The sequence below is a fragment of the Exiguobacterium sp. s146 genome, from assembly GCF_018618415.1.
GTDB lineage: Bacteria > Bacillota > Bacilli > Exiguobacteriales > Exiguobacteriaceae > Exiguobacterium.
Genome location: NZ_JACSMA010000002.1, coordinates 457774 through 573116 on the forward strand (window position 1 = coordinate 457774; position 115343 = coordinate 573116).

Here is a 115343-nt window from a genome sequence, read left to right on the forward strand (position 1 = left end):
AAGCTACGGACGTGGGATGAGGATGAGACGGTCAACGGCAAAGAACGCTCGGCCTACTTTAAAGACCCGAGCAAGAACGTCATTGAGCTGTATACGAAAAACATGGACGAGGCGTATGATAAGTTCGGCGGCGAGCCCGTGAAAATCACGACGAAACAGCTCTGATTCACGTATACGCTCGACAACCCCGCATGATAAGATGAGAGAAAATGGAAAAGGTTGTGCTCTATGCGTTTCTTCCCACTTCTGATCATGACGGGGTTACTTCTGCTCACATTCGGACTCTACTTCGTGTTCGATGCGTTTCCTACGCTCGACCGGCCGACTTCGTTTTCCGCCTTGTCGTTCTTTTCATTCGGCGCCATGCTGCTCATCTTAACGGATGGGGTCCGTCGGGCCAAATCAGGAACGGGCGTCATATGGAGCTATGTCGCGCTCGCAGGCACGTTGTTCGTGACGATGTTTACTGTTTCGGTTTGGATCATCGGGGAGGTGGCTTCATGACGCTCATCTTACCAACATGCATCACTGGCTTTTCATACGGCGACTGCCCAACCCCCGAGTTTGATGATCGAACATTCAAAGCGGTTTGTTTCGATTATGCCCGTCAGAAAGGTGGGACGTGCAGCATCATCCTTGGGGACTCGGTCACCCCGAACTATGACCAAGCGACCATCACCATCCAAGGACGCAGTATCTATGTGTTGCTCAGCAGAGTCTATCCAATCATCGGCATCTCAAAGCTCGAACCATTCCAGTATAAATTTATCGATGTACCCGAGCTGACCGGCTTGTTTTCTGACACTTACCAGATTCCATCGGCGGCGGAGCTGAACGAACGGTTCGATGTGACGCTGCAGCCGTTACTAAACGAGGCAGAGCGGAATCAAATCGAATATTGGGAGCCAAAGACAATCGGTAACGTCATCTTCCATTACTGGGACTAACGAAAAGCGCCTCTCGCAAAAACTGCGAGAGGCGCTTTATTCATTCAGTTGCCGAGCAACTCGTCCATTTTCGCTTTCGCGTCAAAAGCGAGCGCGTGATCCGGTTGCAACTCGAGCACACGCTCAAGTTCAGCGTACGTCTTGTCCTGTTCACCGAGGAAGGCGTAGGCAATCGCCAAGTTGTAGCGGGCGTCCGTATGGCTCGCGTCGAGGTCGAGCGTATGCTCGAGCGCTTCGACGGCCAATTCGAGTTGTTCGTTCTGTGCGAGCGCGAGCCCGTACTGGAACGAAATCTCGACGTCTTCCGGCGCCTGCTTCATCGCCTCGCGGAGACGTGGCAACGCCCGGACGAAGTCGCCCATCGCCTTGTACGTCAAGCCGAGCATGAAATGCAGGTCGGCATCGTCCATTCCGGTTAGGAGCGCCTGACGAAGCGAAGCCTCGGCCAAGTCGAGCTGTTCGAGTTCATAGGCGAGCGCCCCCTTCGCATAGTGGGCCGCGCCGAACGCGTTGTCGAGTTCAAGCGCCTTGTCATAAAAGACGACGGCCCGTTCATGGTCACCGATGGCTTGAAGGAGCGTGCCCATGTTGACGAATCCGGTTGGATCCGTCGGGTTCGCTTCGATGGCGGCATTGAACTGCTTGGCCGCCTGTTCGAACTCACCTTGTTGCATCGCTTGGATGCCTAATTCGTTTGCGTTCAAAGTCATCACCTCATCCGATATAGTCGAGTCGTTTGCCGTTGCGATACGCTTCGTCGATTGTCGCGCCGCCAAGGCAGATGTCGCCGTCATAGAAGACGACTGCTTGCCCTGGTGTGATCGCCCGTTGCGGCTCATCGAATTTGACGAGCACGTCGCCGTTATCGAGCGGCGCGATCGTCACAGGCACGTCCTGTTGACGGTAGCGGAATTTCGCCGTCGCCCGGAACTCACCAGTAGGGACAGCTCCAGTCCACGAAAGTTTTGATGCGAGCAATGCGTCCGAATAGAGCGCGTCATGATGGAAGCCTTGGCCGACGTAGAGAATGTTTTCTTCAACGTTCTTGCCGACGACGAACCATGGGTCCCCGTCGCCACCGATGCCGAGGCCATGGCGTTGACCGAGCGTGTAATACATGAGTCCGTCATGGTTTCCTTTTTGTTCGCCATCAAGTGTCTGCATGATGCCGGGTTGTGACGGCAAATACTCTGAGAGGAATTCTTTGAAGTTGCGCTCTCCGATGAAGCAGATGCCGGTCGAATCTTTCTTCTTCGCTGTCGCGAGTCCCGCTTCTTCGGCGATGACACGGACGTCTTTCTTGTCCATATGACCAATCGGGAACATCGTCCGCGCGAGTTGGTCTTGTGACAACTGGTTCAAGAAATACGTTTGGTCCTTGTTGTCGTCTTTCCCACGAAGGAGTCGATGCTCCCCGTCGACATATTCGACCCGTGCGTAGTGCCCGGTCGCGACGAAGTCGGCCCCGAGGCGAAGCGCATGGTCAAGGAACGCCTTGAACTTGATTTCCTTGTTACACATGACGTCCGGGTTCGGCGTCCGTCCGAGACGGTACTCGGCCAAGAAGTATTCGAACACGCGGTCCCAATATTCTTTTTCGAAGTTGACCGCGTAATAAGGGATTCCGATTTGGTTGGCGACCGCGATGACGTCTTCATAGTCTTCCGTCGCCGTACAGACACCGTTCTCGTCCGTATCATCCCAGTTTTTCATAAAGATCCCGATGACGTTATACCCTTGCTCTTTGAGCAAATGGGCCGTCACCGAAGAATCGACGCCGCCTGACATCCCGACGACGACCGTCGTCTCGGCAGGGGCTTTTGTGCGTAAGTTCATTCGTTATCTCACTCCGTTCGTGAATGTCGAGACGACCTCCGAGAGTCGTTCGGCGAGCCGTTCCACGTCTTCGACCGAGTTACCGTGTCCAAAGCTGATGCGGACGGACTGTTTCGTCCGTTCCGACGTCCCGAACATCGCCGTCAATACGTGTGACGGTTCAATCGACCCGGCCGTGCAGGCACTTCCGCTCGAGATCGCGAAACCGCGCATATCCATCATGATGAGGAACGGTTCGAGCTCGATGCCCGGGAGATACAAGTTGATGATGTGCGGCAGGCGGTTCGCCCCATTCACCTCATACTCGACTCCGAGTTCATCGAGTCGCCCGACGAGCACCTCAGCCATTTGATGATAGGCGTTCACCCGTTCGGCCTGTTCGATTTTAGCCAGTTCGGCTGCTTGTTGGAACCCGACGGCACCCGGAACGTTTTCCGTGCCGGCTCGACGTTTCCGTTCTTGTTGTCCTCCAAAAGAACGCGTCGCTAATTTTACACCTGTTTTCATAAAAAGAAAACCGATACCTTTCGGGCCATTGATTTTATGGGCCGAGGCCGACAATAAATCGACACCGAGCGCCTTGACGTCCATCGTTTCCGTGCCGAGCGCTTGCACCGCGTCCGTATGGAAATACGCTGGATGGTCAGCGAGCAGGGCTCCGATTTCCGCAATCGGTTGCAATGTGCCGACCTCGTTGTTGCCGTACATGACCGAGACGAGGATCGTATCGTCCCTTAGCGCGGCCCGAACGGATTCTAGTGTCACCGCTCCCGTCGCGTCGACATCGAGATACGTCACCTCGAAGCCTTCGCGTTCGAGTTGCTCCATCGCGTGCAGGACCGCGTGGTGCTCGATTTTCGTCGTAATCAAGTGTTTCCCTTTATGTTGATTCGCGTAAGCCGCGCCGAACAACGCATAGTTGTCCGACTCGGTCCCGCCCGACGTGAAGACGATCTCGTTCGGCGTCGCCCCAATCCACGTGGCGAGGGTCCGGCGCGAAGCGTCTAACGCGGCACGAGCCGTTCGTCCAATGCCATGGATGCTCGATGGGTTCCCGTATTGCTCGAGCAAATACGGCGTCATCGCGTCGAGCACTTCTGGACGCATCGGCGTCGTTGCAGCATGATCAAAGTAGTTCATGTTCGTTCACCTCACCTTTAAATATAGAACATATAGCCGTCTGAATCTTCTTCAGCGAGATCGGCAAGTGTCGTCTCTTCGAGCACTTTCTCGATCGCGGCTTTGATTTTATCCCACAGCTTCCGCTTCACGGCGTCGTCTGCTTCTGAATCTTCGACGATGGTGAGCGGTCCTTCGAGCAAGCGGATGATTTCGCCCGCCGTGATGTCCGTCGCCGGTTTGACGAGCTGATAGCCGCCGTACGCCCCGCGGACGCTCTTGACGAGCCCACCGTTGCGGAGCGGACCAATCAATTGCTCTAAGTAATGTTCCGGCAAGTCGTGCCGGGCCGCAATCTTTTTCAAGCTAAGCGGTTTATTGTCCGTCTCCCGGGCCAATGCAATCATGATCGTCAATCCATAACGACCTTTAGTAGATATTTTCATCTTCATGTCTCCTTCTGCTATACTAATCGAACAAACGTTTGTCGAAAGGAATGTGTACGTATGAGTGATTTATTTCAGCAATCGAATAGTGGCCCACTCGCCAACCGGATGCGGCCGGAAACGTTAGACGAAGTCATCGGTCAACGCCACATCATCGGTGAAGGCAAATTGTTGCGCCGGGCCATCGAGGCCGATCGCCTCGGCACGATTATTCTTTATGGACCGCCGGGGACGGGCAAGACGACACTCGCCCGCGTCATTTCAAACTATACGAAAGCGACGTTCGTCCAATTGAACGCCGTCACGGCCAAACTTGATGAACTGCGAAGTGTCATCCGTGAGGCCGAGTCTCGGTTCGACTTCGAACAAGAACGAACGATTTTATTTTTAGACGAGATTCATCGTTTCAATAAACTGCAACAAGACGCCCTGCTCCCGGCACTCGAGGCCGGCAAGCTCATCCTGATCGGGGCGACGACCGAAAACCCGAGTTTCGAGGTCAACGCGGCGTTACTGTCGCGCGCGACCGTGTTTCGGCTCGAACCGCCTGGACCAGACGAACTGCGCGTCGTCTTGGAACGGGCCCTGTCTGACAAGAAAGGACTCGGCAACTATCCGGTCCACATTGAGGAAGCCGCCGTGGATCATTATATCAAAATGGCGGACGGTGACTACCGTGTGCTGTTGAACGCACTCGAGCTGGCCGTGTTGACGACGCCCGAGATGGACGGCAAAATCGACATCACGCTCGGTGTCGCCGAAGAATCGATTCAACAAAAAGCGATCAAATATGATAAGACGGGCGACCGGCATTATGACGTCATCTCGGCGTTCATCAAGTCGATTCGTGGCTCCGACCCGGACGCCGCCCTGTACTGGCTCGCCGTCATGATCGAGGCCGGCGAGTCGCCGCGCTTCATCATGCGCCGGCTCTACGTGCATGCGGCCGAGGATATCGGGCTCAGCGATCCGAACGCGCTCGTCATCGTTGATGCGGCCGCCCGCGCGAGCGAACACGTCGGTTTCCCGGAAGCCCGCATCCCGATGGCTCAGGCTGTCCTTTATCTCGCGACGGCACCGAAATCGAACGCGGTCATCACCGCCATTGACAAGGCGATGCATCACGTCCGCACGGTCGAAGGCGGTCCGGTCCCGGTCCATCTCCGTGACGCCCATAGTCCGGGTGCCCGTGAGCTCGGCAACGGCGCCGGCTACAAGTATCCGCACGATGAGAAAGACGGGTACGTCCCGCAAAACTATTGGCCAGAGAATCTGGCCCGGAAACGTCCTAAATATTATACACCGACGAGCCGTGGCTTCGAGCAACAGCTGCAAAAACGGCTCGACTATTGGGAAAAACGACGCTGACTCTTTTGAGCCGGCGTCGTTTTTTTCATTTCTGGATGCGGTTGATCTCGACACCCGCTGTCTCGAGCATTTGATTGATGACGTAGCCCGCAGCGACGAGTCCTGCGACCGATGGCACGAATGCGTTCGAACTTGGTGGCATCTTCGCTTTCCGGATTGGTGCGTCTTTCTTGCCGACGACCTCGTTCACGTCTTCGCGTGTCACGATTGGTGACTCGTCCGAGAAGACGACCGGGACGCCTTTATGGATGCGCTCTTTGCGGAGACGCGTCCGGACCATCTTGGCGATCGGGTCATACGTCGTGTCTTTAATATCGACGACTTTGATGCGTGTCGGGTCCATCTTGTTGGCCATGCCCATACTTGAGATGACCGGGATGCCACGGCGTTTGCACTCGACGATCAAATGAATCTTATAGATGATCGTATCCGAGGCGTCGATGACGAAGTCGAGGTCTTGCGCGAAAAACTCTTCGAACGTCTCTTCCGTATAGAACATCTTCAATTTGACGAGATCGAGCTCCGGGTTGATGTCGAGGAGACGTGTTCCCATCGCTTCGACTTTCGGTTGCCCGACCGTCGACAAGAGCGCGTGGATTTGACGGTTGACGTTCGTGATGTCGATATCGTCTTTATCGACAAGGACGATGCGCCCGACGCCACTGCGCGCGAGTGCCTCGGCCGCGAACGAACCGACACCACCGACACCGAGGATGGCGACCGTCTTCCCTTTTAAAGCTTCTAAACCTTCTTGCCCAATGGCTAACTCATTTCGTGAAAACTGGTGTAACATACTCTTCCTCCAAATTAATTCTATTTTCTCACACTATTTTACTCGGAATTATAATCAAAAAAAAGACGTCTAGCGACGTTTTTACAATAAAATCGATGGGACCCGGAGTGCCGTGACGATGCCCTGCTTTTGAACCTGCTTAAGCAGGTGGGTGACCTAGCGTCCCCTTCACAAGTCCTCCTGCACGTGATGAGGCAGTTGATCTGGATGGCAGTTCGGTCTCCCGTATTCAAAGTGTTGGCTCAAAATAACGAAGGCGGCTCTCGTACACCTCAGGTATCCCATCTGTTGCCCTTACTATAGCACTGTCTGTAAAAAGAAGTCAATCAGAAACGATGACTTCTTATGACAGTTTCGTCACAACCAGCTGTTACGAAACGCACCGGTCGGATCGTACGTTTCTTGTTGCCGCGTGACGTTGAAACGGCGGTCCCGCGAGTCGTTGCCGACGCCGGCCTGATACGCCCAATTGCCATAATTACTCGCCACATCGTAGTCGATTAGCATCGATTCGAAATAGGATGCGCCGACGCGCCAATCTTGTCCGAGCTCTTTTGCAAAGTAGCTCGCGACGATTTGACGGCCACGGTTCGACATCCATCCCGTCGCTTTCAATTCACTCATGAACGCATCGACGAAATCGACGCCCGTCTCCCCTGTTTGCCAACGTCCGATGACATCGTCGTCGACGCGCCACGATTTCTGTTTCGAGCGAATCCCTTGGGCGCGGAACAGTCGTTTCCCTTGTTCAAGGGCGACCCATTGGAAAAACTCACGCCAGAGCAGCTCGAAATAGAGCCAATACGTCGATTCGTTCGCCCCGTGTGACCGCTCATGTTGTTCGAGCTCGTGAAGCACCCGGCGCGGTGACAACGAGCCGTTAGCGAGATACGCCGACAGTTTCGATGAGTCATCGACCCCGAAGCCATTCCGCGTCTCTTTATACGTCCGGACCGGACCGGCCAAATAGGCGGCGAGCCGCTCCTGCCCCGCCCGTTCCCCGCCACGAAACGGAAACGCAGTCCTTGGGTCATGTTCCGGCTGGTCATAGGCGACCGGAAAATCGACTGGACGCAGCTCCTTCGCAGGCGAGCGCTCAATCAAGCGTTCGGGTCTCGCATCAGCCTCCACCGCTTTCCGAAACTCGGTGAACAGGAATGGCAGTTTCTCGAACGGAATCTCGTCCCGCGGATAGAGGGTGAACCCGTCGAACGGCTGACACTCGCCTTGCCACGCGGTCATGACCTCACGTTCGCGTCTCCGTTCGTTATAGCCGATCGACCGTTGGAACAAGAGACGGTCAGTCGGGTCAAGGACATCGAGCGGATGGCCGACATGGACGAAGAGCGGGATGCCGAGCGCTGCAAGCGAGCCGGCCAAGTCGTCGAGTGCCTCGTTCAAAAACTGGAGTCGACGCGGTCCGAGCGGAACATGGCCGAATCGGTTCTCGATCAGCTCTTCTTTTGGAATGACGTAGTGACCTTCAATCGAATCGTCATGACGGAGCGCCTCCTCGAGCGGGCGATGATCGTCGACCCGTAAATCGTTCTGATACCAGATGATCGTCTTCATATAGTTCGCCTCCTCTCCCCATTATGGGGCATAGCTGAGGTCTTATCTTATTCGAAACTGTACAAAACATGTTTTCATTTCCGGAACGGGTGGAATATATATCATTAGAACAGAAAGGGGTGCAGCAACATGGCTAGAAAAGGTAAATTTGGTACACTCATCAAAGTCGCGACGGCGGTCGCACCGTTCGTCTACGATTACTATAAAAAGAACAAAGCAAAAAAAGCATCGACACCTAAAAAGTAAGCCAAGCGTTTCGGACCTCGTCCGAGGCGTTTTTTTCTTGTGTTGAAACGAGATATGATATGATGATGGAACATTTTAGGGAATCGAGGCGACCAGCATGCACGAGGTATGGATACAATCTTTACGAATCAGTTTGAAGTGGGCCTTATTCATGGGCGGCCTGTTCCTGCTCGCCCTCGGGTCGTCGATGATGATCACGGCCGACCTCGGCGTGTCGACATGGGACGTGCTCCATCTTGGACTTGCCCGGCACACCCCGATTTCCGTCGGGACGATCATCTTGCTCGTCGGTCTCTTGCTCGTCTTCTGCAAGTACATACTCGACCGGATACGGCCCCAGTTCGGGACGCTCGTCAACGCTGTCTTCGTCGGCGTGTTCATGAACTTGATTCTTGACCGTCATTGGTTGCCGCAGCTGGACGGCATCGCGCTCAACATCGCCTGGCTCATTCTCGGTATCTTCGTCATCGGGATGGGTGCCGGCCTATACGTCGCCATCGGCTATGGGGCCGGCCCACGGGACGGGTTGACACTCGCCTTGGCCGACCGGTTCAACACATCGGTCCGGATGATGCGAACGTGGATGGAATTGACGGCTTGCCTGATCGGTTGGGTACTCGGCGGACCGGTGTTCTTCGGAACGGTGCTGTCGATTTTCCTGATCGGCCCGTTCTTCCAGTTTTGGCTCGAACAGTTCCGGCGGCTCGTCTCGGTCATTGATCGCGCAAAAGTGGATCCAGTATAAAAAAGAAGGGGAGTTGGACTTAACGTCCAGCTTCCCTTCTTTTGTTGATGAAAACTGATAGTTTGGTTCGACTATTTAACTGTACGGTGTGCTGTTTACAAACATGAGCGAGTTGTGAATTTTACAACTGTTGGCGCTTTAAAAGTCCGGCGAACACGCCGCCTTTCGCGCTCAGTTCATCATGCGTCCCGTCCTCGACGATGCCGTCAGCGGTGACGACGAGGATGCGATCGGCATTTTTCACCGTCGCCAAACGGTGGGCGATGATGAGCGTCGTCCGGTCGGCTGCGAGCTCATTGAGCGAGTCTTGAATGATCGCTTCCGTCTCCGTGTCGAGCGCGGACGTCGCCTCGTCCAAAATCAAGATCGGCGGATTTTTAAGGAACATGCGGGCGATGGCGATCCGTTGTTTCTGTCCGCCCGACAGTTTCAAACCGCGCTCCCCGATTTGTGTATCGAGGCCGTACTGCAGTTCGTCGACGAGCGAGTTCAAATGCGCTTTCTCGACCGCATGCATGATTTCCGCGTCCGTCGCGTCCAATTTCCCGTAAGCGATATTCTCACGGAGCGTCCCGGCGAACAAGAACACGTCTTGTTGCACGATTCCGATTTGACGGCGCAGGCTCTCTTTCGTCATATCGCGGATGTCCATCCCATCAATCGTGATGGCACCATCCGTCACGTCATAGAAGCGCGGGATGAGCGAACAGATCGTCGTCTTCCCGGCCCCACTCGTCCCGACAAGGGCGACCGTCGTCCCCGACTTGATGTCGAGGTCGATGTCGGTCAACACTTGGCGATAGTCCGAATAGCCGAACGAGACGTGTTGGAAGGCGATATCGCCTTTCAGTGAAGTGACGTCGACGGCGTCCGGACGGTTCTCGATGTCCGGAGCCTCGTCAAGCAGTTGCGTGAACCGTTTGAAGCCGGCCATCCCTTTCGGGTACATCTCGAGGAGGGCCGTGATCTTCTCGATTGGCTTGATGAGCAAATTCATATAGAGGATGAACCCGACGAGCTGTCCATAAGACAGTTGCCCTTGATACGTCAAATAGGCACCGTAGACGAGCACGAGCAACGTCATGAGCCGAGTCGTGATGTAGATGCCGGCGAGCGACTTACTCATGACTTGGTACGCCTCGATTTTCGAGCCGCGATAGAAGTTGTTGTCTTTTTGGAACCGCTTGATCTCGAACGTCTCGTTCGTGAACGATTGGACGACGCGTGCCCCAGAGACGCTGTCCTCGACGCGGGCGTTCACTTCTCCGATGTTCGTATACATCTTTTGCCACGCCTTGTTCATGTTCTTATTGGCGTACGTGATCATGATGACGAGGAACGGCACGGCGACGACCGTGACGAGCGCGAGTTGCGGGTCGATCGAGAACATAATCCCGAACGCACCGAGGAGCGTCATGATGGCGATGAAGAAATCTTCAGGACCGTGGTGCGCCACTTCGCCGATATCGAACAAGTCGTTCGTCACCCGGCTCATCAAATGACCGGTCTTATGGTTATCGAAGAACCGGAACGATTGTTTATGGATATGGGTGAACAGTTCTTCCCGCATATCGGTCTCTATATTGATGCCGAGCTTGTGCCCCCAATAGTTGACGACGTACTGCATCATCATGGCGAGTATGTAAAGGATGAGCAAGCCGATGCTGATGATGATAATCCAGTTCCATTCCCCACCCGGCAACAGGTCGTCGATGAACCATTGCACGGCGAGCGGAAAGCCGAGCTCGAGCAGGCCGACGAGGATGGCGAACGAGAAATCGAGGATGAATAACTTCTTATGTGGACGGTAATAACTAAAAAAACGTGAAATCATGTTGTTTCCCCCTTCTAAACAAATAGTTTACGCCTTTTTGCAGGAAGTGGAAAACGGGAAGCACGTCTTTTTCAATCTTTTTTCCAACGCGTTATAATGGAGCCAAGGAGTGATAGACATGAACGTACACATTACAGAACCCGCCCAAGCGCGGATTGATGCCTTGAAAGGAAACCGTGACGGACAGATGCACTTGTTTTATGAGACGGAAGGTTGCGGCTGCGGCAATAGCGGCATCTTCGAGATTCGCTACGTGACCGAGACGACACCGGAAGACGTCGAGATCGACTCGAACGTCGGTCCGATCCTGATCAAGAACTGGACGAAAATCTTTTTGGACGAGAACATGATTATCGACTATCGTGACGATAAACGGACGCTCGTCTTGAAGAGCAACGGCCAAGTGTTCAACTCGAACTTGCTCGTGACCGATGGGACCGGTTGCCAGTTGAACGTCCCGAACCGATGAAACAGGCGCTACGCGAACATCCTAGCCTATGGCTGTGGTTCATCCTCAGCTTCGGGCTCGGCCTGTTCGGCATTTACCTCGCGTTCGCGGACTCGGTCTACACGATGACAGCCGTGATCGCCTCGCTGTTCGCCTTCGGGTTCGCCCTGCAGCGGACGGCGAAGAAAATGGACAAACAGACCGATTAAAAAAGGAGGTTCGCCGCGGCGAACCTCCTTTCGTTTCCTTATTTCTTCTCCTTCACCGCAGTGCGAATCGACAACTCTTGGAGTTGCGCGTCCGCGACCGGGCTTGGTGCTTGTGTGAGCAAGTCGCTCGCCGACGCCGTTTTCGGGAAGGCGATCGTGTCACGAAGGTTCGAGCGACCCGCGAGGATCATGACGAGACGGTCGAGACCGAGTGCGATACCCGCGTGCGGCGGTGTGCCGTATTCGAACGCTTCGAGCAAGAACCCGAACTGATCGACTGCTTCTTGTTCTGTGAAGCCGAGCAATTTGAACATGCGCTCTTGAATGGCACGCTCATAAATCCGCTGCGATCCACCACCGAGCTCGTAGCCGTTCAAGACGAGGTCATAGGCGAGGGCACGTACGCTCGCTGGGTCCGTTTCGAGAAGATGGAGGTCTTCACGGTTTGGCATCGTGAACGGGTGGTGGTTGGCGTAGAAACGGCCGTCTTCTTCTTCGAACGTGACGAGCGGGAAGTCCGTCACCCAAAGGAAGTTGAACTTCGACTCATCAATGAGTCCGAGCTCATGACCGAGCTTGACGCGAAGCGCGCCGAGGCTGTCGGCGACGACTGTCGGTTTTGATGCCACGAAGAGGAGGAGGTCGCCCGCTTCCGCGTTCGTCGCTTCCATCAATTTCTGAGCGTACGTATCGTCGAAGAACTTGGCGATCGGTCCGTTCAAGCCTTCTGGCGTCACTTTGAGCCAAGCGAGGCCTTTGGCACCGTAGACGCCTGTGAACTCTTGGAGCTTGTCGATGTCTTTACGCGAGAACTTGTCCGCTTCGCCTTTGACGTTGATCGCTTTCACTTGTCCGTTCGACTCGAGCGCCATATCGAATACTTTGAACCCGGCACCTGTGACCGCTTCCGCCACGTCGATGAGTTCGAGACCAAAACGTGTGTCCGGTTTGTCTGATCCGAAACGGCGCATCGCTTCCGCATATGTCATCCGTTCAAATTTGGCCGGTGTGTCCGTGCGACCGAGTGTCGCCTCCATCACTTGCGCCATCATCGATTCCATCATCGCCATCAAGTCTTCGACGTCCATGAAGCTCGTCTCGATATCGACTTGCGTGAATTCCGGTTGACGGTCGGCCCGAAGGTCTTCGTCACGGAAGCAGCGAGCGATTTGGAAGTAACGGTCAAACCCGGCCACCATGAGGAGCTGCTTGAACAGTTGTGGTGATTGCGGGAGCGCGTAGAACTCGCCGCCGTGGACACGGCTTGGGACGAGATAGTCACGCGCGCCTTCCGGTGTCGATTTCGTCAAGATTGGCGTCTCGACTTCGAGGAACTCCTCTTCCGTCAAGAAGTTACGGATTGTGTTTGATGCTTTCGAACGAAGACGGAACGTCTCTTGAAGCGCAGGACGACGAAGGTCGAGGTAACGGTATTTGAGACGGAGGTCTTCGGAGACGTTTTCCGCCTCGTCCCCGATTGGGATTGGTGTCATCTTCGCCGCGTTCAAGATGTTAATTTCAGAGGCGATGACTTCGATGTTCCCCGTCGGCATGTTCGGGTTCTTGTTCTCACGTTCGAGGACGGTCCCTTTGATGTCGAGCACGTATTCGCTGCGGATCGACTCGGCGAGTTTGTGCACCGCTTCGTTTTCCGGGCGAACGACGACTTGGACGATCCCTGTACGGTCACGAAGGTCGATGAAGATGAGGCCTCCGAGGTCGCGACGTTTCTGGACCCATCCTTTCAATTGTACGTCTTGACCGATCAGTGACTCTGTCACGCGGCCGTTCATATGTGTGCGTCCGATCATTGTCCTGCTCCTTCCGATAGTTCACGAATTTTGTCTGCGACGGCCGAGAGCGGCACGTCGATTTGTTCCCCGGTCGCCATGACCTTGAGGGAGGCCGAGCCGCGTTCGACTTCATCGTCTCCGAGGATGACGGTGAATTTCGCCTGCAGACGGTCGGCTTGTTTGAATTGTCCCTTGAATTTGCGGCCGAGATAGTCACGGTCCGCCTTGAAGCCTTCGATGCGAAGCAGTTGCAACAGGCGGGTCGCCGTCACTTCGACTTCTGATCCGCCTTGGGCGACGACGAAGACGTCGAGTCCCGTCTCGAGCGTTGGGAGTACCCCTTCGTTCTCGAGGGCGAGGATGAGACGCTCGAGCCCAATCCCGAAACCGATGCCCGGCATGTCCGGTCCACCGATGTCTTGGACGAGACCGTTGTAGCGTCCCCCGCCGCAAAGCGTCGTGATCGCGCCGAAGCCTTCTGCCTCGGACATGATTTCAAACGCCGTGTGCGTATAGTAATCGAGACCGCGGACGAGCGTCGAGTCGACGACGTAGGCTACGCCGAGCGCATCCAAGTGCGCGAGCACTTTCTCGAAGTACGTCTTCGACTCTTCGTTCAAGAAATCAAGAATCGACGGCGCCGACTTCATCGACGGGTGGTCGCGGTCGACTTTGCAGTCGAGGACACGAAGCGGGTTCTGGTGCAAGCGCGTCTGGCAATCTTGGCACAGCTCGTGCTGGACCGGCTCGAAGTGACGGATGAGCGCTTCGCGGTGAGCGTTGCGGCTCTCGGCGTCACCGAGCGAGTTGACGACGACTTTGATTTTTTTCAGGCCGAACGATTTGTAAATCGTGTAGGCGAGACTGATCACTTCTGCGTCGACGGCCGGATCACTACTGCCGATCGCCTCGACACCGTATTGGTGCAGTTGGCGGAAGCGTCCTTTTTGCGGGCGCTCGTAGCGGAACATCGGTCCCATGTAGTACAGTTTCGTCGGCTGGTCGGGGCTACCGAACAGCTTGTTCGTGACGAAAGCGCGGACGACCGAGGCCGTCCCTTCCGGACGGAGCGTATACTCGTCCTTGCCTTTCTTGACGAGCGTGAACATCTCTTTTTGGACGATGTCCGTTGTCTCGCCGACGCTGCGTGTGAACAGGTCGGTCGTTTCGAAAATCGGGGTACGAATCTCTTTATAGTTGTAACGGGCGCTAATGTCGCGTAACTTTTCTTCGACATACTGCCACGTCTCGACCGACCCCGGAAGCAGGTCTTGTGTGCCGCGTGGTGCTTTCATCTAAATTCCCTCCTTAGCATACAAAAAGGCCCTCGTCCGCAAAGGGACGAGAGCCTGTGTAAGTTTCCCGTGGTACCACCCTCGTTGCAGAGCCAAAATCGATACTCTGCCACTCGAAATCGGTTAACGCCCGATGAAACGGCTCCCCCTACTCTCAGTTCAAGGAAGCACCTCCAAAGTGTCGTTCGGGTCATCATCCAGTCGATGCTTTCAGCCTCGGCATCGCTCTCTTTGCTGGTGGGGTGACCGTACTTTTCTTTATCGTAGGTGTTAGGTTATATGGTTCATGATGCCGAATCACGCCCGCTTCTGTCAAGCGTTTTTTTCGAGCATGAGCGTGACCGGACCGTCATTGACGAGCGCGACGTCCATCATCGCCCCGAACTTCCCGGTCTCGACGACGAGCCCGTGCGTCCGCAAACGCTCGTTGAACTTCTCGTAAAGACGTTCGGCGATATCCGGCTTCGCCGCTTGCGTGAACGCAGGACGACGGCCTTTCTGTGTATCTCCATAAAGCGTGAACTGCGACACGGACAATACTTTGCCGGCGACGTCTTGAATCGATAAGTTCATCTTCTCGTCCGCGTCCTCAAAGACACGGAGCCCGGCCACCTTGTCGGCGAGCCAGTTCACTTCCGTCTCCGTGTCCTCGTGGGTCACCCCGACGAGGAGCAGATAACCGGCCTCGATTTGACCAATCGTCTCCTCGTTGACTGTCACCGAAGCTTGTTTCACTCGTTGCAACAATACACGCACTCAAATCTTCCTTTCGTTACGTCATCATGACCCGGCTGACCGAGTACACGTCCGAGATTTGCTTAATCCGGTCGACGACTTTTTGCAGATGATTCACGTTCGGGATCGAGATCGTCATCGAGATGCGGGCCTGTTTGTTCTGGTCCCCGCGTCCGCTCACGGCCACGATGTTCGTATTCGTTGCCGAGACGGCTTGGAGCACGTCGTTCAACAAGCCTGAACGGTCGTACCCGGTGATCTCGATATCGACGTTATAGTTCTTCTCTTTCGCCTGACCGACTTCCCACTCGACCGTGAGGAGCCGCTCCGGATGCTGCTCATTGATGATGTTCAAGCAGTCCTTCCGGTGAATCGACACGCCGCGTCCGCGCGTGATATACCCGACGATTTCGTCGCCCGGCACCGGGTTACAGCAGCGGCTCATCCGGATCAGCATGTTGTCGATCCCTTTCACCGAGACGCCGGCCTCGGCCGTCTTCTTCTTCGGTGACTGGCTGACTTTCAGTTCGTTAATCGCGTCCGACAGCTCGAGTTTCGGCTCTTTGCGCTGCTTCTCCGTCAACTTGTGGGCGACTTGGGCGGCCGTGATGCCATGATAGCCGACCGCGGCGTACATCTCTTCCTCGTTCCCGAAGTTGAACTTCTCGACGACGACGGCGAGCGACTGGTCGTCAATCACTTCTTTCGGCTCGAACCCGAGCTTTTTAATCTCCCCGTCGACGAGTTCTTTCCCTTTTTCGACGTTCTCTTCGCGTTGCTGGCGCTTGAACCACTGGCGAATTTTGTTTTTTGCCTGGCTCGAAACAGCTAGTTTGAGCCAATCCTTACTCGGTCCGTAACTATGCTTCGACGTGATGATTTCAATGATATCGCCTGTCTCGAGTTTATGGTCGAGCGGCACCATCCGTCCGTTTACTTTCGCCCCTGTCATCCGATGACCGATTTCAGTGTGGATCCGGTACGCGTAGTCAATCGGCACCGAGCCTTTTGGCAGTTCAAAGACGTCCCCTTTTGGTGTGAAGACGTAGAGCATGTCGCTGAAGAAATCGACTTTAAGCGACTCCATGAACTCTTCGGCGTCGGTCGTATCTTTTTGCAACTCCAAAATCTCGCGCAGGTGGGCGATTTTCTCATCAAACCCATTCGTCGCGACATTCTTTCCTTCTTTATAGGCCCAGTGCGCGGCAATCCCAAACTCGGCGATGAAGTGCATGTCCTTCGTCCGGATTTGCACCTCGAGCGGCTCACCTTTCGGTCCGATCACCGTCGTGTGGAGCGACTGATACATGTTCGGTTTCGGCATGGCAATATAATCTTTGAACCTGCCTGGCATCGGCTTGTATTGCGTGTGAATGATTCCAAGGACAGCGTAGCAGTCGCGAATCGAATCGACGATAATCCGGACGGCCATTAAATCATAAATTTCATTGAACTCTTTCTTATGCTTTACCATCTTGTTATAGATCGAGTAAATATGCTTCGGACGACCGTTAACGTCGGCATCGATGCTTACTTCTTCAAGGACGGCGTTCACTTCCGTGATGACGGAGGTGACGAGTGCTTCTCGTTCGGTCCGTTTCTGTTTCATCATGGAGACGATCTTATAGTATTGCTGCGGATTGATATAACGTAATGAAATATCTTCGAGCTCCCATTTGATCGTCGAAATCCCCATCCGGTGTGCGAGCGGTGCAAAGATTTCAAGCGTTTCTTCCGCTTTTTGAACTTGTTTCTCTTTCGGCATATGCTGAAGTGTCCGCATATTGTGCAGACGGTCAGCGAGCTTGATTAAAATGACGCGCACGTCTTCAGCCATCGCGATAATCATCTTGCGGTGATTCTCGGCGAGCTCTTCTTTTTTCGATTTATATTTGATTTTACCGAGCTTTGTCACGCCATCGACGAGCATGGCGACTTCGACGCCGAACTCATCCGCTAATTGCTTGAGCGTAATGTCCGTGTCTTCAACGACATCATGTAGAAGTGCACCGATGATTGTCGTTGCGTCTAACCCGATATCAACGAGAATACCAGCCACTTGAACCGGATGCAGAATGTAGGGTTCGCCTGAACGTCTGAACTGACCGGTATGATGCAGTTTGGCGTATTCGTAAGCGCGTCTCACTTCGGCAATCTCGTCTTCACCCATATACTCCCCGAGCGCGTCGAGAAGGTCCTCAATACTTACGATTTGTTTTTTGGTCATAACATTCGACACCCTTTTTCTTACCGCTTCAATCGACTCATATTCGTCGCAGCATGGTAGTAGTTAACGTACATGTATATGTTCTAATTTTACTTTCTATTATCGAAAAAATCTGACGACCTGTCAAAGGTTGCGGGTTATTTTACTTAAAAACTATTCAAAAAAGGGAAGCCATCGCTTCCCTTTGATTAATCTTCGTAACGGATGAGTGAAAACACGTCGTATCCTTCGAGACGCTCGCGTCCACCGAGTCCATCAAGTTCGATTAAGAATCCGATTCCAGCGACAACGCCACCGAGTTGTTCAATCATTTTGATTGTCGCTTCAATCGTACCACCTGTGGCGAGCAAGTCATCTAAAATGACGACTTGTTGGCCCGGTTTGATTGAATCTTTGTGCATCGTCAAAATGTCTGTGCCGTATTCGAGACCGTATGCGACGCGAACCGTCTCACGTGGCAACTTACCTTCTTTACGGACCGGGACGAACCCGAGTTCAAGTGCGTACGCTGCCGGGCAACCGACCACGAATCCGCGTGCCTCTGGACCCGCGATTAGTTCAGCACCGCGCTCCTGAGCATAAGCAACGAGCTCATCGACCGCTTTTTTGTAGGCTGGTCCGTCTTGCATGAGGGACGTAATGTCCTTGAAGCTGATTCCTTCTTTCGGGTAATCCGCTACTTCTTTAATATGCTGTTTGAAATTCATTTTATGTGTAAGCCTCCTGCATCTTGTTCGATCGCAATGATTGTAACCGCTCTTTCAGTTCTGCCAACGACGCATAAATGAAACGCTCCTCGAGTTGGACTCGTCCGACCCGGCGCTTATAACATGGCGCTTCGGTCAAATCACGTTTCGGCGCTTCTGGATTCACTCCAGGCAGTCCGTCTTCCATTGTAACAAGAAATTCGAGTTCAGAGAATACTTGATGCATAAATTGAATCGTATTTTTTGACCATTTTCGCTCGATTGACAATCGAATCAAGTTTTCGCGCAGGTTTTTCCGTTCGCACGTTGCCATATGAACGTAGTATGTTCGGAAATCTTCCCGTGTCGGCAACTTCTCGAAGAACGAGCCGCCTTGCCCGAACGCACAGTAGATGCGTTCGACGTCCTCGGTCAACAAGTCGGCCAATACGTCTTCCTCATCCGGTAAATCGAGCAAGACGACGAACGGCTTGAGCGGCGTGTCGAGGTCATGGAGCGGGAAGTCGTCCCGCCCTTGGAAGGAGATGAACGACGTCGTGTCGCCCGGCAGTTGTTTCAACTCGTCGAGCGAGTTTTTCTTGCCCCGGTAATCGAACACTTGGAACCCGTCGACACGGATGTCTTGAATCATGAGCTGCGGCTTGCGCATGCCGTTCCATTCATTCACTTGCAGACTACCCATGACCGAGACGTGGGCCATCTTCGAAATTTCGGAGACGACATGACCGAAACCGAAGCCGATGCCATCGAGTTCCCGTTTGTCCCCTGCGAGCTGAACCTTCAAATGGGTGTTGTCACGCCCGATTTGACGGATGTCGCGGAGTCTTGCATCCGCCACGACGACACGCGGTGATGGATTGCCCATCCCAAACGGGGCGAGCTTGCCAATCTCTGAAATCAAGTCGAGCGACACATCGTTCACGTCGAGCTTCAAGTCAACGTTGACGCGGGCGACGAACGTCTCGTCCGGAATCGACTCGGCCTGTTCGTTCAGACGGCGGCGCAGTTCGGCCACGTTCTCCGATTGAAGCGTCATCCCGGCCGCGGCCGGGTGTCCGCCGAAGTGCGGCAAGATATCTTCGTTCTTCGATAATTCTTTGAACAAATCGAAACCGTCGATTGAACGGCCCGACCCTTTCGCTTTCCCTGTTTTCGGATCATGGCACAAGAGGATGACCGGACGATAATACGCCTCGACGAGCCGTGAGGCGACAATCCCGACGACGCCTGGGTTCCAGCGTTCACTGGCGACGACGAGGACGCGGTCGTTCGTCATCGAGGCTTCGACGAGTTCTGTCGCTTCTTTGGCAATCGTCTTGACGATGTCTTGGCGTTCTTTATTCTGTTTGTCGAGCTGTTGTGCCAGTACGAGCGCTTCTTCCTCGCTTTCGGCGAGCAACATCTGGAGCGCCGGCATCGCCGAGTCGAGCCGTCCGGCCGCGTTGATGCGCGGACCGAAGGCGAAACCGACCGACTCCTCGTTCAACGTCCCGTCCGTCAACGCGCACACTTCACGGAGCGCCAAAATTCCTGGGCGCTTCGAATCGTCGAGCGCCTTGAGCCCGAGCTTGGCGAGCAGGCGGTTTTCCCCGTCGAGCGGGACAAGGTCAGCAATCGTGCCAAGGACCGCCAAATCGAGCAACTCCTCTGGCATCCGACCGAGCACGGCATGCGCCACTTTGAGGGCGACCCCCGCCCCGGCGAGCTTGTCGTACGGATACGATGGATCGATATGCGGATGGATGATGGCGAACGCGTCCGGCAGCGTTTCTTTCGGTTCGTGGTGGTCGGTGATAATCAAATCGACCCCGAGCTCTTTCAAAAGCGCCGCCTCTTCAATTCCTGAGATGCCACAGTCGACCGTGATGATGAGGGTGAACCCTTCACCGGCGGCCCAGCTGAACGCCTCTTTATTCGGTCCATACCCTTCGGTGAATCGGTTCGGGATATAGCATTCCGCCATGACACCCATCTCGGTCAAGGCGTGCCACATGACGGCCGAGGCGCTGACGCCGTCGACGTCATAGTCACCATAAATCAAGACCATCTCACCTTCGTCAGCCGCTTGCTTCAAACGATCGACGACTTTTGGCATCTGTTCAAATAAAAACGGGTCGTGGAACGTCAATTCGTCCTCGACGTATAAAAACGCCTTGGCCGCCTCGACGTCGCGATGCCCCCGTTGTGTGAGGAGCGTCGCGAGTTGCTCCGATATATTTAGTTCTGTCTGTAACTGTTCAATCGCTGCTGCATCCGTTTCCGGGTACACCCAGCGTTTCTTCGCATGATACATATTGCCTCACTCCAATCAATTGTAGATTATATCAGAACGAGCGAGTGAAGTGCCGTCTTGACATTCAAAAAGGTCCCCCGATTGACTCGGGAGACCAATGGTTACGCCTCTGGGACAGCAGATTTCTTTTTGTTGAGCGACATGCCTTTGATGAGCAACCAAAGGTATGAGGCGATGAAGATTGATGAGTACATCCCCATGACGAGACCGACGAGAAGCGCGAGCGAGAAGCCGCGAATCGATTCGGCACCGAAGATGTATAAAGCGATGACGGTGAACAATACGGTGACGACCGTGTTGATCGACCGGACAATCGTTTCTTGAATCGCTTTGTTGACAAGCATCCGGTACTCGTCCATCGTCTTGATTTTCCGTTCTTTCTCGTACGCTTGAATGTTCTCGCGCACCCGGTCGAACGTAACGATTGTATCGTTGACCGAATATCCGATAATCGTCAAGATGGCGGCGACGAAGTACAAGTTGACCTCGATCCCAAAGATCGAGAACGCCACGAGCATGAAGAACGCATCGTGGAGCATGGCGACGACGGTCGCGACACCGTAAGAGAATTGGAAGCGGAACGTGATATACAAGATAATCCCGAGCGATGCGAGCGCAACGGCGTAAATCGCGTTACGGGCAATGTCTCGGCCGACTTCGGCTGAGACGGTGCTGATGTTCGGGTCGTTCCCGAACGTCTCCGTGAACACGGTCTTCACCGACGCGACTTCTTCCTGGGTGAGTTGCCCGACGAACGTCACGTTGGCGAGCGTCCCACCTTCTGCATATTGGACAGAAGAAATTTCTTCATCCACGCCTGCCTCATTGAAAGCAGCCGCTAAATCGTCTTGTGACACTTGCGACTCGGTCTGGACTTCGACCCGTGTTCCGGATGCGAAGTCGATTCCAAGGTTCAAACCGCGGAAGAACAAGATACCGAGTCCGATGATGACGACGGCACATGAGATGAGGAACAACGTCCGCATCGGTTTAATATAGTTTAATTCAGTGAGCTTAAAGTTCACGGATTTCACTCTCCTTCACACCAAACCAGCCTTTGCGCTTGTCGAAGAGACGACTTGCGACGAGGAGGTGCATCAAATAACGCGAGATGAAGACGTTCGAGATGAACGTCATCGCGATCGAGATCATGAGCATGAGCGCGAATCCTTTGACGGAACTCGTTCCGAAGTAGAACAAGACCGCTGCCGAGATGAGCGTCGTCAAGTTGGCATCGATGATTGTACTGAGCGAGCGACGGTTACCGGCACGGAAAGCCGATAGGACTGACTTCCCGGAACGGAGCTCGTCTTTAATCCGCTCGGCCGTGATGATGTTCGCATCGACCGCCATACCAATCCCGAGGACGAGACCGGCAATCCCTGGTAGCGTCAAGACGGCGTTAATCCCGTTGAAGAACAACATAATCAAGTTGATATACAAAATGAGTGTGATGATCGAGACGAGACCGGGTAAACGATAGAAGAACAACATGAACAAGAAGATGGCGACGACACCGATGACCGACGCGAAGACGGTCTTCTCAAGCGCGTCTTGACCGAACTGGGCCGAGACCGACGTCGAGTAAATCTCTTCAAGTTTGACCGGGAGTGCCCCGGCGTTCAAGATGTCCGCTAAACGTTGACCGCTCTCGGCGTCGATATCCCCACCGGAGATGATGGCTTTATCCGACAGAATCGGTCCGTTGACCGAAGCGTCCGAGACGATTTTCGAATTCTCTTTTTGAATCTCTTCTTCGTACGAGTCACCTTCCTCATAATCGAGCCAGATGACGAGACGGTTTTCTGGTGCCGGACGCTGGGCGATCTCAGACGTCACTTCACCGAACTGTTCGGCCGACTGGAGCGTCAATTCGACGACCGGGTTCCCTTGCTGATCATAGCTGATCGAGGCACCACGCGGTGCGAGATCTTTCCCGTCGAGGAGGACGTTGTCGTCGATGTCACGGAAGGTGAGCTGCGCCGTCGACGAGAGTACCTCGCGGGCATCGTTTTGGTTCGATACACCTGCGAGTTGGACACGGATTCGGTTACTGTCCTCAATCCGGATATCCGGTTCAGACACACCGAGCACGTTGACCCGGTTGTTGATGGCGCGAACGGTTGCATTCATCGCTGATTGGTCGATGACATCGCCATCTTCAAGTGGCTGGACTTCGTACAGCACTTCAAACCCGCCTTTGAGGTCAAGGCCGAGGTTCGTGTTCTTCACGACCCAAGGAGTCGTCAAGACGGCGAGTAGGATCGTTGCAATCATGATGACCGCAAAGATCGCGATATTCCCTTTTTTGTACATACGACAAATTCCTTTCTAAACACATGTTCTCGTAAAAAAACTTCTCTCGTTAACATTACAAATATTCTAAACATTTATCAATCGTTTTCCTAAAATTGTAACACGGGAGCGTTGATTTCCCACGCTTTTTTGCGTATACGACTAAATGTTGCATTAGGGCAAAACTTGAGCTATGATGTGATTATCAACTTACACTACATGCAAAGGAGTCCTTTCCAATGGATAGCACGATTATCTATGCCTTTTTACTGACATTGTTCGCTGGACTCGCGACGGGAATCGGAAGTATGATCGCCTTCTTCGCCAAACGGACCAACACTGCGTTCCTGTCGGTGTCCCTTGGCTTCTCAGGCGGGGTCATGATTTACGTATCCTTTATCGAGATTTTTCCGAAGGCACTCGCTGAACTCGTCGGCGCCCATGGCGAGCAGACCGGTACACTTTATACGGTCCTCGCGTTCTTCGGCGGGATGATGCTCATCGCGTTAATCGACAAGTTCATCCCGTCTCCCGAGAATCCGCATGAAGTCAAATTTGTCGAGACGATGCAAAACGACCCGTCGTCTCAAGAACTCGCGACGACGGCGACCGAACGCGTCCCGTTGAATCACGAGACGAAACAGCGGCTTCATAAGATGGGAATCTTCATGGCACTCGCCATCACGATTCATAACTTCCCGGAAGGCTTGGCCACGTTCATCTCGGCCCTCGATGACCCAGCAGTCGGGCTCGCGATTGCCATCGCCATCGCGTTGCACAACATCCCGGAAGGTATCGCCGTCTCGGTGCCGATTTACTACGCGACCGGCTCTCGGAAGAAGGCACTGAAACTCTCTTTCTTATCTGGACTCGCGGAACCGCTCGGCGCGGCCGTCGGCTTCCTGTTGTTGATGCCGTTTTTGAGCGATACGGTGTTCGGCATCATCTTCGCGGCCGTCGGTGGCATCATGGTGTTCATCTCGCTCGATGAATTGCTCCCGGCCGCCCGTGAATACGGTCGAGCTCACCATGCAGTATACGGCATGGTTGCCGGTATGATGGTCATGGCAGCAAGCTTGATTTTGTTAATGTAACCAACTGAGCAATCGGTGAAATTTTAAGAGACCGTGGACACTTATTCGTGTGCACGGTCTCTTTTTTGTTTGCGCTAAATATGCGTAACAGTTATTTACTCTAGCATATATTCCAAGTTTTCATTCTTGATTAACGCCATTGCTTCATCCATTGCGATTCCGGTGAGTAATACTATTTTTTCACGACTTACCTGATTATGTGTAATCCAGATTTGCGCCAGTGATTCTCCGCAACTTGCTCGAATCATCTCATCCGTACCCTCATCATTAGCGACAGTTAACAAGGCGACTTCTACTTTCTTATCATCTGAGACATTCCCCAAATCGATGGCAGCGTCGTCTCTTTCTGTATCACTCGCCGTTTTATCAAGCAATATCTCAATCAATGCAAGTGTATGGTTCACCTTTCATACCTCTTAAGATGGAGTAGTCGACGTCTTAAACAAATGCACAAGGTCTTTCAACTCGACCGACATATGGCTCATCGTCTCGGCGATGCCATTAATTTCTTGAATTGCGGCGAGTTGTTCTTCTACGTTCGCGCCCGCCTCTTCGACGCTTCGTTGCGTCGAGACCGCGTTCGTCGACATGTCTTCGACCGACACAGCGACCTCGGTCGTGTTCGCGCTCACTTCTTCCGTCGCCGCCGCGATTTCACTCATTTGCCGAGACGTCTCTTGGATGACGGTGACAATCTCACGGAATGCACCGGCGACTTCGCCCATTTGGGTCACACCGCTCGTCACATGTTGGCTCGTGACATCGAACGCGGCCTCCACTTCCGACGTGTCGCGCTGAATGTCGACGACGACCGCTTGAATCTGTTTCGCCGACTGCTTCGACTCTTCGGCGAGCTTCCGGACCTCGGCTGCGACGACGGCAAATCCTTTGCCATGTTCCCCGGCACGGGCCGCTTCAATCGCCGCGTTCAAGGCGAGCAGATTCGTCTGTTCCGTGATGGCCGTGATGGAACGGGTGATTTTCTCAATCTCGAGCGATTGGTTCGATAAGCGCTCGACCATCTGTTGCGTCAAGTCGTTCGCTTGTTGAATCTCCCGCATCTGCTGCTCGGCCAACTGAATCGTTTCAAGCCCTCCACTCGCCGCTTCGAGCGTGTGAATCGTCTGCTCGTTCACGCCTTGTGAGGCCGCGGCGATTTGATTCAAACCGACAACGGCTTGATTGACGCCAGACGTCCCTTCTTCGGCCCGTTTCGCCGACACTTGGGCAGCAAGGTTCATCTGTTCGAATAGACCGGCCACCCCTTGCGTCGTCGTGGCGACGTGATCGGTGCTGGCATACAGCTCTTCCGAATAGGCCGTCACTTTGTTCGAGGCCGCTCCGACTTGACGAATCAGACCGACGAGGTTGCGTTTCATGTCGTTGAACGCCGTGACGAGGTCACCGAGTTCATCGTTCGAATCGACCTCGATATCGCCTCCGGTCAAATCGCCTTCGGCGACGACGCGCGCTTCGCTCACGAGTCGATTGATCGGCTTCAAGAATAGCTTTTGAAGTGCAAGAAGCGAGAAAAGACCGACAGCGACGCCGATGATACTGATGACGATCATCCAGATAATCGACTGGCCGGCACTCGCTTGGACCGCTTCTGATTCAGCAGCGAGCGCCTCGCCTTGATACGTGACGAGGTCGGTCACGGTCATCCGGACGCGGTCCGTCGTCGGCGTCACGCTCGTATTGAGCACCGTCTTATAACCAATCTCATCTTGTTGTTGACGAAGGTCGATGACGCGCGCCATTTCTGTATCGAGATGTTGATTGAACTTCTCGAGGTCACCAATCCAGGCGATGACTTTCGGATCTGACGACGACTGTTCGAGCGTGTCCATCAACTCGTCGCGTTTCGTCTGCGCCGCCTCGAGGCTGATGAGCGTCTTCGGGTTCGAGACGAGCAGATAATAATTCAAATAGCGTTCGGCATCCGTCACCGTCAACGCCAAATCCTCGGCGACGAGCATGTCCTGCAGCCGTTCGTTCAATACCCGGTCATACTCTGACGTCGCATTCTGTAATTGATACGAGCCGAGCGCACCGACCATCAGTAAGGCAATCAACGTCGGGAGGAGCGCGGTCGCCATTTTACGCCGCATCGACGAGCGACCTTTCACTCTCTCGGGACGACGTCGAACCTTCCAATTTTTAAGTGGGCGTAGCAATCGTTTCACATCCATGTCTTTTTCTCCTTCTTTCCAATTCTTCTCAACTTGACGATAATGCAAACGTTTTCACGATTCAATTTGATTTTTGGAAAACAGGTGGATGTTTCGTCGGATTGATGAAGTTTCAAAAAAACAGATACAAAATCGTCATAAACAAAAAAAACACCTGACCAAGGGAGGTCAGGTGTTCAAGTGGTTACTCGGCGAATGACGAGTTGCCTTTTTTCGTCACTTCAGCAATCGCACTGCGATTGAACTTGAGGAGTGACTGGTCACATTTCAATGTGACTTGTGTATCTTCGATTTGGTGGACGACGCCGTGAAGGCCGCCGATTGTTACGACGTGATCCCCACGCTCAAGCGCGTTTTGCATCGATTGTACTTCCTTCTGACGTTTCGTCTGCGGACGGATCAACAAGAAGTAGAACACGACGAAAATAAGGATCATCGGTAATAGTGCTACGAGAGTTTCCATGCGTAAAATTCACCCTTTCCTTCAATATCAGGTTCATTATACCGTGAAACTGAAACGTTGTCACATAATCGCTGTCAGAACAATTAGAAATTCTTGGCGTTTGGTTTGTTATACCCATATTCTTCGAAAAACTCTTCCTTGAAGTCCAAGAGGCGGTCTTCGCGGATGGCTTGACGCACTTGACTCATCAAGTTCACGAGGAAGTGAAGGTTGTGTGTCGAGCAGAGGTGAAGCCCGAACATCTCGTCGGCACGAATCAAGTGATGGACGTACGCACGTGAATAGTTCTTACACGTGTAGCAGTCGCACTTCTCGTCGATCGGGCCGAAGTCTGTCTTATGCTTCGCATGTTTGATCGTGACACGACCTTTCGATGTCATGAGCGTCCCGTTACGGGCAATCCGGGTCGGCAAGACGCAGTCGAACATGTCGATGCCGCGAATCGAGCCTTCAATCAACGCATCCGGTGAGCCGACACCCATCAAGTAGCGCGGCTTGTTCTCCGGCATGAACGGCGTCGTGAACTCGAGGGCACGGTACATAACGTCTTTCGGTTCGCCGACCGATAAGCCACCGACGGCATATCCTGGGAAATCGAGCGAGACGAGGTCGGCCGCACTTTGACGACGGAGGTCTTCGTACTCGCCGCCTTGAATGATGCCGAACAACGCCTGATCTTGTGGACGCTCGTGTGCCGTGAGGCAACGCTCTGCCCAACGGCTCGTTCGCTCGACCGATTTCTTCATGTATTCATGTGTCGCCGGGAACGGCGGGCACTCGTCGAACGCCATCATGATATCCGAACCGAGCGCGTTTTGAATCTCCATCGCTTTCTCCGGTGACAAGAACAACTTGTCCCCGTTCAAGTGGTTGCGGAAATGGACGCCTTCCTCTTGGATGTTGCGGAGGTCGGCGAGCGAGAAGACTTGGAAACCGCCCGAGTCTGTCAAAATCGCGCCATCCCAGTTCATGAACTTATGAAGGCCGCCTGCTTGTTTGACGACTTCGTGTCCAGGACGGATCCAAAGGTGGTACGTGTTCGAGAGGATGATGTTCGCGCCCATCGCCTTGACTTGTTCCGGAGCCATCGTCTTGACGGTCGCCTGCGTGCCGACCGGCATGAAGACTGGCGTCTCGAACGAGCCGTGCGGCGTATGGACGATTCCGTGCCGCGCTCCCGTCTGTTTACATGTGTGGATATGTTCGTATGTGACTGCGTGTTTGGTCATTTGTTCTCTTCCTTCCTCGTGATGAGCATCGCGTCTCCAAAGCTGAAGAAGCGGTAACGTTCTTGTACCGCCGTACGGTACGCGTTCAAGATGATGTCGCGCGACGCGAACGCCGAGACGAGCATGACGAGTGTCGACTTCGGCAGATGGAAGTTCGTGATCAGTCCATCGATCGCCTTCAACTCGACACCAGGGTAAATAAAGATGTCCGTCCAGCCCGATGACTCGACGAAGTCCCCATGGTCGCGCACGATCGTCTCAAGCGTCCGGGTCGATGTCGTCCCGACCGCGAAGACGCGGCCGTTATTTGCACGGACGTCACGGAGCGCTTCGGCCGAAGCGGCCGACAACTCGAAATATTCACTGTGCATCGTGTGCTCTTCAATCGTATCGGCCGTGACGGGACGGAATGTCCCCAGTCCGACGTGGAGCGTGAGCGGAATCAATTTGACGCCTTTTGCCTCGGCTGCTGCGAGCAGCTCTTCCGTGAAGTGAAGACCTGCCGTCGGAGCGGCCGCACTTCCACGCTCACGGGCGTATACCGTCTGGTAACGGTCTTGATCGTCGAGCTGTTCACGGATGTATGGCGGGAGCGGCATCGTGCCGAGCTCATCTAAAATCTCATAGAAGATGCCGTCGTAATCGAACTTGAAGCGGCGTCCCCCTTCCGGCAGCTCTTCGACACATTCAGCCCGGAGCAATCCGTTGCCGAACTCGACGATGGCACCGACGCGGACTTTCTTCGCCGGTTTGACGAGCGCTTCCCACACATCATCTTCCGTCTGCTTCAAGAGAAGAAGCTCGACTTTTCCGCCCGTCTCTTGCTTCGCCCCGAACAATCGGGCCGGGAGCACGCGCGAGTCGTTGACGACGAGGGCGTCGCCTGCCTGCAAATAGTCGAGCACGTCGCGGAAATGACGGTGCTCGATATCGCCCGTATCGCGGTCGAGGACGAGCAAACGCGAACTCGTCCGATCGAGGAGCGGTACTTGGGCAATCAGTTCTTCCGGTAAGTCAAAATCATAATCATTTACGTTCAATTGAATGTCTTGCATATCGTTTACTCCTCTTCATAGCCAAAATGAGTCTTTGCGTACTGGGTGATCATGCGGCCGCGCGGCGTCCGTTGCAGGAAACCTTGCTGCAATAAGTACGGTTCATAAACGTCCTCAATCGTCTGGGCGTCTTCCCCGATCGTCGCGGCAAGCGTCTCAAGCCCGACCGGTCCGCCTCCGAACCGTTCGACCATGGCCCGCAACAGTCGATGATCGACCTCGTCGAGTCCGAGGGCGTCGACATGCAATCGGTCGAGCGCGCTCGACGCCATGGCCGGATCGATTTCTTTCGTGCCGGCCACTTGGGCGAAGTCACGGACACGGCGCAATAACCGGTTGGCGATTCGCGGCGTGCCACGGGAACGTTTGGCGATGGCGCCGCTCGCCTCTGGTGAGATTGACAGGCGGAACAGTTGGGCCGTCCGGCTGACGATGGCAGCGAGCTCATGCGTCTCGTAATATTCGAGCTTTAATGTCACACCGAAGCGGTCACGGAGCGGGGCTGATAGCATACCGGCCCGCGTCGTTGCACCGACGAGCGTGAACGGCGGCAAGTCGATGCGGACGCTTCGTGCCATCTCGCCTTGTCCGTAGACGATGTCGAGACAGTAGTCCTCCATCGCTGGATAGAGAATCTCTTCGATCGTGCGGCTCAAGCGATGAATCTCATCGATGAACAGGACGTCGCCCGGTTCGAGTGTCGACAAAATCGCGGCAAGGTCACCCGGACGTTCGATGGCCGGGCCGGCCGTCGTCTTGATGCCGACGCCCATCTCATTGGCGATGATTTGGGCGAGCGTCGTCTTTCCGAGTCCCGGGGGACCGTAGAGGAGGACGTGGTCGAGCGTCTCGCTTCGTAGCTTCGCGGCTTGGATGAAGATGGACAAGTTGCCTTTCGCCTTCTCCTGACCGATATACTGCTCGAACTTTTGCGGACGCAAGCTCCACTCTTCTGAGTCTTCATATTGTTGATGGGATTGTGACAACAATCGTTCGTCCATGGTCTCCTCCTTATTTCAATAGCAATTGCAGGGCGCGCTTTATGTAAGCGTCTGTCGTCAATATTTCTGAGTTCAATTCCTTGCGGACACGCGTGATTTCACGCTCCGAGTAGCCGAGGGCGACGAGCGCCTCGCACGCCTCGTCGAGTTCGGACGCACCTTGGGCAAATAAACCGGTGTTCGGCACATAGTCCGGGGCGAGCTCGGACAGCTTGCCTTTCAAGTCGAGCGCCATCTGCTTGGCCGTCTTCTTGCCGACACCCGGGAACTTCATCAAGTACTTCTCGTTCTCGGTCTCGATTGCGTCGATGAGCGCATCCATATCGCCTGAGGCGACGATGGCGAGCGCGCCTTTCGGCCCGATGCCGTTGACGCCGAGCAGTTTGTTGAACAGTTCGCGTTCCCGGCGTGAGCGGAAACCGTACAGCGTCTGCTGGTCTTCACGCACATAATGATGCGTAAATACGATTACATGTTCGTCTTGTTCACGATAAAAAAACGGGTTAGGCACACTTACTTTGTAGCCGACGCCCGAAACATCCAACGTTATATATTCCGCGCACACATAGGCGACGGAGCCTTTTACGAATTCAATCACGGTCATATCTCCTCTTCATAGGAAAACTGCATTCATTGTACCATAACCGCCGCCACGAAAAAAGGACAGGCGATTGCCTGTCCTTAGCGTGCGAGCATCCGTTCCAGGGCGAGGGTCGCCCATTTCGTCGTCTCTTGATCGACGCGGATGATGTTGACCGGATCCATCTCGAGCGACTCGAGTGCCCAGAGCAGATGCGGTAAATCGATGCGGTTCATCGTCAAGCACGGGCACATGTATGGGTTGAGCGAGATGATGTCTTGCTCAAGATGCGTCGCCGCGAGGCGGTTGACCAAGTTCATCTCGGTGCCGACGGCCCACTTCGTCCCTGGCGCGCTCGCCTCGATTTGGTCGATGATATAAGATGTCGAGCCGGCCTCGTCCGCCGCCTGCACGACGTCGAACGTGCACTCGGGATGGACGATGATGCGTCGCTCCGGGTCGTTCTTCCGTAACGCCTCGATTTGGGCGACGTTGAACTTCTCATGGACCGAGCAGTGCCCTTTCCATAGAATGACGCGGACGTCCTCGATATCTCCCGTGTAATCGAGTCGTTCCCGGAGCGGGTCCCAGACGGCCATCGCCTCGAGCGGCACGCCCAAATCATACGCCGTGTTCCGTCCGAGATGTTGGTCCGGCAAGAACAAAATCCGCTCGCCGGCCTCGAGCGCCCAACGCACGATGTCATGGGCGTTCGACGACGTGACCGTCGCCCCGCCATGTTTGCCGACGAACGCCTTGATGGCCGCCGTCGAGTTGACGTATGTAATCGGAATGATGCTGTCTCCGAGCGTATCCGTCAGCTCTTCCCACGCAATCTCCGTCTGATCGATATCAGCCATGTCGGCCATCGAACACCCGGCCCGCATATCCGGCAAGATGACGAGCTGGTCGTCGCGCGTCAACATGTCGGCCGTCTCGGCCATGAAGTGCACGCCGCAGAAGACGATGAACTCGGCCTCGCTCATCTGTTCGGCAAGCCGTGCGAGCTGGAGCGAATCTCCGGTCGCATCCGCGAACTGGACGACCTCGTCCTTTTGATAGTGGTGGGCCGGTAAAAACAGACGGCTGCCGAGCCGTGCTTTAATGGCTTCAATCCGTTCTTCCATTTGTTCAACCGTCAAGTCAGCGTATAGCGCTGGCATCGTTCCGAGTAACTGCATGTTTGATTCCTCCTATGAGATTTAGACTACAATCGAGCGCCGTCACCGAATGGGTCAACTGCCCGATGGAGATGACGTCGATGCCTGTACCGCGATACGAGGCAATCGTCTCGACGGTGATGCCGCCTGACACTTCCGTCTTGATATGTCCTGGGACGAGCGCGCGCCACACCTTCACTTCTTCCGGCGTCCGGTTGTCGAACATGATGATGTCGGCGTTCGCCGCAATCGCCTCATGCAACTGGTCGACCGTCTCGACCTCGACTTCGACCGGTGTCGTATGGCCGGCCAGCGTCCGGGCCCGGGCGACCGCGTTCGCGATGCCGCCGAGTGCCGTGATGTGGTTGTCTTTGATCATGACCGCGTCGTCGAGCCGGAGCCGGTGATTCTTCCCGCCACCCGCGCGAACGGCTTGCTTCTCGAGCATGCGAAGTCCAGGTGTCGTCTTACGCGTATCGCTGACGGTGATCGTCGGGTCGTCGAGTCGCTCGACGCAACGCCGCGTCATCGTGGCAATGCCGCTCAAATGTTGGACGAGGTTTAACAGCACCCGTTCCGTCTCGAGGAGCGTCCGTGTCTTGCCCCGCAACGTGAACAGTTCATCCCCGACCGAGACATTCGAACCGTCCGGTAGACACGACTCGACGACGAGCCGTTGCAACTGTGCCAGTTCCAAGACGACGTCCATGCCACAGAACACCCCATCCATTTTGGCGGTGACCGTGGCGAATGATGTTTCGCGCTGATCAATCAACCCGCTCGAGATATCGCCGAAGCCGATGTCCTCATGTAGAAATGCCGTCAGCTGTTCGCGCAAAGCGATCTTGTTCATAACCATCCTCCGTCCTCATCATGGCACGCGCCAAAAGCCGCGCCGCCTCTAAACTCAATGTCTGTTCACTTAATTGTCTTGTCACGTGTTTCGTCCGTGCCAGTTGTTGGGTATTTTCTAAGAAACTTGCGATTTTGCTTACATGCGGCGAGATTGTCAGCCATTCCCCAATCTGTTGCCGATAGCGGCCGAACAGATCCAGCGACACTTCAAACGCGGTCGTCTCGTTCACCGTGAACGGCTTCTCCTCCACTGTCATCGCCGTCGCCAACCGCTTCCCGAACACCCAGCATTCGAGTAACGAGTTTGACGCGAGTCGATTCTTCCCATGGACGCCCGTATCGGCGACCTCACCGACCGCATATAGTCCCGCGACCGCCGTTCGACCATAAGCGTCGACGGCGACACCGCCCATATGGAAATGCAGTCCCGGCCGGACCGGGATGCGGCGGATGTCGATGCCGTGCGCGTCACACGTCGCCACCAGTTTCGGGAACCGTTCCCAAATCCGTTCGACACGGCTCGTATCCAAGTACACCGGTCCCGTATGGTTCGTGAGCACGCGAGCGACCTCGTCCCTTGGGGCGAGGCTACCGAGCGGGTGTTGCCCCATCACATGTTCTCCGGACGTGTCGACGAGCATGGCTCCAGCCCCGCGCAGCGCTTCCGTCACGAGATGCGGTGAATCGACCGCGAGTAGCGTCGGATGAAACTGAATCCGGGACAAGTTTGTGAGCCGCGCCCCGACCGCTTCCGCCAAGACGAGCCCGTCCCCTGTGACCGAGCGACAGTTCGACGTCCAATCGATCAGCCCGCCGATGCCACCGGTCGCAAGGACGATGGCCCCGGCCTGAACGTGGAGGCGGGTCTCCCCGTTGAAACCGGTCGCCCCGTTCACACGGCCATCAGACTTCGTCAAGGCATCAATCAGGACGTGCTCCATGACGGTCACATTGTCCGGCAGTTGTCGCCGCAGCGTCGCCATCACGTGCCGGCCCGTCTCATCGCCACCGACGTGAAAAATCCGATTCAACCCATGTGCGCCTTCCCGACCGACCGCATAGCCAGTCGCGTCGCGGTCGAAGACGACACCGAAACGCTCCAGCTCTTGAATCGCCGTCCGCCCTTCCTCGACGAGTGTATAGACACGTTCGGGCACGGCCGCCAGTTTCGAGGCGATAAGTGTATCCCGCTCATGGTCGACGCTCGATGGTTCCAAGTACGAGCTCGCGATGCCGCCTTGGGCCATGTCCGAGTTCGCACTCGTCACTTCGTGCTTGGAGACGAGCAGGACGTTCAACGTCTGGGGCAAATGGAGGGCGACCGTCACGGCGGCCAAGCCGGCCCCGATAATCAAAACATCGACCTGTTCAAACTGTAAAGACATCTGTATATCACCTGTTTTTCATATGTAATGTTGACTTGTAAACTAGTTTCGCATAATTTTGTGAAGAAGACAACATAAGAAAAGGGGAACTTTACGATGAACCGTTACTTTGATTATGCGGCGACGCACCCGATGACAAAATCCGCCCTCGACCATTACGTCGCCATGGCGCGGAGCGTATACGGTAACCCGTCTTCCCTCCACACGCACGGATACATGGCCGACGATTACTTGACCGAGGCCCGGCGTCTCGTCAAGCAGGCACTCGGACTCGACATGCTTCGCGGCAAGTTGCTGTTCACCGGGAGCGGTTCCGAGAGCAACTATATCGCGCTAACGAGTCTCCGGAAGCGCATGAAGGGCAGTGAAGTGATCACGTCGTGGCAAGAGCACGACTCGGTCGCCCTCCTCCTCGACGAATGGGAAGCGGAAGGCGTGACCGTCCACCGCCTGAAACTAAAAGACGGCCGCTTCGACCAGGAGACGTTCGCGCGTCTGCTCGACCGCGACATCGGGCTCGTCACGTTCCAGCATGTCAACTCCGACACCGGATGGACGCTGCCGCTCCATAACATCCTTTGTCAGTTGAAATATAAGAAAGTGTTGCTCCACATCGACGGCGTTCAGGCGCTCGGCAAGATTCCCATCTCGGTCGACGGGATTGATGCCTACTCGTTCAGCGCCCATAAAGTCGGCGGGCCAAAAGGCGTCGGCGGCCTCTATATGGAACGGCTGTTGCCACCGCCCTACTACCCGGGACACCACCAGTATGGCATCCGTCCCGGTACGATTGACGTCCCCGGCATCTGTGCGTTCGTCAAAGCGTTCACCGACCGGCACGAGGCGCGGACACGTCATGAAAGAAATTTCTTGGCGTTTCGTGCTATCTTGAAAGAGAAGACATCGTCTTACGTGGACTGGCTCGAGTTCGACCAGCAAAGTCCCGCCATCTTCTCGTTCGTCTCGAAGCAGCGGGACGGCCAATGGTGGATGACCGAACTCGACGGGCTCGGCTTCCAAGTCTCGGCAGGCTCGGCCTGTCGGGCCGGGCAGAACGGGCCGAACCGGATGCTCGAGTCACTCGGCTATGAGACGAGCGCCTGCCACGGCCTCGTCCGCATTTCCTTCGGCGAAGACACGACCATCGAAGCCACGACGGCACTCGCCGAAGCCATCGTCACTTTAGCAAGGAGAGTTGGATCTTATGAACAAACGCTTAGCCGGTGAAGAACGCCGGCGCACGTTATTGGAAATGATTGAACAGAGCTCTGAGCCGATTACTGGCTCTGAGCTCGCCCGCCGCGTCGCCGTCAGCCGACAAGTCGTCGTCCAAGATTTGTCGCTCTTGAAGGCGAAAGGTCATCAGATTGTCGCGACAGCCCGCGGCTACGTCTATCTACCCGGCGAGGCCTCCCCGTCCGCCTACACCCGTAAAATCGTCTGTCGTCACGAGGCCGAGGCCATGGAGGCCGAAATGAACGCCATCGTCGACGAAGGCGTCACGATTCGGGACGTCATCATCGATCATCCGGTCTACGGTTCGTTGACGGGCCAATTGATGGTGAAGAGCCGGCGTGATGTCCGCGCCTTCCTCGAACGGGTCGAGGCGAATCAGGCAGCCCCGCTGTCTCATTTGACGGGCGGTTTGCATATCCACACGCTCGAGGCCGATAGCGAAGAGGCCATCGATGCCGCTGTCTCGGAACTCGAGCGGCTCGGCGTCCTCGTCTCCGAGCTCGACTAAGATGTCACAAATACGTGACATCTTTTCTTTTGCTTTCGGTCCATGTCCGTTATACTGATGGATGGAACAACGACCGTACAAAATCTGGAAAGGAGGGAATCATCATGTGGCACATCTTCGAACAACTGTTGCTCGGCTGTGGCGTCTTCAGTGTCCCGCTCGGCATCTTCATCCAATTCATCCCGAACGAGCTCGTGCTCGCCTACGGGGGCCACTTGATCGGTTCTCTCGACGTCTCGTTCCTGCTCGTCTTCCTCCTGGCGTGGTCGGCGTTCGTCCTCAGTCAAATCGTTCTCTATTGGATCGGCCGCTATGGCGGTCGTCCTGTCGCTCTCCGGCTTTATAAGTCATTTCGCATCAGTGAAGCGAAGCAACAACGCGCCGAGACATGGTTTGAGACGTATGGCGCCTGGATTGTCTGTCTGAGCGTCATTTGGCGCCAACTGTTCGCCGTCAGTGCCGGCGTCATGCGCTTGTCGTTCCGAAAGTTTTTGACGGTGACCGTCGTCGTCTTCGCCGTCTGGTCATTCGTGTTCGTCAAACTCGGGATGATGCTCGGCAACAATTGGCGTCACATCGGTGAAGTCACGCACGGATTCCTGCCGTATGTCGGGATCGGCATCGGACTGTATCTCCTCATCCGCTATATCCGCGCAAATCCGCGCCTATTTAAAAAGTCAGCCTGAGCAGATTCGCTCGAGCTGACTTTTTTGAATAGAGGGAAAAGCGTAGTCGGTACCGAATTAAGAATAGTGAGGAAAGCGTTTTTTTCTCGGAATAGAGATAGCCACCTTCAAAGGAGGAATTACCATGTTCCATCGTCGAAAAACGTATACCATCCGTCCAGAACGCTTAGATGAATTCACCGAGTTTTTCCATACATACCTGTATCCGATTCAGGTATCGCACGGCGCCCGTCTCGTCGGTCGTTGGGTGACCGAAGATAAAGATGAGGTCATGGCCCTCTGGGAATATCGTGACCGTGAGCATTACGAACAAGTCGAACGCGATTACCGCTCGAGCGGTCTCCGCCGCGAGGCGATGAAGAAGCGGGCCCGCCTCGGCAAAGACTTATATATCAAGTCGAGCGAAGAGTTCATGATGCCGACCGGTCACTACACACCGCCGCGCACCATCGTTTCCGTGACGGCCTACGTCACGAACGAGGCCGGCGAGGTGCTCCTCGTCCAGAACACGCACCGAAACGATACGTATGAGATGCCGGGCGGACAAGTCGAAGAGCATGAATCCATCGTCGACGCCGTGCATCGCGAAGTGAAAGAAGAGACCGGTATCGACATTGAGGTCGACGGCATCACGGGCATCTATCAAAACGTGTCCTCGCGCGTCCTCTGCGTCACGTTCCGCGCCCGCTACGTCTCGGGTGAACCTCAGCCACAACCTGGCGAGACGCAAGAAGTCGGCTTCTTCAAGGTCGACGCCTCGAACGTCGGCGACTATATTAAGCGCGATCATTTCCAGATGCGCCTGCTTGATGCCATCGACCCGACGTATATGCCACACGCCATCTATAAAGTACGTCCTTACGAGTTGCTCGAACGCGTCGAGCGCCATCATACCGTCTAATCAAAAGGAGGGACCGCCGGTTGGCGATCCCTCCTTTGTTCGTTTACGCTTGTTCCGCCGATTCGGATTGACCCGTCTCGACGAGCAACTTGCGAATCCGACGCTTTTCGACGTGGAGAACGGTGAACGTCATGTCCTCATACGTGACACGCGCACCTTTCTCTGGAATGTCTCCTAACAGTTCGACAATCCAACCACCCATCGTGTTGGCATCTACTTCAGGTTCTTTAATTCCCATCTCGTCCGCAAACTCATCGACATCCATGTCGGCCATACACTCGTAGACACCGTCACGGAGTCGTTTGAGATAGACGATCGACTCATCGTGCTCATCCCAAATGTCTCCGACGAGCTCCTCGAGCATGTCTTCGAGTGTGATCAGGCCGGCCGTCCCACCGAACTCGTCGAGGACGATCGCCATGTGCGATTGTTTTTGCTGGAGTACAGGAAGCAGTTCAATCAGTTTTGTCTGCGGTGATACGTAGGTGAGCGGGCGAATGAGCGAACGGACGTCCGTCACTTCATCCCGCATCATCGAACGAAGGAAATCACGTTCCGACAACACCCCGATGACGTTGTCAATTGAGTCTTTATATACCGGTAGACGAGAATGCCCACCGCTAAAGATCGTGTCTTTGATTTCTTCGAGCGTATCATCGATGTCGACGGCAAGGATATCGATCCGCGGCGTCAACACATCGTCGACAGTGATGTCGTTGAAGGCGAAGGCGCTATGCACGAGTTCCGCTTCGGTCTCGCCGAGCACCCCTTCTTCTTCTCCCATATCGACGAGCACTTTCAACTCTTCTTCCGTCACCGACGGCTCTTTGTCGTTCATCCCGATCATACGGAGCACGAGCTTCTTCAAACCAGTGAAGATCATCGTCACCGGTTTCAAAACTTTGACGAGGAGCAACAAGATACCGCTGATGAGCAGCGAATACTTCTCGGCGAACTCTTTCGCGAGCGACTTCGGTAAAATCTCACCGAAAATCAAAATGATGACGGTCGTCGCGAACGTCGAGATGACGAGTCCGGTCCCGCCCGAGTAGATACTCGTGGCGATGGCCGTCGAGACGGTCGCCGCCCCGATGTTGACGATGTTGTTCCCGACGAGAATCGTCGAGAGCGTATCGTCGAAGCGGTCGACGAGGTGAAGGACGCGCTTGGCGCCCTTGTCCCCATCTTCCGACATGCGAATCATCCGGACACGGTTCACACTCGAGAGCGCGGTCTCGGCAGAAGAGAAAAAGGCTGACAACATAACTAAAGCTACATAAAGAATTAAACTAGACGAGGGCACAGGGTCCACGTTTACTTCACACTCCATTTCCTAATTAAAAAGATTATTCGACGAATTCGAATTCAAAGTCCAAGATGGCGACGACGCTACCGTCTTCGGCACCTAACTTGCGAAGGTCGTCATCGACGCCCATTTGACGCATTTGACGCGCAAATCGTTTGATTGATTCGTCGTGATCGAAGTTCGTCATCTTGAAGAGCTTCTCGATACGAGGGCCCGTGATCACGAAGCGATCGTAGTCATCAATATGAATCTGATACCCCTTCTCTTCCTTCTCGTAACGATAGACGACACGTGGTGTGGCCGTCTTCTCTTCGAGCTCTTCGAGTGGGAACTCAGGTGTCGAGTCGACAAGGTTAGCTACTTCGATGAGCAGGTTGCGAAGTCCGTCTTTGGCGAGTGCCGAGATCGGGAAGACTTTGACGTCGTCTCCGATTTTCTTCTGGAACTCTTCAAGCAATTCCGGCGCATCCGGCATGTCCATCTTGTTGGCGACGACGATTTGCGGACGCTCGAGGAGACGCAAGTTGTACGACTCGAGCTCGCGGTTGATCGTTGTGTAGTCTTCGAACGGGTCGCGCCCTTCCATGCCGCTCATATCGATCATGTGGACGATGACTTTCGTCCGCTCGATGTGACGCAAGAATTGGTGACCGAGGCCGACGCCTTGGCTCGCCCCTTCGATGAGTCCAGGAAGATCGGCCATGACGAAGTCACGGTCGTCTGCCGTCTTGACGACACCGAGGTTCGGTGTGATTGTCGTGAAGTGGTACGCGCCGATTTTCGGACGTGCCGACGAGACGACTGACAAGAGTGTCGATTTCCCGACTGACGGGAATCCGACAAGACCGACGTCAGCGAGCAATTTCAACTCAAGACGCAATTCGCGCTCTTGACCTGGCTCCCCGTTCTCGGCGATTTCTGGTGCCGGGTTGGCTGGCGTCGCGAAACGACAGTTCCCGCGGCCTCCACGTCCACCTTTGGCGATCGTGGCCCGTTGGCCGTGCTCGGTAAGGTCGGCGATGACCGTATCTGTTTGTGCATCGAACACGATGGTGCCTGGTGGGACTTTGACGACGAGTGGCTTCGCTTTTCGTCCGTGCATGCCTTTCGACATCCCTTTTTCACCATCATGGGCGATGAATTTTTTCGAGAATCGGAAATCAACGAGTGTACGCAATCCCTCTTCTACTTCGAAGACGACGTCACCACCGTGACCTCCGTCTCCTCCTGCTGGTCCACCGTCTGGAACATACTTCTCGCGGCGGAATGCGACCATCCCTTTACCGCCGTCTCCAGCTTTTACAAAAATATTAACCTGATCGACAAACATTTAATTCCCCTCCTTTATAACGAACGTAGAACATTCTACTGTTTGCTCGTACACTTCATCTGACGTGAACACGTCTTCCGGCACATGACCGAAGACGCGGACCATCAGTCCGTCCGTGAACGTCACATGAATCGGTCCATCCGTTCCTGACAGAAGACGGACAAGCTTGTCCGCCACGCGCGCGTCGTCTAGTGACACGCGGTCGGCCGATACCTTATAGGTCAACCTTCCTTCCCAGTTCGCTTGCATGAGGACGAGACTCGTCGTCGGCATGTCTAAGCGAATGAGCGCACTCTCCTCGTCGGCGTGCTGACGATATCGCTCGTACAGCTCCTCAAGTTTTTCAGGCTCGAGCGCCGCGTACAAGGAGATCATCTGAAGCCGATTCATCCATTCGTGACGGACGGTCGATAATAGTTTCAGTGCTGTCTGTGAGTTCATGCAATCCTCTCCTAGTAAAACTAGTAAAAAAGACTCTAACCAAATAAGTGGCTAGAGTCTTCTGCGTGGTTCTACTTACGCAACTGGGTAAACGCTCACTTGTTTCTTGTCGCGACCAAGACGCTCGAAGCGTACTACGCCGTCAACTTTTGCAAACAATGTGTCGTCGCCACCACGGCCGACGTTTTCACCTGGGTGAATTTTCGTACCGCGTTGACGGTAGAGAATCGATCCAGCTGAAACAGTCTGTCCGTCAGCGCGTTTAGCGCCGAGGCGTTTCGAAATCGAGTCACGACCGTTTTTAGTCGATCCTACTCCCTTTTTCGATGCGAAGAACTGAAGGTTCAATTGTAACATGAGGTCCACCTCCTATTGTTCAATTTGGATATAATCACCGTAACTATGGGCGATCGTGTCTAGTTGCACGAGCATCCCTTCTAATAACAGTTGGGTGCGAGTCATGTCCTCCGGTGATACGTCAGGATATGTCTCGACATAAAAGTAGCCACCCTCTGTTTTGTCTGCCATTTCTACAAGAAGCGATTGACCGGCCAGTACCTCGACAGCGTTGTATGCCCCAAAGATGATGGCAGAAACGCCGGCACAGACCAAATCAGAACCGGGTTCAGCAAAGTTGGCGTGACCTGTCACTTCAACGGAACGAATCGACTTCGTCTCGTCTCGTCTGACCATTACTCGAATCATAGCTTACGCTTCGATTTTCTCGATGCGAACTTTCGTGTAAGGCTGACGGTGACCTTGCTTACGACGGTAGTTTTTCTTAGCTTTCATTTTGAAGACAGTGATCTTCTTCGCGCGACCGTGTTTAACGACAGTTGCTACGACTTTAGCGCCCTCTACGAGTGGAGCTCCGACTTTAACATCGTCACCACCAACGAAAAGAACTTCACCGAATTCTACAGTACCCTCGACATCAGCATCGAGTTTTTCGATGTAGATCTCTTGACCTGCTTCAACTTTGATTTGCTTACCACCAGTTTTGATGATTGCGTACATATACGTGCACCTCCTTATTAAACTCAGACTCGCCATCCAGGGCAGGGCGGAACCGTTTAAACCCGTTCTGTGCGGTTGTAGCCATTTGGGTGCTTCCAAACGAACTAACGTTATAGATAATACCACTGTCGCTCAAACATTGTCAATGACGAGATACGAAATTCTGACATTCCTCGAGCGTCCCGTAGAACGCCACATCCGGCTCCCCTTCGATGAGGAGGACCGTACAGTCAAAACCGTCCGAGAACGCGTCATGCCATTTGCTCGGGAGCGTCACGACGACCCCCTCAACTTGCGGTGCGAGCTCCATCAGACTCCGCTCGAGCCGTGAGAAGACGGCGAGCTTCGACGGGTTGCCGTTATAGGTCATCCGGTCTTGCATCGAGCGTCCGGTCCGTTCCCGCGACAGCTCGAACAAGCCCATCCGCGTGAACCCGTACACTTCGACACGGCGCGGGTCGCGGGCCCCGAGTTCTTTCATTTTCTTCAACAGCCGGGCCTGTCCATCTTTCGAACCTCTCAGGAAGTCGATGACGACCATACCGCCGATATTGCGCAACCGGAGCTGTTCCATCGTCGCGTAGAGCGCGGCCTCGTTGATTGTGTCGGCGGCGCGGCCCTTGTCCTTGACGGCGACGTTCTTGCCGCTGTTCACATCGATGACGGTCATCGTCTCGACCTGCTCAATCAAGACGTACGAACCGCCATCGAGCCAGACGACGCGTTGGCCGAGCTTCTCGATGGCCCCGTCGAGCCGGGCCGCTTCTTTCATCCGACCTTTGCCGACGTGGCGCTCGACGTTGACCTCGAGCCGCGTCAACCGGTCCTGCGCTTCCTTGTCGTTCAACATGACCGATTCGACCGCATGGCGTCGCACGAACTGTTCGCACAACAATTCATCCTGTCCCCGGCGTTCCGTGATGACGTCCGCGGCCCGCGTCCGGAGCAAATCGAGCTCTTCTTGGAGGTCGGCCGGGCTCGCCTGCCCCGACTCGGTCCGGAACAACACCCCTTCCGATTCCTCGAGGTCAAACACTTTCGATAACCGGTCCTGCGTGACGAGGTCGAGCTTGCGGCTATACAGCTGGCGCCGTCCGTATGGGAAGTAGACGATATAGCGTCCGCCGAAGCGGATGTTCTCCGTCACTTTATGATGTTTGCCGTTGATGCCTTCTTTCGTCACTTGGACGAGCCGCTTCTCTCCGACGACGGCCGCCTGACCGATGGCCGGCACGTTCGGATATGCCTCGAGCGCTTTCAGCGTCTCGGCAATCGGCAAGAAGAACGTCGTCTCGCCGGTCGTCAAAAACGCGGCGCCGAGCGACGGGTGAATCCGTTCGATGGCGGCCTCGAGAATCGTCCCAATCGATAGTTGGTCGATGAAACGTTCCTCGACTTCGAGCAGACGCTCCCCGTCAACGAGCATGGCCCGTTCGATGGACGGGGTCCGTTCATAGATCAATCGCATACGCGTCTCTCCTTTCGACACAAAAAGGCAACTTTCGTTGCCTTAGGCTTTTTTCATTCCAAATTTCATCATGAGCCGCGTCCAGAAGCCGACCGGTTTTTGTTCGGTCTGAATCGACATGAGCGGCACCGACTCACCGAGAATCCGGCGCGTGATGTTACGGTACGCTTGTCCGGCGTTGTTGTCCGGGTTCATCGTGACCGGTACCCCACGGTTCGCAGCGGCGATGACTTCTTCATCGTCGACGACAACGCCGAGTAGGTCGATCGACAAGATGCGCATGATGTCATCGATGTCGAACATATCCCCTGATTCGACGAGGTGGTTCTTGACACGGTTGACGATCAGTTTCGGCGCAGCGACATGTTCCGCTTGCTCGAGCATCCCGATGATGCGGTCCGCGTCCTGGACGGCCGCCTTCTCAGGCGTCGTCACGACGACGGCCTCATCGGCGCCAGCGATGGCGTTCATGAAGCCTTGCTCGATGCCGGCTGGGCAATCGATCAACACGAAATCATATTCCGTCTTCAGCTGGTCGATGATTTCTTTCACTTGCTCCGGTTGGACCGATGTCTTGTCTTTCGACTGGGCCGCAGGCAAGAGATACATCTCTTCGAACCGTTTGTCGCGGACGAGCGCCTGATGCAGTTTGCATTGGCCGTTGATGACGTCGACGAGGTTATAGATGCTGCGGTTGTCGAGTCCCAAGATGATGTCGAGGTTACGAAGACCGATATCTGTATCGACGAGACAGACCGAGTGACCAGACAATGCGAGGCCGGTCCCGAGGTTCGCGGTCGTGGTCGTCTTCCCGACGCCACCTTTCCCCGACGTCACGACGATGGCCCGACCTTTCTTCACTTCTTTCGCTGTATGTACAGGCTCTACTACTTGCTCCATCTAACTCACCCTCTCTGTAATTCCATTGCATATGCGTCTTTCAGCCCAGTCATGACTTGACGGAGACGCGTCATTTCAATCCCTTGATTCGTCTGATATGCGCATCCCATCTCGATCTCCGGAAGCTCTTCGCCGTCGTCCGACGCGAGCACGTGTTCACCAATCGCTAAAAACTTCGGATGGAGCAGACTGGCGGTGATGACCGCTTCCTCCCATCCTTCGACACCGGCACGCACATTTCCTCGTATCGTCCCTAAACAATAGATACTTCCCGTTGCCCGAACCTCGGACCCCGGGTTGATGTCTCCGATAATGAGCACCGAGCCATCAAAATCGAGCACTTGTCCGCTTCGAATCGTCCCGCTATGGTAGTGGAACGTCTTTTTGCCGTAGGTCGCTTTCGCTTCTTCGGTCAACATGACCTCGCTCGATAGCTCCTCGATATAAAAAACGCCATGACGAGCGACGACTTCACGAATTTGACGTGACAGCTCCTCGTCTACATAACGAGTACCAGCGTGCAATTTGAGTGCAATCTTCCCAGAGGGCGGCTCCATTTCTTGTAACGTGGCCTCAAGCTCTCCGAGCACCTCATCGATGCCACTCCGTGGATTGAAGTGGATTGCAATACCGTTGCGATGTCCTTTAATCGTAATATGTCGTTTACGCTCCATCATGGCTACCCTCTTTTCGCTACAGGTCGCGGCGCCACGTATCGTGTCATCGGCACGTATAACAGTGCGATGGCGACGGCGTTGGCGACGAGCGTCCCTGGAATCTGTTCAACTAATAGTGTTTGAATGGTCATGGTCGTCCCACCGACCGCCGTCATGACGCTAAAGATCCCTAAAGAAAACACGAGAATCATGAACGTGAACGTGATGACGACCGAGAAGAAGTTCTCACCTATATATTTTAACACGAAGCTGACTAAGAGAGGAATGAGTGAAAAAGTAAATAAGTAAATTCCGAGCAAGTCGGTGTAGACGATATCATACAACAGTCCAAAGACGAGCCCGAATCCGAACGCCGCCTCGAAGCGACCATACAATCCGACGTACATCAAGCCGATCAATGTCAAATACAAGAACGGCGTCACATAGTGCCATGAGAAGATGGCGGCCCATGTCCCTTCAATAAGAAAGAGGAGGAACAGGGCGATGAACACTTTCATGTTACTCACCCGCTGCTCCTCCTTCCTCGGGACCCGTCAAGAACGGTTCGTCGAGCGTTCGATTAATGACGAACATTTGCGAGAACTCATTGAAGTCCGCTTCTGGTTTGATGCGGGCGACTTGAGACACGCCATATTCGTCCGTCTCGATCGACTCGACCGTTCCGACGACAAGACCGGCCGGATAACGGCCACCGAGACCTGATGTCGATACGATCTCGCCTTCTTTCAACTTGACGCTGTTCGAGACTTTCGTGAAAAAGAGCTCGTTCGTCTCGCTGTCGAAGCCGTCGATCGTCCCATATGTCGCTTTGCCGTCCTCGTCTTTGACGACGGCCGAGACGTTGTTCGTCCGGTTGTTGTCCGAGAGGAGTTGCACTTGCGACGTATAGGCGCTCGTTTGAATGACGCGACCGACCATACCGCCGGCGGCCGTGACGGCCATGCCTTTCTCGACACCGCGCTCTTGCCCGACGTTAATCGTCACATAGCGCTGCCAGTCGTTCGGCGTGCGTCCGATCACTTCGGCGGGAATCAAATCAAAGTCACGGAGCGACGTATCGGCCGCCTCGACCATTTGCCGCAATTCTTCGTTCTCACGGCGCAGGTCATCGGCTTCGACCGACACTTCCGCGTATTTCGTCAAATGTTGTTTCAATTGACGGTTCTCTTCATAAATATCACGTACGTTCGAAATCGAGGACACGGTACTGTCCATCCAGCCGATCGGCACCGTGAACACCCGTTGGAACGTTCCGACCACATCACGCGTGACGTCCTGGTACCAAGCGGATTCCGACCGTCCTCGAATCGAAACCCCTAAAATCACTACGAATAAGATGATACCGATCAGCGTGATGATGAGCTTTTTATTGCGTACGAACCGGCTCATCGTGTGTCACCACTCATCGACGCGACGAGATGCCTGATTTTGAACGGAGGACGTCCATCATTTCAAGAGATTTTCCAGTCCCGATCGCGACGCAATCGAGCGGCTCATCCGCGACGAGTGTCGGGATGTGTGTCTCATCCGAGATGACGTCATCCAAGTTTTTAAGGAGTGCGCCGCCGCCTGTGAGGACGATACCGCGGTCCATGACGTCAGCCGCAAGTTCCGGTGGCGTCTGCTCGAGCGTTTGTTTCACACCTGCGAGAATCGCTTCAACTGTATCCGAGAGTGCTTCACACACTTCAGCAGCCGAGACTTCGATTTGTTTTGGAAGACCTGTCACGAGATCGCGACCACGGATTTCCATCTTCTCTTCTTCGTTCGAAGCATCGATGCGAGCCGAACCGACTTCCATCTTGAGCGTCTCAGACGTCCGCTCCCCGATCATGAGGTTGTATTTGTTTTTGATGTAACGAATAATGGCGTCATCCATTTCGTCACCACCGACACGAATCGATTGGCTCGTCACGATGCCGCCGAGTGAAATCACTGCGACTTCGGTCGTCCCGCCACCGATATCGACGACCATCGAGCCTGTCGGTTCCCAAACCGGGAGACCGGCACCGATTGCTGCCGCGAACGGTTCTTCAATCGTGTACGCTTCACGCGCGCCCGCTTGCTTGGCTGCGTCTTCGACGGCACGTTTTTCAACTGACGTGATGCCGCTTGGCACACAGATCATGACGTTCGTCTTCGATGAGAACAAGCCGCTCTTCGACTTCTGTGCTTGCTCCATGAAGTATTTGATCATCGTCGCTGTCGTTTCGAAGTCGGCGATAACCCCATCTTTCATCGGACGGCGTGCCGTGACGTTACCCGGCGTACGTCCAATCATATCCTTGGCCTGGTTACCCACGGCCTCAATTCTACCTGTATCTGTACGGAACGCCACTACCGACGGTTCACGAACAACGATGCCTTGACCTTTTACATAAACGAGCGTATTTGCCGTTCCAAGGTCGATTCCGATTTCTCGGTTAAAACTACGAAACATACGTGCTGCTCCTCTCTTGGTTACACTATTTTTTATTATAACGGAAAAATCATGTTTGAAAACGTTCATTCGATTACAGGTTATTTACAATAACGTTCATCTCAGTCCTGTCTCACCGTATATTAGTGTGCCTTCTTTTTGACAAAAACGCAAATCAAAAAAGCAAGCGCGTGTAAGCGCCTGCTTAGACCTCGTCACATCTGCTTCAACGTTTCAGACACGGCGGTTTGAAGCATCGGTCGATTCGTTTCACTCAATTTCACGAAAAAGCTCTTCAGAAACGTTTTCACGTTATGGACGACGTGCCAATACTGTTCGGGCTCAAGTTGCTGTTTTTGGGTGCTCAATCGGGTAGGCAAGTCTTCTAACAGGACGATGAGCTCATGTTCGTCCATCCCGCGCTCGAGCAAGGCGAAGATGGGATTCAACAACCGCTCATCCTCGTCATGCACGTATAGGCTTGGAATCATCACCTTGTCCCACAGCGCCTCGAGCATCTCGCCGAACTCTGTCTCGTCGAGGTGCGGATGCAGGACGAGCTCATCGAACGTATCGGCGACATGGGCGATGGAATGGGCCCACCCTTTTCCGGGCACGTACCCTCTCGTGTCGATTTCACAATCGAGATAGGCCAAAAGCTTCGCCTTCAACATGTCGATGTCCGTCTCCGATAAAAATCTTTGCTGGCGGTCTTGATAGACAATCAACGCGATCAACAGTGTCGAGAACGACCGTGTGAAGACGGTGTCCGATTCCGTCTCTCCGATGCCGTGGAACAAGTGATATTTGAGTGTCGTCTGAAAGATTTCCGTCAACTGTTCGTTCGTCAGTTGCTCGTCTTCGATGATAAAGCGATAGAAGAGTGTATAAATCAATTGATCCCGAAGCTCCGCATCCGTCGAGCCGATGTGATGGAGCATCGATTGGATGACCCGCTCCTTGTCCAAATCGTACAATCGAACTGTCCCGTCCTTGATGTCCGACAATATCACCTTCAAATCCTGTTCTTGATAGATAGTTTCCTCGTTCATGTCTGATCACATTCCCTCTTCGTAGGTCGTATGTAAACGTATACACTCGGTGTTCGACACCACATCGGATGACTCCTTCAAACGAAAAAAAGCAGGCATCAGTTGAGCCTGCTTCGTACGTATAAACATTAAAGACCGGGTTGGAGCGGGAGTAAGAGCATCGCCCCATAAAAGAATACAGTAAAAATCAATACCGGACGAAAGAAACGTGACGGTTTTTGTCGCGTCGCCCCTGCCATAAAACTCGCCGTTGTCATAACGAACAAATACACACCCATGTACATGAAAACAAGTTGCGGGATGACCTGCCAGACTTGAGAATCGTTTGACGAGTTGAACCAGGCAACGAACACCCCGGCGTACACGATGAAAGCAACGATACCGATGCCGACACCGACAAGCGGTGAGACGCGGTCGAGCCAATGATCATCACGTTGGAACCGTTGAAACAGCGACACACTGATGAAGACAAACAACCCGAATACGAGAAGCGACAACACGAGTGGCTCGAGCGGGACGAAACTGGCGACAGTTGCAACAGCAAACATCAATACCCAAATTAATTTTTCCAATGTAAACACCTCGTCTGTCAGTATAACAAACTGATGTCTCATTTGGAGAATAAATCCCAGTCTCACCCGTTCATATACCCTCGCTGCTTCATGCTGACGTAATGGTCCTCCCCGATGATCACGTGGTCGAGACAGGCGATCCCGACGATATGGCCGGCCTCGACGAGACGTTCCGACACCTCGATGTCTTCCCGGCTCGGCGTCGCGTCCCCGCTCGGATGGTTATGGACGGCAATGAAGCATGCCGCCGACAGCTTTAGCGCCTCGCGGAACACATCGCGCGGATGGACGATTGACGAATTGAGTCCGCCGACGAACAGCGTCTTCCGGGCGATAAGCTGATTCTTCGTATTCAAATACAGACAGATGAAGTGCTCCTGATTCAACAGCCTCAGCTCATCACGGAGCAGTTCATAGGCGTCCTGCGGCGAACGGATTGTCGGCGTCTCCACTTTCGGCTCCTCGACGTAACGGAGACCGATCGTGAACGCCGCGAGCAACTGCTCGGCTTTCTTTTTCGTCATGCCTTCAATCTGACAGAGGTCGCTCACGGTCGCCTGCGACAGCGCCCGGAGCGTCGGATACACGTCGGACAGCCGTCGGGCCGTCTCATGTGGGTCGCCACCCCTGCCCCCGATTTGGAGCAGCCGGGCGATTGCGGATTCAACACTTCGGTCGAGCACCATGGTCATTCCTTCACCAACTTTCGCTTCAATCACAGAAAGCGCGGCGATACCCCGTGTCGCTCGAGCGTCTCGACGAGCGGACGAATCGGCAGACCGACGACGTTATAAAAGTCCCCTTCGAGCCGTTCGACGAACAGACCGCCCGACCCTTGAATCCCATAGGCACCGGCCTTATCATATGGCTCCGTCGAATCGAGATAGCCGTCGAGCCAAGCGTCCGGGATGTCGATGAACGTGACGTGCGTCGTCGTGACGAACAAGTCTTGGCGCTCGGGTCCGATGATGCTGACGCCGGTGAGCACTTCATGTGTCGCCCCGGATAGGCGCTGCAACATGTTCCGTGCGTCTTCCCGGTCTTTCGGCTTCTCTAAAATCGTCCCGTCTAAGACGACGACCGTATCTGAGCCGATGACGACGGCGTCACGGTTGGTTCGAGCGACGTCCATCGCCTTCTCACGCGCGAGGCGGCCGACATACTCGTCCGGGTGTTCCCGTCCGTTCGTCCCTTCGACGACGTTCGATGGGATGACCTCATGGGTGATCCCGGCCTGGGTCAACAGTTCGGTCCGCCGCGGCGACATCGAGGCGAGGATGACACGTTTCTGTGTTGGTTTCATTGTAGCGACTCCTTCCATATGTGCGTAACGGGCTTCTTTCCCGTATCACACTTCACTGTTGATTGTAGGCAAACGGGCACGTGTTTACAATCCGCGACGCCTCAAAAAAACGTCCCTTCATTTCGAAGGGACGTGCGGTCACGGTGTCGTATAGTCGTACACCGGGATGTCTTTCGGGGTGAACGTCTGCGCCGGTACGTAGCGGTCCTCGACAAGTTGATCGAGGTCCGGGCGATAGAACGCATCGAGTTCGACCGTGAAGTCGAGCGGCTCGGCCGTCTCGGTCGTGTTCGGTCCCGTCTCCGTCGGTCCGGTGAATTGGACCGTGCGCAAGATGTGAATCCGGTTCATCGACTCGACTGACTCGAGGAATAAGACGAGTGACTCGTACGTGTCCGCTTGGAGCGAGACCGTCGAGCGGACCGATGAGGCGTTGACCGGCGTAATTTCGACTGGTTCGGCCGGTTCAGCCGTCGCGCTCACATCGTTCGGTTCCGGTTCGTCGATGTCTTCCGGCACTTCCGATTCGGCGATGATACCGTCGGCGAAGGCGATGCTCGTCACGCGGACGTCCGATAGTTGGCTCGCTTGGGACAACGTCTCGACGACCGTATCGAGCGCCGCTTCGGTCGGGACGCGCGTCTGTAGCCGCTGTGAGTCGGCGACGTCGACGACTTCCCCTTCTTGGCGCAACAGTTCGAGCTTCGTCTGTTCGAGCGACAGTTCGCGTTCGAGCGACTTCACGTTGCCTTGGTGGATGAAGTATTGGTAACCAAAATAAGACGGTACGGCGATGGCCGCGAACAAACAGATTGTGAAAATCAAATAAATCGTCGAGCGCTTCATTCGCTCACCACCTCCTCATCGGTCGTCTCTTCCGTCTCGCCTTCCGGTGTCTCACCCTCTGGGGTTTCCCCTTCCGGCGTCTCCGGTTCGGCATCGATGAACGTGAAGGTGAATTCGCCGATATAGCGTGGGAGCGGTTCGTCTGTCGAGTCGAGCACGCTCGGCGACAGCGTCGAATCCGTGTCGGTGTCCGTCTCTTCTTGTTCCGTCTCCGCTTTCGTCTCGGTCGTTACGCCGAGTAGTTTGACGTTCTCAAACCGCACGTCGTTCAAGAGCGAGCGTTGGAACGCGTTCAAATCGGCGAGCGTCTCGAACTGGGTGCGCACGCTCATGAGCGAACCGTCGGCGTAGTTATACGTCAACACGTAGCCCGTCGGCGGCAATTGTTCCGTCAAGGCCCGCAGTGCTGGCACGGCCAACTTCTCTTCGGCCGTGAGCGCCGTCACCGTTTGGTCGAGTGACAGGACTTGCTGCCCCTTCGAGTTCACTTGCTCGGTCTGGTAGATGCGGACGAGCTGCAACTGTTCTTCAAGCTGCGCCTCTTTCTGCTTCATCTCGTTCACTTCATAGAACAAGTACCCGGTCGCTCCGCCGCCGATCAACAGCGCGAGCAAACTCGCGATAATCGGCCACCGGAGCGTCACATCGGTCGAGTTGATGAAGTTGGCGTCGTGCTCCTTGTCGAGCGTCGCCATGCCAAGGAGCGGCAACATCTGATGCGACAAGGGTGTCGCGTGCGAGAGCGGGAGCGGGTCAGCGATTCGTTTGACCGGCACCATCGCCTCACTTTCAATCGTCTGGACGAGGTCATCCAGGTTCGGAATTGTCCCTGAGACGAGCAACTCGTCAATCGGACGACCGTCCGTCCGGAGCGAGTAGCGATAAAAGTCGAGGAAGCGAGCGAGTTCGTTCAACCACTCGTCCGTCTGTGTGGCGAGGGTCTCTTTCGAGCCGCTATATGTATACGTAATGATTCCGTCCGTCGTTTCGGCACGGTACGGGAGATCCGTCTCGATGGCCCGGATAAACCGGACTTGCCCTTCCTCAAGGACGAGCAACTGGTGCGCGAACGGTGTCACGTGCCAGAGGAGCGTCGATTTGAGCGGGTCGAGCGTCTCGATACGAGCCACCCCGTTCGCGATGGCGACCGGACGCGGAACGATTTTCTTTAAGACGAACCCTCGCTTTTTCATATAAGTGCGAATGGCTTTCGTCAACTCAACCGAGACGGCATGGAGCATGACTTCGGTCTTCGTCTCCGTCTCGCCGAGCACCTCATAGTCGAAGGCGACGTCGTCGAACGGCAAGATGATTGAGCTGCCGATTTCCATGAACAGATAGCCGCGAATCTCATCTTTCGGGATCGTCGATGGAATCTCGACTTTACGGGACAACACCTCGGTCTCGGCCATATCGACGGCACAGACCATCCCTTTTCGTACTTTCAGTTTACGGCACAGTTCATCGAAGGCGAGACCGAATGCGTTCTCGTCTTCGATGCGTCCCCCCGTATAGGCGCCTTTCGCCAATTGGACGGAGGCGCTGCGCTTGAACACGCCTTGTTTGATCACGGCCCCGTGGATGCTGAGTGCATCGAACGAGAAATACGCGACCGTTCCTTTCTCTATAGACCGGCTCATGCTGGTTTCCCCCTACATCAAATCAAAATACCATTCAAAGAAGCGTTCGCTGAACCAAAACGTCAGCATCGTGCCGAGTGCGATTGACGGCACGAACGGAATCGGCTGTTTGCGATCTATCCGTTTCAAGCCAATCAGCGTCAATCCGACGATCGCGCCGATTAAGCTCGATAAAAAGAGTGCGACGAGTACGTCGCGTGGCCCGAGGACGAGCCCGATTACTGTAAAGAGTTTGACATCGCCGGCCCCAAGTCCCCCCTTGGAGACGAAAAAAACGGTGGCGAGGACGGAAAAACCGAGCGCCGCTCCGGCAAGCGGGCTCCACCAGGCCATACCCGCGCTATACGCGAGCAAGAGGAGGACCGGTGCCGTGAACAACAAGATGACGTTCGGCACGAGCATCGTCGATAAATCTGACATCGCCAAAGCGAGGAGCGTCGACAAGAAGACGAAGGCGAGGAGCGTCGTGAGGCTGAAGCCATACAGCCAGAAGCTATAGGCGTAACCGACCGCTCCGAGCAGTTCGAAGAGCGGATACGTCGGCGCGATCCGCCCGCCACAGCCGCGACATTTCCCGCGCAGGAACACGTAACCGAAGACCGGAATCAGTTCCCAAGCGGAGAGGACGTGTCCGCATGACGGACAGTGCGAGCGCGGCGTGACGATGGACTGTTTACGTGGCACGCGGAGCCCGACGACGTTCGTGAATGACGTGATGACAGCCCCAAGGACGAGGCTATAAATGAGTCCGATGAGTTCAACCAATCAAGGTCACTTCCTTACTTGTAAGTATATGCCAAAAACAGAAAACCGGCTAGGCTGAGCGAGTGCCCAGCGCCAGCCGGAAGAATTATTCTACAGCATCTTTATTGATAGTTTTTTCACTTTCATATGCTGCAGATGTACCGATTGACTTTTCACCATTCAAAAATACTGAATAAGAATAACTATCATCGCTACCAACAGTTACTTTAACTAGTGCATTTTTATATTCTCCATCGCTATACGGATCTTTCATGGCATCGATGTACGAACTAGCGTCAGTTCCAGTAGCTGTAGCACCTTCCGCTGTTGCTTCTTTAAATCTAAGTGTTGTATCAGAAGTAACTGGGTTTGACGCCACATAAAGTTTTGCAGCATTAACCATCTGCTTCGCGTCTGATACCATCGCGTCTTTACGTGAGTTCTCGATGATTCCACCAATCGCGACAACCGCGATCGCTGCGATAATCCCTAAGATGACGACGACGACGAGCAACTCGACGAGTGTGAGTCCACGCTCATCTTTCAATTGTTTGGCATCTTGCCAAATCATTTTCATTTTCTCTAACATGATTCATTCTCCCCTTTTGTGTGTTGTGCTGTGTTGTGTGCTGCATGCATTACCTTCGACCTAATAACAAGTAGAACAATTTTACTATACATTCAAAAAATAGGATTGAAAAGATACAAATCTGCAAATAAATAAAAACTTTCTACTGATTTTGGATATCGCCATAAATTTGGAACATCGGGACGACAATCGCGATGACGATGACGCCAACGATGCTCGCCAAGACGACAATCAACAGCGGCTCGATAATCGACTTCAGCCGGTCCGTCGTCGTCTCGACCTCGGTCTCATAAAACTCCGCGACCTCGTTCAACATCGAGTCCAAATCCCCGCTCTCCTCGCCGACGGCAATCATTTGCGTCATGAGCGGCGGGAAGCTATCGTTCCGTTCGAGTGGTTCATGGAGCGGAATGCCTTGTGCCATCATCTTGCGTGCTTGGCCAAGCCCTTTCCGGATGACCCGGTTCGAAACGATTTTCTCGGTAATCTCAATCGCCGATAAAATCGGGACCGCCGCTTGGAGCAAAACGGCCAAACTGCGCGTCAATAACGCGATTTGTGACTTTAGGATGATTGGCCCGAAAATCGGCATCTTCAACAGCAAGCCATCGATGATGTACCGCTCTTTGTCACGCTTCAACATCCATGTGAAGACGAGCAGTGCGACGAGGGCCCCGCCGAAGATGAGCCACCAATAGGCGGCGACGAAGTCCGAGACGGCAACGACGATGCGTGTGATGAGCGGGAGTTCCCCGCCGAGCTGTCCGAAGATGCTCGCGAACGTCGGGACGACGTTGACCATCAGGAACGCGACGACGCCGATGGCGACGATCGAGACGACGAGCGGATACGTCAACGCCGAGATGACTTTCCGTTTGACGTCATACTGTTTTTGGAGCTGGAGCCCGATTTGGTCGAGCGCCTCCTCCAAGTTACCGCTCGCCTCACCCGCAAGTGCCATCGAGCTGAAGAAGTTCGAGAACACGCGTGGATGCTTCTTGATTGCTTCCGAGAAGGCAATCCCTTCACGTAAATCGTCCTCGACTTGGCTGAGCGTCTTCTTCAACACTTTCGATTCGGTCTGGACGCGCAAGATCGACGTCGCCCGGACGATTGGCACACCGGCCCGGATGAGCGTCGCGAACTGGCGGACGTACATAATCAAATGCTCAATCTTGACCCGCTCGGGTAGCAGGTTGACTTCTTTGTTCAATCCCGTCGACTCGAGTTCAGCGAGCTCGGTAACAAGAATCGATTCTTGGCGCAGCTTTTCTTTCGCCTCCCGGAGCGAGACGGCGGTGACCCGCCCCTTCTTCCGCTTTCCGTTCAGCAGTTTACCTTCATATTGGAAGATGGCCATTCAGTCACCTCTCTTCATTTGGTACGGCGTTCGGGTTGATGATGCCTTGGCGGACGAGCTGTTCGATCGCCATGTCCATCGTCTGCATCCCGTTCTGCCGGTTCGTCTGGATGACGGTCGGAAGTTGGAACTCCTTCTCGTTCCGAATCAAGTTGGCGACGGCCGGATTGCCAATCATAATCTCCATCGCGGCGACACGCCCTTTCGGCACGTCGACACGCGGGAATAAGCGCTGACTGACGACACCGAGCAAGACGTTGGCGAGCTGGGTCCGAATCTGGTCCTGTTGCTCGGCCGGGAACGCGTCGATGACCCGACTGACGGTCGACATCGCGCTCGACGTGTGGAGCGTCGCCATGACGAGATGGCCCGTCTCGGCGGCCGTCATCGCCGTCGAGATTGTCTCTAGGTCACGCATCTCCCCGAGCAAGATGACGTCCGGGTCTTGCCGGAGCGCGGCCCGAAGCCCGTCGACGAACTTCATGACGTCCGATCCGATCTCGCGCTGGTCGACGATGCTCTGATCGTGCGAGTGCAAATACTCGATCGGGTCCTCGAGCGTGATGATCCGTTTTCGCTGCGTCCGGTTAATCTCATGGATCATCGCGGCGAGCGTCGTCGACTTTCCCGACCCCGTCGGTCCCGTGACGAGGATGAGCCCGTACGGCTTCTCGATCAATCGCTTTAACACTTGCGGCAAATCGAGCTCATTCATCGTCGGGATTTCCCCGGAAATGGACCGGAACGCAATGGCGACCGTGCCCCGTTGGTAATAGGCGTTGACCCGGAATCGCGACACGCGGGGGACTCCGAACGAGAAATCGAGGTCGCGTTGCATCTCCAGCCGGCCCCGCATCTCCTCGGTCATAATCTCTTTCAAATAACTTTCAATATGGAGCGGCAACACTTTCTCGTCACCCATCGTGATCAGACTGCCGTCGACCCGGATAATCGGCGGTGAGCCGGCGGTCAAATGGATGTCCGAGGCGCGTTGTTCGACTGCTTTCGTTAAAATCACTTCAATCGACTGATGGATCATAGGCTCACTCCGTTATCACTGTTCTCAATATCTCTTCGGTGTTCGTCAGCCCGAGTGCGACTTTCTCGAGTCCATCGGCGAGGAGGAAGCGGACGCCTTGTGCTTTCGCATAGGCGACCATCTCGGCCTCCGTCGCCTGGTTCATAATCAACCGGCGCAATCCTTCATCGATCGGCACGACCTCATGGATGGCGAGCCGGCCACGGTACCCCGTGAAGTTACACGAGGCGCAGCCGTTGCCGCGCATGATCCGTTCGACCGGGACGCCCTCAGCCGCAAACAGTTCCTGTTCCCGTTTCGAGACCGGCTGTTCGTGCCCGCAGTCCCGACAGACACGACGGACGAGCCGCTGGGCGACAAGCCCGGACGTCGAAGCGGCGACGAGGAACGGTTCGACCCCCATGTCAATCAAGCGGGTGATTGAGCTGATGGCCGAGTTCGTATGTAGTGTCGATAGCACCAAGTGACCGGTCAATGACGCCCGGATGGCAATCTCGGCCGTCTCGGTGTCCCGGATTTCCCCGACCATGACAATGTTCGGGTCTTGTCGCAAAATCGAGCGCAGACCCGACGCGAACGTCAAGCCGACCTTGGCGTTGACTTGGACTTGGTTGATCCCGTCAAGCTGATACTCGACCGGATCCTCGACGGTGATGATGTTCTTCGATTCATCATTCAGTTCACGTAGCGACGCATAGAGCGTCGACGACTTCCCTGACCCGGTCGGCCCGGTGATGAGAATAATCCCGTTCGGCCGTTTCAGCATGTCACGGTACACCGCCTCGTTCTGGTCGCCGAAGTCGAGTTTCGTCAAATCGGTCAACCCTTCCGAGGAGTCGAGCACCCGGATGACGATTTTCTCGCCATACATCGTCGGGAGCGTCGAGACGCGGAAGTCGTACGGGCGGCCGCGGAGCGTATATTTGATACGCCCGTCCTGCGGCAAACGGCTCTCGGTAATGTCCAAGTTACTCATGACCTTGAGCCGTGTCAGCATGACGCTTTGAATCTTTCTCGGATAAATCGCCTCGGTCCGGAGGTCGCCGTCGACCCGAAAGCGGACGTACAACTGTTTCTCGTGCGGGTCGAAGTGGATATCCGAGGCGCGTTGGTCGATCGCGCTCAAGAAGAGCTGATTGACGAGCCGGATGACCGGCGCGTCGTCTCGCGACGCCGTCTCTTCGCGTTCGAGTTCCGGTGCCTCTTCTTTTAAAATCTCGATGAGTGACGCATCCATCTCGTAATAGCGGCCAATCGTCTTGCGAATCTGTTCGCGAGTGGCGATGCCGACCTCGATGTTCATCCCTGTCTGGAGCCGGACGTCATCGATGGCAATCAAGTCGAGCGGGTCCGCCGTCGCGATGAACAGCGTGTTCCCTTGGAGCGAGATCGGCATGATGTCGTGTTTTTGGGCGATGACTTTCGGGACGAGTTTCGTCACGGTCACGTTGATGTCTTCTGAATATAAGGAAATGACCGGTACGTTCAACTGTTCGTGCAACACTTGAATCAATTGGGTCTCGGTCAAATAGTTCAATCGCATGAGCGCATCCCCGAGCTTTTCCCCGGTCCGCTTTTGGGCGAGCGCCTCGTCGAGCTGGGCTTGCGTGATGATACCGGCCTCGAGGAGCATCTCGCCGAGGCGTTTCTTCGTTCGTCTCAACTTACTTCACCATCCTCTGTGGTACCTCCTGTGCGACGTCTCGCTGTTCGATGAACGCACTGAGTGCCGCACCGCCGGCCAAACCGAGGGCGAGGAGAACCCACGCCCACCACGTCCGCTCGAGCCCTTCGACATACAGGCTGTAAACGCCGAGCGAGAGCACGGCGACGAGCAACGCGATGACGCCTTTCGTCTCACGTTTCCGAATGTACGGAATCGACAAGGCGAACACGGTCAATGTGGCGAGTACCCAAAAGGCGACCAAAATCAAATATCCGATCATCCGACTGCCCCCTCACTTGGTACCGGGTCAGTGTCATGAACCGGTGGTTGTTCTGGCTGTTCGTCAAACTGATTCAATCCGTCATCCTCTACATCGTCATCAAACGGGTCATCTTCCAGTGTTTCATCTGGGAAAGTTGGGATGACCGGTTCGACCGGCTCTGGAGGCGGGAGCGGGACGGAACTTTTCGTCACGATCTCCGGAATCGGCTCGTAAAAATCAAATCCAAGCAACTCAAGCGACTCGCCCGTATCCGTGATGCGGACACGGTACAGCTTGCCCGACTCGCCGGTCTGTCCGGATTGGGTCACAGACGAGCTGCCAGCCGTGAGCGATGGCGAGAAGCGGACGATGTTTTGGTACGGGACGCTCGTCACGTCCTCGACGCGTGATTCGTAGGCGCCGACAAACATTTTGCCGAGCAATTGGACCGTCATCGCGTTCCCCTCTTCAAGCACGATGAGCGCGTACGGCGTCTGTTCCGTATTCTGGACGGCGAAGTTCGAGCGCTCGTCGACTTTGACGTCGTAGCCGAGCTCGATGCCGGTCGGGAGCGTCTCATGTTGCACCCGTTCAAGGATTTGGAACGGTGTCGCTGCGAACAATTGATACATCGATGACCCGAGCGTGCTGAGCGCGTCAAAATCTTCCCCGAACGCTTTCAGGCTGAAAATGTCCCCGGCTTCCATCTCGAAGCCGTTCATCCGCTCGAGTGCCGAACGCATCGCTGGTGTCGGACTGACCGTGATCGAGGCGACGACTTCACTCTCCGTCGCCGTCATCTCGAGGACGACGTCCGAGTTCAAGTTCGAGGCCGCTTCGACGAGCGGTGGTGTCACCATCGAGAGCGTCACCGGCTGATTCTGTAAGTATGGCGTCAACCGCTCTTCGTCGACCGTCGTGACGAGCGGATATGTACCCGGTTCAGAAGCCGTCTTGAGCGTCGCATCGACGTTGAATGAGACGACGTCCTTGCCGACTTCGAGCGCCGTTCCATCGACGAGCGTCACTGTGAACGGCGTGTTGTTGAAGTCTTTGATGGCGTTATCGAGCCGGACGACCGCCTCTTCCTTCGTCATCCCCGACACATCGATGCCGGCCACGGTCGTCTCTTTATATGTAGCACTCGTCTTTGCCGAGGCGTCGAGATAGTTCACGAGCCCGATTGTCGGCAATGACACGAGCAGGACGAGTCCTGCTAGGATGAACACATGCATCCCATATCGCTTCATTCCATTTCCCCCTCTATTTCAAGTCAAATGAGACTTTTGAATTACTATCCGTTCCCACTGTAACTTTAGTATAATATGCATTGTACAGAAAATAACAATTATTTCAGATGAAAAGTCTCTTTTTTCCTATCTTTAAATCAATTTTGAAAAGGTGGTCAATTCGTTGAACCGTTCCGAACAAGGTTTCACTCTCGTCGAAGTACTCGTCTCGATCGTCGTCGTCTCGATCCTGGCATTATCGCTTATGAATATCTTCTCCCAAAGCTTGCGAATCACCTCCTCGGATCTCGACCGGACCGTGGCGAACCAAGTCGCCCAAAACACGCTCAACACGTTGAAACGCCGGGCAGCCGAGACGCGGGACCCGATCGATATCGCGGCGCTCCAACAGACACCGGCCAACGTCTGCGATTTATGTGACGTCACGATTAACGGGCGCGCCTTCGATGTGACCATCCTCTCTCCGGACAACGAACCGACCGCCGACCTCGTCAACATCGAGATCACCGTCGCCTCGGAGACGTTGCTCCAACCGATTACATTGAAAGGAGTGGTGACGAATGCGACGCTTCAAGATAAATTCCCTGAGACGGACGTTCCAGAGCTTCCGTGACCGTGAGGACGGCGTCACGCTCGTCGAGCTGTTGCTCGCGCTCGTCATCTCGGCCATCTTCGCTGGGATCGTCATCACCGTTTTCTTGACCGGCTCGCTCGGTTTCCGATTGACGAACGATACGAGCTCACTTCGAAACGAGGCCGACTATTTAATCACGAGTGTTCTTCAGGATATCAACCGGACCGAGTTCGACGCCTTGACCGTCAACGGGGATACATATTCGTTCCACCGTCTCCATACCCCGCGCATCTCGACGGAAGGCATCTTGTACCGTCAAGGCGATTACATGGAGAACGCTGTGCTCGAGCTCGCCCCGTCAAGTTTCGTGACGAACAATCCCGACGTCATCGTCCAGGCCGTCGACATTGACCTTCGCGACGAAGTGACCGACCCGAGACGCGGACGTGAGGCGTACATCACCTCTGGATTGATTGAAATTCAAGTGACACTCGCCTCGCGTGAAGATTCAACGCTCGTCAAAACGTTCACGAGCACCATCCCGTTATGAAAAGAGGGAGTCCGATGAAACAAGATGAACGAGGCTATGTCCTCATCCTCGTCCTCGTGACGATGGCGGCACTCGCCGTCCTCTCGCTCGCGGCGATTCAAGTCAACTTGGCGACGAACAAGCAGACGAATTTCCGTGTCGACGAGACGCAACTCGATACCGACGTCAAAGGCGTGCTCGATGTGCTCGTCGCCGATCTCCGAGCGACGTTCCCGCTCCACGATGCGAACGTCGTCCAACCGTATATGGAGAACGAGCAGCTGTTCCAGGCGAAGGTCGACACTGTTCTCAAACAAAATACGTTGTATGCGGGGACACGCCAATCAGGCGACAACGATATCCGTTATACAATCGCGCGTTCGACAGCCGATCAGGCGAACGCCCCGTTCACGACGGTGCTCACGTTGACGGCGACCGGGACGACAAAATCGAAAGCGGATCAGCCGATGCAGACGAGCTCGTATAGTCAAGAAGTGTACGTGACGGCTCTCCCGTCGTTCCTCTATTACGTCCTTGGTTCGGATGAGACGTTGACAATCAACGGTCCTCCGAAGATTGAAGGGAACTTGTTTGCCGGTACGGAGCTCACACTCGACCCCGATGCGAAGTATCAACTGAAAGATCAAATCAACACACTGAACAACAGTGCCTCGAGCCGGTTTTATCTCGACGGTCGCATCGACCTCGGGAACGGTGCGACTTGCGACGGCTGCGAGACACCGAACTACTTCACGAATTCGACTACGCCGGGTGTGAACCATGAACCTGAGATTGGTCCGGTCGAGAGTACGTTTTCTCGCTTTAACTTGAATTACTCGGTCATCCAGTTCGCGAACCGACACCGAGGCACCGCCGGTAAATTACCTTATACGAATTCACCGAAGCAGACACTGTTTCAATCGACATTGATTCCAACATCGACGATTTCACCTTTCCTCAAGCAAACGTACGTCGTCGATGGAGAAACAACGCCACGTGAGCGACCGACCGAGTTTATCGATTCCAGTCAGCTCAACTCGATTCAAACGTTACAAGTCGTCAATCTACCAGCTGGTGTAACAGGTCCGATAGTCATCACCAAATCGATTGCGAACAGCTCCGTCCCGCTTCTTTTAAACGGAGACGTCACGATTGACGCTTTAGACACCATCACCATTAGCCGCCCACTAATTATTAATGGAGATTTGACGATTCGTGGGAAAGTCGCGTTCAATACGACCGTATATGCATTGGGCGATGCCTTCATCGACCGTGCCGATGTATTGCCAGTCGCTTCTGGTGCGAATGATAGTTCTCTTGTCTTGCTCGCCGAAGGAAAGATTTTATTGAACCGAATCAATGAATTCCAGGATCGTTCTTCGACGCTACAAGCGTTCATGTATAGTGCCTCGACTGAACCGACTCGACTCTATTCTGTCGGCTCCATCGTCAACATGAAAGGTGGTTTGTATAGTAAAGGACCACTCGAAATAAATACATTCCGCGGTTCTTTCAAATCATTACCGCAGCAAGCAAATAAACAAGCTTACTTCGCCCCTGGGAATGTGATTGCCTCTCCAGACGTCGACGATTCACGTCTCATCATGGAATATAACGAGGGTGTGTTCCGTCAAATCGATACGCTCCCGGTCACGAACCAGCTCCAACTGTTCGTCGGTCAACAACTGAAGAACTAACAAAAAGAGGCTGCTCTCACGAGTAGCCTCTTTTCTGTAATGGAAATTAATAGAAATCGCCAGACGGATCTTCGGTTCCTGGGTTCGGATCCGTGCCCGCTTTGACACGGACGTAGAACGTTTGGCTAATCACTTTTGGTCCTTCTCCTGCTTTAAATGATGCACTGACGTCCTCTGTGACCAGACCGATTTTCGCGATACCCGGCTTCAAGAGTGTCAATACGTCATCTTTTGCTGTCATGACATCCGTCCCTTCAAGGACAGTCAGGCCGTACCCTGTCACGTTTGCCGTCTCAGGCCAGAATTTGACCGGATAGCTGTATGGGCTGTCTGTCATGTAGAGGATGACGTTCGGTGTCGAGACTTTTTGTGGATACTCTTTGACGTTAATCAAGACAGGCATCGTCTGTCCGATATAATCTTTCAACTTCGCAACGACAGAGATGTTGCTCGTACTCCCATGCTCGGCTTGTACGGTAGCAGATGTGTTTTGACTTGAGAGAAGTTTTAAGGCGGTCGAATCAACGTTCCACGTTACAGCAAGTGGATTGGCCAGTGCTTGTTTATCTTCCACCAATTGCTGCAGTGTCACCAAAGTCTGTTGTTTCACTAACGTGCCTGCTTCGTTTTTATATACCCATAACTCTTTGTCATTCGTACTTAATGATAAGTCAGGTAGTTTGACCACAACCTTCATATCATTTGATTTCACTTTTTGACCATTCGCGTATTCGTAGACAGCTTTCACAGTCGTCTCACCCGGATCCAACGCTTTTAACGTAACGCTTTGATTCGTTTGATTTGTCTGACTCACAAAACTAGCTTTATCAAGTTCCCAAGTAAGTTTTGCATTCTGCGGAATCGCCGCTTTCGCAGTCGATAAGTTAGCTGCTACCGTTTTTGAATTCCCTAAATAAATCGTCGCTTCATTTGGAACATTGATGTTCAGTTCTTCGACCGTCACTGTCGTTTTGGTAAAGCCGCTTCCCGCATCAGTAAACGAACGATCGTGTTTTTTTGCACCGCTCCCGTTTCCTGAATGATCAGCCTCCAACGAATAAGCGTATCTTCCAGAATCAAACGTATAGCTACCCGGCTTGTCTGCAATCAATTTGACTGTGATGAGATCAGAGAATGCTGCATTCTTATATTCATTACAAGATTCAAGACCCGTATTTTTCTTACCACACATAATGTTAATTGTTCCTGTTAAACGACGTGTAGTAGAATCAAAATTTAAATTGTATTTATCTATGGTGCTTTTTACTACAGTCAAGCCTACAGGAATTGTTTCTTCAACCTTGACGGCCCACTCCACATATTTATAGGAGTTGATGTTCGGTCCTTTTTCAAAATCAAGGATGTTATTCAATGATAAGTCATACGTTAAGTCAAAACTGTCTCCAATGAGTACAGCTTCTGGCGTGATAGTTCGAATCGCCTCATCCTCAATCGTTGTTTGGAAAACAATGCCTTGGTTGTTCCCATTGCTACCGCCATTGCCTTTCCCATTGCCCCTACCATTATTCGCGAACGTCGATGTATACGCGAACAACAACAAGACCATCCCTATTACTATGAGGAACCCGTACTTGGATCTTAGCTGCCTCTTCATCGTTGTGCCTCCAGTCGGTTTGTCATCACACTTCTTCAGTTAATTCATACCCCTTTTTCTTCCTGTTCACAAGCGATTTTTTTCAAACTTTGGAAATAGGTTCTGACTTCACTGATAAAGTAGAGCGACCCCGTCACGACGAGCGTCTCGGATTTCTGTGTTTCGAGCCAAGCGGCCAACCAATCTTGCCAGTCCACGTAACAAGCCCCATCGGCAATCAGACTGTCCTTCGTCCGGGTGCGCGGGAAATCGAACGTCGTCTCATAAACGTTCGCGACCGTCTGAAGTGACGCAATCATCGCTGCCCGGTCCTTATCGGCGAGAATGGCAGCGAGGACGGTCACGTCACGTTCAAGTTTCAGCTGTTCGACGAGTGCAGCGACACCTTCCGCGTTATGCGCCCCATCGAGTATGATACGAGGCTGTCTCGAGATGAGCTCATAGCGTCCCGGATGTTGCGCCGACTCTAGTCCTGCTTGAATCGCTTCTGTTTTCCAGCCGAGATGGTGTGCGACGGCGACGGCACATGCCCCGTTGTACGCTTGATGGTGTCCGGTCAATCCGAGTGTCACCGGCGGCATCCCCTCATACGTGACGACTGTGTCAGCCCCGTCCTCTACAGATGTGACGAGTGGCGTGACGTCTTGTACCGGCGCATCCATCTCTTGCCCTTGTTGGTCGAGCAAGGCAATCAACCGCTCCTCCGTCAAACTATGGAACATCGGCACGCCCGGTTTCATGATTCCGAACTTCTCGAGCGCAATCTCTTCGAGCGTATCGCCAAGGATGCCTTGATGGTCGTGCCCGATCGACGTCACGACGGTCGCGAACGGATGCTGCAACACGTTCGTCGAGTCGAGGCGGCCGCCGAGCCCGACTTCCCAGATGACGAGGTCGGGCTGTTGTTCATGAAAATAGAGCCACGCCATGACCGTCAGCAGCTCGAACTCCGTCAATGTCTCCGGCGATTTGGCGGCGCAGTCGCGGACCCGGTTGGCGATATGGACGAGATCGTCTTCTCGAATCGGTTCCCCGTTCAACATGATCCGTTCCTCGAACTGAATGATGTACGGCGAGATGAACGTCCCGACGTTCAAGCCTTGTTTCATCGCCATCGCCCGCAAGAACGCGACCGTCGACCCTTTCCCGTTCGTCCCCGCCACATGAATCGACGGCAACTCCTCGACTTGTAGCGCGTCCAGCATCCACCTGATCCGCTTCATCCCCGGCTTAATCCCGAACCGCAACTGTCCATGTAGCCAATCAAATACATCTTGTCTCGTCTCCATCTTCCTTCACTCCCGTTTTCACAATTCCCTCTCATCTTACCAAAATTCGCGAAGCCCGATATAGTGAATCGGCTGTGCTATACTCGAGGCGAAGAAGGGGGAATCACCATGACAACCAATTGGAACTTTGAGGCGACCTACCTCGATCTCCGTGATATCTTTTACGACCGGGGACCCGTCCATCCGGTCGACAAGCCAGAACTCGTGCTTTGGAACGATGCCCTTGCGGAGACGCTCGGACTCGATGTCGAGGCGCACCAAGATGTTGCGCTCTACGCCGGAAATCGTCAGACCGAGACGTCGTTCTCGCAAGCGTATGCCGGGCATCAGTTCGGCCATTTCACGATGCTCGGGGACGGACGGGCGCTCTTGCTCGGGGAACACGTCGCCCCGAACGGAAAACGCGTCGACGTTCAATTGAAAGGTTCAGGTCCGACCGAGTATTCACGAGGCGGCGATGGACGGGCCGCCGTCGGCCCGATGGTGCGTGAATTCCTGATCAGCGAGGCGATGCACGCCCTTGGCATCCCGACGAACCGCGCCCTCGCCGTCGTCACGACCGGTGAGCCAATCATGCGTCAAGGGCCGAAGCATGGTGCCGTCTTGACGCGCGTGGCGGCGAGCCACTTACGCGTCGGCACGTTCCAGTATGCCGCAGCTTCCGGCTCGATCGATGACGTCATCGCCCTTGCCGACTACGCGATTCAGCGTCACGACCAGGACCTTGCAGGACAGTCGGACCGCTATGAACAGTTCCTCGGCCGAGTCATCACCCGGCAGGCGAAACTCATCGCGGAATGGCAACTCGTTGGATTCATCCACGGCGTCATGAACACTGACAACACGTTCATCAGCGGTGAAGGACTCGACTATGGTCCGTGCGCCTTCATGGACACGTATCACCCGAACACCGTCTTCAGCTCGATTGACCGCGAGGGCCGTTACGCTTATGCAAACCAACCGTATATCGGATCGTGGAACTTGGCTCGCCTCGCCGAGACGCTGTTGCCGCTCCTCGCTGACACGCAAGAGGCCGCCGTCGACATCGCCAATAAGCTATTGAACGATTACACAGAAACATATAAAGAGGCGTACTTCACAGGGCTCGCCCATAAAATCGGGCTCTACGTCCGAAAAGACGGGGACGACGTACTGACGGACGAACTGCTCCGGCTCATGATGGAGACCGAGGCCGACTTCACGAACACGTTCCGTGCCCTCACGCTCGGTGAGTTCGATTCGCTCGCCTTCGCTGCACGAGAAGACGGCAAGACATGGCTGTCCGCTTGGCGGAAACGTCTTAGTGAGCAAGGTCTACCGGATGGGGATGTGACGCGGCTCATGCGTCAGCATAATCCGGCCGTCATCCCGCGCAACCATCATGTCGAAGCAGCAATTCAAGCGGCCGAGCGTGGTGACTTTAGTCCGACCTATGCGCTACTCGACGTGTTGCGGAAGCCATACGATTATGAAGCTGATCTCGGACGCTACGTCTCACCTGGACCACCGCGGACGTATCCGTATCAGACGTTTTGTGGCACATGACCATCTCGCTTTTGCGAGATGGTTTTTTTGGAACCTTTTTTATATTTGAACGTAAAATAGATAACGTCACTTTTAGGGGGTTCCACATGCTTCTACTCACTTCGCTTATTGCGTTAGGTTTTGCCTGTTTGATGTCAATCGAACTCTTGCAAGGACCTTACATAAATGACTGGGCATGGCTCATGCCCGCCTTTTTCTTAGCGGTTTCATTTTCGACTTTCATGAGATATTTGAATGACTTCGACTGGAGTAAATTCAAATGAGAATCATTTATTTCACAGCCATGCTCCTCGCGGGATTTCTTTATACCGTATACCTCGTTCATTTGTATCGTATCGGACTGACCGATTCTCTTTATACTCATCTCCTTTGGATTACCGGGATTGGACTGTATCTAGTATGGCTAAAGAGAAGAACCCCCAAACGCCATAATTGACGCTGGGGGCTTCTCTTTTTTGACTTAGAGACCAAAATGGATCATGTCCTTCTGTTCGACTTGGGCTTGTGTGATTTTAGCAAGGAGTTGATTCAGTTGTTCCGACTCATGCGTGTACATCATCGCTTTGACGACTTGATAAAATAATGCCAGTGACTCATATGGAATGAGCGTGACCCCACATTCTTCTAATCCGAATCCGGGACGGTCATAGGAGTGGGAATACGTACGCATCTGGTTCAACTCATCGATAAATTCATCTACCCACTCCCCATCCACGGAGACACAGTCATATCGTTCCGGTTCATACTCGTCATATGACGAGTGACGAATCGTGGCATCTAATACACCGAATTCATGTGTGTAAGGCATGTCCTTCCTCCTCTGTAATGAAACTTAAAGCGTACTCACTTCATAGGAAAATCAGCTGACCACGCCTCCGGCAACGAGTCCGAGAGGTCGAGCAACACGTCTTCCGACACATTCCCGGTCACGACAATGAGTTTGCCTTGATCCACATAATACAAGCCGTTCCCTTCTGGCTGATTCAAGCGATACCGTTCGTTTGAAACGTCTCGCCGCTCAATCACTTCTCCGTCGGCCACACTGAACGCATCGGTCACTAAAATCGTGATGCATTGCGTTTCATCATACAACGTCCACATCTCTACCGGCCGCTCGAGCTGACTCATCTCGAAGTTTGTGACATAGAGCTCCTCGACGGGAAAATCCAACCCATGACGGACTTTTCCGGCCGTATCAGGAACCGTAAAGTGTTGGATGCCATGCAGAGCCCATTCCTTGTCCCGAGAATAGTTGAACACGCCGAACGAATCGTCGCGGTTTGGCAACTTGATGGCGATGAGCCCGAGGTCATCGATGACCGTTTCATAAATCACACCGTCTTTCGAAGGTCGTTCGGACGTGCCATCTGTATATTGAATCGTATATTGGGACGTGACCGCATCGACGAGGCGGGTGGTCCCTTTCGGCACGTCTTCAATCATGGAGCCGAACACTTCTTTGTCCGTCGATACGGGAATATCCTCGGAAGACGTCTCTTCTGCACGTTCATTAATTGTCACTCCTGATTCCGTCGGTTCGATCGGTTCAGCTCGTTCCGTCACACACCCACCCAATCCCATCACAGCCAGACCCAACACCATCCCGATTCGTCTCATGTCACTCCACCTTTGCATCGTCTTCTCTCCTAAATTCCACCAAACGACAAAAAAACCTTCTTCGGAGAACAAGTCTCCAAAGAAGGTGGTTGTCTTACTTACGCAACTCTTCCAAACGGGCGCGGACCGCGTCACGTTTGTCGAGGTAATCTTTCTCTTTCGCCTTCTCTTCGTCGATGACGTGAGCCGGGGCCTTGCCAGTGAAGCCTGGGTTGCCGAGTTTCTTCTGAACGCGCTCGACTTCCTTCTCATACTTCGCCACTTCTTTCTCAAGACGGGCGATCTCTTCTTCGAAGTTGATGAGGTCGGCGAGCGGGATGAACAGCTCCGCACCCGTCATGATGGCCGACATCGACTTATCAGGAGCCGTCAAGCCACGTCCGATTTCGAGCTCGGTCGCGTTCGTGAACTTGCCGATTGTCGCTTCGTTCGCACTCAAGTAACCTTGTGTCGCTTCATCCGATGTTGAGATGAAGAGCTGAATCGGTTTCGACATCGGGGCGTTCACTTCCGAACGGATGTTACGGACCGAACGGATGACGTTCATGACCGCTTCAAACGCTGGTACCGAGTCCGCGAAGTGGAGCTCGTCACGGCGTGTCGGGTAGCTCGCACGGACGATTGAGTCGCCTTCGTGCGGCAAGTGCTGCCAGATTTCCTCTGTGAGGAACGGCATGAACGGGTGCATGAGACGCATGATCGAGTCGAGCGTGTACGCGAGCACCGAACGTGTCGTCGCTTTCGCCGCTTCGTCCTCACCGTAGAGCGTGAGTTTCGCCATCTCGATGTACCAGTTACAGAACTCTTCCCAGATGAAGTTGTACAAGTAACGGCCGGCTTCGCCGAACTCGTACTTGTCGACAAGACGCGTCACTTGGTCGATCGTGTCGTTCAAGCGTGTGAGGATCCACTTGTCGGCGAGCGTCTTCTCACCTGACAGGTCGATATCCTCGTACTTCATGCCGTCCATGTTCATGAGAGCGAAACGGCTCGCGTTCCAAATCTTGTTCGCGAAGTTCCATGTCGACTCAATCTTCTCCCAATAGAAGCGAAGATCGTTCCCTGGTGTCGATCCTGTGAGGAGGAACCAGCGGAGCGAGTCAGCACCGTATTGGTCGATGACTTCCATCGGGTCGACGCCGTTACCGAGCGACTTCGACATCTTGCGGCCTTCCGAGTCGCGGATGAGACCGTGGATGAGCACGTCGTTGAACGGCTGCTTCCCAGTGAACTCGAGCGATTGGAAAATCATGCGCGATACCCAGAAGAAGATGATGTCGTAACCCGTGACGAGCGCGCTCGTCGGGAAGTAACGTTTGAAGTCGGCCGAGTCCGTGTCCGGCCAGCCCATCGTCGAGAACGGCCAGAGCGCTGACGAGAACCACGTGTCGAGCACGTCTTCGTCTTGGTGCCAGTTCTCACTGTCAGCCGGCGCTTCTTTGCCGACATATACTTCACCTGTCTCGTTATGGTACCAAGCCGGGATGCGGTGGCCCCACCAGAGTTGACGGCTGATACACCAATCGCGGATGTTCTCCATCCAGCGGAGGTATGTGCCTTCGAACCGCTCTGGGACGAAGTTGACTTTCGTATCATCATGTCCTTGCGCTTCGAGCGCTGCTTTCGCAAGCGGCTCCATGTCGACGAACCACTGTTTCGAAAGATACGGCTCGATGACCGCGCCTGAACGTTCCGAGTGGCCGACCGAGTGCGTGTGCGGCTCGATTTTGACGAGTGTGCCGTCCGCTTCGAGGTCTTTGACGAGTTGCTTGCGGCATTCGAAGCGGTCGAGCCCTTCGTATTTGCCTGCGTTCTCGTTCATCTTGCCGCCTTCGTCCATGACAAGGATACGTGGAAGCTCGTGACGGTTTCCGATTTCAAAGTCGTTCGGGTCGTGGGCCGGTGTGATCTTGACGCAACCTGTACCGAACTCCATGTCGACGTAGTCATCGGCGACGATTGGGATCTCACGGTTCATAACCGGGAGCATGATCGTCTTGCCGACGAGATGCGCGTAACGCTCATCTTTCGGGTTGACGGCAACGGCCGTATCGCCGAGCATCGTTTCCGGACGTGTCGTCGCGATCTCGATGTGGCCTGAGCCATCAGCGAGCGGGTACTTCATGTGGTAGAATGCGCCTTCGACTTCTTGATAGATGACTTCGATATCCGAGACGGCCGTCTTTTGCGCCGGGTCCCAGTTGACGATATACTCACCGCGGTAAATCAAGCCTTTCTCATAGAGGCGGACGAACACTTCTTGAACCGCCTTCGAGAGACCTTCGTCGAGCGTGAAGCGCTCACGTGAGTAATCGAGACCGAGGCCAAGTTTTGACCATTGGGCCCGAATCGTGTCCGCGTACTCGTCTTTCCATTCCCACGTCTTCTCGAGGAACTTCTCGCGTCCGAGGTCGTAACGCATGATGCCGTCCTCACGGAGCTTCTGTTCGACTTTCGCCTGTGTCGCGATGCCGGCGTGGTCCATCCCTGGGAGCCAGAGGACGTCATAGCCTTGCATGCGCTTCAAGCGTGTCAACAAGTCTTGAAGCGTCGTGTCCCACGCATGTCCGAGGTGAAGTTTCCCCGTGACGTTCGGTGGCGGGATGACGATTGTGTACGGTTGTTTCGAATCGTCCTCGTCTGCTTTGAATACGTCGTTCTCTAACCAGTAGTCATACCATTTTGCTTCTGTCGCACTTGGATCGTACTTCGTCGGCATGGTGATTTCGTTTGTCTCGTTGGCCATATGCGCAACCTCCTCTAATCATGTGGACAAAAAAACGGCTACTCTCGTCCTTAACGCTAAGGACGAAAGAAGCCGTATCTTCCGCGGTACCACCTTAGTTCGCCAACGTGTGGCGCCCTCAAAATCGAATAACGGTCGATGGACCGGACCTCCCTACTTCGTTCAAAAGGTCAGCTCCGAGGCGACTTCTGCCCCACCCCTCGCGGCCTCGCACCAAGCGGCCGCGTCTCTGAAAAAGGATGTTGTTGGCGTACTATTCCTCATCGTAGCTTTTAATCGTATCTGTTAAACAATTGTAGCGACAGAAGATGGTTCCGTCAAGATTACAGTGAAAACTCTTCTTGTAGCTCTTTGAACGTCGCCTCGACCGCTGCGAGCGTCTGGTCGATATCCTCATCCGTGTGCACGGTCGAAAGGAACAACCCTTCGAACTGTGACGGTGGCAAGAACACGCCGCGCGCCGCCATCTTCTGATAGTATGAACGGAACATCTCGAGGTTGGCCGATTTCGCCTTCTCGAAGTTCGTCACTTTCTCGTTCGTGAAGAAGAAACCGAACATCGAGCCGGCCCGGTTCGTGTCGTGCGGGATGTTATACTTCTCGCCCGCTTTCGTGAAGCCTTCGGCGAGACGGTCCGCTTTGCGCTCGAACTCTTTGTAATGCTCAGGCTTGAGTTGCGAGAGCGTCGTGTAACCGGCGATCATCGCGAGCGGGTTACCTGAGAGCGTCCCCGCCTGGTAGATCGGTCCTTGCGGCGCGATTTGTTCCATAATCTCACGTTTCCCGCCGTAGGCACCGACCGGAAGGCCGCCGCCGATGACTTTGCCGAGGCACGTCAAGTCCGGCGTCACGCCGAAGTAGCCTTGGGCACAGTTATAGCCGACGCGGAAGCCGGTCATGACCTCGTCAAAGATGAGGAGCGCGCCGTACTGTTCCGTGATCTCGCGGAGTCCTTCGAGGAAGCCAGGCTGCGGCGGGACGAAGCCCATGTTGCCGGCTGCCGGTTCGACAATGACGCCGGCGAGGTCGTCGCCGTACTTTTCAAAGACGAGACGAACCGCTTCTAGGTCATTATATGGCACCGTGAGCGTGTGGCTCGCGAGCTCTTTCGGCACGCCCGGTGAGTCCGGGAGCCCGAGCGTCGCGACGCCCGAACCGGCCTTGATGAGGAGCGAGTCGCCGTGGCCGTGGTAACAGCCTTCGAACTTCAAGATTTTCGTCTTGCCCGTGTAACCGCGTGCGAGGCGGAGAGCCGCCATTGTCGCTTCCGTACCCGAGTTGACCATGCGCACCATCTCGATCGATGGGACGCGCTCGATGACGAGCTCGGCCATTTTCGTTTCGAGCTCGGTCGGTGTCCCGAACGTCCAGCCTTTCTCAGCTTGCTCTTGAATCGCCTTCGTGACGACAGGGTCACGGTGGCCGAGGATGAGTGGTCCCCACGAGAGGACGTAGTCGATATATTCGTTGCCATCGATATCATAGACGCGTGAACCTTCACCGCGTTCAGCGAAGATTGGCGTCATGCCGACTGATTTATAGGCACGGACCGGGCTGTTCACCCCGCCCGGCATGAGCGGACGTGCTTGTTCGAACGCCGCTTCTGAACGTGTTTGTTTGTAGGTCATGTGTAGTCTCCTTCCAAATAGCGACAGACGTCTTTTGCGAAATACGTGACGATGAGGTCCGCACCGGCCCGTTTGAAGCCGACCATCGTCTCCATGACGATGCGCTCTTCATCGACCCAATCGTTCAAAGCAGCCGCTTTGACCATGGCATACTCTCCGCTCACGTTATACGCCACGATCGGCATATTGAGCGAGTCGCGCATGTCACGGATGATGTCCATGAACGCGAGCGCCGGTTTCACGATCATGAAATCGGCGCCTTGCTCAACGTCCGATTGTGATTCCCGGAACGCTTCACGGCGGTTGGCCGGGTCCATCTGATAGCCTTTGCGGTCGCCTTCACCAGGTGCCGATTGAGCCGCATCACGGAACGGTCCGTAATACGCCGATGCGTACTTGACGCCGTAACTCATAATTGGGATATGGTTGAACCCGTTTTGGTCGAGCCCTTCGCGGATGGCGGCGACGAAGCCGTCCATCATCGAGCTCGGCGCGATGATGTCAGCGCCGGCTTTCGCTTGCGTAATCGCCGTCTGGACGTGAAGCGGTAGCGACGCGTCGTTATCGACGTCACCGTTCTTCACGATGCCGCAGTGTCCCGTCGACGTATATTCACACAGGCACGTATCGGCGATGACCGTGAGCTGCGGCGCCCACTCTTTCACTTTGCGAATCGCTTCTTGGACGATACCGTGGTCATGGTATGCCTCGCTGCCTTCCGGGTCTTTATGTTCCGGCACGCCGAACAAGAGCACCGATTGAATGCCGAGGTCGACGATCTCCTTGATTTCGTCCTCGAGACGGTCAAGCGAGAAGTTGAAGACGCCCGGCATCGAGCTGACCTCACGTTTAATGTCTGTCCCTTCGATGATGAAGAGCGGGTAAATCAAATCTTCTTTCCGAACATGATTTTCACGTACGAGTGCACGCATCGACTTCGATGAACGAAGGCGGCGGTGACGGTCAAACTGGTTCATGAAAAATCCTCCCCTATACACTGTATTAATGCATCCATAGTATAACACTCAGGCACTCGGACCGGTAACGTCGACACTTCCCGGACGGCACGCTCGGTCACTTCACCAATGGCGTACCATGTCCCGTGGAAATGGTCGAGGTACGGCGTGAGCGCATGGACGGCGGATGGGCTGAGGACGAGGAGCGCCTCAATTCCTTCGAGCGCCTCGACTTCCGGCTCCGTCAGTTCACGGCCGATCGTCTCATAGACGACCCAGTCGTGAACGTTCTCAAGTTGTGCCATATGCGCCGTGTTCGCTAAGTCGCCCCGGGCGAACAGGACGACCTCGTCTGCCTGGACGACGCCCGCGAGGTCGCGGAACAGCGCCTCACCCGTAAATGTCGCCGGCATGAGCGTGACGGTGAATCCGACGGCCTCGAGTGCTTGTTTCGTCTTCTCGCCGACCGCCGCGACCCGGACGTCACGAGGGACGTCACAGAGCGCCGGCACCGCCGTCTGACTCGTCACGACGAGCCAATCGAACCGGTTGATCGGCATCTGGTTATGCGTCAATCTCGTCTCGATGAGCGGGACGTGATGAACGGAAAGACCGCTCGCGGTGAGCCGGGCTCGCTGCGAAGCGGTCAGTCGTTTTGTCCCTGTGTACCAGACGTCACGCATTGACCGAGGCGAGAATTTCGCGCCCGCCGCGTCCGAGCAGGTCGTCTGCTACGTCTTTCCCGAGTGCGACCGCGTCTGACGACGTCTTCGTCACGCGGAGCACTTCTTTGCCGTCGACCGAGGCGATGAGACCTGTGAGTGTCACGTCATCCCCGTCGACCGTCGCATAACCGCCGACCGGTACGTGGCAACTGCCTTCGATTGCCTTAAGGAACGTCCGCTCGGCCGTCGCGGCTTTCGCCGTCACGTCATCGTGCAACAGTTGCAAGATGGCCGTCACTTCGGCGTCGTCTTTCCGGCTCTCGATGGCGAGGACACCTTGTCCGACGGCCGGGACCATCATGTCGGCGTCAAGCGCTTCGAAGTCGACGCGATCCGTCCATCCCATCCGTTCGAGCCCGGCTTTGGCGAGCAAGATGGCGTTGAAGTGTTCCGTCTCAAGTTTTTTGAGGCGCGTATCGATGTTTCCGCGAATCCATTGAATGTCGAAATCTGGGCGCGCGGCAAGCATCTGGGCCCCGCGACGAAGCGAGCTCGTCCCGATGACGGCACCTTCCGGGAGCGTCTCGAGCGTATAGCCCTTCTCGCAGATGAGCACGTCTCGGGCGTCGACGCGTTTCGGCATGCAGCTGATATAGAGCTCTTCCGGCAACTCGGCCGGGACGTCTTTCATGCTGTGGACGGCGAAATCGATGTCGCCAGCAATCATCTGTTGTTGAATCTCTTTGACGAACAAGCCTTTGCCGCCGACTTTTGATAGTTGCACGTCGACGATTTGGTCGCCTTTCGTCACGATCTCTTTGATTTCGAACTCGTTTTGAGCTCCGGCTTTCTTCAATTGGTCGATGACCCATTTCGTCTGTGTCATCGCAAGTTGTGAGCGGCGTGAGCCGACGATAATTTTACGCATGATCGGTATCCCCTTCATCAAAAAAGGCGACGAGAGTCGCCGCCTTTTTGGTTTTGTATTAGCGCATCAAGGCGCGAAGTGGTGCTTTGGCTGACGTCGCTTCGGCTTCTTCCGTTTCCGGTTCGGCGTCAGGGACGTCGACATCCAGACCGAACGTCTCCACGAACTGATTGATGCGTGTGTTCGCATCGGGTTGCGCGGCGGCGTCTTTAATGTAGTCAATTGGTTCACGAAGCATCTGGTTGATGATTGACTTCATGTGCTTGCCGATGACTTTTTTATCGCGGTCCGATAAATGGTCAAGCTTGCGCTCGAGGCTTTCCATCGTCTCTTCTTGAATGTTGAGTGCACGGGCGCGCAATTCATTCATGATTGGCACGACACCGAGCGTGATGAGCCACGTTTGGAACTCTTGAATCGCCTCATCGATTTTGATTTCAATCTTTTCAGCTTCGACGAGACGGGCCGCCAAGTTTTTATTGACGATGCCGTTCAAGTCATCCACATCGAACAAGTGGACGCCTGGAAGCGCCCGGACCGCTGGATCGATATCTCGCGGCACGGCAATGTCGATTAATAACAGCGGACGTTCCCGGCGGAGCAGTTGTGCTGCAGCGACGTCATCATAGGCGATGACCGCTTCTTTCGCACCGGTCGAGCTGATTAAAATATCGGCGTCGAGCAAGCCGCAGGCAATCTCACGAATCGAGTGGGCCCGGCCTTTGAACTTGTCAGCGACCGCTTTCGCTTTGCTCTCGGTCCGGTTAAAGACGGCAATCTGTTTCGCACCGGCCTCGAACAAGTTGAGCGTCGTCAACTCGCCTGTCTCCCCCGCACCGACGACGACGACTTGTTTGTCATCGAGCGACGTATACATCTCTTGGGCAAGCGTGACCGCTGCCGCGCTGACCGATACCGACATTTCCCCAATTTGCGTGTCAGTATGGGCACGTTTGGCAAGCGTCACGGCTTCTTTGAACAGTTTGTTGAATACCGTTCCCGTCGTCCCATTCTCTTGGGCGCGGAAGAAGCTCGATTTTACTTGCCCTAAAATCTGTGTTTCCCCAATGATCATCGAATCGAGTCCAGACGTGACACGGAACAAGTGGCGGATCGCCTCTTCTCCTTCACGAATCGACAAATACGGTGTAAATTGGTCCATCTCTAAATCGAACCAGTTCGCTAAGAAACGTTTTGTATAATAGCGTCCTGTATGGAGCTGGTCTGTGACGACGTATAGCTCCGTCCGGTTACAAGTTGACAAAATAACCGATTCAAATATGCTTTTCTCTTCGCGAAGTGCAATCATCGCATCCACGATTTCTTGCTCCCCAAACGAGAACTGCTCCCGAATCGCGACAGGGGCTGTCTTGTTATTTAGTCCAACGACGACAATATGCATGTATCTCTTCCCCTCATCCAAAATCCACCGACGGTTGTCTTTTCTATTTCAATCTCTACCGTACATTATAACAGTTCTTATCTGGTAACTATAATCTTCTGTTTGATTTTCCTGAAATAAAATAAGAACTTTTTGTGACGAAAAAAAGTAGAAACGGACATAGAGACCATTTCTACTTGATTCCTCATTTTAGAGAGGATGGATCGGTGATGATTGTACTTTCTTGTACCTTGTCTTCCTCTTCCGCTTCGAGGTAATGCTTCCGTTCCCTCAGCTTGTAAATGCGGACGATATTTTTCACGACGACTTTCGCCACCGCATAGAATGGAACCGCGATGAGCATCCCGATAATCCCGGCCAAGTTCCCGGCGACGAGCAAGACGATGATAATCGTCAGCGGGTGTACTTTGAGCGACTTGCCTTGGATGAGCGGCGAGATGACGTTCGATTCGATCTGTTGAACGATGATGATGACGACGATGACCCAGAGCACTTTAATCGGATCTTGGATGAAGGCGACGACAACGGCCGGTGCCGCACCGAGGAACGGTCCGACATACGGGATGATGTTCGTCACCATCATGAAGAGTGCGAGCAAGATCGCATAATCGAGTCCGATAATCCACAATCCGATGAGCGACGTGATTCCGACGAAGAACGCCACGATCAACTGGGCATGGACGTAGTTCTTCACCGTCGTATGCATGTCATGCAAGATGTTGCGTGTCTCACGCTCATAGCTCGACGGCAACAACTTCACGATTGAGTCTGGAAGTCGTTTCCCGTCTAACAGCATATAAAGCAACATGAACGGAATAACGACAATCGTGATGACGGCCGACGTGATGAAGCCGACGAGACGACCGACGGATGAGGCGATATTCCCAAAGACGTCTCCGAGATACGACGTCACGTTGTTCGTGAAGTCGGTGAACATGTCGTCATTCTCGGCGATGAAGCGTGACAAGAACTCGTTTTGCATGAGCGAGTCACGAACGGCGAACGCCTGTTGCTGTAATTCCTTGGCAATGCTCGGCATCGCGTTGACGAGCGATGTCACCTGTTCCGCGAGCACCGGTCCGAGGATGCTGAAGACGAGCGTGAACACGAGGACGAGTCCTCCAAGCGTGATGCCGACAGCGAGCGGCCGCTTGCCGCCCATCCGTTTCTCTAAGAAATCGACAATCCCGACTAAGAAATAATAAAAAAGTCCGGCAATGATGAGCGGTACCGTGACGAGCGCCAAAATGACTTGGATTGGTTGGAACACGAAAGAAATTTCCGTCCCGACCCAGATGACCAAGAAAATCGTCAGCGTCCAAAATAAAAAGCGGTACCATTTGTTCTGAAACATGATTTGCATCTTTCCACCTCATTAACTATTCTCTTGTCTTATGTAATTAGGACAATTATACGATACTTACCCGCTCTCGTAACCCTAAAAACAAAAAAGACGAGGGGCTGCCCTCGTCTTCGGTCAATCTTCTTCGCGTGTCAATAAATCGTAAATCGCTTTCCATGCCTCGTCTTTTCCTTCTGCCGTCTCCGCCGAGAATGCGACGAACCGGTCCGACGGGTCAAACTGAAGCTTGCGTTTTACCGCCGCCTCATGCTTTTGACGTTGCGCCTTCTTGATTTTATCGAGCTTCGTCGCCACGACGATGACCGGAATCTCGTAATGCTTCAAGAAGTTGTACATCGTCACGTCGTCACCTGTCGGCTCATGACGGATATCGACCAACAGGACGACGCCACGAAGCGCGCTCTGTGACGTCAAATATTGCTCCATCATGACGCCCCACTTCTCACGCTCCGTCTTCGAGACTTTTGCGTAGCCGTAGCCCGGGACGTCGACGAACATGATTTCATCGTTGATGTTGAAGAAGTTCAGCGTCTGTGTCTTCCCTGGTTTCGAAGACGTCCGTGCGAGTGCTTTGCGCTGACAAATCTTGTTGATGAACGATGATTTCCCGACGTTCGAACGTCCGGCGAGTGCGACTTCCGGCAACTCATGAATTGGGTAATGGTCCGGTGCGACAGCACTCGTGACGAATTCTGCTTTAGTGATTTTCATTATTTAATTTCCTCCAAATGCTACTTCTAATACTTGATCGAGCGTCGTGACCGGGACGAACGTCAGTTTCTCACGGACGGTGTCTTGAATGTCATCGATGTCACGCTCATTGTCTTTCGGAATGACGATCGTCGTCAAGCCGGCGCGGTGCGCGGCGAGCGCTTTCTCTTTCAACCCGCCGATTGGCAGGACGCGGCCGCGGAGCGTGATTTCCCCGGTCATCCCGATGTCGCGGCGGACTTTTTTACCGGTCAATGCCGAGATGAGCGCCGTTGCGATGGTAATGCCGGCCGATGGACCGTCTTTCGGGACGGCACCTTCCGGGACGTGGATATGCACGTCTTGGCGCTCGTAGAACGTCGGGTCAATCCCGAACCGCTCTGCGTTCGAACGGACGTAGCTATACGCCGTCTGCGCCGACTCTTGCATGACGTCACCAAGTTTCCCCGTCAACTGGAGCTTGCCTTTACCAGGTGCGAGCGCGACCTCGATCGTGAGCGTATCGCCCCCGAACGCCGTGTAGGCGAGTCCGGTGACGGCGCCGATCGAGTCTTCCGTCTCCCCTTTGCCGTAGCGATACTTCGGTTTCCCGAGGTAGTCGCCGAGACTCTTCAACGAGACGGTGACGCGTTTCTTCTCACCGATGGCGATTTGCTTCGCCGCTTTCCGGCAGAGAGAACCGATGACGCGTTCCAAGTTCCGGACACCGGCCTCACGCGTGTAACGGCGGACGACTTCATACAAGGCGTCCTCTTTAATCGTGAGTTGGCTCTTCTTCAAGCCGTGCTCTTTATATTGCTTCGGTACCAAGTGACGCTTGGCGATCTCGACTTTCTCGAGTTCCGTGTAGCCGCCGATTTGGATGAGTTCCATCCGATCGAGGAGCGGCGCCGGAATTTGCGAGACGTCGTTCGCCGTCGCGATGAAGAGTACGTTCGACAAGTCGAACGGTTCCTCGATATAGTGGTCCGAGAACGAGACGTTCTGTTCCGGGTCGAGTACTTCGAGCATGGCCGACGCCGGGTCGCCCCGGAAATCGGACGCCATCTTGTCGATCTCGTCGAGCAAGAACACCGGGTTCTTGCTTTCGGCCTGTTTCAAGCCACGAATGATGCGGCCTGGCATCGCCCCGATGTACGTACGGCGGTGCCCACGAATCTCAGCCTCGTCCCGTACCCCACCGAGCGAGACGCGGACGAAGTGACGTTCGAGCGCCGACGCGATCGAGCGGGCGAGCGACGTCTTCCCGACCCCTGGAGGTCCGGCAAGACAAAGAATCGGTCCGCGGAGCGAGTTCGTCAATTGACGGACCGCCAAATATTCGAGGATGCGGTCTTTCACCGATTCGAGCCCGTAATGGTCGTCATCGAGCACATCGGCCGCGTGCTTGACGTCAAGTTTGTCTTCCGTCTCGATGCCCCACGGCAGCGAAGCAATCCAGTCGAGGTAGTTGCGGATGACGGCATACTCGGGTGACGTCGCCGGGACGACGTTCAACCGCTCGGCTTCCCGCATGACGTTCTTCCGTGTCGTCTCCGGCAAATCGAGCGCCTCGAGCTTCTCACGGAGACGGTTCGGTTCAGACTCTTGCGACTGGTCGCCGAGCTCTTGCTGAATCGTCTTCATCTGTTCGCGCAAATAATATTCCTTTTGCGCCTGTTCGATTGTCTTTTTCGTCCGTTCGCGCAACTCTTGCTCGAGCTCGATGATTTCGACCTCATGCGTCATAATCTCGAGCAGCTCCAAGCCGCGTTTGACCGCGTCCGGTTCTTCGAGCATCGCTTGGCGGATGTCGACGTCGACGTCGAGCTTCGACGCGATATAGTCGGTCAACGACTCGAGCCGCTCATACATCTCGAAACGACGGCGCTCGTCCGGTGACAAGCCTTTGATGGACCCGACGAGTTTGCCGAACTGTTCTTTCAATAGGCGTACGAGTGCCGTCCGCTCGACTTCTTCCCCTTCGACGAGTTCGAGCGGTTCGACGTCCGCGAACCAGCCTTCCTTCGTCTCTTCGATAGAGTTGATCTTGACGCGCTCTTTCCCGACCAAGCGGACGCGGACCGTCTCATTCGACAGCTCGCTCATCTTGGCGATATGGACGCGTGTCCCGATCGCGTACAAGTCTTCCGGTTCAGGTGATTCTTTCCCCGTCTCTTTTTGTGTCACAACAATCAAATCTGTCTCGTGTTCCTTTGCGGCAAGGAGTGCCCGTAGGGAGAGCGGACGCCCCACGTCGATTGTCACTCCGATGAGCGGATACACCACGACTCCACGCAAAGGAAGGATTGGTAATTGTTCCATTACAACGCCTCCTGTGCAAAAAGGCCCAAAACTCGGATGTGCCGAGTGTTTGAGCCTTCTTCGTTCAAAATTATGCTGTCTCTTTATTGTCGCCTGTCTGTTCGACAGTACCATCGCGAAGGACGTATTTCGGACCGGCAAGACCCGTAATCGTTTCATCCGTGATGATGACTTTCTCGATATCGTCGCGCGATGGGACAGTGAACATCACATCGAGCATCATTTCTTCGATAATCGAGCGGAGACCGCGTGCGCCTGTCTTACGTTTGATGGCAAGTTTGGCAATTTCAATCAATGCCTCGTCGGTGAACGAGAGTTCGACATCGTCGAGTTCGAGCATTTTCTCGTACTGACGAACGAGGGCGTTCTTCGGCTTCGTCAAGATCTCGACGAGTGCTTCCTCGTCAAGCGTCGTGAGCGTCGCCATGACCGGTAAACGACCGATGAATTCAGGAATCAATCCGAATTTCTGAAGGTCTTCCGGAAGTGCGCGGGCGAGCAAGTCTTCTTGCGTCAACTCGCGGTTCTCTTGGTCGTTCCCAAAGCCGATGACTTTCTTCCCGATGCGGCGTTTGACGACCGCTTCGATGCCAGCGAACGCGCCGCCGACGATGAACAAGATGTTCGTCGTATCGATTTGGATGAACTCTTGATGCGGATGCTTACGTCCACCTTGCGGCGGTACGCTTGCGACCGTACCTTCCAAGATTTTAAGAAGTGCCTGCTGAACACCTTCACCCGATACGTCACGCGTAATCGATGGGTTTTCCGACTTGCGGGCAATCTTATCGATTTCATCGATATAGATAATCCCTTTTTCAGCCTTCTCGACATCATAGTCAGCCGATTGAATCAACTTGAGCAAGATGTTCTCGACGTCTTCCCCGACGTAACCGGCTTCCGTCAAGCTCGTCGCGTCCGCGATTGCGAACGGGACGTTCAAGACGCGAGCCATCGTCTGAGCGAGAAGCGTCTTACCGCTACCAGTTGGTCCAATCATGACGATGTTCGACTTCGAAAGCTCGACATCATCCGAACGGCCACCGGCGTTGATACGTTTATAGTGGTTATAGACGGCTACTGAAAGCGCACGTTTGGCGCGGTCTTGACCAATAACATAATCGTCTAGGATGTTACGAATCTCTTGTGGTTTTGGAATGTCTTTAAATTCGACTTCTTCCTCCACACCTAGCTCTTCCTCAACGATTTCATTGCAAAGTTCGATACATTCGTCACAAATGTATACGCCAGGACCGGCGACTAATTTACGGACTTGTTCTTGCGATTTTCCGCAAAACGAGCACTTGAGTTGCCCCTTTTCCTCGTTAAATTTGAACATTCGGTACACCCCTTCTAAATGAAAATGGATGTAAGTGCGATAAATCGCCTATTTGTATTCCCAGGTGCACATGCACCGTGAAAAGACATTTACATCTCTGCGTTGCAATAATTGTAGCATGAACAAATCACTTCATCAAAGATAAACACATGCAAAGTGTCGTGACGAAAAAAAGGACGACTGCTGAGCAGCCGTCCTTCTGTCATCCGATTACTTCGCTTTCCCGTTTTCAACGAGAACGTCGATCGCTTTACGGAATTTGAGGTCACCTTTAAGTGTCTCGATTCCGCCTTGTGGCGCGAGCATCGTGCGGAGTTGATCCGGCGCGATGTTGTAAAGTTTAGACATTTCTTCGAGTTCTTTCTCAGCATCTTCGTCAGACACTTCGATCGCTTCTTTCTCAGCGATTGCTTTCAAGACGAGACGAGCTTTAACGCGCTCTTCAGCTTGCTCTTTCATCTCTTCGCGCATCGCTTCTTCAGTCGTTCCAGTGAGCTGGAAGTACATGTCGAGGTCGATTCCTTGTGAAGAAACACGTGTGCCGAACTCTTGAACCATGCGGTCTACTTCTTGGTCAACGAGTACTGCAGGTACGTCGATTGTTGCGTTAGCTGTTGCTTGCTCGACGAGTTGGTCGCGCATTGTGCCTTCCGCTTCTTGTTTCTTCGCAGTTTCTAAACGCTCACGGATTTTCGCTTTCAACTCGTCGAGTGATGAGACTGACTCGTCGATGTCTTTTGCGAACTCGTCGTCGAGCTCAGGAACTTGCTTCGCTTTGACTTCGTGAAGTTTGACTTTGAATGTCGCTGGTTTACCCGCCAAGTTTTCAGCGTGGTACTCTTCAGGGAATGTTACTTCAACGTCTTTTTCTTCGCCAGCCGTCAAGCCGACCATTTGCTCTTCGAATCCAGGGATGAATTGGCCTGAACCGATTTCGAGCGTGTAGTTCTCAGCTGTGCCGCCTTCGAATTGCTCTCCGTCAGCGAAACCTGCGAAATCAAAGACAGCTGTATCGCCGTTTTCGATTGCGCCTTCTTTGACAGCAAGCTCTGCGCCTTGCTGTTGAAGCGCGTCAAGTTCAGCTGCAACTTCTTCGTCAGTGACTGTTGTTTCAACAGCTTCGTACTCGAGACCTTTGTATTCGCCAAGCTCAGCTTCTGGCTCAACAACGAACGTTACTTTGAACGTTACTGGTTTGCCTTTTTCGAGCGTGCCGTCTACATCGATGTTTTCGAGAGCGATTGGTTCGAAACCAGCTTCTTCGACCGCACCTTGGACTGTGTCACGGTAGAGGATATCGAGCGCATCTTGATAGAGCGCTTCTTCTCCGTACATTTTGTTGAACATTGGGCGTGGCAATTTCCCTTTACGGAAGCCAGGCACGTTCAAAGTTTTGACGACATCTTTAAATGCGGCGTCGACTGCTTTATCAAAAGCTTCTGCAGGTGCTTCGTACGTGAGTACGCCTTGGCTACCTGATGTTTTTTCCCATTTTGCTGTCATGCTAAGTCCCTCCAACAATTCATTTATACGTACAAGAATGTACAACAATCCGTATTATAGCATAAATCCGACGACTGCACACAAGGATTTAGTCTAGAAACGCCTCGGTGAAACGCATGTCCGCCTCAAGGATTTCCGCGGCCAGGCCGTCTGTTTCCTCGTGTTGCAAGATGGCCGTTTTTGCCTGCCCGATTGCCGCCTCCACGTCAGACGCGTCTTGCGGTGTGAACGGGTAATGCGTATACATGTAGTTCATGAGCAGCTGTGTCGCGATCTCATCGCCATAGACGACACGCTGCAATTGATTCGTCATCGCTTCCCACGCTTGCGTGTGCACGGTCGCCTCATCTTGCGTCAACCGGTGCCGCGTCCCGAGGTCCGTCCATTCGATGACCGGCAACTCGTCAAACGCTTTTTGGAGCACGATCAACTTCATCAACTTCGGACGTTCGGCGACGAGGAGCTCTTTCAAGACGTTGTCGAGGACGTCATCGATATTGAAATGGACGTGTTCGAGCGTCTCGATTTGTTCGCCGATTCCGCCACGATGAAGGATTCGCTTCACTTTGGCGATTGCGGCCGGAAATTCGGTCAACTTCAACACTTGCAACACTTGATGTGCTTGCGTGTTGACGTGGTCGGCCTTCTCTTGCCATTCGAGATAGCGATTGATCCAATGGGCCGCCTCGAACGGTTGGTCACGCATGATGTAATACTGGGCGATTTGAAGCCCTCCGGCTGCAGGTTCTTCTGCCACCGTCATCTGAGTCGTGACGAGTTCTTCGAGTTTCTCGAGCGTCTCCGGTTCTTCCGGTCGTTCCATCAGACATTGGAACAGCTCCATGAAAATAAAGGGATCACCGGGCACTGCCTCATACCAATCCCATAGAATCGGTTCGACCCGTTGCCGTTCGCCAGCCGTGTCCGCTTCTTGAATCATCTTCTGAAGCCGCGACCAGTTCCCAGGAAACGGGTACGCTTTCTCTTTTGCCATCTCTCCACACCCTTTCCATTCATCTCCATCTTCCGTTAGGAATCGATTCGTTGTCAATCAATACCCCGAAAAACGAAAAAAGAGACAACCTCCGTGGAGGCTATCTCTATTTTAAATGGAAGTGTCCCAAGAGGGATTCGAACCCCCGACCGACGCCTTAGAAGGGCGTTGCTCTATCCAGCTGAGCTATTGGGACATTGACAAGAAAACTATAATAGAAAAATGGTTTGCTGTCAATTCCTTCTTTTCATTCCGTCACAGCTTTCCGCTCACATCGAGATCCTTGACGGCCGAACCGTCCTCGGACCGATAAAAGCGGACGTTCGCCTGTCCGTTCTCGAGATCCATCAGTACATACGTCTTGTCACTCCGTCCACGCGGCATCCGAATCGAGCCCGGGTTCACGTAGAGCACCCCGTCCTCAATTAACGCCCCGGCGACGTGCGAGTGGCCGAACAAGACGACGTTCGCCCCGACCTCTTCCGCCCGGTAACGCAACCGGTTCAAGTCGTACTTCACGTCGTGGTGATGGCCATGAACGATGAGAATTGTCCCTTCGGCCGTCTCCTCGATTCGTTCGAGCGGCAAGTCGCCGCCGAAGTCGCAATTGCCGCGCACCGTGTGATACGGGAGCAGATGCTCGTCGACGAGCGCGAGTTGCGAGTCGCCGCAATGATACGCGTCATCAATTTCTTGTTCGTGCCGATTGAAGATGATCGATAGTTCTTCTGTCAATCCGTGACTGTCACTGACTACGAGAAAACGCATACGGGTCACCCTTTCATGAACGGAATGATTTCTGCCTCTAACTTTCGTAGTGCTTGACCGCGGTGACTGACCGCCGCCTTTTCGTCGCGTTCGAGTTCGGCTGCCGTCTTATGGAGCGACGGGACGATGAAGAGCGGGTCATAACCGAAACCGTTCTCCCCGTGAGGCGCGTAGCCGATCGTCCCTTCGATCGTACCGCGTACCGTCAACGTCTCTCCCGTCGGTTTGGCCAGGCAGAGGGCACAGATAAAGCGTGCCGTCCGGTCCGTCGCGCCGTTCAACTTCTCGAGCAAGAGCGCGTTGTTCGCCTCGTCCGATTTCTCAGGTCCGGCGAAGCGAGCCGAATGGACACCCGGTGCCCCGTCGAGCGCGTCGACTTCAAGCCCCGAGTCGTCAGCGAGAACGGCATGGCCGAAGTAGCGAGCCGCTTCCGTCGCCTTCAGTTCGGCGTTCGCCTCGAACGTCGTGCCCGTCTCGTCCGTCTCCGGTGCGTCCGGATAGTCGAGCAATGATTCGACCTCAAAGCCGAGCGGCGTGAGCATGCCTTCGATTTCTACGACTTTCCCTTTATTGCGTGTTGCGACGATGAGTTTCATGTTGTCTCCTCCAATTGTTCCCCGACATACCACCATGAGGCACCGAGCGCGTCTTCGGCCGCTTTGAACAGCGTCTCGATCCCGCTCTGGGCCATCTGGAGCATCTCGTTCATCTCGAGCAACGTGAATGTTGCTTCTTCCCCCGTCCCTTGCACTTCGACGAAGCGTCCGCTCGCCGTCATGACGACGTTCATGTCGACCTCGGCCGCGGCATCTTCTTCGTAGTTCAAGTCGAGGAGAAGTTCATCGGTCCGTCCGACCGAGATGGCCGCGACACCTTCTTTAATCGGCGTGTCGTCGAGCTTGCCTTGACGGATGAGCGCGTCGACCGCGAGGACGAGGGCGCAGAAACCACCGGTGATTGAGGCCGTGCGCGTGCCTCCGTCCGCTTGGATGACGTCACAGTCAATCCAAATCGTCCGTTCGCCGAGCCGTTCTAAATCGACGACCGAGCGGAGTGAACGCGAAATCAGACGCTGAATCTCCATCGTCCGGCCTGACTGTTTCCCGCGGACCGATTCACGGACCGTGCGGTTGCCGGTCGCGCGCGGGAGCATGGCGTACTCGGCGTTGATCCAGCCTGACTTCTTGCCGCGCAAAAAATTCGGGACGCGTTCTTCGACCGTCGCCGTACAGATGACTTTCGTGTCCCCGATTGAGATGAGGACCGATCCTTCCGCATGCTTGCTCACATGGGGAACGATTTCGACGGGCCGAAGCTCGTCTTGCTTTCTTTCGTTACGCATCGACACCGGACACCTCTACTTTCTCCGCTCTCACGGGCTGACCGAGCCACTCTGTCGCGAGTCGGTCAAAGATAACGACGTCCCCCGTCGCATAAAACTGGTGCGCCGGGACCGTGTCGAGGTCGTTCTCGAGCTCTTTGAAGTCCAAGATGGCCGCCACTTCGAGCGCCGTCTCATCACCGGATGAGATCAAGTGGACGTCCGGTCCGACGACGTCTTGAATGACCGGGGCGAGAAGTGGATAGTGCGTGCATCCGAGGATGAGCGTATCCATTTCAGAAGACTGGAGCGGCCGAATCGTCTCGGCGACGATCGTACGGACGCGTTCCCCGTCGAGTTCGCCGGCTTCGACGAGCGGGACGAACGGCGGACAGGCGAGCGAATACACATCAATCTCGCCGGCCACGTGCCGGAGTGCCGTCTCGTACGAGTTACTCTCAATCGTCATCTTCGTGCCGATGACGCCGATATGTTTATTGCGCGTGCCTTTGACGGCCGCCCGGGCTCCCGGGTCGATGACACCGATGACCGGGATGTTGAGGCGTTTGCGCGCTTCTTTCAAGACGACCGCTGTCGCCGTGTTACAGGCGATGACGATCATCTTCACGTTCTTGCTTAACAGGAACTCGATCAGTTCCCACGTATAGGCTTCAATCTCATCGTGCGGGCGCGGGCCATACGGGCACCGTTCCGTGTCGCCGATATAGATAATTTCTTCTTTTGGGAGTTGGCGCATCAGTTCTTTGACCACCGTCAAGCCGCCAACTCCTGAATCGAGTACTCCAATCGCTCGTTTCATGATCATCACTTCCATTCCCATCTATCTTACCAAAAAAGCCGATTCTGAAAAAGAAACGGTCTCGTGACAAACAAAAAAGACGAGGTAGCCGATTGGCCGCCTCGTCCGTCGCTCAATTACTGAGCAAGACCTTCGCTTGTGAGCATGTCAGAAAGCGTGTTAACCGCTTCTTCTGCATCGTCACCAGCTGCAGTGATTTTGATTGTAGAATCTTTAGCGATTCCGAGTGAAAGAACACCCATGATTGACTTGAGGTTTACTGTTTTACCGTTGTACTCAAGGTTGATATCTGATTGGAACTTAGAAGCTGTGTTAACCAACTGTGTAGCTGGACGAGCGTGAATTCCTGAATCTGCAACGACTGTGAACGTTTTTTCCATGACGTGATAGTCTCCCTTCAAATTTCAATTCTACAGGCGGACCTGCAAAATAATTGTTTGTGAACTCATTATCAAATGATAGCGGATTCGCAAAAATTCTGCAAGCGATTTTTATATTCTGGAGTCCATTCGGTCGGACGACCGGATTTCGACAAGTGCACGAGGCTCGTGCGCCCCGCGAACATGAGCTGGTCCCCATCATATGCCCCGTAATGAATATCACATGAAGTGTTTCCGACCGTCAAGACATTGGCATACACCTTGATCGATTGGCGCGGCATCACTTGGCGGACGTAGTCGCACTGAGCGTCCGCCACGACGACGAACCCATCTTTCAACGAGAACCCAGTCGCTTCAAGCAACTCGATTCGCGCATCCTCGAAATAGATGAACGGAATCGTGTTATTCATATGGCCGTACGGGTCGCACTCCGAGAATCGGACTTTGACGTCTAGCGCGACCCCTGCTCTGACACGTGTTTCCCAATCGGCTTCCCGGAAGTACTTCGTCATCCGTACCCCTTACGCCTCGACCGCAGAACCGGTGCGGCCTTTGTCGCTACCGAAGAACGATTTGAACGAGTGGAGCGTCGTCTGACGGTTCATCGCAGCGATTGACGTCGTGAGCGGAATGCCTTTCGGACAAACTTCGACACAGTTTTGTGCGTTTCCGCACTGTGCGAGGCCACCGTCTTCCATGAGCGCTTCCAAACGTTCTTCCGAATGGAAGGCGCCGGTCGGGTGCGAGTTGAAGAGACGGACTTGCGAGATAGCGGCCGGTCCGATGAAGTTCGATTTGTCGTTCACGTTCGGGCATGCCTCGAGGCAGACACCGCACGTCATACATTTTGATAGTTCATACGCCCATTGGCGCTTGTTCTCTGGCATCCGTGGTCCTGGTCCGAGATCGTACGTTCCGTCAATCGGAACCCACGCCTTCACTTTTTTCAACGCGTCGAACATGCGCTGACGGTCGACTTGAAGGTCACGGACGACCGGGAACGTCTTCATCGGTGACAGACGGATCGGCTGCTCGAGTTTATCGACGAGTGCCGTACACGATTGGCGCGGCTTGCCGTTGATAATCATCGAACAAGCACCGCACACTTCCTCGAGACAGTTCATGTCCCAGTTGATCGGTGTCGTCTTGTCCCCGTTCGCATTGACCGGGTTCCGGCGGATTTCCATCAGCGCCGAGATGACGTTCATATTCGGACGGTACGGGACGGTGAACTCTTCTGTATAGGTCGGTTGATCCGGCCCGTCCTGGCGTTCAATGATAAAACGAATGTCTTTTTGGTCTGCTTGCATCGGCGTCGTCATTTCGTCTTCGCCCCTTTCTTCGAGTAATCCCGTTTACGTGGCGGGATTAACGAAACGTCGATCTCTTCAAACGAGATATCGACTTCCCCATTGTCGTAACGTGCCATCGTCGTCTTCATGAAGCTCTCGTCATCACGTTCCGGGAAGTCCGGTTTGTAATGCGCGCCACGGCTCTCGTCGCGTTTCAATGCGCCGAGCGTGATGACGCGTGCGAGGTCGAGCATGTGGTCGAGCTGTCGGATGAACGAGGCCCCTTGGTTGCTCCAGCGTGCCGTATCGGTCGCGGAGATGTTGTTGTAACGTTCGCGAAGCTCACGGAGTTTGAGGTCCGTCGCTTCAAGTTTGTCGTTGTAACGAACGACCGTGACGTTGTCGGTCATAAGTTCACCGAGCTCACGGTGGATTTGATACGCGTTTTCCGTACCGTCCATCGCGAGGATATCGTTGAACCGCTCGATTTCTTCACGTTCGTTGAAGTTGAAGAGCGCTTCTGGCACGCTCTCTGTCGCTTGGTCGAGACCGCGCATGTACTGAACGGCAGCCGGACCGGCTTCCATTCCGCCATATACGGCCGAGAGGAGCGAGTTGGCACCGAGACGGTTCGCACCGTGCATCGAGTAATCGCACTCCCCAGCTGCGAACAAGCCTGGGATGTTCGTCATCTGGTCGTAATCGACCCATAGTCCGCCCATCGAATAGTGAACGGCCGGGAAGATTTTCATCGGGACCTTACGTGGATCGTCACCGACGAACTTCTCGTAAATCTCGAGGATACCGCCGAGTTTGATGTCGAGCTCTTTCGAGTCTTTATGCGACAAGTCGAGGTACACCATGTTCTCGCCGTTTACGCCGAGCTTCTGGTTGACACAGACGTCGAAAATCTCACGCGTCGCGATATCACGCGGCACGAGGTTTCCGTAGGCCGGATACTTCTCTTCAAGGAAGTACCATGGCTTGCCATCTTTATATGTCCAAACGCGTCCGCCTTCACCGCGTGCCGACTCACTCATGAGACGAAGCTTGTCGTCCCCCGGGATTGCCGTCGGGTGGATTTGGATGAACTCGCCGTTCGCGTAGACCGCGCCTTGACGGTAGACCGCTCCAGCCGCTTGGCCGGTGTTGATGACCGAGTTCGTCGATTTACCGAAGATGACACCTGGGCCGCCGGTCGCGAGGATGACCGCATCCGATGGGAACGCTTTAATTTCCATCGAGCGTAAATCCTGACAGACCGCACCACGGCAGACGCCTGCTTCGTCGATGATGGCCCGGAGGAATTCCCAGCCTTCATATTTCTCGACGAGACCTTGCGCCTCATAGCGACGAACCTGCTCGTCTAGCGCGTAGAGGAGCTGTTGCCCTGTCGTCGCACCGGCGTAAGCCGTGCGGTGATGGAGCGTGCCGCCGAAGCGACGGAAGTCGAGAAGACCTTCTGGCGTCCGGTTGAACATGACTCCCATCCGGTCGAACATGTGGATGATTTTCGGTGCCGCTTCCGCCATCTTTTGGACCGGCGGTTGGTTGGCAAGGAAATCGCCCCCATAGACCGTATCATCGAAGTGTTGCCAAGGAGAATCCCCTTCCCCTTTCGTGTTGACGGCACCGTTGATGCCGCCTTGTGCACAAACTGAATGTGAACGCTTGACCGGTACAAGCGAGAATAGTTTTACCGGAACACCCATCTCAGCCGACTTGATTGTCGCCATGAGTCCAGCCAGACCGCCACCGATGACGATCAAACTTTGATTTGCCATGAACTTTTCCCCCTATTACAAGATGCCCGCGAACGTCAAGATTGAACGGATGCCGACAAAAGATAGTGCCAAGAAGACGGCGCCTGAGACGTAGCTCATGAAGCGCTGTGAACGAGGCGACTGTGTGATCCCCCACGTGATGGCAAACGACCAGAGACCGTTCGCGAAGTGGAACGTAGCCGAGAGGATCCCGACTATGTAGAAGATGAGCATGAGCGGATTGTCGACGATGTTTTGCATCATCTCCGCATTCACTTCAACGCCACGCAATTTCGCCAAGCGCGTTTCCCAAACGTGCCATGCGATGAAGATGACGAGGAAGACGCCCGTGAAGCGTTGGAGCATGTACATCCAGTTACGGGCGTATGAGTAACGGTTCGTGTTGATCGAACCGAGGAACGCGTAATACACGCCATACACGCCGTGGAAAATCATCGGCAATGCGATGATGGTGACTTCAAGGAAGTACAAGTACGGTAAGCTCTCCATGAATTTTGCTGCCTTGTTAAACGACTCCACCCCATCGACGATATAGTAGTTGACCGACAAGTGGACGATCAAAAACAGGCCGATTGGGATGACCCCAAGTAGCGAATGGACTTTACGACTGAAATAGTCACGCTGCGAAGCCATTCTAGTTCCCCCTTTGTACGAGCCCTTGGCTCGTTTTGTAAATAAAAGCGTTTTCAAATGTAAATATAGCTTTCTGTCTCCTATTCTACTCTTGTGAATTTTGTATGACAAGACAACCCGACCGATTTGTGCCACATTCTTTTGCAAAATACCCGGTGACCAAATGTCGTTTCGTCGTTATAATGGTATAGAGAGATTGGAGTGATGGAAGAAGATGGAAACGATGAGCCAACCCACTTTCGCGATTGAACTGTTGCGCGATTATGTGTTGACGGATTTGCTTGGGGATGATTACGCCCAAGTCATCTATTGGTCGGGTAAACGGGTCGCACGCAAGTTCCCGGTCATGCCCAATGAAGAACTGAGCGCCTTCTTTAGCGAGGCAGGCTGGGGAGATTTGACGCTGTTGAAAGAAAAAGGAAATAAATTCTTGTTCGAGCTCACGCCCCCGCCCGCGACCCAAGAAAAGGCAACGGGCTACTTCCAGCTCGAGGCTGGATTTTTAGCCGAACAGATTGCGGGTCGTTTCCAATGCGTCGCCGAAGGATACGCCGACGTGACGCGTAAGGCCGTCCACATCACCGTCCAACTAGACCGAAAAGATACGTATGAATGACGAAGAGCCGATGCGATTTGATTCGCATCGGCCCTTTCTTTTTGCGTCAATCCTCCGACTCATCCGTGTCTTCATACTGGAAGAGACGCTCATTGGCGAAGATATAAAAGTCGATGAGTTCCGACCTTGAGAACGTGCTGTCTTCGCCTGCATACGCCGCTGCCGCTTTTTGAATGACGTGCAGAAGATCAGACGGAATCGGTTGTCGCTTCGCCCACTCGAGCACTTCTCGTTTGGCGAGAACACGTCCGTCCGTCTCGTACGCTATCACTCGCACAAGGTTCAATACGCTATACACGGGGTGGTTATCAAGCGAGCTCAAGCAATCCAACGCGTCGTCCTTGATCGCTTCGCGGTAGTGTTCATCCTCAAAGCCGACCACCAACTCATTCATCGGGGCCCCGAATAAGACACGGCCCCGCTCCATGATGACTTTGAGGTGGGCGGCCAGATCCGGATCCGTCATCCCGCGTTGCTCATGGAGCAGCTCGTCAATCGATGTTTTTTCCAACCGCATGCGCCACTGCTCACTATAATGAAACTCGAACGGACTCGGATGGACCCATTCTTGTAACGCTTGTTCCGTCAGCACGGTCAACTCGAGCGGATACGGCTGCGTCGATGTCGCCAGGCACAGTCGCATCAAACCGAGCCGTTCCTCGTCCGATAGGTCTCGGTCGCTCACGAACAGTAAATCGACGTCACTCTGTCGCGGATGAAACCCTCCCATCGTCACAGATCCGTGCACGTATGCATGTCGAATCGCGTCAGTCACGTTCGCCAAGTCACGCACGAACTGTTCAATAAAAGGTGATGTCTCGTCTGGAAAATTGGCTAGCGCGTCTCGGTTCATTCATCGGTCTCCTCATGGACGTATTGGATGACGGTCTCGGCCAACTTCTCCGGTAGTCCCGCTTCTTTCAACTGTTCGAGCGAGGCGAGACGAATCTGCTTCATCGACCCGAAATGGCGAATCAACTGCTGGCGCCGTTTCGGTCCGACGCCCGGGATGTCGTCGAGCACCGACTTCGTCATCTTCTTCGTCCGCAGGCTGCGGTGGAACGTGATGGCGAAGCGGTGGACCTCGTCTTGCATGCGCTGGAGCAAATAGAACGCGCTCGAGCGTGAGTTCAATTCGATGACTCCTCCGCCTTCCCCGAACAAGAGCTGGCTCGTCCGGTGACGGTCATCTTTCTTCAACGAGCCGACGGGCAAGTCGAGCCCGAACTCGTTTTGCAGGACGTCGAGGGCGGCGTTCAATTGCCCGATGCCCCCATCAATCAACAGCAAGTCCGGCAGACGTTTCTCTTCCGTCAACAGACGGCGGAATCGACGGCGGACGACCTCTCGCATCGTCTCGTAGTCGTCCGGTCCTTGGACAGTACGAATCTTGTATTTGCGGTATTCCTTCTTGAGTGGCTTGCCGTCCTCGAAGACGACGAGCGCCGAGACGGCGTCCGCTCCTTGGATATTGGCGTTGTCGATGATATCGACACGCGACAAGTTCGGGATGCCGATCGCTTCGCCGAGTTCCCGCATCGCCATGAGCGTCCGCTCCTCGTCGCGGGCGAGCAATTCGAACTTCTCGTTCAAGGCGATGCCTGCATTTTTCGTCGCCAAGTCGAGCAGTTGCCGTTTCGCGCCCCGTTTCGGTTGCATCACTTTCGTGCCGATCGCCTCGTTCAACAAGTCGATACGGACGATCTCTGGGACGAGCACTTCCTTCGGCACGACGTTCTGCTCATAAAACTGGACGATGAAACTCTCGAGCTCCTCGGACGGTTCCCCGTGAAGCGGAAACAACGACACGTCGCGTTCGATCATCTTACCGCCCCGCATATAGAACACTTGGACACACATCCAGCCCCGGTCAATCGTATAGCCGAAGACGTCGCGCGCCGTTGGGTCGGCCGTAATCATGTTCTGTTTGTTCATAATCGATTCGACGGCCCGGATTTGGTCCCGGAGTTCGGCCGCCCGTTCGAATTGCATCTCCTCGGCCGCCTTGCCCATGTCGACCTGGAGCTTGGCGAGCGTCTCACTCGTCTCCCCGTTCAGAAAGCGTCGAATCTCTTGGACGATGTTCTTTTGCTCGTCCGTGTCGATGGCAATCTCACACGGCCCGAGGCACTGCCCGATGTGGTAATACAGACAGAGCTTGCGCGGCATCGGTTGGCATTTCCGGAGCGGATACAGCTTGTCGAGCAACCGCTTCGTCTCATTGGCCGCATAGGCGTTCGGATACGGCCCGAAATAGAAGCCGCCGTCCCGCTTCAACTTCCGCGTCGTGAGCAGCCGCGGGTACGGCTCGTTCGTGATTTTGATGTACGGGTACGACTTGTCATCCTTCAAGCGGATGTTGTATTTCGGATCGTGCTTTTTGATGAGCGTCATCTCGAGCAGCAGTGCCTCGAGTTCGCTCGCCGTGACGATATATTCGAAGTCGCGAATCTCGGCCACGAGCCGCATCGTCTTGATGTCGTGCGCCCCGGTGAAATACGACCGGACCCGATTCTTCAGATTTTTCGCTTTCCCGACGTAAATGATTTCCCCGTACTCGTTCTTATGCAAGTAACAGCCGGGCTCGTCCGGGAGCAGCGCCAATTTATGTTTAATGTGGTCAGAATGACTCAAATTCAATCACCTCAGTTTAGGTTCCTTCCAGACGGGAAAAAATTGATGAAGTCTCAGAGGGAGGGTTTTGTAATGAAACGGTACGATGTCATCATCATCGGCAGCGGCTCGGCAGCGAACCAGGCCGCCAGCGTATTACGTAACGCCGGTAAACAAATTGCGATTGTCGAGAATTGGACGTTCGGCGGGACGTGCCCGCAGCGCGGGTGTGACCCGAAAAAGATGCTCGCGGAAGGAGCCGAGCTGATTGCCCGGGCGGAGCGGATGAAGCCGCTCGGTGTGACCGGGGAGCTGACGCTCGATTGGCACGCCTTCAAACGTCGCGTCGACGAGTACCGCTTTGCCGTCCCGACGACGAAGATGCATCATTGGAAAAAACATGGCATCGACCTGTTCGAAGGCGAGCCGCACTTCATCGATGAAGATTCAATCGTCATCGAAGGACATGAAATCTCGGCGCATCAGTTCTTGATCGCATCGGGCCAAATCCCGCGTCCGCTCGATATTCCCGGTGGAGATCAGGCCATCACGAGCGACGACGTCTTCGACCTCGACACGTTGCCGCAACACGTCATCATCGTCGGTGCCGGCTATATCGCCTTCGAGTTCGCTCATATCCTGCGCCGGTTCAGATGTGACGTGACGCTCCTCGTCCGGTCACGGGCACTTAAACCATTCGACCGCAAAGTCGTCAAGCGACTCGTCGATGAGACGATGCACATTGGGATCGATGTCCGCTACGGCATCGAGCCGATCGACATCAATGGCGACGTCGTGACGTTATCAGATGACTCTACCCTAGAAGGGCTCGTGCTTAACGCCACCGGACGGATTCCGAGCATCGAGCGGTTGCGTTTGGACGCAGCCGGTATCGACTCCGACCATGGCGGTATTGTGGTCAACGAGTACTTGCAGACGACGAATCCGAACGTCTATGCGGCCGGTGACGTCGCCAAGAGCCGCAACCCGGCCCTCACCCCATTCGCCGGTCAGGAAGGACGCATCGCCGCGCTCAACCTGCTCCGCAACAATACGCGTCCGTTGCCCGAGCGTCCGGCCCCGACGGTCGTCTTCACGACACCGCCCATCGCCAAAGTCGGGCTGACGGTCGATGAGGCCAGAGCGCAAGGCATCGATTATGAATGTAAAGACAACGACTTGTCCCATTTCCTCACGTATGAGCGTATCAACGACACGACCGCATTCTCCCGCATCTTGCTCAGCAAGGACGGTCATGTGCTCGGTGCCCACTTGATTGGGCAACACGCGCCGGAACTGATCAACTTGTTCTCATTCATTATACAAAACAATATGACCCATCAACAGGTCAAACACTTGGAGTTCGCGTATCCGACGTCCGCGTCCGATGTCTCCTATCTCATCTAAAAAAGGCTCTTCCATCACCCGATGGAAGAGCCTTTCGTCATTCGATTCCTTTATCTTTATCTTCTTGCAACGCGTCCTGGAGCGATTTGTCCCAGAGCTTGACGCCTTGGGCGTGAGCTGCCCGGGCGATCAAGTGCCCGCCGACCGGAGCCGTCAAGAGGACGAAGAACAGGCCGAGCAGGAGCCGTGCGTCAAAGACACGCTGGTCGACCCAGACGTGCAGGAGCGCCGCGAACAAGACGAACATGACGCCGAGCGTCGCGCTCTTCGAGGCCGCATGGGCCCGTGAGTAGATGTCCGGCAGCCGGATGAGACCGATGGCCGCGACGACGGTGAAGAATACCCCGATGATCGTGAAGACACCGGTCAAGATGTCATAAATCATTGTTGCGGTCATGTTGGATGATCTCTCCTCTCTCAAGGAATTTCGAGAACGCCACCGTTCCGATAAAGGCTAAAATCCCGAGCAAGAGGATGACTTCGAAGAACATCGTCGTGTCGAGCAGAATCGACAACAGCGAGACGACGGAAATCAAGCCGATTCCGATCGAGTCGAGCGCGATGACACGGTCTGCCGTCGTCGGTCCTTTAACGACCCGATACAACATACCGAGCATGGCGAGCACGAGGATGGCGAGCGCCACGTAAATGATGATATCTAACATTAGCTGGTCGCCTCCTTAATCTTCGTCTCAAAGTTATCGTAAATACCTTGCTTGAGCGACTCTTTATCCGGCATATGGAGCGCGTGGATATAGAGCGTCTTATTGTCGTCCGACACTTGGACAACGAGCGTCCCTGGTGTCAGCGTGATGAGCATCGACAGCCAACTAACCTTCCACCCTGAATCGAGCTCGGTATGGTACCGGAAGATGCCGGGTTGGATTTTCAGTTTCGGGCTGAGGACGAGCCGGAGCACCTCGACGTTGGCGAGGACGAGCTCGCGGCAGAAAATCAAGAACAGTTTAAACAGTTTCAAGACGCGGATGAAATAGAAATCCGTGTTCTTGAAGAAGCGGCGCATCATGAAGATGACGAGTAATCCGAGCAAATAGCCGATGATGAATCCGCTCGTCGTGAACGTACCCGTGAAGAACATCCAAATGAACGCCAGGAAAAAGTTGATGAGTAGTTGGTAAGCCATCTCTAAATCACTCCTTAATCACGGCATCGATATAGATTTCGGGTTGCACGAGCGGTTCAATTGCCTGGGTAATGAACGGGTGCATCGCCTCGGCGCCGAACCCGTAGGCCACGGCGACGGCGACGAGCAAGAACGTCGGCACGATGAGTTTCTTCATGTGCGGCACGAGCGGGCCGTCATAGGCACGCTTCTCTTCGCCCCAGAATCCGTACAAGAAGATTTTGATGACAGAGAAGAGAACGAACAAACTCGACAGCAAGATGAGGAGCGGTCCGAACAGGCTGCCCTCGGCGATTCCCCCTTGAACGATCAACAGTTTCCCGAAGAATCCGCTGAGCGGAGGGATCCCGGCGAGCGACAAGGCGGCGATGAAGAACGTCCAGCCGAACAGCGGGAAGCGGGTGATCAAACCACCCATGTCGCGCAACTGCCCGGACTTGGTGATGCCGATCATCATCCCGACGAGCATGAACAAGGCGGCCTTAATCAGCATGTCATGAATCAAGTAGTAGAGCGCCCCTTCGAGCGACGTCTGCGTATCGAGCGCGATTCCGTACAGAATGACGCCGACCGCGATCATGATGTTGTAGATGATAATCAATTTGACGTCATTGTAGGCGATGGCGCCGATCATCCCGATGACGATCGTCAACACTGCGAGGACGATCAAGAAGGTCTGGGTAAACGCCCCGCCGTCAAACAAGAGCGTATACGTCCGTAAAATCGAGTACACCCCGACTTTCGTCAAGAGCGCGCCGAACATGGCGAGAATCGGCGTCGGTGCCACGACATACGAGCCCGGGAGCCAGTAATGAAGCGGGACGAGTGCCCCTTTCAACCCGAAGACGATGACGAACAGCACACCGATGACGACGATGACAGATTGATTCTCGACGAGCGGAATCTTTTGTGCCAGGTCGGCCAAGCTGAGCGTGCCGACTGTTCCGTACAGCAACGCGACGGCCATGACGAACAGGGCCGAGGCGATAACGTTGACGAGCAAGTACTTGATCGACTCGCGAAGTTGGACCCCTTTCCCACCGAGGACGATGAGCACGTACGACGAGATGAGGAACACTTCGAAGAAGACGAACAAGTTGAAAATATCGCCTGTCGTGAAGGCACCGTTCACCCCGACGAGGAGGAACAGCATCGCGACGTAGACGTAATTCGATTCATACGCGTCCGAGAAGTAATGGGTCGCGAACCAGACGATGAAGAAGACAATCAATGTCGCCGTGGCGACGAGCAATGCCGACAGCATGTCCGAGACGAGCGTGATCCCGAACGGTGCCGGCCAGTTTCCTAAGTTGACGGTCAAGATGCCGTCTTGTGAGACGGTGAAGATGAGTACCACCGTCATCGCAAACGTTACAAGTAAAGCCCCGAGTGCCACTCCGCGTTGCAGACGAATCTGCTTTGGCGCGAAGAGGAGAATGATGGCCGCAAGCGCCGGGATGACAATCGGAAAGATCGGTAAGTTAATCATTCGATTCCGTTCCTTTCATTTCCTCAATATTATCCGTATTCAGTTCTTGATAGGCCCGATACGCGAGCACTAGGAAGAACGCGGTCACCCCGAAGCTGATGACGATGGCCGTCAAGACGAGCGCTTGCGGGAGCGGATCGGTATATTCCGTCACCCCGTCGACGAGGACTGGTGCCGCTCCGGTCTTCAGCCCACCCATCGTCAAGACGAGCAAGTGGGCGGCATGACTGAGCAGGCCGGTGCCGATGATGATGCGCAACAAACTCTTTGAGAGAATCATATAGACAGCGCTCATCGTCAAGACACCGATGATGATGCTAACGAAGATTTCCATTATTCACTCTCTCCAATCGTTTGAATGATCGTCATCGTCACACCGATGACCACAAGGTAGACGCCAAGGTCGAAGGCGATCGCCGTGTGAAGCGTCTGTTCGCCTAGAAGCGGCAAGTCGAACTTGTCGTAAGCATGCGTCAGGAACGGACGGCCCCAGAAGATGCTGTGAAGCGACGTCAGTAACGCGATAGCGAGACCGAGCGCCGTCATCTTGCGATAATCGAACGGGAGCACGTTGGCGAGCGTCTTCGAATCGAAGGCGAGCAACAGCAACACGAGCGCCGCGGCCGTCATCAAACCACCGATGAACCCTCCGCCTGGCGAGTAGTGCCCGGCGAAGAAGAGGTTGATTGAGAACACGATGATGATGAAGAAGATGATCACCGCGGCCGTCTGTAAGATGACGTCATTGACTTGATCATTTTTTCGGTTCATGTTCACGTGCTCCTTTCGTACGTTCTGTCGTTCTGAATTTGATCATCGTGTAAATCCCGATGGCCGCGATGGCAAGGACGACGATCTCGAACAACGTATCAAAGCCACGGAAGTCGACAAGGACGACGTTGACCATGTTTTTCCCGGCTGCCAAATCATAGACGTTTTCTTTATAGTACTCTGAGATTGACGACAGGGAACGGTTCGATAACGCCATGAAGCTGAGGAGCATGACCGTCACCCCGACGATAATCGAGACGATTGCATTCTCGATTTTGAATTTGACGCGTACTTCTTTCTTGCTGATCTCCGGCATATGGTAGAAGACGAGCAAGAACAAAGCGACCGATACCGTCTCGATGACGAGCTGTGTCAACGCGAGGTCCGGTGCATTGAAGAAGACGAAGAACAATGCGACCGAATACCCGACGACACCGAGCAAGATGATCGACGGCAGACGCGAGCGCATGAACGTGATCGCGAGCGCCGCCAAGATGATGACGGCCCCGAGGACGTATTCATACGGCGCGACCGGTTCCATCTCGCCGAACGAGAAGTTGAACAAATCGAACCAATACATCGAGAACAACATCATGCCTGACAAGAACAAGAAGATGTAAACCAAGTACGAGCGGATGAAGCCCGTCATATAGTTATCTTTGAAGCGGTACGCCGCCTTGTTCGACCAGACGAGCGTCCCGTCATACATGCCGTTCAGCGTCAAGCGGTGCGGGATCCGGTTATAGATGCCCATCCACTTGTTGATTGTGTAGAACATGAGCGTCCCGAGCAAGATGACACCGATCGTCATGAACAGTTCAGGCGTCAATCCGTGCCAGAAGTAGATGTCGACTTTGACGTCTTGTCCGCTTGCGACGAGCGTCGGATAAATCGATTCGACGGCCGGTTTGATGAGCGAGTTCGATAAGACGTTCGGCACGAAACCGAGCACGACGACGAGGATGGCAAGAATCATTGGCGGGATGAGCATCCCGATTGGTGCCTCGTGCGGCTGTTTCGGCAACTTGTCGAACTGGGCTTTGCCCATGAACGTCCGAGTGAAAATGATCAAGCTGTAGATGAACGTGAACACGCTCGCGATGAACGCGACGACCGGAATCAAGATACCGATCGTATCGAGCGCGAAGAAGTCCATCGAGAACACTTTCGTCGTCGCCTTCAAGAACATCTCTTTACTGAGGAAGCCGTTGAACGGCGGTAACCCAGCCATCGACAACGAACCGATGACGGCGATCGTGAACGTGATCGGCATGACGGTCATGAGACCGCCGAGTTTGCGGATGTCACGCGTCCCCGTCTCGTGGTCGACGATCCCGACCATCATGAACAGCGAGCCTTTGAACGTCGCATGGTTAATCAAATGGAAGATCGCGGCGATCGTCGCGACCATATAGATGTTGTCATCCATGCCGTCATAATGTAGCGCCGCGGCACCGAGGCCGAGGAGCGACATAATCAGACCGAGCTGACTGACCGTCGAGAAGGCGAGAATCCCTTTCAAATCGGTCTGTTTGACCGCGTTGAACGAGCCCCAGAACAAGGTGAACGTCCCGACCGCGGCGATTGTCCAGAGCCAAATCGGTGACTCTTGGAACACCGGGCTCATCCGTGCGACGAGATAGAGACCGGCCTTGACCATCGTCGCCGAGTGGAGGTACGCACTGACCGGGGTCGGTGCTTCCATCGCGTCCGGCAACCAGATGTGGAACGGGAATTGCGCCGACTTCGTGAAGGCGCCGAGCAAGATGAGAATCATCGCCGCGATAAAGAACGGGCTCTCCGCAATCACCGCCTGATTGGAAACCATCTCGCGGATGCTGAACGAGCCGACAATCGACTCGAGAATCACAATCCCCCCGAGCATCGACAGCCCACCGAACACGGTGATCAACATCGATTTACGCGCCCCGTAGCGCGAGCGCTCTTTTTCGTACCAGTACCCGATCAAGAGGAACGACGAAATCGACGTGAGTTCCCAGAACATGTACATGACGACCATGTTGTCCGAGAGGACGACACCGAGCATCGCGCCCATGAACAAGAGCAGATACACATAAAAATGACCGAGCGACTCTTTGTCTTTATTCAAGTAATAAATCGAATACAAGACGACGAGCGCCCCAATCCCTGTAATCAGGAGGGCAAACAATAGTCCGAGCCCGTCCACGTAGGCCGTGAAGTTGATGCCGAGCGATGGCATCCATTCGACCGTTTCCGTCACCACGTCCCCCGCACTCGTGATTCCGATGAAGCGGAAGAAGTACACGAATAGGACGACCGGAACGATTAACACGAACCAACCCGTATGGATTCGTTTCAGCGCCCGGAACAAGAACGGGATGAACGGTGCCGCGAGAAGCGGCAATAAGATAGCTAAATGTAACACCGACAAGAAAATTCCTCCTTCGAACAGAGTCTTACATACGATGGGTCAATTATTAAGGTCACTTGACGCCATCATGTCTTCTTCATGAGTATAGCGTAAATTTTCAGTCTGTTTCCATGATAAAACCTTGCCGCATTTTCCGGTCTCTTCAAAAATTCCCAAACTGTTAAATATGAAGGGAGTCGACAAAAAGCGACGAAAAAAAGTTAGAATCGCAGTTTATATGTATGCGTTTTCAGCTAGTGATTTTTCCGAATTCTCGCTCTTAATCCGTACCGAACCTTAACCGTTGTTATTCCATGCGACACGACTAAACTCCTTCTTCCCTAACACGCCCAACAAAAAACAGCCGACCGGTTGCCCGGTCGGCTGTACGTGATTATTGTGCTGTCGCGATAAACTCTTTGAGTGCTTCTTTTGGTTGGAAGCCCATTGTTTTCGAAACAGGTTGTCCGTCTTTGAACATCATAAGTGTCGGGATGCTTTGGATTTGGAAAGCGCCCGCTACTTCTGGGTTCTCGTCAACGTCGAGTTTGACGATTTGGACTTGGTCGCCCATCTCTTGGTCAAGCTCTTCGAGTACCGGTGCAATCATGCGGCACGGTCCACACCAAGCTGCCCAGAAATCGACGAGGACGACGCCCTCTTTTACTTCTTGTTCGAATGTTTGAGTCGTTGCATGTTTAATAGCCATTTGGTAAATACCTCCCCAGTAAGATGTGAGAGTCGAATAAATCACTCTCATGCATTTCATGTTCAGAGTATACCACGGAGGGTACGTTTCCCCAAACGTTCTGCATATCAGCTATTGACGAGGTGTTTACGGAACTCTTCCGTCAAGAGTGGGACGACGTCGAACAAGTCGCCGACGATACCGTAATCGGCCACGCTGAAGATGTTCGCTTCCGGGTCCTTGTTGATGGCGACGATGACTTTGGCGTTGCTCATGCCGGCCAAGTGTTGAATCGCGCCCGAGATACCGCAGGCGATATACAGGTCCGGCGTGACGACTTTGCCGGTCTGACCGATTTGAAGCGCATAGTCGCAGTAGTCGGCGTCACATGCTCCACGTGAAGCACCGACGGCCCCGCCGAGCAGTTCAGCGAGCTCTTCGAGCGGCTTGAAGCCGTCTTCGCTCTTGACGCCGCGGCCACCGGCGACGATGACTTTCGCTTCCGTCAAATCGACTTTCCCCGTCGCCTTGCGGACGACTTCTTTGACGATCATGGCGAGGTCTTTCAGTTCCACGCTCGGTGTCTCGACTGACACGCTCGCCCCGGCCGTGCGTGGGAGTGCGTCGATGTTGTTCGGACGGATCGTAAAGAACATGACCGAATCTTTGAACTTCACTTTCTCGAACGCCTTCCCTGAATAGATTGGACGGACGAACTCGGCGTCTTTGCCTGACCCTTCGATTGAGACGACGTCACTGATGAGACCGGCGTCAAGACGCGCCGCGAGTTTCGGAGCGATATCTTTCCCGAGTGCCGTATGACCGAGCACGATCATGTCCGGTGACTCTTGGTCGATGACTTGGCGGAGCACTTGTCCGTAACCGTCCGGCGTGTAGTGTTTGAGACGCTCGTCTTCGATAACGAGGACGCGGCCCGCGCCGTACTCCCCTAGTTCCGTCGCGAGTGATTTGACGTCATCTCCGATGACGACCGCCGTCACGTCGTCCGTCAGTTGCTTCGCTGCTGCGATCGCTTCAAATGATACGTTCCGTAACGCGCCTTCACGCGCTTCTGCGAGTACTAAAGCTTTCATCTATGTTGTCCCCCTTAAATGACTTTGGCTTCCGTGCGAAGTAATTGAACGAGCTCGCTCACTTGTGACGACGTATCCCCTTCAAGGATGCGTCCGGCTTTCTTCTCTTCCGGCAAGAAACGTTCGATTGTCTCGATTTTCGCTTCGATCTCGTCTTCATCGAGGTCGATGTCCGACAGGTCGAGCTCTTCGAGAGGCTTCTTCTTCGCTTTCATGATGCCTGGAAGGCTTGGATAACGTGGTTCGTTCAACCCTTGCTGTGCTGTCACGAGGAGCGGGAGCGCGACTTCAATCACTTCCGTGTCCCCTTCGACGTCGCGTGTGACCGTCGCCGTCGTGCCGTCGATGTCGAGCTTCGTGATTGTCGTCACGTAGTTCATGTCTAACAGTTCGGCGACACGTGGCGCGACTTGACCGCTCCCGCCGTCGATGGCGACGTTCCCCGCGAAGATGAGGTCTGGCGCCTGCTCTTTCAAGTATGTGGCGAGCACTTTCGAGATCGTCACGTGGTCGGCGTCCTCGACGTCATCCTCGATTGAGATGCGGACCGCTTTGTCCGCTCCCATCGCGAGCGCCGTCCGCAGCTCTTTGTCCGCGTCGTCCGGTCCGACCGTCACGACCGTGACTTCTCCCCCGAGATCGTCACGCTTACGGATGGCTTCCTCGACCGCATATTCGTCATACGGGTTGATGATGAACTCAGCGCCGTCTTCTTGAATTTCCCCATTCTCGAGCTGAATCGCTTCCTCTGTATCGAACGTACGCTTCAGTAATACAAAAATATTCATCGTAGTTCCCCCTTATAAGTTGTTCGCACCATCATTCATGAATCAGCGTTCATTTTTTGAGCTAGCGAGAGGGCTTACGGTTAAGCAAGCCCTTTTTTTAACATATGGTGTACTTTCGGTAGCGTCGACATCAAGTCATACTTGAAGCCGCTCGCCATCCAACTCGTGACCACTTCATCAATCGTGCCGAAAATCATCTGGCGCGCCAGGCGATAGTCGAGCTCGCGATCGAATTCGCCGGTGTCGATTCCGTGTTGTACGACCGCATCGATTAAGTTCAAGTACGGTTTGAGCACTTCGCTAATCTTTTGACGGAGCGCCAAGTTCGACTGCCGGAGCTCGATTTGCGTCACGACAGCGAGGTCGTAATCGGCCGACAATTGCTTCAAATGCGACTCAATCAACTGATACAATTTGTCGCCGGCCGTCGTCTCCCGCTCAATCTGTTGTTTCGAGTAGTCGATGAACAGGCCCATCTTCGTCTGGAACAATTCAATCAACAGATGTTCCTTGTTTTTGAAGTACAGATAAATCGTTCCGTCGGCGACGCCCGCCTCTTTGGCGATGGCCGTCACCTTTGCACCGTGATAGCCATGATCCGCAATCACTTTCACTGCCGCATCGATAATGCGGTCACTTTTTGATCCATTCTTTGTCATAAACACCCAAGCTCCTTACCGCTGCATAGAAATGAATGATGGTTCATTCATTTATTATTCTATCATGTGACACCGTTGTGTCAACTGCTTTGTTTCACTTGTTTCGCCTTCTCTTCGTCGACGAGGACGCGGCGTAAAATCTTACCGACGAACGTCTTCGGCAACTCTTCCCGGAACTCATACAACTTCGGCGCCTTGTACGCTGCGAGCTTCTCGCGGCAGTGCTTGTCGAGCTCTTCTTCCGTCACGCTGGCACCGTCACGCGTCACGATGAACGCCTTGACCGTCTCGCCGCGATACGGGTCCGGTACGCCGATACAGACCGCTTCCTTGACGGCCGGATGTTCGTATAGCACTTCTTCGATTTCACGCGGATAGACGTTGAAGCCTCCGGCGATAATCATGTCTTTCTTCCGGTCGACGATATAGAAGAATCCGTCCTCGCCCATATAGCCGAGGTCACCGGTCGCGAGCCATCCGTCCTTCAAGACGGCCGCCGTCTCTTCCGGCTTCTGCCAATACCCTTTCATCACTTGCGGGCCGTGCAGCATGATTTCCCCGATTTCACCGATCTCGGCCAGTGTCTCTCCGTCTGCCTTTACAATCTTAGCAGAAGTATCCGACAACGGCACCCCGATCGAGCCGACGATTCGTTTATCCCATAAGAAGTTCGCATGCGTGACCGGTGACGTCTCCGACAGGCCGTAACCTTCGACGATGCGTCCGCCCGTCACTTTCTCAAACTGCTCTTGCACCTCGATTGGCAGCGGGGCCGAGCCCGAGATACACGCCTCGATTGACGATAGGTCGTATTTCTTCAGTTTCGGGTCGTTCAAGATGCCGACATACATCGTCGGGGCGCCCGGGAAGAAGTGTGGTTTCTTCTTGTTGATCGTCTTCAACACATCGGTGACGTCGAAACGCGGCACGAGGACGAGCTCATACCCGTTCGCCATCCCGAAGTTCAGGCAACACGACATGCCGTAAATGTGGAAGAACGGTACGACGCATAAGACGCGTTTCTCGTCGCCTCGGTTATATTTATAGAAGAAGTTCGAAATCTGGTCGACGTTCGCCGTCAAGTTGAAGTGGGTCAGCATGACGCCTTTCGGCATCCCCGTCGTCCCGCCCGTATACTGGAGCACGGCGACGTCTTCTTTCGGGTCGACCGCGACCGGCGTGATCGGGCCGAAGTCTTTATAGTCCTTGAACGCGACCGAACCTGTCGTGTCGATGACGATATTGTTCTCGCGCTTCACTTTGATCGGATACAGCTTGTTCTTCGGGAACGGCAGATAGTCGGCGATGCTTGTCGTGATAATCGTCTTGACGTCCGTCTTCTGTTTGACGCGCAACGACTTTGGATACAGGAGGTCGAGCGTGACGATGATGCTCGCACCGGAGTCCGTGATCAAGTTCTCGAGCTCATGCTCCGTATAGAGCGGGTTCGTCTGGACGACCGTGCCACCGGCGTAGAGCACCGCATAGAACGAAATGACGAATTGTGGACAGTTCGGGAGCATCAGACTGACGCGGTCCCCTTTTTGGAGCCCATTCGATTGAAGCATCGTCGCGAGCCGTTTTGCCGCATCGTCGACTTCGGCGAACGTCAACTCTTTGCCGATGAAGGAGATGGCGGTCTTGTTCGGGTAATCGGTCGCGGCCCGGGATAGCGCCTCATAGAGCGGCTTCACCTCATAGTCAATCGTTTCTGGCATGTCAGCTGGATAATCTTGTAACCACGGTTTGTTCATCGCTTTTCCTCCTTGGAATGAATATTCATTCAGTCAACTCTATTATAATGCCAAGAAAACGCTTTCATCTACCCTTTACCCGATAATTTTCAGAAAATATCGAAAAAACGTGTGCGGATGAAAGTTTCCGCACACGTTCAGATTCTCTTGAAATAGGCTTCCGTCTGTTCTTCGTTGCTGATTTTCTCGTCCAAGCGGTCCTTCAATTCCTTCTCCCACTTGATGGTCGAGAAGTTGATGTCGAGCCACGCCTCCATCTCCGGACGCGAGAACGCATACGTCCGGTTCGGGAAGGCGAAGCGAACGATTTCCGCGTTATGGACGAGCGTAAAATACGTCGCAGCGTTGCGGATGGCCAACCGTTCTTGCTCGATGCGCTCGATTTCCGGGTCGCTGTAGCGTACCGTCAGCCCGTAAGGACGTTTCGAAGTCTGCAGCTCAATCGACTTGTAACAGTCATGCATCGGTAACGTCTGGGCGATGTTGATGACGGCACTGTTGTCGCCGACGTAAGAACCTTTATATTCGAATGCGTTCGGTGGATGGGTGGTTCCGCACCCTGCGAGCATGACGAGCAAGACGACGAGCAGACTGAGCCGTTTCATGAGAATCCTCCTTACGATTTAAGTTTCAAGTTGAAGCGGTAGAGCAAGCGTTTCGCGAGCAAGTGGGCAATGAAGCCGCCGAGCACGAAACCGATGATGTATAAGATGATATTTGGTGCGAACGTGATGGCTGACAGCAGGATACCGCCGAGCATACCGAAAGTAAGCACCATGACAAGATGGACGAGCCAGAGCCAGTTTGAGAACATGAAGAAGCGGCCGTTGTTCTCTTGCGGGGCTCGGTTGAAAGCCCATAAGCCGAGACCGAACGAGATGACGATTGAAGCGAGCGCACTGAGCGGTGCCACCGTGACAAAGTCTTCCCATAACCCGTTCGACCTGAAGATGTCATACGTGTCGATGTTGAAAACATTCGCCAGCGGTGAGATGACGCGCAAAGGGATACTTTCCATCCACATTTGCGTCAAACTGTACGACACGTCAATAAAACGCTCGAACGTGTACAACGATCCTTCAATCAACGTGACGATGCCAATCGGGAATAAAAGTGCGACGAATGACCAAAGTGCCTGAGAAATCGCTTCACCTCCGAATGAACCCATCCAAAGCGAGATCGAGAAGACCGAGATGCCGATCAACATCATAAATAGAACCATGATGGACACCTCTAAATCTTTTGGCTCAATCAAAAAGCTAAAGTCTGACAAGTGAATGATTGCCATCATGAGCGGGCCACCGAGCAGTGTTGCGACGATGAATCCACTGACCCCAATCAGCCATTTTGATATGTACAATTGGGTCCGTGTGAACGGTAGCGACATCGCGAAATCAGACATTTGGCTGTTCCGTTCCCCACCGATCAGTACCGAGGCCATGAGCAGTCCGAAGACAACGTAAAGGAAGATGGCCATCCCAAAAGGAATGAGTGACATCAGACCATTGTATAGCATCCCAATGCTATCGCCTGATTCAAAGAACCATCTGTTTGGCAGGTTCGAGGCATCCAATGGAACCCCCTCGAAAGACGAAGGGTTGGCCCGAATGTTCTCAATCTCTCGATTGAAATCATCCAGCTGCGTCCACGTCGGTACGGTGAACACGATGACGCTCAATACGACGAGCAACATCCATAAAATCGACACTTGTTTCCAATCTTTCTTTAATAGTACTTTAAAAGACACTTGCCTCACCTCCTAATTGGACCCGGAAGATGTCTTCGAGCGACATCGGGATTTCTTCGACAAGCATCGGGTCGTGCGCATCGACGAACGTATCGAGTTCTTTCGTCCTTTCTTTCGCCATGAACAAAGCGACACGCCCTGTCACGTTAATGATTTCAATATCTTTTCGTTCGAGTAGTTCGACCGGTACTTGGTCGTTGAAGACGACTTGCAGTTTGACACTTGTCTCACGCGCCTCTTCGAGCGACATGATGGCTTTGACGCGTCCCTTCTCGATCATGATGATGCGGTCGGCGATTCGTTCGAGCTCATGTAACTGGTGACTCGAGACGATGATGGAACAGTTACGTGCCTCGACTTGGGCGATCATCAGCTTCAAAACGTCCGACTTGGCGACGACGTCGAGTCCGTCTGTCGGTTCATCGAGCAGATAATATTTCGCTTGGACGGCGAACGCGAGCGAGAGCGTCACCATCGCCTTCTGCCCTTTCGAGAGCTGGCGAATCTTCTTGTTGTCGATGTTATAGCGGGTGAGCGTCTCTCTGAAAATCGATCGGTTGAACGACGGATAAATCGATTCGTAGAGCGCTGCCGCTTCGTTAATCGTATAATGTTTGAGGGCGTCGGCTGAATCCGGGACGAAGATGACGTCGCGCTTCAACTCGGCTTTCTCAAAGATGCTTGACGGTCCGTAGCGGACATCCCCTTTGTCCGGCCGGATGATGCCGACCATCGTGCGCAGGAGCGTCGTCTTGCCGGCCCCGTTCCGGCCGACGAGCGCGATGATTTCCCCGGAATTGACCGTAAAGTCGATATCTTCTAACACTTGCTGGCGATCGATCGTCTTACTCAGTTGCTGTACTGTCAGCATGGTTCTCCCCTACTTTCTTATACTCTGTCTCAAATAGCGTCAGCGCTTCGGTGAGCTCAATGTTGGCATAATGGCAATCGATGGCGAGTTTCTTGATCGATTCAAGGATCGGCGCGCGCGGCGAGTCTTGGTCAATCCAGTCCTCGGACACGAACGTCCCGCGTCCGCGATGCATCTCGAGCAAGCCGAGCCGTTCGAGTTCCTGATACGCCTTGCTGACCGTGTTTGGATTGATGACGAGGTCGGTCGCGAGTTCACGCACCGACATGACTTTATCCCCTGGACGTAAGATGCCACGGATGACGAGCGCCTTCGTCTGGTTGACGATTTGTTCATACAACGGTTCCGCGCTCTTCATATCAATTTTATATAACATGGGTCACACCCTTTCTTGTGTACGTAACTTAAGTGTATTATATGTATTAGTACACGTAAAGATATTAGTTCTTCAAGGGCACTCTCAGTTTACAGGCATTTGGTAATAAATTGAATACGACTTTGGACCGAGGTAGTACACTTCCATTTCAGGTACATTGGTAGAGAGGTGAATCAAAAATGAGAAAACGATGGTTAGTCGTGACCGCTGTCGCCGTGACAGCAATTGGCACGACATGGTCGACGTATGCAAAACAAGATGAGGCAGAACGTTACGCATCCTATATTGAAGATACATATGGAGAGGACGTCGAGGTCACGCTGAAGCGCGACTGGAAGATGGGCGGCTATATGGCCGAGTTCACCCTGACCGATCCGCAACTCGAAGGCGACTATTGGGCCGAGACGTATCGGAGCGATCAGACGATTCATGACAACGTGCTCGAACACGTCTGGCAACAGGAGGCCGAGGACACGATCAAGCAGCGGCTCGAGCAGCTCGATTTGTTGACCGAGGCGGAGACGGTACGCGCCAGTGTCCCGATAGGTGTCGATGAAGAGAGTGAGACGACCGTACGCCCTACCCCGACGTCCGTCTTCGATGTCGAGTCGAAAGAGTTCTTGGACGTGTCGGTCATGTTCCACGAAGACTGGGCCAATACCGATGCGCAGAAAGAACGGATGCTCGGCGTGATTCGCGCTTTGGAAGATGACGTCTACTCGATCCACTTCTCGTTCGACGGGACACCGTATGAGGATGACGACTTTACGGAGCGTTACTTAAACGTCGCTCGCGATTCCCTCCCAGGTGAACCGGCGATGCACGAGATTGAGTCGATTGACGACTTGAATCGTCACGACCGACTGTACGGCTTCGACGAGACGACGTTCATTCATGATTACCATTTCGACGGCACCAAATATGAGGAGTGATCACCATTCGCCATTCGCACGAGCGGATGGTTTTTTTGTGAGCATTCTCCTTTACAGCACGTCGTGAATGTTTTACATTTGACGAGTCAACAATTGACTTATCAAATGAGAGGGGTGAGATACCACAGATGGAGTTACGAGACATCAGCCGACTGCTGTACCAAATCAAACTGGCGGACCAGCGTGTCGCAACCTCGTTCGAGAAAGAGACGGGCTTCAGCCTGACCCGCTACGAGATGCTCATGATCGTGCATGACAAGGGCGTCTGTTCGCAAAGCGAGATTCAGCAGGCGATGAAAATCGACAATGCGGCCATCACCCGCCATTTGAAGATCCTTGAAGAAAAAGGTTACGTCCGAAGGGAACGGAACACCGCGAACCATCGCGAAGTGTTCGTCCATTTGACCGACGAAGCCAAACACGACTTGAACAGTTGCGAGCGGGATCACGACCGCGGCAAACATTTGATCACGAAAGTGCTGTCCGAGTCCGAAATCAACCAGCTATCAAGTCTGCTCCAAAAGCTTAACCAACTATAACAAAAGAGAAAGAGGTAATCCCCATGGCAACTACATTCGAAAACAACACATTCACTGACGTGATGCTCGGTCGTAAATCGATCCGTGTCTACGACGAGAACGTTAAAATCTCACAACTTGAAATGCTTCAAATGATTGAGGAAGCGACAACGGCACCGTCTTCAGTCAACATGCAACCGTGGCGCTTCGTCGTCGTCGAGAGCCCTGAGGCGAAAGAGACGCTCAAGCCGCTCATCCGCTTCAACGTCCGTCAAAACGACACGTCGGCTGCGATGGTCCTCATCTTCGGTGACATGGAGTGCTACGAGCTCGGTGAAGAGATTTACGATCAAGCTGTCGCAGAAGGCAAGATGCCACAAGAAGTGCGCGACCAACAGCTCGCTGCCATCCTCCCGTACTACAAAAACTTGTCGAAACAAGAGATGAACGACATCGTCAAAATCGACTCGAGTCTCGCTGCGATGCAATTTATGCTCGTCGCCCGTGCTCATGGTTATGACACGAACCCAATCGGCGGTTTCGAAAAAGACCAACTCGCGGAAGCGTTCGGCTTAGACCAAGACCGCTACGTGCCGGTCATGATTCTCTCGGTCGGTAAAGCAGCAGAAGAAGGCTACCAATCGATCCGCCTCGACGCTGAAACAATCACATCATTTAAATAATCGGAGGAATTCTACATGATCTTAATCAACGCCATTTTCGACGTAAAAGAAACAGAGTTTGACAACTTCTTGGCAGACATCAACAAGCTCATCGACTCGTCGAAACAAGAAGAAGGCTGCTTGGGCTATGAGTTGTTCCAATCGACGACATCAGAGAACCGTTTCGTCATGATCGAGAACTGGGCCGACCAAGCGGCCGTCGAGCAACACAACCAAAACCCGGACCTCATCGCATTCGCCCAAAACGTCGGCAACTACGTGTCGGCGAAGCCGGTGCTCCATGTGACGGAAGTCGCGACGGCCAACTAACATGTCTGGACTCACCCTCGTCCTCGGGACGCTCGTCGCCATCGAGTTCTTCTACATCATGTATTTGGAGACGTTCGCCACTCGTTCGAACACGACGGCCCGTGTCTTCAACATGACGGAACAAGAGCTCGCGCGTGACTCCGTGTCGGTGCTGTTCAAGAACCAAGGCGTCTATAACGGATTGATTGGCGTCGGCTTGCTGTACGGACTGTTCGTTAGCCAATCGACCGAGATCGTCACGATGATCCTCATTTACATCGTGCTCGTCGCGTTGTACGGCAGTATGACGAGCAATAAAAAGATCATCCTCACACAAGGTGGATTGGCGATTTTGACGCTGTTATCCATGTTGTGGTGAGCTGAAAGCGGTCGGCTTCGTGTCGGCCGTTTTTTTGTATGCGGCGTGCGGTATACTGAAAAGTGAGGTGATGTTCGATGAAATATGCTTGCCCTTGTTGCGGTTATCAAACACTTAACGACGAACCACCCGGAACGTATGACATTTGCGGCATCTGTTTCTGGGAAGACGATGGCGTCCAGTTCAACGACCCGGACTATGAAGGTGGCGCCAATACGGTGTCGCTCCGACAAGCACAACAGAATTACATCCGCTTCGGAGTAAGCGAGCTGCTTTTTAGCGATTCTGTCCGTAAACCAACTGATCACGACATCAAAGACCCGAAATGGCGACCGTTAGCAAAAAAATGAGCATACAAAAACCGCTTCTACAAATGAGTAGAAGCGGCTGTTTGATTATACGCCGAGAACTGCGAACGACACTCCGACGACTCCGATGAGCGCCATCGCGTAAACTGGTACGCGCGGCATTTCACCGTTGTTATCGAGCGCCTTCCCGAACATATAGAACACGAGCGGGTGGACGAGGAACGGCATCGAGAAGATGAGCGGGATAAGAAGCGACGCTCCCGTCCCGAACATCCCACCTTGGACGGCTGCGAAGAGACCGAAGTGCGAGATGGCTGACGATTGAGCCATCGTCGTGTAGTCGAACGCGATTGTGCTGAAGCTGAGGATGACGAGTCCACCGAAGACCGCCATCATCTGCCAACCGAACGAGAACTGCATAAGTGCCTTTACTTCTTTGAAGTCTTCTCCGTCGGCACCGCGCAAGTTTTTGAGCGAGAGTGCCGTTAACGTGAGACCGACCAAGACGATGATTGCTGTCGGCCAAATCCAGAGCGCCCCGTTGTCGGCACTGACCGCCAAAATCGAGAACACGAAGATGTGACCGAAGAACGGGATGTTGATCATGATTGGAGCACGTTTGGCTGCTACTTGACCGAAGTCACCGGCCGTACAAGCGCCTGTGAGACCACTGTGCGAGAGCGAACCGGCCATACCTGGTGCGAGGTTGCGGATATGTCCTGTGCGGGCGAACCACATAAGGAGCGCAATCCCACCGAACATCCAGAACAATTGACCGAAGAAACCGTACACGAGAATCGAGTTCATGCCTTCGATGGCAAACGCATCACCAATCCGTGAACCACCGACCATGAAGTTAGCGGCCAAGACGACCGGGATCCCGGCGAACAGAAGCGCACGGACGGTCGGTCCATACGTCCAGTTGTGGAAGATGGCACCGAGTGCTGACGAGATCAACATGGCGAAGAAGATTTGCGGGAGCGCGATGATCGGCTGTACCGCCACAGCGATGCCGTACGACACGAACAAGATGACGAGCATCAATACCGTCTCGATGACACCTTTGCGCATGTATACTTTCTTGTCGTCGATTTGCGCCTTGTGGTCGATCAAGAGGAACGATGCCGCGAGACCGATCAAAGCGAGGATCGGATAGTAGAGCATGATGCCCTCTGCCGCGCCCGGTTGAATCATCATGCGGAAGAACCCTTCGAGACCGACGAGCAAGAAGAATGAACGGAGGATGAAGATGAACTGTGTCCGTCCTGTCCCGAGGAACATCTCTTCTGTAGATGGCACGACGATGTCTTTCATGTCGAGCTCTTGTTTGCTCAAAATCTTGCGGAGCTCTTGGCCACCGACGAAGAATGAGACAACGAGTGCGATAATTGTCGTGCGTGACATGAAGTCGACGAGCGGGAACTCAGGGAGGCCCGGTGTCGCGATGCCCATCTCGACCATGGCGAAGCCAAGTCCGAGACCGAAGATGACGATGACGAGGATTGGTGAGAACCGTGAACCGGCTACGACCATCCGTGATAAAATGACCATCGGGATAACGAAGGCCATGAGCAACCAGAATTGGTTGAGTAATTGTACTTGTGATAACTGCTGAACGATTTCCATGGATAAACCCCTTATACATTTTTTTCACACTGTTTCGAAGTTTACAGGATTGAACATTCTGTGACAAGGGGGTGTGACGGATTGTAAACAATGAAAGCGGAACCAACTGAAATGGTTCCGCTTTCGGTTACTTATTCGGTTGGCGAAGGCCCCATATGCCTTTATTTCCCGTGGAATAAAACAAGTCGTCTTTGCCATTGAAGCTGGCCGAATCGCTCGAATGAGCCCGAATCTGTTTATTGACGTGAGCCTTCCAATCTTTATAGCGATCGAGCTCGAGTTGATAGTACGATCGCTCGATATATTCGTTGATTTCTTTCAATGACGCCGTCCCGCCATGATGCTGAATGGCGAATTGGATTTTGCGAAGTAGTGCGCGTTTCAAGTTATCCCTCACCTTTCACTAAATACTTCTAAGTACTCTTCAAACTTTTGTTCCACTGCTTTAATAATTCTATCATGAGCCGCTTCACCTTCAATACGGTACTCTTCCCTCACATAAAACATATCATCAGTTAATTCAAAAGGTGGAGAAATGTTGCTAAATCTGGTTGAAGTAGTAGATAAATACTTTAATGGCAGTGATCTTAAGTGGCGTTCTATTTTCGACTGTGAAAAGTTCGTTGTAAAATCTGCACTTATATTCTTAAGGTTATAAGTACA

118 protein-coding genes, 1 tRNA gene, 1 other RNA gene, 1 pseudogene and 3 other annotated features (2 of these 124 only partly in view) are annotated in these 115343 nt (G+C 54.1%); of the genes and pseudogenes, 24 read left to right on the top strand and 97 right to left on the bottom strand.

Annotated features, from left to right (window positions below):
- The 3 genes from KNP83_RS08970 to KNP83_RS08980 all read left to right on the top strand — a co-directional run.
- Positions 1 to 165 carry the 3' portion of a VOC family protein gene (locus KNP83_RS08970; RefSeq protein ID WP_251139292.1) on the top strand. The gene continues 384 nt to the left of window position 1, outside the view, so only the last 165 of its 549 coding nucleotides appear in the window; the start codon falls outside the window, past its left edge; the stop codon is at positions 163 to 165.
- Positions 166 to 228: 63 nt separating this feature from the next.
- The gene (locus KNP83_RS08975; protein WP_214762164.1) at positions 229 to 504 is read left to right on the top strand and encodes a hypothetical protein; all 276 of its coding nucleotides are present in this window, start codon (positions 229 to 231) and stop codon (positions 502 to 504) included.
- Entirely contained in the window at positions 501 to 947 is a 447-nt protein-coding gene (locus tag KNP83_RS08980; protein ID WP_214762165.1) for a hypothetical protein, read from the top strand. The genes KNP83_RS08975 and KNP83_RS08980 overlap by 4 nt, the downstream gene beginning before the upstream one ends.
- A gap of 44 nt (positions 948 to 991) precedes the next feature.
- Here KNP83_RS08980 and KNP83_RS08985 read toward each other — a convergent pair whose 3' ends face one another.
- From KNP83_RS08985 to cymR, 4 genes are read right to left on the bottom strand one after another with little or no spacing between them, the layout of a single operon-like run.
- Positions 992 to 1657 carry a tetratricopeptide repeat protein gene (locus tag KNP83_RS08985; protein WP_214762166.1) on the bottom strand — a complete coding sequence of 222 codons (666 nt, stop codon included), beginning with the start codon at positions 1655 to 1657 and terminating at the stop codon, positions 992 to 994.
- 4 nt (positions 1658 to 1661) lie between these two features.
- Positions 1662 to 2783: a tRNA 2-thiouridine(34) synthase MnmA gene (mnmA, locus tag KNP83_RS08990; protein WP_214762167.1), complete on the bottom strand. Its 1122-nt coding sequence runs from the start codon at positions 2781 to 2783 to the stop codon at positions 1662 to 1664.
- A gap of 3 nt (positions 2784 to 2786) precedes the next feature.
- The gene (locus KNP83_RS08995) at positions 2787 to 3923 is read right to left on the bottom strand and encodes a cysteine desulfurase family protein (RefSeq protein WP_214762168.1); all 1137 of its coding nucleotides are present in this window, start codon (positions 3921 to 3923) and stop codon (positions 2787 to 2789) included.
- A gap of 17 nt (positions 3924 to 3940) precedes the next feature.
- Positions 3941 to 4348, bottom strand: coding sequence for a cysteine metabolism transcriptional regulator CymR (gene cymR, locus KNP83_RS09000; RefSeq protein ID WP_021066920.1), 408 nt, complete (start codon positions 4346 to 4348; stop codon positions 3941 to 3943).
- Positions 4349 to 4408: 60 nt separating this feature from the next.
- Here cymR and KNP83_RS09005 point away from each other — a divergent pair, with 60 nt between their 5' ends.
- Positions 4409 to 5716 (top strand): replication-associated recombination protein A, encoded by a 1308-nt coding sequence (locus KNP83_RS09005; protein ID WP_214762169.1) that lies wholly within the window; start codon positions 4409 to 4411, stop codon positions 5714 to 5716.
- A gap of 25 nt (positions 5717 to 5741) precedes the next feature.
- Here the strand turns inward: KNP83_RS09005 and KNP83_RS09010 are convergent, their stop codons facing one another.
- The 3 genes from KNP83_RS09010 to KNP83_RS09020 all read right to left on the bottom strand — a co-directional run bounded on the left by KNP83_RS09010 (position 5742) and on the right by KNP83_RS09020 (position 8081).
- The gene (locus KNP83_RS09010) at positions 5742 to 6509 is read right to left on the bottom strand and encodes a tRNA threonylcarbamoyladenosine dehydratase (protein ID WP_214762170.1); all 768 of its coding nucleotides are present in this window, start codon (positions 6507 to 6509) and stop codon (positions 5742 to 5744) included.
- 95 nt (positions 6510 to 6604) lie between these two features.
- Positions 6605 to 6791, bottom strand: a non-coding RNA gene (ssrS, locus tag KNP83_RS09015) — 6S RNA.
- Between the two features lie 75 nt (positions 6792 to 6866).
- Entirely contained in the window at positions 6867 to 8081 is a 1215-nt protein-coding gene (locus KNP83_RS09020) for a DASH family cryptochrome (RefSeq protein ID WP_214762171.1), read from the bottom strand.
- Between the two features lie 343 nt (positions 8082 to 8424).
- Between KNP83_RS09020 and KNP83_RS09025 the strand changes: the two genes are divergently transcribed.
- Positions 8425 to 9072, top strand: a complete 648-nt coding sequence (locus tag KNP83_RS09025) for a YczE/YyaS/YitT family protein (RefSeq protein WP_214762172.1) — start codon at positions 8425 to 8427, stop codon at positions 9070 to 9072.
- 121 nt (positions 9073 to 9193) lie between these two features.
- On the opposite strand, the gene KNP83_RS09030 is transcribed toward KNP83_RS09025, so the two are convergent.
- Positions 9194 to 10906 (bottom strand): ABC transporter ATP-binding protein, encoded by a 1713-nt coding sequence (locus KNP83_RS09030; RefSeq protein ID WP_214762173.1) that lies wholly within the window; start codon positions 10904 to 10906, stop codon positions 9194 to 9196.
- A 118-nt stretch (positions 10907 to 11024) separates the two neighbouring features.
- On the opposite strand from KNP83_RS09030, the gene KNP83_RS09035 reads away from it, so the two are divergent.
- The gene (locus KNP83_RS09035; protein WP_214762174.1) at positions 11025 to 11375 is read left to right on the top strand and encodes an iron-sulfur cluster biosynthesis family protein; all 351 of its coding nucleotides are present in this window, start codon (positions 11025 to 11027) and stop codon (positions 11373 to 11375) included.
- Positions 11348 to 11563 carry a hypothetical protein gene (locus KNP83_RS09040; protein WP_128122916.1) on the top strand — a complete coding sequence of 72 codons (216 nt, stop codon included), beginning with the start codon at positions 11348 to 11350 and terminating at the stop codon, positions 11561 to 11563. Before KNP83_RS09035 ends, KNP83_RS09040 begins: the two co-directional genes overlap by 28 nt.
- A 38-nt stretch (positions 11564 to 11601) precedes the next feature.
- Here the strand turns inward: KNP83_RS09040 and aspS are convergent, their stop codons facing one another.
- The 7 genes and pseudogenes from aspS to secD all read right to left on the bottom strand — a co-directional run bounded on the left by aspS (position 11602) and on the right by secD (position 22929).
- Complete coding sequence (aspS, locus tag KNP83_RS09045; protein WP_214762175.1) at positions 11602 to 13374, bottom strand: aspartate--tRNA ligase; 1773 nt, start codon at positions 13372 to 13374, stop codon at positions 11602 to 11604.
- Positions 13371 to 14651: a histidine--tRNA ligase gene (hisS, locus tag KNP83_RS09050; RefSeq protein WP_214762176.1), complete on the bottom strand. Its 1281-nt coding sequence runs from the start codon at positions 14649 to 14651 to the stop codon at positions 13371 to 13373. Before hisS ends, aspS begins: the two co-directional genes overlap by 4 nt.
- A 39-nt stretch (positions 14652 to 14690) precedes the next feature.
- Positions 14691 to 14925, bottom strand: a binding site (T-box leader).
- Positions 14926 to 14963: 38 nt separating this feature from the next.
- Complete coding sequence (dtd, locus tag KNP83_RS09055) at positions 14964 to 15407, bottom strand: D-aminoacyl-tRNA deacylase (RefSeq protein ID WP_214762177.1); 444 nt, start codon at positions 15405 to 15407, stop codon at positions 14964 to 14966.
- A gap of 16 nt (positions 15408 to 15423) precedes the next feature.
- The gene (locus KNP83_RS09060; RefSeq protein ID WP_214762178.1) at positions 15424 to 17613 is read right to left on the bottom strand and encodes a RelA/SpoT family protein; all 2190 of its coding nucleotides are present in this window, start codon (positions 17611 to 17613) and stop codon (positions 15424 to 15426) included.
- Between the two features lie 188 nt (positions 17614 to 17801).
- Positions 17802 to 18320 carry an adenine phosphoribosyltransferase gene (locus KNP83_RS09065; RefSeq protein ID WP_214762179.1) on the bottom strand — a complete coding sequence of 173 codons (519 nt, stop codon included), beginning with the start codon at positions 18318 to 18320 and terminating at the stop codon, positions 17802 to 17804.
- Between the two features lies 1 nt (position 18321).
- Complete coding sequence (recJ, locus tag KNP83_RS09070) at positions 18322 to 20613, bottom strand: single-stranded-DNA-specific exonuclease RecJ (protein WP_214762180.1); 2292 nt, start codon at positions 20611 to 20613, stop codon at positions 18322 to 18324.
- Between the two features lie 101 nt (positions 20614 to 20714).
- A pseudogene (gene secD / locus KNP83_RS15260) lies at positions 20715 to 22929 on the bottom strand (protein translocase subunit SecD).
- Positions 22930 to 23147: 218 nt separating this feature from the next.
- Between secD and zupT the strand changes: the two are divergent.
- Positions 23148 to 24002: a zinc transporter ZupT gene (gene zupT, locus KNP83_RS09085; RefSeq protein WP_214762183.1), complete on the top strand. Its 855-nt coding sequence runs from the start codon at positions 23148 to 23150 to the stop codon at positions 24000 to 24002.
- 95 nt (positions 24003 to 24097) lie between these two features.
- Here the strand turns inward: zupT and KNP83_RS09090 are convergent, their stop codons facing one another.
- The 10 genes from KNP83_RS09090 to KNP83_RS09135 all read right to left on the bottom strand — a co-directional run bounded on the left by KNP83_RS09090 (position 24098) and on the right by KNP83_RS09135 (position 33922).
- Positions 24098 to 24406, bottom strand: a complete 309-nt coding sequence (locus KNP83_RS09090) for a hypothetical protein (protein ID WP_214762184.1) — start codon at positions 24404 to 24406, stop codon at positions 24098 to 24100.
- A 12-nt stretch (positions 24407 to 24418) separates the two neighbouring features.
- Complete coding sequence (locus KNP83_RS09095) at positions 24419 to 26194, bottom strand: methyl-accepting chemotaxis protein (protein WP_214762185.1); 1776 nt, start codon at positions 26192 to 26194, stop codon at positions 24419 to 24421.
- Positions 26195 to 26378: 184 nt separating this feature from the next.
- Positions 26379 to 26657, bottom strand: a complete 279-nt coding sequence (gene yajC, locus KNP83_RS09100) for a preprotein translocase subunit YajC (RefSeq protein WP_021066898.1) — start codon at positions 26655 to 26657, stop codon at positions 26379 to 26381.
- Positions 26658 to 26740: 83 nt separating this feature from the next.
- A complete protein-coding gene (tgt, locus tag KNP83_RS09105; protein WP_214762186.1) occupies positions 26741 to 27886 on the bottom strand; it encodes a tRNA guanosine(34) transglycosylase Tgt in 1146 nt (381 codons plus the stop codon).
- Positions 27883 to 28926, bottom strand: coding sequence for a tRNA preQ1(34) S-adenosylmethionine ribosyltransferase-isomerase QueA (gene queA, locus KNP83_RS09110; protein WP_214762406.1), 1044 nt, complete (start codon positions 28924 to 28926; stop codon positions 27883 to 27885). The genes tgt and queA overlap by 4 nt, the downstream gene beginning before the upstream one ends.
- Before the next feature lie 20 nt (positions 28927 to 28946).
- Positions 28947 to 29942 carry a Holliday junction branch migration DNA helicase RuvB gene (gene ruvB / locus KNP83_RS09115; RefSeq protein ID WP_214719557.1) on the bottom strand — a complete coding sequence of 332 codons (996 nt, stop codon included), beginning with the start codon at positions 29940 to 29942 and terminating at the stop codon, positions 28947 to 28949.
- Between the two features lie 10 nt (positions 29943 to 29952).
- The gene (gene ruvA, locus KNP83_RS09120) at positions 29953 to 30540 is read right to left on the bottom strand and encodes a Holliday junction branch migration protein RuvA (RefSeq protein WP_214752719.1); all 588 of its coding nucleotides are present in this window, start codon (positions 30538 to 30540) and stop codon (positions 29953 to 29955) included.
- Positions 30541 to 30623: 83 nt separating this feature from the next.
- A complete protein-coding gene (gene nadA, locus KNP83_RS09125; protein WP_214762187.1) occupies positions 30624 to 31703 on the bottom strand; it encodes a quinolinate synthase NadA in 1080 nt (359 codons plus the stop codon).
- Positions 31666 to 32535, bottom strand: a complete 870-nt coding sequence (gene nadC, locus KNP83_RS09130; protein WP_214762188.1) for a carboxylating nicotinate-nucleotide diphosphorylase — start codon at positions 32533 to 32535, stop codon at positions 31666 to 31668. The genes nadA and nadC overlap by 38 nt, the downstream gene beginning before the upstream one ends.
- On the bottom strand, positions 32489 to 33922 hold the full coding sequence (locus KNP83_RS09135; protein WP_214762189.1) for an L-aspartate oxidase: 1434 nt from the start codon (positions 33920 to 33922) through the stop codon (positions 32489 to 32491). The genes nadC and KNP83_RS09135 overlap by 47 nt, the downstream gene beginning before the upstream one ends.
- Positions 33923 to 34018: 96 nt before the next feature.
- Here KNP83_RS09135 and KNP83_RS09140 point away from each other — a divergent pair, with 96 nt between their 5' ends.
- The 4 genes from KNP83_RS09140 to KNP83_RS09155 all read left to right on the top strand — a co-directional run bounded on the left by KNP83_RS09140 (position 34019) and on the right by KNP83_RS09155 (position 37253).
- Entirely contained in the window at positions 34019 to 35149 is a 1131-nt protein-coding gene (locus KNP83_RS09140; RefSeq protein WP_214762190.1) for a cysteine desulfurase family protein, read from the top strand.
- On the top strand, positions 35127 to 35666 hold the full coding sequence (locus KNP83_RS09145) for a transcription repressor NadR (protein ID WP_214762191.1): 540 nt from the start codon (positions 35127 to 35129) through the stop codon (positions 35664 to 35666). Before KNP83_RS09140 ends, KNP83_RS09145 begins: the two co-directional genes overlap by 23 nt.
- A gap of 104 nt (positions 35667 to 35770) precedes the next feature.
- The gene (locus KNP83_RS09150; protein WP_214762192.1) at positions 35771 to 36352 is read left to right on the top strand and encodes a DedA family protein; all 582 of its coding nucleotides are present in this window, start codon (positions 35771 to 35773) and stop codon (positions 36350 to 36352) included.
- Between the two features lie 124 nt (positions 36353 to 36476).
- Complete coding sequence (locus tag KNP83_RS09155) at positions 36477 to 37253, top strand: NUDIX domain-containing protein (protein ID WP_214762193.1); 777 nt, start codon at positions 36477 to 36479, stop codon at positions 37251 to 37253.
- 43 nt (positions 37254 to 37296) lie between these two features.
- On the opposite strand, the gene KNP83_RS09160 is transcribed toward KNP83_RS09155, so the two are convergent.
- From KNP83_RS09160 to KNP83_RS09280, 25 genes are all read right to left on the bottom strand, one after another.
- A complete protein-coding gene (locus KNP83_RS09160; protein ID WP_285801561.1) occupies positions 37297 to 38583 on the bottom strand; it encodes a hemolysin family protein in 1287 nt (428 codons plus the stop codon).
- Positions 38584 to 38599: 16 nt separating this feature from the next.
- On the bottom strand, positions 38600 to 39889 hold the full coding sequence (gene obgE, locus KNP83_RS09165; RefSeq protein ID WP_214762195.1) for a GTPase ObgE: 1290 nt from the start codon (positions 39887 to 39889) through the stop codon (positions 38600 to 38602).
- On the bottom strand, positions 39890 to 40330 hold the full coding sequence (locus KNP83_RS09170) for a Spo0B domain-containing protein (RefSeq protein ID WP_214762196.1): 441 nt from the start codon (positions 40328 to 40330) through the stop codon (positions 39890 to 39892).
- Positions 40331 to 40405: 75 nt separating this feature from the next.
- Positions 40406 to 40687 carry a 50S ribosomal protein L27 gene (rpmA, locus tag KNP83_RS09175; RefSeq protein WP_016508537.1) on the bottom strand — a complete coding sequence of 94 codons (282 nt, stop codon included), beginning with the start codon at positions 40685 to 40687 and terminating at the stop codon, positions 40406 to 40408.
- Positions 40688 to 40699: 12 nt separating this feature from the next.
- Entirely contained in the window at positions 40700 to 41035 is a 336-nt protein-coding gene (locus KNP83_RS09180) for a ribosomal-processing cysteine protease Prp (protein WP_031200131.1), read from the bottom strand.
- Between the two features lie 3 nt (positions 41036 to 41038).
- A complete protein-coding gene (rplU, locus tag KNP83_RS09185) occupies positions 41039 to 41347 on the bottom strand; it encodes a 50S ribosomal protein L21 (RefSeq protein WP_016508528.1) in 309 nt (102 codons plus the stop codon).
- A 15-nt stretch (positions 41348 to 41362) separates the two neighbouring features.
- Positions 41363 to 41434, bottom strand: a sequence feature (ribosomal protein L21 leader region).
- 55 nt (positions 41435 to 41489) lie between these two features.
- Positions 41490 to 42815: a ribonuclease E/G gene (locus tag KNP83_RS09190; protein WP_214762197.1), complete on the bottom strand. Its 1326-nt coding sequence runs from the start codon at positions 42813 to 42815 to the stop codon at positions 41490 to 41492.
- Between the two features lie 42 nt (positions 42816 to 42857).
- Positions 42858 to 43715, bottom strand: a complete 858-nt coding sequence (minD, locus tag KNP83_RS09195; protein ID WP_214762198.1) for a septum site-determining protein MinD — start codon at positions 43713 to 43715, stop codon at positions 42858 to 42860.
- A 5-nt stretch (positions 43716 to 43720) separates the two neighbouring features.
- Positions 43721 to 44389, bottom strand: a complete 669-nt coding sequence (locus KNP83_RS09200) for a septum site-determining protein MinC (RefSeq protein WP_251026138.1) — start codon at positions 44387 to 44389, stop codon at positions 43721 to 43723.
- Positions 44390 to 44394: 5 nt separating this feature from the next.
- Positions 44395 to 44889 carry a rod shape-determining protein MreD gene (gene mreD / locus KNP83_RS09205; protein WP_214762407.1) on the bottom strand — a complete coding sequence of 165 codons (495 nt, stop codon included), beginning with the start codon at positions 44887 to 44889 and terminating at the stop codon, positions 44395 to 44397.
- A 1-nt stretch (position 44890) separates the two neighbouring features.
- On the bottom strand, positions 44891 to 45781 hold the full coding sequence (gene mreC / locus KNP83_RS09210) for a rod shape-determining protein MreC (RefSeq protein WP_214762199.1): 891 nt from the start codon (positions 45779 to 45781) through the stop codon (positions 44891 to 44893).
- Between the two features lie 13 nt (positions 45782 to 45794).
- Positions 45795 to 46832, bottom strand: coding sequence for a rod shape-determining protein (locus KNP83_RS09215; protein ID WP_214762200.1), 1038 nt, complete (start codon positions 46830 to 46832; stop codon positions 45795 to 45797).
- A 194-nt stretch (positions 46833 to 47026) separates the two neighbouring features.
- Positions 47027 to 47863, bottom strand: coding sequence for a DUF2785 domain-containing protein (locus KNP83_RS09220; RefSeq protein ID WP_214762201.1), 837 nt, complete (start codon positions 47861 to 47863; stop codon positions 47027 to 47029).
- Between the two features lie 128 nt (positions 47864 to 47991).
- Positions 47992 to 48435: a hypothetical protein gene (locus tag KNP83_RS09225; protein ID WP_251139294.1), complete on the bottom strand. Its 444-nt coding sequence runs from the start codon at positions 48433 to 48435 to the stop codon at positions 47992 to 47994.
- 62 nt (positions 48436 to 48497) lie between these two features.
- Positions 48498 to 49121: a RadC family protein gene (gene radC, locus KNP83_RS09230; protein ID WP_251139295.1), complete on the bottom strand. Its 624-nt coding sequence runs from the start codon at positions 49119 to 49121 to the stop codon at positions 48498 to 48500.
- Between the two features lie 29 nt (positions 49122 to 49150).
- Positions 49151 to 49738, bottom strand: a complete 588-nt coding sequence (locus KNP83_RS09235) for a Maf family protein (protein WP_251139296.1) — start codon at positions 49736 to 49738, stop codon at positions 49151 to 49153.
- A gap of 138 nt (positions 49739 to 49876) precedes the next feature.
- Positions 49877 to 50584, bottom strand: coding sequence for a hypothetical protein (locus KNP83_RS09240; RefSeq protein ID WP_058763221.1), 708 nt, complete (start codon positions 50582 to 50584; stop codon positions 49877 to 49879).
- Positions 50581 to 52224: a pilus assembly protein PilM gene (gene pilM / locus KNP83_RS09245; protein ID WP_214762203.1), complete on the bottom strand. Its 1644-nt coding sequence runs from the start codon at positions 52222 to 52224 to the stop codon at positions 50581 to 50583. Before pilM ends, KNP83_RS09240 begins: the two co-directional genes overlap by 4 nt.
- 12 nt (positions 52225 to 52236) lie before the next feature.
- Positions 52237 to 52989, bottom strand: a complete 753-nt coding sequence (locus KNP83_RS09250) for a prepilin peptidase (protein WP_214762204.1) — start codon at positions 52987 to 52989, stop codon at positions 52237 to 52239.
- Positions 52990 to 53074: 85 nt separating this feature from the next.
- Positions 53075 to 53557 carry a prepilin-type N-terminal cleavage/methylation domain-containing protein gene (locus KNP83_RS09255; protein ID WP_214762205.1) on the bottom strand — a complete coding sequence of 161 codons (483 nt, stop codon included), beginning with the start codon at positions 53555 to 53557 and terminating at the stop codon, positions 53075 to 53077.
- Between the two features lie 142 nt (positions 53558 to 53699).
- Complete coding sequence (locus KNP83_RS09260; protein WP_214762206.1) at positions 53700 to 54917, bottom strand: type II secretion system F family protein; 1218 nt, start codon at positions 54915 to 54917, stop codon at positions 53700 to 53702.
- A 4-nt stretch (positions 54918 to 54921) separates the two neighbouring features.
- Complete coding sequence (locus tag KNP83_RS09265; RefSeq protein ID WP_214762207.1) at positions 54922 to 55956, bottom strand: type IV pilus twitching motility protein PilT; 1035 nt, start codon at positions 55954 to 55956, stop codon at positions 54922 to 54924.
- A gap of 4 nt (positions 55957 to 55960) precedes the next feature.
- Entirely contained in the window at positions 55961 to 57619 is a 1659-nt protein-coding gene (locus KNP83_RS09270; RefSeq protein WP_214762208.1) for a GspE/PulE family protein, read from the bottom strand.
- Between the two features lies 1 nt (position 57620).
- A complete protein-coding gene (locus KNP83_RS09275) occupies positions 57621 to 57902 on the bottom strand; it encodes a hypothetical protein (RefSeq protein WP_214762209.1) in 282 nt (93 codons plus the stop codon).
- On the bottom strand, positions 57899 to 59134 hold the full coding sequence (locus tag KNP83_RS09280; protein WP_214762210.1) for a G5 domain-containing protein: 1236 nt from the start codon (positions 59132 to 59134) through the stop codon (positions 57899 to 57901). Before KNP83_RS09280 ends, KNP83_RS09275 begins: the two co-directional genes overlap by 4 nt.
- 163 nt (positions 59135 to 59297) lie before the next feature.
- On the opposite strand from KNP83_RS09280, the gene KNP83_RS09285 reads away from it, so the two are divergent.
- The 3 genes from KNP83_RS09285 to KNP83_RS09295 are packed head-to-tail and all read left to right on the top strand — an operon-like array spanning position 59298 to position 61934.
- Positions 59298 to 59747, top strand: a complete 450-nt coding sequence (locus tag KNP83_RS09285; RefSeq protein ID WP_214762211.1) for a prepilin-type N-terminal cleavage/methylation domain-containing protein — start codon at positions 59298 to 59300, stop codon at positions 59745 to 59747.
- Positions 59695 to 60258, top strand: coding sequence for a PilW family protein (locus tag KNP83_RS09290; protein ID WP_214762212.1), 564 nt, complete (start codon positions 59695 to 59697; stop codon positions 60256 to 60258). Before KNP83_RS09285 ends, KNP83_RS09290 begins: the two co-directional genes overlap by 53 nt.
- Before the next feature lie 14 nt (positions 60259 to 60272).
- On the top strand, positions 60273 to 61934 hold the full coding sequence (locus KNP83_RS09295) for a hypothetical protein (protein ID WP_214762213.1): 1662 nt from the start codon (positions 60273 to 60275) through the stop codon (positions 61932 to 61934).
- Between the two features lie 46 nt (positions 61935 to 61980).
- On the opposite strand, the gene KNP83_RS09300 is transcribed toward KNP83_RS09295, so the two are convergent.
- Both KNP83_RS09300 and KNP83_RS09305 read right to left on the bottom strand, forming a co-directional pair.
- Positions 61981 to 63549, bottom strand: coding sequence for a hypothetical protein (locus tag KNP83_RS09300; protein ID WP_214762214.1), 1569 nt, complete (start codon positions 63547 to 63549; stop codon positions 61981 to 61983).
- 44 nt (positions 63550 to 63593) lie between these two features.
- Positions 63594 to 64838 carry a bifunctional folylpolyglutamate synthase/dihydrofolate synthase gene (locus KNP83_RS09305; RefSeq protein ID WP_214762215.1) on the bottom strand — a complete coding sequence of 415 codons (1245 nt, stop codon included), beginning with the start codon at positions 64836 to 64838 and terminating at the stop codon, positions 63594 to 63596.
- Positions 64839 to 64946: 108 nt separating this feature from the next.
- On the opposite strand from KNP83_RS09305, the gene KNP83_RS09310 reads away from it, so the two are divergent.
- Complete coding sequence (locus tag KNP83_RS09310) at positions 64947 to 66383, top strand: protein adenylyltransferase SelO (protein ID WP_214762216.1); 1437 nt, start codon at positions 64947 to 64949, stop codon at positions 66381 to 66383.
- 460 nt (positions 66384 to 66843) lie between these two features.
- Here the strand turns inward: KNP83_RS09310 and KNP83_RS09315 are convergent, their stop codons facing one another.
- The 24 genes from KNP83_RS09315 to KNP83_RS09430 all read right to left on the bottom strand — a co-directional run bounded on the left by KNP83_RS09315 (position 66844) and on the right by KNP83_RS09430 (position 91537).
- Positions 66844 to 67191: a short-chain dehydrogenase gene (locus tag KNP83_RS09315; RefSeq protein WP_214762217.1), complete on the bottom strand. Its 348-nt coding sequence runs from the start codon at positions 67189 to 67191 to the stop codon at positions 66844 to 66846.
- 35 nt (positions 67192 to 67226) lie between these two features.
- On the bottom strand, positions 67227 to 68018 hold the full coding sequence (locus KNP83_RS09320) for a hypothetical protein (protein ID WP_214762218.1): 792 nt from the start codon (positions 68016 to 68018) through the stop codon (positions 67227 to 67229).
- 76 nt (positions 68019 to 68094) lie between these two features.
- Positions 68095 to 70746 (bottom strand): valine--tRNA ligase, encoded by a 2652-nt coding sequence (locus KNP83_RS09325; RefSeq protein ID WP_214762219.1) that lies wholly within the window; start codon positions 70744 to 70746, stop codon positions 68095 to 68097.
- A 55-nt stretch (positions 70747 to 70801) separates the two neighbouring features.
- Positions 70802 to 71022: a binding site (T-box leader), on the bottom strand.
- A gap of 47 nt (positions 71023 to 71069) precedes the next feature.
- The gene (gene hemL, locus KNP83_RS09330; RefSeq protein WP_214762220.1) at positions 71070 to 72374 is read right to left on the bottom strand and encodes a glutamate-1-semialdehyde 2,1-aminomutase; all 1305 of its coding nucleotides are present in this window, start codon (positions 72372 to 72374) and stop codon (positions 71070 to 71072) included.
- Complete coding sequence (hemB, locus tag KNP83_RS09335; protein ID WP_214762221.1) at positions 72371 to 73351, bottom strand: porphobilinogen synthase; 981 nt, start codon at positions 73349 to 73351, stop codon at positions 72371 to 72373. Before hemB ends, hemL begins: the two co-directional genes overlap by 4 nt.
- A complete protein-coding gene (locus KNP83_RS09340; protein ID WP_214762222.1) occupies positions 73348 to 74013 on the bottom strand; it encodes a uroporphyrinogen-III synthase in 666 nt (221 codons plus the stop codon). The genes hemB and KNP83_RS09340 overlap by 4 nt, the downstream gene beginning before the upstream one ends.
- Positions 74006 to 74923, bottom strand: coding sequence for a hydroxymethylbilane synthase (gene hemC, locus KNP83_RS09345; RefSeq protein ID WP_214762223.1), 918 nt, complete (start codon positions 74921 to 74923; stop codon positions 74006 to 74008). Before hemC ends, KNP83_RS09340 begins: the two co-directional genes overlap by 8 nt.
- A 58-nt stretch (positions 74924 to 74981) precedes the next feature.
- A complete protein-coding gene (gene hemA / locus KNP83_RS09350; RefSeq protein WP_214762224.1) occupies positions 74982 to 76325 on the bottom strand; it encodes a glutamyl-tRNA reductase in 1344 nt (447 codons plus the stop codon).
- Between the two features lie 184 nt (positions 76326 to 76509).
- Positions 76510 to 77688: an AI-2E family transporter gene (locus KNP83_RS09355; protein WP_214762225.1), complete on the bottom strand. Its 1179-nt coding sequence runs from the start codon at positions 77686 to 77688 to the stop codon at positions 76510 to 76512.
- Positions 77689 to 77802: 114 nt separating this feature from the next.
- Positions 77803 to 78399, bottom strand: a complete 597-nt coding sequence (gene yihA, locus KNP83_RS09360; RefSeq protein ID WP_214762226.1) for a ribosome biogenesis GTP-binding protein YihA/YsxC — start codon at positions 78397 to 78399, stop codon at positions 77803 to 77805.
- Positions 78400 to 78402: 3 nt separating this feature from the next.
- The gene (gene lon, locus KNP83_RS09365; protein WP_021066846.1) at positions 78403 to 80703 is read right to left on the bottom strand and encodes an endopeptidase La; all 2301 of its coding nucleotides are present in this window, start codon (positions 80701 to 80703) and stop codon (positions 78403 to 78405) included.
- Positions 80704 to 80773: 70 nt separating this feature from the next.
- Positions 80774 to 82042, bottom strand: a complete 1269-nt coding sequence (clpX, locus tag KNP83_RS09370) for an ATP-dependent protease ATP-binding subunit ClpX (RefSeq protein WP_214762227.1) — start codon at positions 82040 to 82042, stop codon at positions 80774 to 80776.
- A 210-nt stretch (positions 82043 to 82252) separates the two neighbouring features.
- Positions 82253 to 83545, bottom strand: a complete 1293-nt coding sequence (gene tig / locus KNP83_RS09375; RefSeq protein WP_214762228.1) for a trigger factor — start codon at positions 83543 to 83545, stop codon at positions 82253 to 82255.
- 88 nt (positions 83546 to 83633) lie between these two features.
- Entirely contained in the window at positions 83634 to 84539 is a 906-nt protein-coding gene (locus KNP83_RS09380) for a hypothetical protein (protein WP_214762229.1), read from the bottom strand.
- A 122-nt stretch (positions 84540 to 84661) separates the two neighbouring features.
- A tRNA-Arg gene (locus KNP83_RS09385) sits at positions 84662 to 84735 on the bottom strand.
- Positions 84736 to 84794: 59 nt separating this feature from the next.
- Entirely contained in the window at positions 84795 to 85307 is a 513-nt protein-coding gene (locus KNP83_RS09390) for a metallophosphoesterase family protein (RefSeq protein WP_214762230.1), read from the bottom strand.
- 5 nt (positions 85308 to 85312) lie between these two features.
- Positions 85313 to 85903 (bottom strand): XTP/dITP diphosphatase, encoded by a 591-nt coding sequence (locus tag KNP83_RS09395; RefSeq protein WP_214762231.1) that lies wholly within the window; start codon positions 85901 to 85903, stop codon positions 85313 to 85315.
- The gene (gene rph, locus KNP83_RS09400; protein WP_214762232.1) at positions 85900 to 86649 is read right to left on the bottom strand and encodes a ribonuclease PH; all 750 of its coding nucleotides are present in this window, start codon (positions 86647 to 86649) and stop codon (positions 85900 to 85902) included. The genes KNP83_RS09395 and rph overlap by 4 nt, the downstream gene beginning before the upstream one ends.
- On the bottom strand, positions 86642 to 87448 hold the full coding sequence (gene racE / locus KNP83_RS09405) for a glutamate racemase (protein ID WP_285222555.1): 807 nt from the start codon (positions 87446 to 87448) through the stop codon (positions 86642 to 86644). The genes rph and racE overlap by 8 nt, the downstream gene beginning before the upstream one ends.
- A gap of 116 nt (positions 87449 to 87564) precedes the next feature.
- The gene (locus KNP83_RS09410) at positions 87565 to 87828 is read right to left on the bottom strand and encodes a phosphocarrier protein HPr (RefSeq protein WP_021066838.1); all 264 of its coding nucleotides are present in this window, start codon (positions 87826 to 87828) and stop codon (positions 87565 to 87567) included.
- 71 nt (positions 87829 to 87899) lie between these two features.
- Positions 87900 to 88340: an acyl-CoA thioesterase gene (locus tag KNP83_RS09415; protein ID WP_214762233.1), complete on the bottom strand. Its 441-nt coding sequence runs from the start codon at positions 88338 to 88340 to the stop codon at positions 87900 to 87902.
- Between the two features lie 9 nt (positions 88341 to 88349).
- Positions 88350 to 89150 (bottom strand): succinate dehydrogenase iron-sulfur subunit, encoded by an 801-nt coding sequence (sdhB, locus tag KNP83_RS09420; protein ID WP_214752627.1) that lies wholly within the window; start codon positions 89148 to 89150, stop codon positions 88350 to 88352.
- The gene (gene sdhA / locus KNP83_RS09425; RefSeq protein WP_214762234.1) at positions 89147 to 90904 is read right to left on the bottom strand and encodes a succinate dehydrogenase flavoprotein subunit; all 1758 of its coding nucleotides are present in this window, start codon (positions 90902 to 90904) and stop codon (positions 89147 to 89149) included. Before sdhA ends, sdhB begins: the two co-directional genes overlap by 4 nt.
- A gap of 15 nt (positions 90905 to 90919) precedes the next feature.
- Positions 90920 to 91537: a succinate dehydrogenase cytochrome b558 subunit gene (locus KNP83_RS09430; protein WP_021066834.1), complete on the bottom strand. Its 618-nt coding sequence runs from the start codon at positions 91535 to 91537 to the stop codon at positions 90920 to 90922.
- A 223-nt stretch (positions 91538 to 91760) separates the two neighbouring features.
- On the opposite strand from KNP83_RS09430, the gene KNP83_RS09435 reads away from it, so the two are divergent.
- Positions 91761 to 92153 carry a YslB family protein gene (locus KNP83_RS09435; protein ID WP_235045180.1) on the top strand — a complete coding sequence of 131 codons (393 nt, stop codon included), beginning with the start codon at positions 91761 to 91763 and terminating at the stop codon, positions 92151 to 92153.
- 46 nt (positions 92154 to 92199) lie between these two features.
- Here KNP83_RS09435 and KNP83_RS09440 read toward each other — a convergent pair whose 3' ends face one another.
- The gene (locus KNP83_RS09440; protein ID WP_214762235.1) at positions 92200 to 93006 is read right to left on the bottom strand and encodes an aminoglycoside adenylyltransferase domain-containing protein; all 807 of its coding nucleotides are present in this window, start codon (positions 93004 to 93006) and stop codon (positions 92200 to 92202) included.
- The gene (gene uvrC / locus KNP83_RS09445; RefSeq protein ID WP_214762236.1) at positions 93003 to 94787 is read right to left on the bottom strand and encodes an excinuclease ABC subunit UvrC; all 1785 of its coding nucleotides are present in this window, start codon (positions 94785 to 94787) and stop codon (positions 93003 to 93005) included. The genes KNP83_RS09440 and uvrC overlap by 4 nt, the downstream gene beginning before the upstream one ends.
- A gap of 72 nt (positions 94788 to 94859) precedes the next feature.
- On the opposite strand from uvrC, the gene KNP83_RS09450 reads away from it, so the two are divergent.
- Positions 94860 to 96173 carry a dihydrolipoyl dehydrogenase family protein gene (locus KNP83_RS09450; protein WP_214762237.1) on the top strand — a complete coding sequence of 438 codons (1314 nt, stop codon included), beginning with the start codon at positions 94860 to 94862 and terminating at the stop codon, positions 96171 to 96173.
- A gap of 37 nt (positions 96174 to 96210) precedes the next feature.
- Here KNP83_RS09450 and mnhG read toward each other — a convergent pair whose 3' ends face one another.
- The 16 genes from mnhG to KNP83_RS09530 all read right to left on the bottom strand — a co-directional run bounded on the left by mnhG (position 96211) and on the right by KNP83_RS09530 (position 109946).
- Positions 96211 to 96570: a monovalent cation/H(+) antiporter subunit G gene (gene mnhG, locus KNP83_RS09455; protein WP_214752612.1), complete on the bottom strand. Its 360-nt coding sequence runs from the start codon at positions 96568 to 96570 to the stop codon at positions 96211 to 96213.
- Positions 96548 to 96838: a Na(+)/H(+) antiporter subunit F1 gene (locus KNP83_RS09460; RefSeq protein WP_214762238.1), complete on the bottom strand. Its 291-nt coding sequence runs from the start codon at positions 96836 to 96838 to the stop codon at positions 96548 to 96550. Before KNP83_RS09460 ends, mnhG begins: the two co-directional genes overlap by 23 nt.
- Positions 96838 to 97317, bottom strand: a complete 480-nt coding sequence (locus tag KNP83_RS09465) for a Na+/H+ antiporter subunit E (protein WP_214762239.1) — start codon at positions 97315 to 97317, stop codon at positions 96838 to 96840. Before KNP83_RS09465 ends, KNP83_RS09460 begins: the two co-directional genes overlap by 1 nt.
- A 7-nt stretch (positions 97318 to 97324) precedes the next feature.
- Positions 97325 to 98806, bottom strand: a complete 1482-nt coding sequence (locus KNP83_RS09470; protein WP_214762240.1) for a Na+/H+ antiporter subunit D — start codon at positions 98804 to 98806, stop codon at positions 97325 to 97327.
- Positions 98799 to 99140: a Na(+)/H(+) antiporter subunit C gene (locus KNP83_RS09475; RefSeq protein ID WP_021066825.1), complete on the bottom strand. Its 342-nt coding sequence runs from the start codon at positions 99138 to 99140 to the stop codon at positions 98799 to 98801. Before KNP83_RS09475 ends, KNP83_RS09470 begins: the two co-directional genes overlap by 8 nt.
- Positions 99140 to 99577, bottom strand: a complete 438-nt coding sequence (locus tag KNP83_RS09480) for a Na(+)/H(+) antiporter subunit B (protein ID WP_214762241.1) — start codon at positions 99575 to 99577, stop codon at positions 99140 to 99142. Before KNP83_RS09480 ends, KNP83_RS09475 begins: the two co-directional genes overlap by 1 nt.
- The gene (locus KNP83_RS09485) at positions 99561 to 101990 is read right to left on the bottom strand and encodes a Na+/H+ antiporter subunit A (RefSeq protein WP_214762242.1); all 2430 of its coding nucleotides are present in this window, start codon (positions 101988 to 101990) and stop codon (positions 99561 to 99563) included. The genes KNP83_RS09480 and KNP83_RS09485 overlap by 17 nt, the downstream gene beginning before the upstream one ends.
- Before the next feature lie 373 nt (positions 101991 to 102363).
- Complete coding sequence (gene trxA / locus KNP83_RS09490; RefSeq protein ID WP_021066822.1) at positions 102364 to 102678, bottom strand: thioredoxin; 315 nt, start codon at positions 102676 to 102678, stop codon at positions 102364 to 102366.
- A 107-nt stretch (positions 102679 to 102785) separates the two neighbouring features.
- Positions 102786 to 103751: an electron transfer flavoprotein subunit alpha/FixB family protein gene (locus KNP83_RS09495; protein WP_214762243.1), complete on the bottom strand. Its 966-nt coding sequence runs from the start codon at positions 103749 to 103751 to the stop codon at positions 102786 to 102788.
- Between the two features lie 14 nt (positions 103752 to 103765).
- On the bottom strand, positions 103766 to 104539 hold the full coding sequence (locus tag KNP83_RS09500) for an electron transfer flavoprotein subunit beta/FixA family protein (RefSeq protein ID WP_214762244.1): 774 nt from the start codon (positions 104537 to 104539) through the stop codon (positions 103766 to 103768).
- An 80-nt stretch (positions 104540 to 104619) separates the two neighbouring features.
- Positions 104620 to 105198 (bottom strand): fatty acid metabolism transcriptional regulator FadR, encoded by a 579-nt coding sequence (locus KNP83_RS09505; RefSeq protein WP_214719966.1) that lies wholly within the window; start codon positions 105196 to 105198, stop codon positions 104620 to 104622.
- 80 nt (positions 105199 to 105278) lie between these two features.
- Positions 105279 to 106952, bottom strand: coding sequence for an AMP-binding protein (locus KNP83_RS09510; protein ID WP_214762245.1), 1674 nt, complete (start codon positions 106950 to 106952; stop codon positions 105279 to 105281).
- Between the two features lie 137 nt (positions 106953 to 107089).
- Positions 107090 to 107557: a DUF4825 domain-containing protein gene (locus KNP83_RS09515; protein WP_214762246.1), complete on the bottom strand. Its 468-nt coding sequence runs from the start codon at positions 107555 to 107557 to the stop codon at positions 107090 to 107092.
- Between the two features lie 11 nt (positions 107558 to 107568).
- Positions 107569 to 108699: an ABC transporter permease subunit gene (locus KNP83_RS09520; RefSeq protein WP_214762247.1), complete on the bottom strand. Its 1131-nt coding sequence runs from the start codon at positions 108697 to 108699 to the stop codon at positions 107569 to 107571.
- Positions 108689 to 109570 (bottom strand): ABC transporter ATP-binding protein, encoded by an 882-nt coding sequence (locus tag KNP83_RS09525; RefSeq protein ID WP_214762248.1) that lies wholly within the window; start codon positions 109568 to 109570, stop codon positions 108689 to 108691. Before KNP83_RS09525 ends, KNP83_RS09520 begins: the two co-directional genes overlap by 11 nt.
- On the bottom strand, positions 109545 to 109946 hold the full coding sequence (locus tag KNP83_RS09530; protein ID WP_214762249.1) for a GntR family transcriptional regulator: 402 nt from the start codon (positions 109944 to 109946) through the stop codon (positions 109545 to 109547). Before KNP83_RS09530 ends, KNP83_RS09525 begins: the two co-directional genes overlap by 26 nt.
- A gap of 179 nt (positions 109947 to 110125) precedes the next feature.
- Between KNP83_RS09530 and KNP83_RS09535 the strand changes: the two genes are divergently transcribed.
- From KNP83_RS09535 to KNP83_RS09560, 6 genes are all read left to right on the top strand, one after another.
- Positions 110126 to 110878 (top strand): hypothetical protein, encoded by a 753-nt coding sequence (locus KNP83_RS09535; protein WP_214762250.1) that lies wholly within the window; start codon positions 110126 to 110128, stop codon positions 110876 to 110878.
- A gap of 128 nt (positions 110879 to 111006) precedes the next feature.
- Positions 111007 to 111417 carry a MarR family winged helix-turn-helix transcriptional regulator gene (locus KNP83_RS09540; protein WP_214762251.1) on the top strand — a complete coding sequence of 137 codons (411 nt, stop codon included), beginning with the start codon at positions 111007 to 111009 and terminating at the stop codon, positions 111415 to 111417.
- Positions 111418 to 111440: 23 nt separating this feature from the next.
- Positions 111441 to 112079, top strand: a complete 639-nt coding sequence (locus KNP83_RS09545; protein ID WP_214762252.1) for a nitroreductase family protein — start codon at positions 111441 to 111443, stop codon at positions 112077 to 112079.
- 15 nt (positions 112080 to 112094) lie between these two features.
- Positions 112095 to 112388 (top strand): putative quinol monooxygenase, encoded by a 294-nt coding sequence (locus KNP83_RS09550; RefSeq protein ID WP_214762253.1) that lies wholly within the window; start codon positions 112095 to 112097, stop codon positions 112386 to 112388.
- Between the two features lies 1 nt (position 112389).
- Entirely contained in the window at positions 112390 to 112746 is a 357-nt protein-coding gene (locus KNP83_RS09555; protein WP_214762254.1) for a DUF1304 domain-containing protein, read from the top strand.
- A gap of 77 nt (positions 112747 to 112823) precedes the next feature.
- Entirely contained in the window at positions 112824 to 113096 is a 273-nt protein-coding gene (locus KNP83_RS09560) for a CPCC family cysteine-rich protein (protein ID WP_214762255.1), read from the top strand.
- Positions 113097 to 113141: 45 nt separating this feature from the next.
- Here the strand turns inward: KNP83_RS09560 and KNP83_RS09565 are convergent, their stop codons facing one another.
- From KNP83_RS09565 to KNP83_RS09575, 3 genes are all read right to left on the bottom strand, one after another.
- Positions 113142 to 114680 carry a hypothetical protein gene (locus KNP83_RS09565; protein WP_214762256.1) on the bottom strand — a complete coding sequence of 513 codons (1539 nt, stop codon included), beginning with the start codon at positions 114678 to 114680 and terminating at the stop codon, positions 113142 to 113144.
- 127 nt (positions 114681 to 114807) lie between these two features.
- Positions 114808 to 115065 (bottom strand): hypothetical protein, encoded by a 258-nt coding sequence (locus KNP83_RS09570; RefSeq protein WP_214762257.1) that lies wholly within the window; start codon positions 115063 to 115065, stop codon positions 114808 to 114810.
- Between the two features lie 8 nt (positions 115066 to 115073).
- Positions 115074 to 115343 carry the 3' portion of a hypothetical protein gene (locus KNP83_RS09575; RefSeq protein WP_214762258.1) on the bottom strand. Its footprint extends 174 nt past the window's final position, so the window shows 270 of its 444 coding nt (coding positions 175–444); its start codon lies beyond the right edge, outside the window; it ends in the stop codon at positions 115074 to 115076.

Coding starts and splice junctions, on each gene's coding strand:
- cymR (WP_021066920.1), bottom strand. CDS start 4,348: ATGAAAATATCTACTAAAGGTCGTTATGGATTGACGATCATGATTGCA.
- KNP83_RS09065 (WP_214762179.1), bottom strand. CDS start 18,320: ATGAATTTCAAACAGCATATTAAAGAAGTAGCGGATTACCCGAAAGAA.
- KNP83_RS09150 (WP_214762192.1), top strand. CDS start 35,771: ATGTGGCACATCTTCGAACAACTGTTGCTCGGCTGTGGCGTCTTCAGT.
- KNP83_RS09415 (WP_214762233.1), bottom strand. CDS start 88,340: ATGACGAAGTACTTCCGGGAAGCCGATTGGGAAACACGTGTCAGAGCA.
- KNP83_RS09315 (WP_214762217.1), bottom strand. CDS start 67,191: ATGCCTTACACACATGAATTCGGTGTATTAGATGCCACGATTCGTCAC.
- yihA (WP_214762226.1), bottom strand. CDS start 78,399: ATGAAAATCACTAAAGCAGAATTCGTCACGAGTGCTGTCGCACCGGAC.
- KNP83_RS09510 (WP_214762245.1), bottom strand. CDS start 106,952: ATGAACAAACCGTGGTTACAAGATTATCCAGCTGACATGCCAGAAACG.
- KNP83_RS09540 (WP_214762251.1), top strand. CDS start 111,007: ATGGAGTTACGAGACATCAGCCGACTGCTGTACCAAATCAAACTGGCG.
- KNP83_RS09465 (WP_214762239.1), bottom strand. CDS start 97,317: ATGGCTTACCAACTACTCATCAACTTTTTCCTGGCGTTCATTTGGATG.
- rplU (WP_016508528.1), bottom strand. CDS start 41,347: ATGTACGCAATCATCAAAACTGGTGGTAAGCAAATCAAAGTTGAAGCA.
- KNP83_RS08975 (WP_214762164.1), top strand. CDS start 229: ATGCGTTTCTTCCCACTTCTGATCATGACGGGGTTACTTCTGCTCACA.
- rph (WP_214762232.1), bottom strand. CDS start 86,649: ATGCGTAACGAAAGAAAGCAAGACGAGCTTCGGCCCGTCGAAATCGTT.
- KNP83_RS09035 (WP_214762174.1), top strand. CDS start 11,025: ATGAACGTACACATTACAGAACCCGCCCAAGCGCGGATTGATGCCTTG.
- KNP83_RS09095 (WP_214762185.1), bottom strand. CDS start 26,194: ATGGATGTGAAACGATTGCTACGCCCACTTAAAAATTGGAAGGTTCGA.
- KNP83_RS09460 (WP_214762238.1), bottom strand. CDS start 96,838: ATGTTAGATATCATCATTTACGTGGCGCTCGCCATCCTCGTGCTCGCC.
- KNP83_RS09535 (WP_214762250.1), top strand. CDS start 110,126: ATGAGAAAACGATGGTTAGTCGTGACCGCTGTCGCCGTGACAGCAATT.
- KNP83_RS09450 (WP_214762237.1), top strand. CDS start 94,860: ATGAAACGGTACGATGTCATCATCATCGGCAGCGGCTCGGCAGCGAAC.
- pilM (WP_214762203.1), bottom strand. CDS start 52,224: ATGAGCCGGTCTATAGAGAAAGGAACGGTCGCGTATTTCTCGTTCGAT.
- minD (WP_214762198.1), bottom strand. CDS start 43,715: ATGGAGCAAGTAGTAGAGCCTGTACATACAGCGAAAGAAGTGAAGAAA.
- KNP83_RS09060 (WP_214762178.1), bottom strand. CDS start 17,613: ATGACCAAAAAACAAATCGTAAGTATTGAGGACCTTCTCGACGCGCTC.
- KNP83_RS09340 (WP_214762222.1), bottom strand. CDS start 74,013: ATGCGTGACGTCTGGTACACAGGGACAAAACGACTGACCGCTTCGCAG.
- KNP83_RS09515 (WP_214762246.1), bottom strand. CDS start 107,557: ATGAAACGGCTCAGTCTGCTCGTCGTCTTGCTCGTCATGCTCGCAGGG.
- yajC (WP_021066898.1), bottom strand. CDS start 26,657: ATGGAAACTCTCGTAGCACTATTACCGATGATCCTTATTTTCGTCGTG.
- KNP83_RS09565 (WP_214762256.1), bottom strand. CDS start 114,680: ATGGAAATCGTTCAGCAGTTATCACAAGTACAATTACTCAACCAATTC.
- KNP83_RS09295 (WP_214762213.1), top strand. CDS start 60,273: ATGAAACAAGATGAACGAGGCTATGTCCTCATCCTCGTCCTCGTGACG.
- radC (WP_251139295.1), bottom strand. CDS start 49,121: ATGGTGCTCGACCGAAGTGTTGAATCCGCAATCGCCCGGCTGCTCCAA.
- KNP83_RS09235 (WP_251139296.1), bottom strand. CDS start 49,738: ATGAAACCAACACAGAAACGTGTCATCCTCGCCTCGATGTCGCCGCGG.
- KNP83_RS09440 (WP_214762235.1), bottom strand. CDS start 93,006: ATGAACCGAGACGCGCTAGCCAATTTTCCAGACGAGACATCACCTTTT.
- KNP83_RS09480 (WP_214762241.1), bottom strand. CDS start 99,577: ATGAACCGAAAAAATGATCAAGTCAATGACGTCATCTTACAGACGGCC.
- KNP83_RS09280 (WP_214762210.1), bottom strand. CDS start 59,134: ATGAAGCGATATGGGATGCATGTGTTCATCCTAGCAGGACTCGTCCTG.
- KNP83_RS09300 (WP_214762214.1), bottom strand. CDS start 63,549: ATGAAGAGGCAGCTAAGATCCAAGTACGGGTTCCTCATAGTAATAGGG.
- KNP83_RS09325 (WP_214762219.1), bottom strand. CDS start 70,746: ATGGCCAACGAGACAAACGAAATCACCATGCCGACGAAGTACGATCCA.
- KNP83_RS09260 (WP_214762206.1), bottom strand. CDS start 54,917: ATGGCCATCTTCCAATATGAAGGTAAACTGCTGAACGGAAAGCGGAAG.
- aspS (WP_214762175.1), bottom strand. CDS start 13,374: ATGATCGGACGCACACATATGAACGGCCGCGTGACAGAGTCACTGATC.
- hemB (WP_214762221.1), bottom strand. CDS start 73,351: ATGAACCAGTTTGACCGTCACCGCCGCCTTCGTTCATCGAAGTCGATG.
- KNP83_RS09140 (WP_214762190.1), top strand. CDS start 34,019: ATGAACCGTTACTTTGATTATGCGGCGACGCACCCGATGACAAAATCC.
- KNP83_RS09170 (WP_214762196.1), bottom strand. CDS start 40,330: ATGAACTCACAGACAGCACTGAAACTATTATCGACCGTCCGTCACGAA.
- racE (WP_285222555.1), bottom strand. CDS start 87,448: ATGAAACGAGCGATTGGAGTACTCGATTCAGGAGTTGGCGGCTTGACG.
- KNP83_RS09355 (WP_214762225.1), bottom strand. CDS start 77,688: ATGCAAATCATGTTTCAGAACAAATGGTACCGCTTTTTATTTTGGACG.
- KNP83_RS09560 (WP_214762255.1), top strand. CDS start 112,824: ATGAAATATGCTTGCCCTTGTTGCGGTTATCAAACACTTAACGACGAA.
- mreC (WP_214762199.1), bottom strand. CDS start 45,781: ATGAGCCGGTTCGTACGCAATAAAAAGCTCATCATCACGCTGATCGGT.
- KNP83_RS08980 (WP_214762165.1), top strand. CDS start 501: ATGACGCTCATCTTACCAACATGCATCACTGGCTTTTCATACGGCGAC.
- KNP83_RS09550 (WP_214762253.1), top strand. CDS start 112,095: ATGATCTTAATCAACGCCATTTTCGACGTAAAAGAAACAGAGTTTGAC.
- KNP83_RS09005 (WP_214762169.1), top strand. CDS start 4,409: ATGAGTGATTTATTTCAGCAATCGAATAGTGGCCCACTCGCCAACCGG.
- sdhA (WP_214762234.1), bottom strand. CDS start 90,904: ATGGCAAATCAAAGTTTGATCGTCATCGGTGGCGGTCTGGCTGGACTC.
- lon (WP_021066846.1), bottom strand. CDS start 80,703: ATGGAACAATTACCAATCCTTCCTTTGCGTGGAGTCGTGGTGTATCCG.
- KNP83_RS09430 (WP_021066834.1), bottom strand. CDS start 91,537: ATGGCTTCGCAGCGTGACTATTTCAGTCGTAAAGTCCATTCGCTACTT.
- KNP83_RS09310 (WP_214762216.1), top strand. CDS start 64,947: ATGACAACCAATTGGAACTTTGAGGCGACCTACCTCGATCTCCGTGAT.
- KNP83_RS09435 (WP_235045180.1), top strand. CDS start 91,761: ATGAGCCAACCCACTTTCGCGATTGAACTGTTGCGCGATTATGTGTTG.
- KNP83_RS09470 (WP_214762240.1), bottom strand. CDS start 98,806: ATGATTAACTTACCGATCTTTCCGATTGTCATCCCGGCGCTTGCGGCC.
- KNP83_RS09025 (WP_214762172.1), top strand. CDS start 8,425: ATGCACGAGGTATGGATACAATCTTTACGAATCAGTTTGAAGTGGGCC.
- rpmA (WP_016508537.1), bottom strand. CDS start 40,687: ATGTTACAATTGAACCTTCAGTTCTTCGCATCGAAAAAGGGAGTAGGA.
- KNP83_RS09155 (WP_214762193.1), top strand. CDS start 36,477: ATGTTCCATCGTCGAAAAACGTATACCATCCGTCCAGAACGCTTAGAT.
- KNP83_RS09160 (WP_285801561.1), bottom strand. CDS start 38,583: ATGGAGTGTGAAGTAAACGTGGACCCTGTGCCCTCGTCTAGTTTAATT.
- KNP83_RS09475 (WP_021066825.1), bottom strand. CDS start 99,140: ATGGAAATCTTCGTTAGCATCATCATCGGTGTCTTGACGATGAGCGCT.
- recJ (WP_214762180.1), bottom strand. CDS start 20,613: ATGTATCATGCGAAGAAACGCTGGGTGTACCCGGAAACGGATGCAGCA.
- KNP83_RS09505 (WP_214719966.1), bottom strand. CDS start 105,198: ATGACAAAGAATGGATCAAAAAGTGACCGCATTATCGATGCGGCAGTG.
- hemA (WP_214762224.1), bottom strand. CDS start 76,325: ATGCATATTGTCGTCGTTGGACTAAATAACAAGACAGCCCCTGTCGCG.
- mnhG (WP_214752612.1), bottom strand. CDS start 96,570: ATGACCGCAACAATGATTTATGACATCTTGACCGGTGTCTTCACGATC.
- KNP83_RS09180 (WP_031200131.1), bottom strand. CDS start 41,035: ATGATTCGAGTAATGGTCAGACGAGACGAGACGAAGTCGATTCGTTCC.
- KNP83_RS09190 (WP_214762197.1), bottom strand. CDS start 42,815: ATGCGATTGATCTATGAACGGACCCCGTCCATCGAACGGGCCATGCTC.
- KNP83_RS09395 (WP_214762231.1), bottom strand. CDS start 85,903: ATGAAACTCATCGTCGCAACACGCAATAAAGGGAAAGTCGTAGAAATC.
- KNP83_RS09240 (WP_058763221.1), bottom strand. CDS start 50,584: ATGAAGCGCTCGACGATTTATTTGATTTTCACAATCTGTTTGTTCGCG.
- KNP83_RS09135 (WP_214762189.1), bottom strand. CDS start 33,922: ATGTCTTTACAGTTTGAACAGGTCGATGTTTTGATTATCGGGGCCGGC.
- KNP83_RS09390 (WP_214762230.1), bottom strand. CDS start 85,307: ATGCGTTTTCTCGTAGTCAGTGACAGTCACGGATTGACAGAAGAACTA.
- KNP83_RS09380 (WP_214762229.1), bottom strand. CDS start 84,539: ATGGCAAAAGAGAAAGCGTACCCGTTTCCTGGGAACTGGTCGCGGCTT.
- hemL (WP_214762220.1), bottom strand. CDS start 72,374: ATGACCTACAAACAAACACGTTCAGAAGCGGCGTTCGAACAAGCACGT.
- KNP83_RS09215 (WP_214762200.1), bottom strand. CDS start 46,832: ATGTTTCGTAGTTTTAACCGAGAAATCGGAATCGACCTTGGAACGGCA.
- KNP83_RS09525 (WP_214762248.1), bottom strand. CDS start 109,570: ATGCTGACAGTACAGCAACTGAGTAAGACGATCGATCGCCAGCAAGTG.
- KNP83_RS09320 (WP_214762218.1), bottom strand. CDS start 68,018: ATGCAAAGGTGGAGTGACATGAGACGAATCGGGATGGTGTTGGGTCTG.
- KNP83_RS09255 (WP_214762205.1), bottom strand. CDS start 53,557: ATGTTAGAGAAAATGAAAATGATTTGGCAAGATGCCAAACAATTGAAA.
- KNP83_RS09410 (WP_021066838.1), bottom strand. CDS start 87,828: ATGGAAAAAACGTTCACAGTCGTTGCAGATTCAGGAATTCACGCTCGT.
- sdhB (WP_214752627.1), bottom strand. CDS start 89,150: ATGACGACGCCGATGCAAGCAGACCAAAAAGACATTCGTTTTATCATT.
- KNP83_RS09010 (WP_214762170.1), bottom strand. CDS start 6,509: ATGTTACACCAGTTTTCACGAAATGAGTTAGCCATTGGGCAAGAAGGT.
- tgt (WP_214762186.1), bottom strand. CDS start 27,886: ATGACCAAACACGCAGTCACATACGAACATATCCACACATGTAAACAG.
- KNP83_RS09200 (WP_251026138.1), bottom strand. CDS start 44,389: ATGGAGCGTAAACGACATATTACGATTAAAGGACATCGCAACGGTATT.
- tig (WP_214762228.1), bottom strand. CDS start 83,545: ATGACAGCAAAATGGGAAAAAACATCAGGTAGCCAAGGCGTACTCACG.
- KNP83_RS09220 (WP_214762201.1), bottom strand. CDS start 47,863: ATGAACGAGGAAACTATCTATCAAGAACAGGATTTGAAGGTGATATTG.
- KNP83_RS09305 (WP_214762215.1), bottom strand. CDS start 64,838: ATGGAGACGAGACAAGATGTATTTGATTGGCTACATGGACAGTTGCGG.
- KNP83_RS09500 (WP_214762244.1), bottom strand. CDS start 104,539: ATGAATATTTTTGTATTACTGAAGCGTACGTTCGATACAGAGGAAGCG.
- trxA (WP_021066822.1), bottom strand. CDS start 102,678: ATGGCTATTAAACATGCAACGACTCAAACATTCGAACAAGAAGTAAAA.
- KNP83_RS09145 (WP_214762191.1), top strand. CDS start 35,127: ATGAACAAACGCTTAGCCGGTGAAGAACGCCGGCGCACGTTATTGGAA.
- KNP83_RS09275 (WP_214762209.1), bottom strand. CDS start 57,902: ATGATCGGATATTTGATTTTGGTCGCCTTTTGGGTACTCGCCACATTG.
- hemC (WP_214762223.1), bottom strand. CDS start 74,923: ATGCGTAAAATTATCGTCGGCTCACGCCGCTCACAACTTGCGATGACA.
- nadA (WP_214762187.1), bottom strand. CDS start 31,703: ATGCAGTTACTCGGAACGATGCCAGCGCTATACGCTGACTTGACGGTT.
- ruvB (WP_214719557.1), bottom strand. CDS start 29,942: ATGGACGAACGATTGTTGTCACAATCCCATCAACAATATGAAGACTCA.
- KNP83_RS08985 (WP_214762166.1), bottom strand. CDS start 1,657: ATGACTTTGAACGCAAACGAATTAGGCATCCAAGCGATGCAACAAGGT.
- mreD (WP_214762407.1), bottom strand. CDS start 44,889: ATGAAAGTGTTCATCGCCCTGTTCCTCCTCTTTCTTATTGAAGGGACA.
- KNP83_RS09495 (WP_214762243.1), bottom strand. CDS start 103,751: ATGAAAGCTTTAGTACTCGCAGAAGCGCGTGAAGGCGCGTTACGGAAC.
- KNP83_RS09030 (WP_214762173.1), bottom strand. CDS start 10,906: ATGATTTCACGTTTTTTTAGTTATTACCGTCCACATAAGAAGTTATTC.
- KNP83_RS09555 (WP_214762254.1), top strand. CDS start 112,390: ATGTCTGGACTCACCCTCGTCCTCGGGACGCTCGTCGCCATCGAGTTC.
- zupT (WP_214762183.1), top strand. CDS start 23,148: ATGGATAGCACGATTATCTATGCCTTTTTACTGACATTGTTCGCTGGA.
- mnmA (WP_214762167.1), bottom strand. CDS start 2,783: ATGAACTTACGCACAAAAGCCCCTGCCGAGACGACGGTCGTCGTCGGG.
- KNP83_RS09020 (WP_214762171.1), bottom strand. CDS start 8,081: ATGAAGACGATCATCTGGTATCAGAACGATTTACGGGTCGACGATCAT.
- clpX (WP_214762227.1), bottom strand. CDS start 82,042: ATGTTCAAATTTAACGAGGAAAAGGGGCAACTCAAGTGCTCGTTTTGC.
- KNP83_RS09265 (WP_214762207.1), bottom strand. CDS start 55,956: ATGATCCATCAGTCGATTGAAGTGATTTTAACGAAAGCAGTCGAACAA.
- KNP83_RS09545 (WP_214762252.1), top strand. CDS start 111,441: ATGGCAACTACATTCGAAAACAACACATTCACTGACGTGATGCTCGGT.
- hisS (WP_214762176.1), bottom strand. CDS start 14,651: ATGAAAGCACCACGCGGCACACAAGACCTGCTTCCGGGGTCGGTCGAG.
- KNP83_RS09290 (WP_214762212.1), top strand. CDS start 59,695: ATGCGACGCTTCAAGATAAATTCCCTGAGACGGACGTTCCAGAGCTTC.
- KNP83_RS09530 (WP_214762249.1), bottom strand. CDS start 109,946: ATGTTATATAAAATTGATATGAAGAGCGCGGAACCGTTGTATGAACAA.
- KNP83_RS08995 (WP_214762168.1), bottom strand. CDS start 3,923: ATGAACTACTTTGATCATGCTGCAACGACGCCGATGCGTCCAGAAGTG.
- obgE (WP_214762195.1), bottom strand. CDS start 39,889: ATGTTTGTCGATCAGGTTAATATTTTTGTAAAAGCTGGAGACGGCGGT.
- nadC (WP_214762188.1), bottom strand. CDS start 32,535: ATGAACAAGATCGCTTTGCGCGAACAGCTGACGGCATTTCTACATGAG.